Annotated in this window: 94 protein-coding genes, 1 other RNA gene and 1 pseudogene (1 of these 96 running past the window's edge); 50 read left to right on the plus strand and 46 right to left on the minus strand. The window is 41.6% G+C overall.

Translation table 11 applies throughout. The annotated features are described in order from the left end of the window. Nucleotides 1-66: 66 nt before the first annotated feature. Nucleotides 67-687, minus strand: coding sequence for a hypothetical protein (locus tag ACTQ9S_RS08045; protein WP_068035573.1), 621 nt, complete (start codon nt 685-687; stop codon nt 67-69). Between the two features lie 281 nt (nt 688-968). Next, nucleotides 969-2,753, minus strand: coding sequence for a 2-isopropylmalate synthase (leuA, locus tag ACTQ9S_RS08050; RefSeq protein ID WP_440454650.1), 1,785 nt, complete (start codon nt 2,751-2,753; stop codon nt 969-971). A gap of 204 nt (nt 2,754-2,957) precedes the next feature. Between leuA and ACTQ9S_RS08055 the strand changes: the two genes are divergently transcribed. Further along, a complete protein-coding gene (locus ACTQ9S_RS08055) occupies nt 2,958-3,446 on the plus strand; it encodes an Lrp/AsnC family transcriptional regulator (protein ID WP_068035569.1) in 489 nt (162 codons plus the stop codon). A 10-nt stretch (nt 3,447-3,456) separates the two neighbouring features. On the opposite strand, the gene ACTQ9S_RS08060 is transcribed toward ACTQ9S_RS08055, so the two are convergent. The 5 genes from ACTQ9S_RS08060 to ACTQ9S_RS08080 form a co-directional block, all read right to left on the minus strand. Further along, a complete protein-coding gene (locus tag ACTQ9S_RS08060; protein WP_440454651.1) occupies nt 3,457-4,737 on the minus strand; it encodes a YbfB/YjiJ family MFS transporter in 1,281 nt (426 codons plus the stop codon). Nucleotides 4,738-4,847: 110 nt separating this feature from the next. Then, the gene (locus tag ACTQ9S_RS08065; protein WP_440454652.1) at nt 4,848-6,200 is read right to left on the minus strand and encodes an ABC1 kinase family protein; all 1,353 of its coding nucleotides are present in this window, start codon (nt 6,198-6,200) and stop codon (nt 4,848-4,850) included. A gap of 91 nt (nt 6,201-6,291) precedes the next feature. Further along, nucleotides 6,292-7,092, minus strand: coding sequence for a HesA/MoeB/ThiF family protein (locus ACTQ9S_RS08070; RefSeq protein ID WP_440454653.1), 801 nt, complete (start codon nt 7,090-7,092; stop codon nt 6,292-6,294). Between the two features lie 49 nt (nt 7,093-7,141). Further along, nucleotides 7,142-8,065, minus strand: a complete 924-nt coding sequence (prmC, locus tag ACTQ9S_RS08075) for a peptide chain release factor N(5)-glutamine methyltransferase (RefSeq protein WP_440454654.1) — start codon at nt 8,063-8,065, stop codon at nt 7,142-7,144. A 39-nt stretch (nt 8,066-8,104) separates the two neighbouring features. Beyond that, nucleotides 8,105-9,766 (minus strand): AmpG family muropeptide MFS transporter, encoded by a 1,662-nt coding sequence (locus tag ACTQ9S_RS08080; RefSeq protein ID WP_068035559.1) that lies wholly within the window; start codon nt 9,764-9,766, stop codon nt 8,105-8,107. 741 nt (nt 9,767-10,507) lie between these two features. Between ACTQ9S_RS08080 and katG the strand changes: the two genes are divergently transcribed. The 4 genes from katG to ACTQ9S_RS08100 all read left to right on the plus strand — a co-directional run bounded on the left by katG (nt 10,508) and on the right by ACTQ9S_RS08100 (nt 15,652). After that, complete coding sequence (gene katG, locus ACTQ9S_RS08085; RefSeq protein ID WP_440454739.1) at nt 10,508-12,697, plus strand: catalase/peroxidase HPI; 2,190 nt, start codon at nt 10,508-10,510, stop codon at nt 12,695-12,697. A gap of 321 nt (nt 12,698-13,018) precedes the next feature. After that, nucleotides 13,019-13,948, plus strand: coding sequence for a LysR substrate-binding domain-containing protein (locus ACTQ9S_RS08090; RefSeq protein ID WP_440454655.1), 930 nt, complete (start codon nt 13,019-13,021; stop codon nt 13,946-13,948). Nucleotides 13,949-14,449: 501 nt separating this feature from the next. Further along, nucleotides 14,450-15,469 (plus strand): LLM class flavin-dependent oxidoreductase, encoded by a 1,020-nt coding sequence (locus tag ACTQ9S_RS08095; RefSeq protein WP_440454656.1) that lies wholly within the window; start codon nt 14,450-14,452, stop codon nt 15,467-15,469. 3 nt (nt 15,470-15,472) lie between these two features. Then, nucleotides 15,473-15,652, plus strand: a complete 180-nt coding sequence (locus tag ACTQ9S_RS08100; RefSeq protein ID WP_068035554.1) for a hypothetical protein — start codon at nt 15,473-15,475, stop codon at nt 15,650-15,652. 112 nt (nt 15,653-15,764) lie between these two features. On the opposite strand, the gene ACTQ9S_RS08105 is transcribed toward ACTQ9S_RS08100, so the two are convergent. The 7 genes from ACTQ9S_RS08105 to ispF all read right to left on the minus strand — a co-directional run bounded on the left by ACTQ9S_RS08105 (nt 15,765) and on the right by ispF (nt 22,576). Then, entirely contained in the window at nt 15,765-16,796 is a 1,032-nt protein-coding gene (locus tag ACTQ9S_RS08105) for an ornithine cyclodeaminase family protein (protein ID WP_440454657.1), read from the minus strand. A 283-nt stretch (nt 16,797-17,079) separates the two neighbouring features. Further along, complete coding sequence (locus tag ACTQ9S_RS08110; RefSeq protein WP_440454658.1) at nt 17,080-18,039, minus strand: AEC family transporter; 960 nt, start codon at nt 18,037-18,039, stop codon at nt 17,080-17,082. 145 nt (nt 18,040-18,184) lie between these two features. Next, nucleotides 18,185-18,394: a ChaB family protein gene (locus tag ACTQ9S_RS08115; protein WP_068035549.1), complete on the minus strand. Its 210-nt coding sequence runs from the start codon at nt 18,392-18,394 to the stop codon at nt 18,185-18,187. Nucleotides 18,395-18,610: 216 nt separating this feature from the next. Continuing rightward, nucleotides 18,611-20,509: a tRNA uridine-5-carboxymethylaminomethyl(34) synthesis enzyme MnmG gene (mnmG, locus tag ACTQ9S_RS08120; RefSeq protein ID WP_440454659.1), complete on the minus strand. Its 1,899-nt coding sequence runs from the start codon at nt 20,507-20,509 to the stop codon at nt 18,611-18,613. Between the two features lie 294 nt (nt 20,510-20,803). Beyond that, nucleotides 20,804-21,385, minus strand: a complete 582-nt coding sequence (locus ACTQ9S_RS08125) for a hypothetical protein (protein WP_440454660.1) — start codon at nt 21,383-21,385, stop codon at nt 20,804-20,806. A gap of 201 nt (nt 21,386-21,586) precedes the next feature. Next, entirely contained in the window at nt 21,587-21,937 is a 351-nt protein-coding gene (gene grxD / locus ACTQ9S_RS08130; RefSeq protein WP_068035543.1) for a Grx4 family monothiol glutaredoxin, read from the minus strand. Between the two features lie 135 nt (nt 21,938-22,072). Next, a complete protein-coding gene (gene ispF / locus ACTQ9S_RS08135) occupies nt 22,073-22,576 on the minus strand; it encodes a 2-C-methyl-D-erythritol 2,4-cyclodiphosphate synthase (RefSeq protein WP_440454661.1) in 504 nt (167 codons plus the stop codon). A gap of 385 nt (nt 22,577-22,961) precedes the next feature. Between ispF and mnmA the strand changes: the two genes are divergently transcribed. The 4 genes from mnmA (at nt 22,962) to ACTQ9S_RS08155 (ending at nt 28,236) form a co-directional block, all read left to right on the plus strand. Beyond that, nucleotides 22,962-24,074: a tRNA 2-thiouridine(34) synthase MnmA gene (mnmA, locus tag ACTQ9S_RS08140; protein WP_440454740.1), complete on the plus strand. Its 1,113-nt coding sequence runs from the start codon at nt 22,962-22,964 to the stop codon at nt 24,072-24,074. Nucleotides 24,075-24,141: 67 nt separating this feature from the next. Continuing rightward, a complete protein-coding gene (locus ACTQ9S_RS08145; protein ID WP_440454662.1) occupies nt 24,142-26,019 on the plus strand; it encodes a hypothetical protein in 1,878 nt (625 codons plus the stop codon). Nucleotides 26,020-26,174: 155 nt separating this feature from the next. After that, on the plus strand, nt 26,175-27,566 hold the full coding sequence (gene purB / locus ACTQ9S_RS08150) for an adenylosuccinate lyase (RefSeq protein WP_440454663.1): 1,392 nt from the start codon (nt 26,175-26,177) through the stop codon (nt 27,564-27,566). A 40-nt stretch (nt 27,567-27,606) separates the two neighbouring features. Continuing rightward, a complete protein-coding gene (locus ACTQ9S_RS08155) occupies nt 27,607-28,236 on the plus strand; it encodes a DUF2238 domain-containing protein (RefSeq protein ID WP_440454664.1) in 630 nt (209 codons plus the stop codon). A gap of 65 nt (nt 28,237-28,301) precedes the next feature. Here the strand turns inward: ACTQ9S_RS08155 and ACTQ9S_RS08160 are convergent, their stop codons facing one another. Further along, nucleotides 28,302-28,487, minus strand: a complete 186-nt coding sequence (locus tag ACTQ9S_RS08160; RefSeq protein WP_025653303.1) for an NF038104 family lipoprotein — start codon at nt 28,485-28,487, stop codon at nt 28,302-28,304. Nucleotides 28,488-28,633: 146 nt separating this feature from the next. On the opposite strand from ACTQ9S_RS08160, the gene ACTQ9S_RS08165 reads away from it, so the two are divergent. After that, entirely contained in the window at nt 28,634-29,806 is a 1,173-nt protein-coding gene (locus ACTQ9S_RS08165; RefSeq protein ID WP_440454665.1) for a JmjC domain-containing protein, read from the plus strand. A 122-nt stretch (nt 29,807-29,928) separates the two neighbouring features. On the opposite strand, the gene ACTQ9S_RS08170 is transcribed toward ACTQ9S_RS08165, so the two are convergent. Then, nucleotides 29,929-31,350, minus strand: coding sequence for an SLC13 family permease (locus tag ACTQ9S_RS08170; protein WP_440454666.1), 1,422 nt, complete (start codon nt 31,348-31,350; stop codon nt 29,929-29,931). Nucleotides 31,351-31,860: 510 nt separating this feature from the next. Between ACTQ9S_RS08170 and ACTQ9S_RS08175 the strand changes: the two genes are divergently transcribed. Beyond that, nucleotides 31,861-32,046, plus strand: coding sequence for a hypothetical protein (locus tag ACTQ9S_RS08175; RefSeq protein ID WP_440454667.1), 186 nt, complete (start codon nt 31,861-31,863; stop codon nt 32,044-32,046). Between the two features lie 55 nt (nt 32,047-32,101). Here the strand turns inward: ACTQ9S_RS08175 and ACTQ9S_RS08180 are convergent, their stop codons facing one another. Both ACTQ9S_RS08180 and ACTQ9S_RS08185 read right to left on the minus strand, forming a co-directional pair. Beyond that, nucleotides 32,102-32,803, minus strand: a complete 702-nt coding sequence (locus ACTQ9S_RS08180) for a YoaK family protein (RefSeq protein ID WP_440454668.1) — start codon at nt 32,801-32,803, stop codon at nt 32,102-32,104. 126 nt (nt 32,804-32,929) lie between these two features. Next, entirely contained in the window at nt 32,930-33,739 is an 810-nt protein-coding gene (locus ACTQ9S_RS08185; RefSeq protein ID WP_068035523.1) for an enoyl-ACP reductase FabI, read from the minus strand. 342 nt (nt 33,740-34,081) lie between these two features. On the opposite strand from ACTQ9S_RS08185, the gene folE reads away from it, so the two are divergent. After that, nucleotides 34,082-34,678: a GTP cyclohydrolase I FolE gene (gene folE / locus ACTQ9S_RS08190; protein ID WP_228138924.1), complete on the plus strand. Its 597-nt coding sequence runs from the start codon at nt 34,082-34,084 to the stop codon at nt 34,676-34,678. Between the two features lie 187 nt (nt 34,679-34,865). Here folE and msrA read toward each other — a convergent pair whose 3' ends face one another. The 13 genes from msrA to ffs form a co-directional block, all read right to left on the minus strand. Further along, on the minus strand, nt 34,866-36,080 hold the full coding sequence (msrA, locus tag ACTQ9S_RS08195; RefSeq protein WP_440454669.1) for a peptide-methionine (S)-S-oxide reductase MsrA: 1,215 nt from the start codon (nt 36,078-36,080) through the stop codon (nt 34,866-34,868). 177 nt (nt 36,081-36,257) lie between these two features. Beyond that, entirely contained in the window at nt 36,258-37,583 is a 1,326-nt protein-coding gene (locus ACTQ9S_RS08200) for an iron-containing alcohol dehydrogenase (protein WP_440454670.1), read from the minus strand. A gap of 133 nt (nt 37,584-37,716) precedes the next feature. Then, nucleotides 37,717-38,931 carry a low temperature requirement protein A gene (locus ACTQ9S_RS08205; protein ID WP_440454671.1) on the minus strand — a complete coding sequence of 405 codons (1,215 nt, stop codon included), beginning with the start codon at nt 38,929-38,931 and terminating at the stop codon, nt 37,717-37,719. Between the two features lie 56 nt (nt 38,932-38,987). Beyond that, on the minus strand, nt 38,988-40,685 hold the full coding sequence (locus tag ACTQ9S_RS08210) for an ABC transporter ATP-binding protein (protein WP_440454672.1): 1,698 nt from the start codon (nt 40,683-40,685) through the stop codon (nt 38,988-38,990). A 1-nt stretch (nt 40,686) separates the two neighbouring features. Continuing rightward, the gene (locus tag ACTQ9S_RS08215; RefSeq protein ID WP_440454673.1) at nt 40,687-41,769 is read right to left on the minus strand and encodes an ABC transporter permease; all 1,083 of its coding nucleotides are present in this window, start codon (nt 41,767-41,769) and stop codon (nt 40,687-40,689) included. Further along, nucleotides 41,769-42,839, minus strand: coding sequence for a microcin C ABC transporter permease YejB (locus ACTQ9S_RS08220; RefSeq protein WP_068035511.1), 1,071 nt, complete (start codon nt 42,837-42,839; stop codon nt 41,769-41,771). The genes ACTQ9S_RS08215 and ACTQ9S_RS08220 overlap by 1 nt, the downstream gene beginning before the upstream one ends. A gap of 42 nt (nt 42,840-42,881) precedes the next feature. Further along, a complete protein-coding gene (gene gloB / locus ACTQ9S_RS08225) occupies nt 42,882-43,661 on the minus strand; it encodes a hydroxyacylglutathione hydrolase (protein ID WP_068035509.1) in 780 nt (259 codons plus the stop codon). 178 nt (nt 43,662-43,839) lie between these two features. Beyond that, nucleotides 43,840-45,672, minus strand: coding sequence for an extracellular solute-binding protein (locus ACTQ9S_RS08230; protein ID WP_440454674.1), 1,833 nt, complete (start codon nt 45,670-45,672; stop codon nt 43,840-43,842). Nucleotides 45,673-45,964: 292 nt separating this feature from the next. Further along, entirely contained in the window at nt 45,965-47,074 is a 1,110-nt protein-coding gene (gene serC, locus ACTQ9S_RS08235; protein ID WP_440454675.1) for a 3-phosphoserine/phosphohydroxythreonine transaminase, read from the minus strand. 156 nt (nt 47,075-47,230) lie between these two features. Beyond that, nucleotides 47,231-48,124 (minus strand): hypothetical protein, encoded by an 894-nt coding sequence (locus ACTQ9S_RS08240; RefSeq protein ID WP_440454676.1) that lies wholly within the window; start codon nt 48,122-48,124, stop codon nt 47,231-47,233. Nucleotides 48,125-48,268: 144 nt separating this feature from the next. Further along, nucleotides 48,269-51,277, minus strand: a complete 3,009-nt coding sequence (locus ACTQ9S_RS08245; RefSeq protein ID WP_440454677.1) for a M48 family metalloprotease — start codon at nt 51,275-51,277, stop codon at nt 48,269-48,271. Between the two features lie 50 nt (nt 51,278-51,327). Continuing rightward, nucleotides 51,328-51,924: a LemA family protein gene (locus ACTQ9S_RS08250; protein ID WP_068327341.1), complete on the minus strand. Its 597-nt coding sequence runs from the start codon at nt 51,922-51,924 to the stop codon at nt 51,328-51,330. Between the two features lie 207 nt (nt 51,925-52,131). Next, nucleotides 52,132-52,228: signal recognition particle sRNA small type (ffs, locus tag ACTQ9S_RS08255), an RNA gene on the minus strand. Between the two features lie 269 nt (nt 52,229-52,497). On the opposite strand from ffs, the gene ACTQ9S_RS08260 reads away from it, so the two are divergent. Beyond that, nucleotides 52,498-53,214, plus strand: a complete 717-nt coding sequence (locus ACTQ9S_RS08260; RefSeq protein ID WP_440454678.1) for an SIMPL domain-containing protein — start codon at nt 52,498-52,500, stop codon at nt 53,212-53,214. Between the two features lie 193 nt (nt 53,215-53,407). Here ACTQ9S_RS08260 and ACTQ9S_RS08265 read toward each other — a convergent pair whose 3' ends face one another. Together ACTQ9S_RS08265 and glnA are read right to left on the minus strand one after the other, a co-directional pair. Next, the gene (locus tag ACTQ9S_RS08265) at nt 53,408-54,250 is read right to left on the minus strand and encodes a DUF4124 domain-containing protein (RefSeq protein WP_440454679.1); all 843 of its coding nucleotides are present in this window, start codon (nt 54,248-54,250) and stop codon (nt 53,408-53,410) included. A gap of 196 nt (nt 54,251-54,446) precedes the next feature. Beyond that, nucleotides 54,447-55,856: a type I glutamate--ammonia ligase gene (glnA, locus tag ACTQ9S_RS08270; RefSeq protein WP_068035497.1), complete on the minus strand. Its 1,410-nt coding sequence runs from the start codon at nt 55,854-55,856 to the stop codon at nt 54,447-54,449. 707 nt (nt 55,857-56,563) lie between these two features. Here glnA and ACTQ9S_RS08275 point away from each other — a divergent pair. The 5 genes from ACTQ9S_RS08275 (at nt 56,564) to ACTQ9S_RS08295 (ending at nt 60,977) form a co-directional block, all read left to right on the plus strand. Continuing rightward, complete coding sequence (locus ACTQ9S_RS08275) at nt 56,564-57,187, plus strand: anthranilate synthase component II (protein WP_068035495.1); 624 nt, start codon at nt 56,564-56,566, stop codon at nt 57,185-57,187. Between the two features lie 96 nt (nt 57,188-57,283). Further along, nucleotides 57,284-58,420: an anthranilate phosphoribosyltransferase gene (gene trpD, locus ACTQ9S_RS08280; RefSeq protein ID WP_068035493.1), complete on the plus strand. Its 1,137-nt coding sequence runs from the start codon at nt 57,284-57,286 to the stop codon at nt 58,418-58,420. 75 nt (nt 58,421-58,495) lie between these two features. Beyond that, complete coding sequence (gene trpC / locus ACTQ9S_RS08285) at nt 58,496-59,371, plus strand: indole-3-glycerol phosphate synthase TrpC (RefSeq protein ID WP_440454680.1); 876 nt, start codon at nt 58,496-58,498, stop codon at nt 59,369-59,371. Nucleotides 59,372-59,463: 92 nt separating this feature from the next. Beyond that, nucleotides 59,464-60,195 carry a Smr/MutS family protein gene (locus tag ACTQ9S_RS08290; RefSeq protein ID WP_350656233.1) on the plus strand — a complete coding sequence of 244 codons (732 nt, stop codon included), beginning with the start codon at nt 59,464-59,466 and terminating at the stop codon, nt 60,193-60,195. 149 nt (nt 60,196-60,344) lie between these two features. After that, nucleotides 60,345-60,977: a DNA-3-methyladenine glycosylase family protein gene (locus tag ACTQ9S_RS08295; RefSeq protein WP_440454681.1), complete on the plus strand. Its 633-nt coding sequence runs from the start codon at nt 60,345-60,347 to the stop codon at nt 60,975-60,977. A gap of 44 nt (nt 60,978-61,021) precedes the next feature. On the opposite strand, the gene ACTQ9S_RS08300 is transcribed toward ACTQ9S_RS08295, so the two are convergent. Further along, entirely contained in the window at nt 61,022-62,947 is a 1,926-nt protein-coding gene (locus tag ACTQ9S_RS08300) for a mechanosensitive ion channel family protein (protein ID WP_440454682.1), read from the minus strand. A gap of 421 nt (nt 62,948-63,368) precedes the next feature. On the opposite strand from ACTQ9S_RS08300, the gene ACTQ9S_RS08305 reads away from it, so the two are divergent. The 11 genes from ACTQ9S_RS08305 to ACTQ9S_RS08355 all read left to right on the plus strand — a co-directional run bounded on the left by ACTQ9S_RS08305 (nt 63,369) and on the right by ACTQ9S_RS08355 (nt 81,839). After that, nucleotides 63,369-65,264 carry a TonB-dependent receptor domain-containing protein gene (locus tag ACTQ9S_RS08305; protein ID WP_440454683.1) on the plus strand — a complete coding sequence of 632 codons (1,896 nt, stop codon included), beginning with the start codon at nt 63,369-63,371 and terminating at the stop codon, nt 65,262-65,264. Nucleotides 65,265-65,611: 347 nt separating this feature from the next. Continuing rightward, a complete protein-coding gene (gene ahcY, locus ACTQ9S_RS08310; protein ID WP_068035481.1) occupies nt 65,612-67,036 on the plus strand; it encodes an adenosylhomocysteinase in 1,425 nt (474 codons plus the stop codon). Nucleotides 67,037-67,049: 13 nt separating this feature from the next. Further along, the gene (locus ACTQ9S_RS08315) at nt 67,050-67,904 is read left to right on the plus strand and encodes a methylenetetrahydrofolate reductase (protein ID WP_440454684.1); all 855 of its coding nucleotides are present in this window, start codon (nt 67,050-67,052) and stop codon (nt 67,902-67,904) included. Nucleotides 67,905-68,101: 197 nt separating this feature from the next. Next, complete coding sequence (locus ACTQ9S_RS08320; protein ID WP_440454685.1) at nt 68,102-69,034, plus strand: 16S rRNA (uracil(1498)-N(3))-methyltransferase; 933 nt, start codon at nt 68,102-68,104, stop codon at nt 69,032-69,034. Between the two features lie 126 nt (nt 69,035-69,160). Next, on the plus strand, nt 69,161-70,870 hold the full coding sequence (locus ACTQ9S_RS08325; protein ID WP_440454686.1) for a putative bifunctional diguanylate cyclase/phosphodiesterase: 1,710 nt from the start codon (nt 69,161-69,163) through the stop codon (nt 70,868-70,870). A gap of 370 nt (nt 70,871-71,240) precedes the next feature. Next, entirely contained in the window at nt 71,241-73,034 is a 1,794-nt protein-coding gene (locus tag ACTQ9S_RS08330; protein ID WP_068035471.1) for an acyl-CoA dehydrogenase C-terminal domain-containing protein, read from the plus strand. 393 nt (nt 73,035-73,427) lie between these two features. Then, a complete protein-coding gene (locus ACTQ9S_RS08335) occupies nt 73,428-73,850 on the plus strand; it encodes a hypothetical protein (RefSeq protein ID WP_440454687.1) in 423 nt (140 codons plus the stop codon). Nucleotides 73,851-73,906: 56 nt separating this feature from the next. Then, a complete protein-coding gene (locus ACTQ9S_RS08340; RefSeq protein ID WP_440454688.1) occupies nt 73,907-75,157 on the plus strand; it encodes an extracellular catalytic domain type 1 short-chain-length polyhydroxyalkanoate depolymerase in 1,251 nt (416 codons plus the stop codon). Nucleotides 75,158-75,693: 536 nt separating this feature from the next. Beyond that, nucleotides 75,694-77,478: an acyl-CoA dehydrogenase C-terminal domain-containing protein gene (locus tag ACTQ9S_RS08345; protein WP_440454689.1), complete on the plus strand. Its 1,785-nt coding sequence runs from the start codon at nt 75,694-75,696 to the stop codon at nt 77,476-77,478. Between the two features lie 314 nt (nt 77,479-77,792). Beyond that, nucleotides 77,793-80,291 (plus strand): site-specific recombinase, encoded by a 2,499-nt coding sequence (locus ACTQ9S_RS08350; RefSeq protein WP_440454690.1) that lies wholly within the window; start codon nt 77,793-77,795, stop codon nt 80,289-80,291. 606 nt (nt 80,292-80,897) lie between these two features. After that, nucleotides 80,898-81,839 carry a lantibiotic ABC transporter permease gene (locus ACTQ9S_RS08355; RefSeq protein WP_068035461.1) on the plus strand — a complete coding sequence of 314 codons (942 nt, stop codon included), beginning with the start codon at nt 80,898-80,900 and terminating at the stop codon, nt 81,837-81,839. Between the two features lie 186 nt (nt 81,840-82,025). On the opposite strand, the gene ACTQ9S_RS08360 is transcribed toward ACTQ9S_RS08355, so the two are convergent. The 3 genes from ACTQ9S_RS08360 to pdxA form a co-directional block, all read right to left on the minus strand. Beyond that, a complete protein-coding gene (locus tag ACTQ9S_RS08360; RefSeq protein WP_068035459.1) occupies nt 82,026-82,862 on the minus strand; it encodes a symmetrical bis(5'-nucleosyl)-tetraphosphatase in 837 nt (278 codons plus the stop codon). Nucleotides 82,863-83,164: 302 nt separating this feature from the next. Continuing rightward, the gene (gene rsmA / locus ACTQ9S_RS08365) at nt 83,165-84,028 is read right to left on the minus strand and encodes a 16S rRNA (adenine(1518)-N(6)/adenine(1519)-N(6))-dimethyltransferase RsmA (protein WP_068035457.1); all 864 of its coding nucleotides are present in this window, start codon (nt 84,026-84,028) and stop codon (nt 83,165-83,167) included. A gap of 207 nt (nt 84,029-84,235) precedes the next feature. Then, complete coding sequence (gene pdxA / locus ACTQ9S_RS08370) at nt 84,236-85,303, minus strand: 4-hydroxythreonine-4-phosphate dehydrogenase PdxA (RefSeq protein ID WP_440454691.1); 1,068 nt, start codon at nt 85,301-85,303, stop codon at nt 84,236-84,238. Nucleotides 85,304-85,633: 330 nt separating this feature from the next. Here pdxA and dnaB point away from each other — a divergent pair, with 330 nt between their 5' ends. From dnaB to argF, 3 genes are all read left to right on the plus strand, one after another. After that, entirely contained in the window at nt 85,634-87,034 is a 1,401-nt protein-coding gene (dnaB, locus tag ACTQ9S_RS08375; RefSeq protein WP_068035453.1) for a replicative DNA helicase, read from the plus strand. A gap of 74 nt (nt 87,035-87,108) precedes the next feature. After that, on the plus strand, nt 87,109-88,215 hold the full coding sequence (gene alr / locus ACTQ9S_RS08380; RefSeq protein WP_440454692.1) for an alanine racemase: 1,107 nt from the start codon (nt 87,109-87,111) through the stop codon (nt 88,213-88,215). A gap of 194 nt (nt 88,216-88,409) precedes the next feature. Further along, on the plus strand, nt 88,410-89,333 hold the full coding sequence (argF, locus tag ACTQ9S_RS08385; RefSeq protein WP_068035449.1) for an ornithine carbamoyltransferase: 924 nt from the start codon (nt 88,410-88,412) through the stop codon (nt 89,331-89,333). Between the two features lie 155 nt (nt 89,334-89,488). On the opposite strand, the gene rpiA is transcribed toward argF, so the two are convergent. Next, nucleotides 89,489-90,148: a ribose-5-phosphate isomerase RpiA gene (gene rpiA, locus ACTQ9S_RS08390; protein WP_068327293.1), complete on the minus strand. Its 660-nt coding sequence runs from the start codon at nt 90,146-90,148 to the stop codon at nt 89,489-89,491. Nucleotides 90,149-90,406: 258 nt separating this feature from the next. Here rpiA and ilvA point away from each other — a divergent pair, with 258 nt between their 5' ends. The 9 genes and pseudogenes from ilvA (at nt 90,407) to ACTQ9S_RS08435 (ending at nt 97,343) form a co-directional block, all read left to right on the plus strand. Then, nucleotides 90,407-91,960: a threonine ammonia-lyase, biosynthetic gene (gene ilvA / locus ACTQ9S_RS08395; protein ID WP_068035445.1), complete on the plus strand. Its 1,554-nt coding sequence runs from the start codon at nt 90,407-90,409 to the stop codon at nt 91,958-91,960. A 347-nt stretch (nt 91,961-92,307) separates the two neighbouring features. Further along, nucleotides 92,308-92,454: pseudogene (locus tag ACTQ9S_RS08400) on the plus strand (excalibur calcium-binding domain-containing protein); the annotation flags it as partial. A 29-nt stretch (nt 92,455-92,483) separates the two neighbouring features. Further along, a complete protein-coding gene (locus tag ACTQ9S_RS08405; protein ID WP_082787188.1) occupies nt 92,484-92,657 on the plus strand; it encodes an FMN-binding negative transcriptional regulator in 174 nt (57 codons plus the stop codon). A gap of 108 nt (nt 92,658-92,765) precedes the next feature. Next, nucleotides 92,766-93,206: an RNA-binding S4 domain-containing protein gene (locus ACTQ9S_RS08410; protein WP_350656213.1), complete on the plus strand. Its 441-nt coding sequence runs from the start codon at nt 92,766-92,768 to the stop codon at nt 93,204-93,206. A 238-nt stretch (nt 93,207-93,444) separates the two neighbouring features. After that, nucleotides 93,445-93,945: a low molecular weight protein-tyrosine-phosphatase gene (locus tag ACTQ9S_RS08415; RefSeq protein WP_068327284.1), complete on the plus strand. Its 501-nt coding sequence runs from the start codon at nt 93,445-93,447 to the stop codon at nt 93,943-93,945. A gap of 178 nt (nt 93,946-94,123) precedes the next feature. Beyond that, nucleotides 94,124-95,236, plus strand: a complete 1,113-nt coding sequence (murB, locus tag ACTQ9S_RS08420; RefSeq protein WP_440454693.1) for a UDP-N-acetylmuramate dehydrogenase — start codon at nt 94,124-94,126, stop codon at nt 95,234-95,236. Continuing rightward, nucleotides 95,202-95,999 carry a YdcF family protein gene (locus ACTQ9S_RS08425; protein WP_440454694.1) on the plus strand — a complete coding sequence of 266 codons (798 nt, stop codon included), beginning with the start codon at nt 95,202-95,204 and terminating at the stop codon, nt 95,997-95,999. Before murB ends, ACTQ9S_RS08425 begins: the two co-directional genes overlap by 35 nt. A gap of 120 nt (nt 96,000-96,119) precedes the next feature. After that, nucleotides 96,120-96,410: a cbb3-type cytochrome oxidase assembly protein CcoS gene (gene ccoS / locus ACTQ9S_RS08430; protein ID WP_440454695.1), complete on the plus strand. Its 291-nt coding sequence runs from the start codon at nt 96,120-96,122 to the stop codon at nt 96,408-96,410. A 105-nt stretch (nt 96,411-96,515) separates the two neighbouring features. Further along, nucleotides 96,516-97,343, plus strand: coding sequence for a sulfite exporter TauE/SafE family protein (locus ACTQ9S_RS08435; RefSeq protein ID WP_440454696.1), 828 nt, complete (start codon nt 96,516-96,518; stop codon nt 97,341-97,343). 117 nt (nt 97,344-97,460) lie between these two features. Here ACTQ9S_RS08435 and ACTQ9S_RS08440 read toward each other — a convergent pair whose 3' ends face one another. Together ACTQ9S_RS08440 and ACTQ9S_RS08445 are read right to left on the minus strand one after the other, a co-directional pair. Further along, entirely contained in the window at nt 97,461-98,615 is a 1,155-nt protein-coding gene (locus tag ACTQ9S_RS08440) for a DEAD/DEAH box helicase (protein ID WP_440454697.1), read from the minus strand. Between the two features lie 288 nt (nt 98,616-98,903). Further along, nucleotides 98,904-99,119: a cold-shock protein gene (locus ACTQ9S_RS08445; protein WP_068035429.1), complete on the minus strand. Its 216-nt coding sequence runs from the start codon at nt 99,117-99,119 to the stop codon at nt 98,904-98,906. Between the two features lie 681 nt (nt 99,120-99,800). On the opposite strand from ACTQ9S_RS08445, the gene aroQ reads away from it, so the two are divergent. Beyond that, nucleotides 99,801-100,358, plus strand: coding sequence for a type II 3-dehydroquinate dehydratase (aroQ, locus tag ACTQ9S_RS08450; protein ID WP_068035427.1), 558 nt, complete (start codon nt 99,801-99,803; stop codon nt 100,356-100,358). Nucleotides 100,359-100,520: 162 nt separating this feature from the next. Further along, nucleotides 100,521-101,822, plus strand: a complete 1,302-nt coding sequence (locus tag ACTQ9S_RS08455) for an ABC1 kinase family protein (protein ID WP_440454698.1) — start codon at nt 100,521-100,523, stop codon at nt 101,820-101,822. 20 nt (nt 101,823-101,842) lie between these two features. Here the strand turns inward: ACTQ9S_RS08455 and ACTQ9S_RS08460 are convergent, their stop codons facing one another. Continuing rightward, nucleotides 101,843-102,673, minus strand: coding sequence for an ion transporter (locus ACTQ9S_RS08460; RefSeq protein ID WP_068035423.1), 831 nt, complete (start codon nt 102,671-102,673; stop codon nt 101,843-101,845). Nucleotides 102,674-103,025: 352 nt separating this feature from the next. Between ACTQ9S_RS08460 and ACTQ9S_RS08465 the strand changes: the two genes are divergently transcribed. Then, nucleotides 103,026-103,775, plus strand: a complete 750-nt coding sequence (locus ACTQ9S_RS08465) for a YebC/PmpR family DNA-binding transcriptional regulator (protein ID WP_068035420.1) — start codon at nt 103,026-103,028, stop codon at nt 103,773-103,775. Between the two features lie 147 nt (nt 103,776-103,922). Here the strand turns inward: ACTQ9S_RS08465 and ACTQ9S_RS08470 are convergent, their stop codons facing one another. Together ACTQ9S_RS08470 and ftsY are read right to left on the minus strand one after the other, a co-directional pair. Further along, entirely contained in the window at nt 103,923-104,495 is a 573-nt protein-coding gene (locus ACTQ9S_RS08470) for a methylated-DNA--[protein]-cysteine S-methyltransferase (RefSeq protein WP_350656999.1), read from the minus strand. Between the two features lie 51 nt (nt 104,496-104,546). After that, nucleotides 104,547-105,518 carry a signal recognition particle-docking protein FtsY gene (gene ftsY / locus ACTQ9S_RS08475; RefSeq protein ID WP_227514145.1) on the minus strand — a complete coding sequence of 324 codons (972 nt, stop codon included), beginning with the start codon at nt 105,516-105,518 and terminating at the stop codon, nt 104,547-104,549. An 812-nt stretch (nt 105,519-106,330) separates the two neighbouring features. Here ftsY and ACTQ9S_RS08480 point away from each other — a divergent pair. The 4 genes from ACTQ9S_RS08480 (at nt 106,331) to ACTQ9S_RS08495 (ending at nt 110,152) form a co-directional block, all read left to right on the plus strand. Beyond that, nucleotides 106,331-106,576: a hypothetical protein gene (locus ACTQ9S_RS08480; protein ID WP_440454699.1), complete on the plus strand. Its 246-nt coding sequence runs from the start codon at nt 106,331-106,333 to the stop codon at nt 106,574-106,576. Nucleotides 106,577-106,702: 126 nt separating this feature from the next. Next, the gene (locus ACTQ9S_RS08485; RefSeq protein ID WP_440454700.1) at nt 106,703-106,894 is read left to right on the plus strand and encodes a hypothetical protein; all 192 of its coding nucleotides are present in this window, start codon (nt 106,703-106,705) and stop codon (nt 106,892-106,894) included. 99 nt (nt 106,895-106,993) lie between these two features. Beyond that, on the plus strand, nt 106,994-108,466 hold the full coding sequence (locus ACTQ9S_RS08490; RefSeq protein ID WP_440454701.1) for a M16 family metallopeptidase: 1,473 nt from the start codon (nt 106,994-106,996) through the stop codon (nt 108,464-108,466). Nucleotides 108,467-108,595: 129 nt separating this feature from the next. Beyond that, nucleotides 108,596-110,152 (plus strand): M16 family metallopeptidase, encoded by a 1,557-nt coding sequence (locus ACTQ9S_RS08495; RefSeq protein WP_350656997.1) that lies wholly within the window; start codon nt 108,596-108,598, stop codon nt 110,150-110,152. A gap of 51 nt (nt 110,153-110,203) precedes the next feature. Here ACTQ9S_RS08495 and ACTQ9S_RS08500 read toward each other — a convergent pair whose 3' ends face one another. Both ACTQ9S_RS08500 and ACTQ9S_RS08505 read right to left on the minus strand, forming a co-directional pair. Next, entirely contained in the window at nt 110,204-110,764 is a 561-nt protein-coding gene (locus ACTQ9S_RS08500; protein ID WP_440454702.1) for a hypothetical protein, read from the minus strand. Between the two features lie 243 nt (nt 110,765-111,007). Continuing rightward, entirely contained in the window at nt 111,008-111,928 is a 921-nt protein-coding gene (locus ACTQ9S_RS08505; RefSeq protein WP_350656995.1) for a D-Ala-D-Ala carboxypeptidase family metallohydrolase, read from the minus strand. Between the two features lie 490 nt (nt 111,929-112,418). Between ACTQ9S_RS08505 and rodA the strand changes: the two genes are divergently transcribed. Then, nucleotides 112,419-113,561, plus strand: coding sequence for a rod shape-determining protein RodA (gene rodA / locus ACTQ9S_RS08510; protein ID WP_068327244.1), 1,143 nt, complete (start codon nt 112,419-112,421; stop codon nt 113,559-113,561). An 899-nt stretch (nt 113,562-114,460) separates the two neighbouring features. Continuing rightward, entirely contained in the window at nt 114,461-115,075 is a 615-nt protein-coding gene (locus tag ACTQ9S_RS08515) for a septal ring lytic transglycosylase RlpA family protein (protein ID WP_068035406.1), read from the plus strand. A 167-nt stretch (nt 115,076-115,242) separates the two neighbouring features. Here the strand turns inward: ACTQ9S_RS08515 and radA are convergent, their stop codons facing one another. Then, a protein-coding gene (gene radA, locus ACTQ9S_RS08520) for a DNA repair protein RadA (RefSeq protein ID WP_350656994.1) crosses the window boundary here: on the minus strand, nt 115,243-115,343 show its 3' end. It continues 1,342 nt past the right edge of the window; 101 of the gene's 1,443 nt are visible here — the last part of the coding sequence; its start codon lies off the right edge, out of view — the gene reads right to left on this strand; the stop codon is at nt 115,243-115,245.

The following is a 115,343-nucleotide window of genomic DNA, read 5'->3' on the forward strand; positions in this document are numbered from 1 at the left end:
AAGAAAGCGGGTTTTTTATGCGTTATAAATAAATTATTAGAGGGTTTTAAATATAAAACAAACTATTTAGGGCAGTACTCTATGGAAATTCATAAAGCATTCCTTACCATCAGGATCAGCACACCACTGCATTTGATTACCATCATGGTTCAAGTAAGCAATTAGTGCCTCGTCAGTCTGATCAATTTTATTACCTGAGCAATCTACTTCATTATTATCATAGACAGTTTTGATAGCAATAATAGGTAAACCTTCTTCACGATGCGTCACCAAATAGCGACCGTAAGTCCATTCTTTACCACTCACAGCCCACATCTCATTGTCTGAGCCAAAGTTATACAACTCTCGGCACTGAGTAGATTTTTTTGTTTTTACATTAGTGCTGGTCGCTGTATTGGGTGCGACCTTAAAGACACGGCGTTCACTTTGACCCAAAACACCATCTACTGCCCCAGCCGATACCTCAGGCTCGTTACTTTCTATATTTTGAATATTACCCGACGCTATTTGCTTCGCTGCAGCTTCTTTGGTCATGGTAACATCACTATCTAAATCTATCTCCCATTGACCAGCGATGGCAGGACTAATATGCGTTGTAATTACCGACTGACTAATAGGCTCGCTATTCGAAGGTAGTGAGGCTAAAACAGCTGCTAACGTAAATGAAGCAAACGAAATAGGTTCCATAATTAACCTTATACTTATAATAATGAGTTATGTACATACATTAGTGTAAGTCCTAGATACCAAACACACAAGTAACATTATGCTATAGGTAGTCGGATGTACAACCAATAAGTCATCCAATGACGTTTACATTAATATATCTATATATTGAAAAAGTAACAAAAAACACAGTTGTTATTTATAGTTGATGTTCATAGTTAATATTTATTAACCGTAAAAAATACCGCCATGTCCCTTTAAAAGATATGGCGGTACTTTAATTCAAGTCTAACTATTTAAACTTAAGCTGCCGTCATGCTTGGCGCTTGAGCAAATGCAGATAGTGCGCCTTTTAACATCGCCGATACCGTGCTGCTACAAGTGCCGATACCAGAGTAAACTGCTCCGTCAACATTAAGCTGAATATAAGCTGCCGCATTAGCATTGGTTTTGTTATCGCTGTTATTGTCATCATCGATACCATTACCACTATTATGCTGCGGATTGATAGCATGCTCAGCGTAATTGATAACGTGTATTGATTTACCAGTGTGCTGCGCAAGTCCGTCAATGAACGATGACAATGGACCATTACCTGTTCCATCAATCGTAATAGTATCGCTATTCATCTGTACTTGACCATTAAAGTAAACTTCACCGCCCTTATTATTGACACTATAGTCTAGTAACTCAAAGTTGCCTTGCTGCAAATATGTATCTTCAAAGGTCTGTAAGATTTCATCGTTCTGTAATTCACGGGCAGCAGCTTCAGCTTGCTTTTGTACCACACCGCTAAAGTCAATTTGCATCCAGCGCGGCAAGTTAAATCCATAGTTGCGTTGCAAGATATAAGCGACGCCGCCTTTACCAGACTGACTATTGATACGTACTACATCTTGGTAGCTACGACCAATATGTGCAGGATCAATGGGTAGATAAGCGACATCCCATACATTATCAGTTTGATCTTGATGCTTCTCATTATAATCGAGAGACTTCTTGATGGCGTCTTGATGCGAGCCACTAAAGGCGGTAAATACTAGCTCACCCACATACGGATGACGTGGATGTAGCGGTAAATTATTACACTCGCTAACCACCTGCACAATCTCACTCATATTACTAAAATCAAGATCAGGATCGATACCTTGGCTGAATAAGTTCATCGCCATGACCATGATATCCATGTTACCAGTACGCTCACCGTTACCAAGCAAGGTGCCTTCGATACGATCTGCACCAGCAAGTACACCAAGCTCCGCAGCAGCAACCGCACAGCCTCGGTCATTGTGGGTGTGTAGACTAATAATGACATGCTCACGCTGCGCAAGATTACGGCAGAAGTATTCAACCTGATCTGCAAAGACATTAGGCATAGACGCTTCAACGGTCGCTGGTAAGTTAAGAATAACTTCCTGACCGTTCTGCGGCTGCCAAACTTCACACACAGCATCACAGACTTCTACCGCATATTCAGTTTCAGTTTGGCTAAAGCTTTCAGGTGAATACTGGAATACCCATTCTGTCTCTGGATATTTTGCCGCATACTGCTGTAATAGCTTGGCACCAGTAATCGCAATTTCTTTAATCTCAGACTTATCTTTACCATAAACCTTTTCACGCTGTATGCGGCAAGTTGAGTTATAGACATGGACAATGGCTCGCTTTGCGCCTTTTAATGATTCAAAGGTACGTGCAATCAAATGCTCACGCGCTTGTACCAATACCTGCAACGTCACATCTTCAGGTACATGGTTTTCTTCAATAAGTTTACGAGCAAAATCAAATTCAACCTGAGCGGCTGATGGGAAACCAATCTCAATCTCTTTAAAACCCACCTCAACTAAGGTTTTGAAAAAGCGCATTTTTTGTTCAATAGTCATCGGATCAATCAGAGCTTGATTGCCATCACGTAGATCAACACTCGCCCATATTGGCGATGTTTCAATAGTTTTACTTGGCCATGTTCGATCTGACAATGAAGGTGCAAACGCAAATGGACGATATTTACGGAAATCGAAAGCAGCGTTTTTGGGCGTAATCTTTGCAGTACGTGTGGTCGCATTGCGGGTGGCTTGGTCAGACATAATCAATCCTTTTAGACGATATGATGAGCTAGATATATATCTAACTAAATGGCGTTATCATAAGAGATAATAGTTATGTCATTATAATAGCAAAGATTTTGAAGTGAAAAGCAGCTTTATTAAACAATTTTATAATCATAATTAGTGATTATCGCTAATTTTATAGATATAATCAGTGCAAACCACTAATGCTAGGTAAAAACGATGACTGATAGCCGCTTTGCCCATCAAATTACACATACTATTGACGATATTGACAAGCGTCTTTTACGTCTATTACAGACTGACGCACGGATGAGCATTACTGAGCTGGCTGAAAACGTTAACCTATCAGCTACTCCCTGCGCACGCCGTATCAAACGTCTAGAAGACGCAGGCATTATCACTGGTTATCATACTCAGACAGACGCAGAAAAGCTTGGCTATCCGCTCGCTATATTTATCGCTATTAGTATGGATCGCCACACAGCTGAGCGTTTTGAGCAGTTTGAAAAAAAGGTGCAAAGCTTCGATGAGGTTATCAGTTGCAGCATCGTTACAGGCCGTTCTGAAGACTACTTAATTAAAGTACGAGTACGTGATATGGCACACTATGAGGAGTTTTTATTACATCGGCTAAATCGTATTGAAGGCGTTGCACAAGTACATACTAGCTTTGAGTTACGAGAAGTTTTTAGCCGCAGCATTGTCTAAAAAACTACTTTTAAGAATAACTATTACGCTGCCGACTAAATAGAATTATTAGAAAAAGTCCAACCAATAGCCCGATAGCAGCGACCAATAGGCCAGCATTAAAATTATCATCCTGCCCTGCTAATGCGACCGTCACTAATGGTCCAATAAACTGACCTAGCGCATAGGCCAAAGTTGCTAATCCTATCAGCAAATTAGAGTAGGCTGGATTGATATTTTTGATAATATTCAAGGTCATTGAAACCATACCAACAAAGGTTAATCCTAAAATTACCGCATTCGCGTATAAGCCAAATGCACCCTTGGACCATAAAGGTAAAAGCATCCCAAATGCTTGTAATAAGGTTAAACCCATCAAGGTTTTGGTCTCACCAATACGTTTAGCAAGCGCGCCCCACAGAGGATTGGACAGCATCGCAAAAATACCAACCAGCAACCAAATAAGCAGCCCAGCATAACTTTGGGTTGTAAGCCGCTGTGCTGCCATTACTGGCAAAAAGGTCGCTGATGTAATATAACCAAAACCTGCCAGCACATAGCTTGCTGACAACAGCATAATTGCTTTGGTATGTCCGGTGACTGCCTCGTATAATGAACGTTTAAAATTAATATAGGTTTGGCGTATAGATCGGTGCGCAGCATTGGACGATGAGTTTGCCAGCCGTGTCTCGCCAGATGCAGTTGTATTTGTATCTGCATTTATTGGTCGTATGCCATAGAGTAGCCAGAGCAGTGGCAAGCTACTCACGCCTGCTACCAGCCAGATAATATCGAAATGATAGCCGAGTATTAATAACCACCAAGTTAATACAGCTGAGAGGCTAATACCTACTCCTATCCCCGCATAATGTAATGCCGAAAGCACAGAGCGACGCTCAACGCTGAAGCTTTGAATCACCAATGATGAGCTCAAAATCATCGCCACCCCACTCGCGATACCTGCTAGCAAACGAATGACATACCATAAGTTTAATGACATATCCGGCACGACGAGCAGCATAGTCGTAAACACACTAACAATCGTCCATAGCATGAGCATTTGCCACGTGAGTCGCTGCGGAACAAACATGGCAATAAGCGCACCGATAAAGTAGCCAATATAATTAACTGAAGCTAGCCATCCAGCAATGGCCGTCGATAACGACAACTGAATCATGATATCAGGCAAGGTAGCCGTAAATAAAAAGCGCCCATAACCCATCACCACCGCTAGACAATAAAGACCTGTCCAAGCGATGGTAATTTCATTGGTAATAATAGGAAGAATGCGGCTTTTGAGAGCAGTCATCATGACAGAGCCAATTTGTGGTAATGGGCACACAATCCTTTGTGTTAAAAATCTACAGATAATACTTAAAATCGGAAATACACTATAAAAACCGAATAAAAGCTACTCAAAAACTACGAAACGTTAAGTGCGGGCGTTGAAGTTTGCTCTGTATCGGTCTGCCCTAATATCTGTACCCGTTGGTCGCTAAACATATCCATATCAGGGGCTAAAGTACGCATAAACCGATCAAAATATAACAGCTGCTTGGTCAGTAAAGCGAAATCACGTGGGAAATGAATACCATGACGTTTACCCACTTCAACGATTTCAAGCATCATTTGATTCAGCTCATCAGCCTGCTCTTTACTGTTAAAAGGCACACCGCTTGTAAACGTAATATCTTCTGCCATGATGGTTTTCATCATGCGTTGTAAATCATTTGCTAAATCAAGCTCATCGACATTACTACGACCACGGGTCATCTCCATATCGATCATATGCTGTGCCATTGCTTGATAGTTATTATCTTGCAAGGCCTGCATCATGCCCATACAGGCACGCCAACTTTCGGCCTTTAGTTTGCCCACAATACCGAAATCCAAAAAGCCAATTCGGCCATCGGTTAAGAGCATTAAGTTGCCTGCATGCAGGTCAGCGTGGAAACTATTGCAGAACATAAGGCTTGCAAACCACGTATTCAACGTATCTGCCATCACTTGGGCTGGGTCATCACAATACTGGCGCATTGCCGTCTCATCAATCATGGAGACGCCATGTAACCGACTCATAGTCAGCACGCGCTTAGTAGTCAGCTCATCATAGACTTGCGGCGCAACCACCTTGGTATTCCCTGATACAGCCAAAAACTGCTGAAAATCACGAATATTTTGGGCTTCAGCAATAAAGTCGGTCTCAGCAAGCATGCGCAAACGAATCTCATCGATAATCGGTGCGATACTAGCAAACCTCATTGAAGGCATTAGCAGCTCAATCAGTTTGGTGACCCCATGCAACACTCCCAAATCGGTTTGCATGATGGTTTCGACTTCAGGCTTTTGCACCTTTAATACCACTTCATCACCATTATGCAAACGCGCGGCATGCACTTGGGCGATGGAGGCTGATGCTAATGGTTTTTCGTCAATAAATGTAAACTTATCAGCCAGCGTTTGCCCATCGACTGCCAGCTCAGCCGTCAATACCTGCTTGATGTAAGCGTAGGATAATGGGGTCGTTTGATCCAAACAATCTTGAAACGCTTCTACATATTCACGCGGGAATAAAGATGGCGTACTGGCTATAAACTGGCCGATTTTAATATAAGTAGTACCAAGCTGCTCAAAGGTATCCTTTAATAATCTTGCATCAGGCTTCTCGCCTTTTGCGACTCTTAGCGCAGATAAGCCAGCGACACTGACCGTCTGACGCATACGGTTAACCACATTGAACGAATGCTTTAGTAAATGAGGGCGATGAATTTTCATAAGAAACAACTATGGTAATAAAAAGAAGGGATAAGAATAAGTAAAGTAAAATATGAACGAGTTGAACGCTTGCTAATGGTCTGCTTAAAAATCATTGGGAAAAATTGGCACAAACCGGACAATGAACATCTTGTCGGTAGCCCATCAACCGTTGCTGCATCTGGCTACCATCCCATATTAGCAGTTTGTTTGTCAGTGGATTTTTGGTTAATCCCAAATACTGCAACGCAGCATTGGCCTGCAAATTACCCATGATGGCTGTCGTGCTGGCGAGCACCCCTGAATTGGCACAGGTACGTTCATCAGCCTCTGCATCAACTGCTACTGAGCCAAACACGCAATGATAGCAGCCTGTATTAAGATGCGGCTCATACAACGCTAATTGTCCCTGCATGGCTATCGCTGAGGCAGATAATAAAGGGATCTGGTAGCGCACACTAATGCGATTAATGATGTCACGCGTCGCAAAGTTATCGGTACAATCTAATAAAAGATCAGGCTTACCTGTCGCCATATCAAGAAAATCATAAGCATTGTCTTCACTCAGCCGTGCAACCGTACCACGAGCAGTTATTAAAGGATTAATCCTCTCTAACATCTCGGCAGCGGTCAACGCCTTGGGCTTACCGATATCTTCAGGTAAGAATAGCGTTTGCCGCTGTAAATTGCTTGCCTCAATCTCATCATCATCAATCAGATGAATTTGCCCAAGTCCTGCACGTACTAAGGTCTCAGAAGCCGGACAACCTAAGCCGCCTGCGCCTATCATGACCACTCGCGATACTTTTAAACGTAGCTGCGCATCGATATCCCAGCCCTCGAGCAATACCTGCCGCGCATAACGCATCAACTCATCATCTGATAGCGCAACTGTCTCTGCTGAATAAGTCATATTTATCACCAAAATTATTACTTAGATTACCGCATAAAAAATACAATTATCAAAGCTGCCCCAACGTAACCCGATCATTGCCGCCAAAATCCTGCACCGTTTGTACCGCTGTAAAGTCATTATCTGACAATATTTGACGTACTGCTTCACCTTGATCAAAACCATGTTCAATCGCCAACAGTCCACCTATACGTAAATATTGCGGTGCTTGCTGGACAATATGTTCTATATCGGCCAATCCATGATTAGGTGCACTCAAAGCACTAATAGGCTCAGCCTGCAAACAAGTTAAATGCTCGTCCGACTCATCAATATAAGGCGGATTTGAGACAATCACATCGAATAAACTCTCGTCCTGAGTAGACAGCTCGTCATACCAGCTGCTTTGTACAAACTCAATATTGGCGACATCATTGATAACGCCATTATGTTTAGCAACTTTCAACGCTTCTAGCGATAAATCAACTGCTACCGTTTGCCAATTACCATGTTTCGATTTGTGTTTTAACTCATGTGCCAAGCTAATGGCAATACATCCTGATCCAGTACCCAAATCTAACAAGCGCTTTGGTTTATTATCATCACCTACATTTTTTAGCTGAGAATGTATCCAATTTAAAACTTGTTCGACCAAAATTTCAGTGTCAGGTCTAGGAATTAACGTATGCTCATTGACGGTAAAGTTGAGCGACCAAAACTCTTGCTGTCCCGTTAAATAAGCGAGCGGTGTACCTGTTTGCATCTGAACCACACCTGCATAGAACTGCTCATACTCAGACTCAGTCAGCTCATAGCTTTCATCAGTGATTAAGAATATGGCAGGCTTATCCAACACATGTAGTAGCCAGTCTGTTATCCAAAACTTAGGCATCTCATTTACTGAAACCCCAGCTGCCGCTACATTTTCCATTGGTTGATGGCTTTGCCGCTTGATTTGCTTTACTGTCATGTTCTGTACTTTAGGTAGTATCATTACTGACTCTTAAAAATCGTTTATTTGCTTATCTCAGGCTTAATCGGTAGCCCGTGGTGGCTCATTGGTATTTGTCAAATTAGGGTTCGCCTTCGTTAGTATCGGTTTACCATTATTATCACCATCATTATTAGTGTCATCGTCGCCATAAATGTCGTCATTATCACCAATGACAATATGCTTATCGACAAAATAAATTAATGCCAAAATAGGAATACCAATAGCGAAGGTAAAGATAAAGAAGAACGGATAACTGGTGCTATCAACGATGGTACCAGAATAACCACCCAGTACCTTTGGCAATAAGGTCATGAGTGATGAAAATATCGCATACTGTACAGCGGTAAAGCGAATAGAGGTCAGTGCAGACAAGAAAGCAATGAATACAGCACTAGCAAGACCTGCAGCAAGGTTATCAAAGATCACAGCTAGATACATGTAAGGCATGCTACCTGGATGATATGTCAACAATACGAACAACAAGTTGGTGGTACAAGCCAATATTGCCCCGACCATCATTGCCTGCATCATACGCAGTTTTTGTGCCAATAACCCACCTAAAAAGCCGCCAGCAATCACCATAATGACGCCGACCAATTTGACAGCATTTGCAATATCAGTCTTAGTAAAACCCATATCCTGATAGAAAACGTTGGAAATCACACCTGCGACAATGTCTGAAATACGATATAAACCAATAAGTGCTAGGAGCAATAATGCTTTTTTGCCATAACGACGGAAAAAGTCAGCAATAGGCTCAACCCAAGTTGTTTTGGCGACTTCTGCTTCTACAAGATTGACCTTCACTAACCCATAACCAATAATCAAGGCAACTATTAAGCTCAATACCATACGTACTAATTCATACAGAAACCCTAAAAGTGCACTTTCTGTTTCGGGCAATAACGATCCCAAATTAGCAAATATGAATACAAAGCCTACGACCGATAATGCAAATACCAATACTAAACGCGAATAGTCCGAGGTTTTACGTTCAACACGCACCTGATTACTGACTGGTTCATGAATGATCAAAGTGGTCGCTACACCAATTCCCATAACCCCTGCCATGACCCAGTAAGTATTACGCCACGCCTCATAACTATAAAACGTTTCAGTTGAGCCAAAATAATCTGCTAAATATAGCGCGCCTGCCCCTGCGACAATCATCCCTAAACGATAACCAGCCGTATACATCGCCGATAACACTGACTGGAGGCTTGGTGGCGCAAGCTCAATACGGTATGCATCAATGACAATATCTTGGGTAGCAGAAGAAAAACCAAGCAATACTGCGCCAATTGCCATATAAACAAGGCTGCCTTCATTGGTTGGGTTGACACTAGCCATGAGGCAAATCGCCAAAATAATCATCAACTGAGCGACTAATATCCAGCTACGACGTCGACCTAGTAGTTTGGTTAATATGGGAAGTGGTACTGCATCGACTAATGGCGCCCAAATAAATTTGAACGAATAACCAAGCGCTGCCCAACTAAACATCGTTACTACGCCGCGATCAATACCTGCCTCACGCAACCATAATGAAAGACTTGAAAATATAAGCAAAATGGGAATACCAGCAACAAACCCTAAGAACAGCATGATAATAGCGCGCCGGTCGAGATAGGCTTTGGCCGCGTCTCCCCATGACTTTTTGGCGACTGGAGGATTTGGGGGCACAGGTTGGACAGCAGACATAACAACTCACCAAAACTTGAGACAAAGAACACAACTATGCACAACTTTTATCAATCGTTAGCAGCAATAATTGATACTAAAAATCGATAAAAGTTGCTTAGAGTTGCATAAAGAAAGCCACACTTGCAGCAAAATTGAATTATGGTACTTCAGAACGCCTACCTTGACTAGACATTCTAACGATATTTTTGCATTAAAACGCTTGAGACCTATCTCAACAACCATATGTCAATTTACATAGTAAATCTATGTAGCATTAGCTTGCAGAAATATTAATTTATAGCTATTTATTACACAATTTTTCATTACTATCATTAAGGATTAATGTAACGTTATAGCTTTCTACCGCAATATAATAAAAATACAGCAGTAGAATGAAAAAAAATAAACCTAAAATTTTTTATGACGATTGAATTACGATGAGTTATATAAAACTTATAATTCTTATATATGAGTTTTATAAATAAACAGTCTTTATATATGCTTTATGTATGACCGATAATTATCGTAATTAGCCAGTTATCTTATTTACCACAAGAGCCTAGGAGTTATACGATGTCCAACTCGACCCCAACTGACAAAAATGCACCACTAGAAACTGGACGTTGCCCAGTTGAACACGGTAGTGACGATGCTCACAATAATGTCGCAACTAACACGACCTACGATCAAGGCGATGATAAAGGTCCAACTATCCATAGTGAAAACGTAGACCAATCACATGCACCGCAACGTCCTAGCATGGGCGGCTGCCCTGTCATGCATCAAGCGCACACCACCACTGCTTCTGCAGCAACCGACTGGTGGCCGAATAGCTTGAATTTAGATATTTTACATCAGCAAGACCAAAAAACTAATCCAATGGGTGCTGACTTTGACTATGCTGAAGCATTTAAACAGTTAGATTTAGAAGCCGTCAAACAAGATTTGAAAGCTTTGATGACTGAATCACAAGAATGGTGGCCAGCAGATTGGGGTCATTATGGTGGTCTGATGATTCGTATGGCTTGGCATTCGGCTGGTACTTATCGTAGTGCTGATGGTCGTGGCGGGTCTAATACAGGCAATCAACGCTTTGCACCACTGAACAGCTGGCCTGACAATGTTAACTTAGACAAAGCACGTCGCCTATTATGGCCTATCAAGAAAAAGTATGGCAATAAACTATCATGGGCTGATTTGATGATTTTGGCTGGTAACATGGCCTATGAGTCTATGGGATTTAAAACCTTAGGTTTCGCTGGTGGTCGCGCTGACATTTGGCATCCAGAAAAAGATATTTACTGGGGCTCTGAGCGTGAATGGCTTGCTGCAACTGAAAATCGCTACGAGAGTGACCAAGAGCGTACATCACTAGAAAACCCACTCGCAGCGGTACAAATGGGTTTGATCTATGTCAATCCTGAAGGGGTCGATGGCAACCCTGATCCACTAAAAACAGCTCAAGATATGCGCACAACCTTCGCCCGTATGTCGATGAATGACGAAGAAACGGTAGCATTGACTGCTGGTGGTCATACCGTTGGTAAGTGTCATGGTAATGGCGATGCAACGATACTAGAAGATGAGCCAGAAGCTGCGGATATGGCTGAACAAGGCTTAGGCTGGCATAATCCTAAAGGTAAAGGCAATGCAGGCGATACGGTTTCGAGTGGTATTGAAGGCGCATGGACTACCAACCCAACCCAATGGGATCATGGTTATTTTGAGCTACTCTTAGGTCATAACTGGGAATTAACCAAAAGCCCAGCAGGCGCATGGCAATGGGAGCCTACCGATATTCGTGAAGAAGATCGCCCATTAGATGCGCATGACCCAAGTGTACGCCGTAATCCGATCATGACCGATGCTGATATGGCACTGAAAAAAGACCCTATCTATCGTGAGATTTCAGAAAAATTCCATCAAAATCCAGAGTACTTCGATGAAGTATTTGCTAAGGCTTGGTTTAAACTGACGCATCGTGACTTAGGACCAAAAGCTCGCTACTTAGGGTCAGATGTGCCAAGCGAAGACTTTGTATGGCAAGATCCTATTCCCACAGGCAATACTGAATTGACGATTGATGATATGGCGACTTTAAAATCGCAAATATTAGACAGCGATTTGAGCCGCCGAGAGTTGATTATCACTGCTTGGGATAGCGCTCGTACTTTCCGTGTCTCAGACTATCGCGGCGGTGCTAACGGTGCGCGCATTCGTCTTGCGCCGCAAAAAGACTGGATCGGTAATGAGCCAGCACAACTACAACGCGTGCTTGAAACATTGACACGTATTCAAGCTGAGTTTGAAAAAGATGTTAGCTTAGCTGACCTCATTGTTCTAGCTGGTAATGCTGCGATTGAACAGGCTGCAGTTGATGCTGGCGTAGATATTAATGTGCCATTTAAAGCAGGACGCGGTGATGCTGAAGAAGCAATGACCGATACTGAATCTTTCGCAGATTTAGAGCCATTGCACGACGGTTATCGTAATTGGGTACAAGGCAACTATGCCGTAGCGCCTGAAGAAATGCTGCTTGATCGCACTCAATTAATGGGATTAACTGCTCCTGAGATGGTGGTATTAATCGGTGGTATGCGTGTTTTAGATACCAACCATGGTCAGAGTCAACAGGGCGTTTTTACTAAGAGACCTGGTGTGCTTACTAATGATTTCTTTGTTAATCTAACTGATATGAACTATACGTGGCATCCAGTCAAGACAAGCAACGATACACCTCATACCTCTAATCTTTATGAAGTACGCGAGCGTGGTACCGGAAAAACAAAATGGCAAGCAAGCCGTGTAGATTTGGTGTTTGGTTCAAACTCAATACTACGTGCTTATGCTGAGCTATATGCGCAAGACGATAATTTAGAAAAATTCGTCAATGATTTCGTCCGCGCTTGGAGCAAGGTCATGAACGCGGATCGTTTTGATATCGCATAAGGATTTTGTTTATCTAGATTAATCGCAATTATTAGATATAGAATAAAATTTTTCTAACACTAACGTAATAACCCTTATTTCACAAACAGCTACCTTCTAGAAGATAGCTGTTTTTTTGTTTATGATATTGGTCTCATTTAGGCTCATTGCTTCACATCGTACAAAGCAACCCCTCTATATTCCTAATTATTATAAATTGATAGCTATTTATTATATACAAGAATAATAGATTTGATTTACACTGGTCGCTTACTGCATATTTATACGTTTTTATTTTTATATACAGACAGGGTTTGTATATTTATACAATAGGATTAAGTTATGGCAATCGACGTAGTGGTCAATCAGCGGCATCTACAAATCCAACTCAAACAGTTGGAGACGGTATGGCATACGGTGATTAATGGCTATAACCTAAGTCAAGCAGCGACGGTATTGCATACCAGTCAGTCAAGCTTATCAAAGCATATTGCTGCACTTGAGAACCAACTCAAAACCGAAGTGTTCGTCCGTCAAGGCAAACGCTTAACTGGTCTTACGACCATGGGCACCGCGCTGATGCCGCATATTGAGTCTATCTTTGCTGAAATTCGTACGATTGAGAACCTTAGTCTTGATTTTAATAATCCAAATATTGGTACGTTAACGATTGCCACCACTCATACGCAAGCACGTTATGTATTGCCACAAGTGGTTAAAGAATTTAAAGAGCGTTTTCCTAAAGTTAATTTAATCCTGCAACAGGCTGACCCTGAGACTATCGCGCAGATGGTTATTCGTGGGCAGGCTGATATCGGTATTGCAACCGAGTCGTTGCTCCATAACAATTATCTACGTTGTTATCGCTATTACGATTGGACGCACCGTATTATTGTACCGAGTGATCATGAGCTTGCCGGACAAGAATCCATCGACCTACCTACTCTCGCTAGCTATCCGATAGTAACCTATCACGGGGGTTTTACGGGACGCAGCGCTATTGATAAAACCTTTGAGGCTGCAGGGTTAGAACCTGACATTGTATTAGCAGCGCTCGATGCTGATGTGATAAGTACCTACGTCGGCTTAGGATTGGGTATTGGAATTATCGCAGAGATGGCGTTTGAACCAAGCCATTATCAAAACCTTGTCGCCATTCCAGTGGATCATTTTGGACGCTTTACCAGCTGGATGGCGGTACGTGATGATGCAGAAATTCGCCAATATGGCCGTGCTTTTATGGAGCTGTGTCAAAAGCAGTTTAGCCAGTAGCTTTTTAAATAGTAACTACTATAAGCATAGCTAATTAACACTTGTGTTTATAAAAATTCAACGGCATCGTTATCAATAGATAGCGGTGCCGTTTGCTTTTCATACTGCTATTTTTGCTAAAAGTCTACATTGTATCTTGTACGCTTATCACATTATTAAGATTTGTTATCACCTTGAGTCTTGACCTTTATATTCAATATAACCGCCCCATCATACTAACTATTGAACAATCAGTAAGCAGTAACGTCAAACTAGTACCTTCTATAACTATAATTTAGGGCCTGTTGAACATTCAAATGTGGAACTGGCAGTGGCTAAAACTGCCTCAAACGGTGTTGTAAACCTAGCTAACTAAGGTCTAGACATTATCGTCGGTTTGGGTTTACGCCTAGTTTGGTACGATTTTAGCTATCAGCAGTCTTAATATTTGAATGTTCAACAGACCCAATACAAATATAATAATGTCGTTGAGATGCGGCACCATAAAAAAATAGGTGATTTATGAGTAACACAATTCCTTTATCCTTTTTAGACTTAGCTCCAGTTCCTGAAGGCAAATCCATCGCTGAAGGTATCGCCCAGACCGTTGAGACCGCACAACAAGCAGAAGAAGCCGGCTTCAACCGTTATTGGATGGCTGAGCACCACAATATGCCCGGTATCGCTAGTGCAGCGACCTCGGTGCTACTATCGCATATTGGTAGTCAAACCAAGCGCATACGTATTGGTGCAGGCGGTGTTATGCTCCCTAATCATGCCCCAATTGTCATTGCTGAGCAATTCGGAACACTTCAGGCGCTGTATGGCGACCGTATTGATTTAGGTTTGGGCCGCGCCCCTGGTACTGATGGTGCGACTTTTCAGGCTCTACGTCGGCAAATGAAAGATGCTGAGCGCTTTCCGCAAGATGTACAAGAACTAATGTACTTCTTGGGTGATGGCACAGATAATAGTCCTGTACAGGCATTCCCTGGGGCCAAATCAAACGTTCCTATTTGGATTTTAGGCTCATCGTTATTTGGTGCTACCCTAGCTGCGCATCTAGGACTACCTTATGTGTTTGCTTCTCATTTTGCACCGCAAATGCTCAATCAGGCTATTACGACGTATCGTGAACAATTCCAGCCTTCGGCCAATTTAGATAAGCCTTATGTCATGGTAGCAGCGAATTTACTACTTGCTGATGACGATGCGACCGCACATTATCACTTTACCTCAGCGCAGCAGAGTTTTGTGCGCTTGCGCCGCGGTGAAACGGGTCAAATGCCAAAACCGACTCATGATATGGATAGCATCTGGAGTCCAGCAGAAAAGATGATGGTAGACAGTGCGCTATCGATATCGTTCATTGGCTCTGTTGAGACCGTTAAACCGAAGCTTGCTGAGTTCCTTGCGAAATGTGAGCCGGATGAGCTGATTGTAACGGCAAACGTTTATGACCAAGCAGCGCGTTTACGTTCACTTGAACTTACACCTGAGCTAAATTTGTTTACTTTACAACAAGATAAGACGCTTGCATAATTAATGATGAACTCTAATGAGATTGCGGTCATGGAATCATCTACTTTTATCGGTTCATCAATATTTTTATACATTGTCGCATTTATCGCAGTGATGGTACTGGGTGGTTATCTGACGTATCATACTACTGCAAAACGGAAACGGCAGCTAAAAGATAAGCGCGATAGAGATAACCTAAATTAATGTACTTTAAATTAATGTTAAAAAAGCTACCTTCTCTTATTTGAAAAGGTGGCTTTTTTACGGTTCTAATAATTATAATAAATAACAAAGTACAAAGCGTTTTTAAATAGCCTTACCAATCAACTGACGATCCAAGATTCTTTTGTTCAGCTTGTTTTGCAACATATAGAGCAACTGCCGCATCAAAACTTGCCGCACCTACAGACTTAAACAAAGTGACTCCCTTATCAGATTTAGTGGCCTCTTCTTTTAGCGACCCCGTTACTAACGCTTGCAAGTCACCGCTGAGATCACCCCATGTCCATGCACAATCAGAGTTATCATGCGCTTGGATTAAATCGCCCGCTTCGTGACGGCTACCAGCCAAGTCGTCAACGACGACCATGCTACTGCTTGCAACAACGTCGTTGCCTATTTCTTTCATAGTCGGTTGATAAGCGCCTACCGCATTGATATGTGCATCAGTTTTAATTTGATCAATACTAAATAAACCTTCAGTAGCACGCGTTGCTACGTTAATAATATCTGCATCACGGACCGCATCACTTAACTCTGCGCAAACCTTAATTTCAACGTCCCACTGAGTATAATCACGGGCAAAACTCGTTTTAAATTGCTCTGCACCTTTATGATTTCTATTCCATAAATACACTGTTTTAATTTCAGGGCGTACTGTTAATACGGCGTTTAACTGCTCATAGGCCATACCACCACAACCGATAACAGCGACACTTTGGCAATCAGACTTTGCCATATACTTAGTAGCGATACCTGATAAAGCTGCCGTCCGCACCTGCGTAATATAAATGCCATCCATAATCGCTAATATCTCACCGGTATCATTGTTTGATACGGTGATAATAGCAGTGGTCGTTGGCATATCACGACTAGGATTATCAGGGCAAATAGTGACGAGCTTTACGGCAGTGTACTCTTTTTCACCATCATAAATAGTTGCTGGCATTGATAAATGCGAGCCTGAGCTATGCTTCTTATCTTCACTAAAGGTTTCAATGACTAGACGTTCAGGCGCTTTAATCCAATTAGGATGCGCCGCTTGCTGATGTAATAATTCTTCAATGGCATCAATGGCTGCTTGCATATTAAGATGTTCGGTCACTACCGCTTTGTTTAATAACTGCACTATGAGCACTCCTTGTTTATTAAATTTGTGAGTTTATAATCGTATTTATTATAAAGTTATTGTTACTTCCATCTATTCAATACTTAGATACATATCATCATGCCTTTATCTATCAGGCAAGGCAATAGGCGTAACGATAACACTTTAATGCTAAGTTGAAACATCACCCAGTAAATACTATTTTATTAAAAAACATTCAAAATAAAAATCTTGTCAGTTTTTTTAGGTAAATTAAAAAATGCGATTTGAGGTAGCTTCTCTAGATTGCCATTATATATGGTTACTACATCCACCCTAAAGCACGTAACATCGCCGCGCCAATCGCCATCCCAAACATTCCTACTACCGTGGTAAACGCCAAAATATTGGCTGCTAGCACGTCATTGCCACCCATGGCCTTTGCCATTACATAGCTAGCAGCTGCGGTCGGTGATGCGGCCATCAAAAACAACACGCCCATATGTACACCCGTCAGCCCAAAGCCCAATCCTACTGCGATAGCGATTATTGGCGCAATAACAATGCGGCCAATACTGGCTTGCATGGATAATCCTGAAGGATGCAGCATCGACTTTAAGTCAATACTAGCACCAGCGCAAATCAGTGCTAATGGCAGTGCTACAGCTGCTAGTAAGTCGCCAGTCGTATGAATGACACCAGTGAGTGGCGGCAACATAAGAGCCTTGTAAGCAAAGGCGGCTAGTAAGGCGATGATTAATGGATTGGTAAATAGTTTTTTGATGATCATGGTACTGCGACTAGCCCACGTATCGTCTACACTCTTTGACACACGGCTGAGGGTAATAACGGCTAAGATATTAAATAATATCGTCACCACACCCATATATACCGCACCGATACTTAAGCCCCGCTCTCCATAGGCGTTAGCAACTGTCGCCAGTCCAATAATAGCCATATTGCTGCGAAATATACCTTGTACAAATACCCCTTGATCCGCTGGACGACTGACAAAACGCTTGGCATAAATTTCTGCACCGATAAATAAGATAAAGGTCACTAAAATACCAGCAACTATCAGCGTGATTTGTTTGCCATAATCAACATCACTATCGACCACACTAAAGAAAAGCAAAGATGGCAAACAGTAATTAAATACGAAGTTTGAGGACTGATCGATAAAGGTCTGACTCGCCTCGCCGCGTCTTTGCATAAAAAAGCCCAATCCCATTAAAGCAAGGTTGGGCAGTACAATAGTAATCGCAAAAACAATGGCTTCGATCATAGATAAGCTCGGATCAGCAATATGCTCAAAGCTATGTTGTCAAAGCCATGAGCATATACTTGTTATAGGTCGGATTAAATAATGGAAGATTAAAATGTCATAGAGTACAGCATTATAGAATGAGACATTACAGTGTACTTCATATCTATTTATGATCTGGTTTTTTTACCCATTTACCGTCAGAATTTTTTTCGTAGACATTCTCAACGGCTGCCCATGCGGTAGCAAACCAACGTGACTCCTCATCATACTGTTTACTCGCACTATTGAACGCCGCACGAAAGATTTCTTGTGCATGTTTAGGTAAGTTGTCTTTTACCGCATCCGGTAAGTCTGATAATTTATCATAAGGCATAAAAGCATTCCTTGTCTGTAATCGACTAACGCCATTATCTTTAACAATCCTATTCTACCTATTATTTGTTCTCAAAACAGAATAGAGCAGTATTATGCTGTTTTTAAATTGTTAAGAGCATTGTTAGGCGCTTGACCATAAAAAGAACCCATAACGAAACAACGTTATGAGCTCTTTTTAAGATTCTTTACTCAGTGTTCTTTTTTTAGTGATGTTTTACGACAAATTCAAAGCTGCTGCGACTTTTTTGTGCTTTTTGACTGTCATGGCTAATAATTGAATAGCCGCAGGAGTCACACCACTCACGCGCCCAGCTTGGGCAAGCGTGGCAGGACGTACTTGCGTTAGCTTTTGCACAATCTCATTTGATAGCCCTGACACTATACTATAGTCAAAATCGATTGGCAGTGCCGTATTCTCTAAGCGCTTCATTTGATCAATATCTTCTTGCTGACGATCGATGTAGCCGGCGTACTTGACAGAAATTTCAATCTGCTCACCTACCTGTGCATCAACTTGCGAATCAGTAATCGCAGCGATATCGGCAAAGTGGATTTGCGGACGTTTCAGCAAATCAAAAGCGGTCGCTTCTTTGCTAAGTATTTCGCCTGTTTGCTCAGTGACTTTTTGTCCTAGAGCATTCGCAGGGGTTGCCCACATATCTTTTAGACGAGCAGACTCAGTAGCGATAGATTCCATTTTTTGTTCATAAGCTTGCCAACGCACGTCATCAACCAAGCCAAGTTTACGACCCGTCTCAGTCAAGCGTTGATCCGCATTATCTTCACGTAGTAATAAGCGATACTCTGCACGGCTAGTAAACATACGATACGGCTCAGTAGTGCCATGAGTGATCAGATCATCGACAAGCACGCCAAGATAAGCTTCATCACGGCGCGGTGTCCAAGTTTCAAACTCACTATTATTAGTGGTCACTAACGCCGCATTCGTCCCTGCTAGCAGACCCTGCACGCCCGCTTCTTCATAGCCAGTCGTACCGTTGATTTGACCCGCAAAGTACAGGCGATCAATAGATTTGGTCTCAAGCGTTGGCCTGAGGTTTTGTGGATCAAAATAATCATATTCAATCGCATAACCGGGACGGGTAATGTGCGCGTTTTCGAGTCCTTTCATACTATGAATAAAGTCTAATTGCACATCAAATGGTAAGCTGGTTGAGATACCATTTGGATACAGCTCATGCGTGGTCAGACCCTCTGGCTCAATAAAGATTTGATGACTATCTTTATCAGCAAAGCGGTGAATTTTATCTTCAATCGATGGGCAATAACGTGGACCCACGCCTTCGATTTTTCCAGAGAACATCGGTGAGCGATCTAAATTCTCACGGATAATGTCATGAGTACGCGCATTAGTATGCGTGATATAACAATTGACCTGCTCAGGGTGCATGGATACATCACCCATATAGCTCATTACTGGCAACGGTGTATCACCCGGCTGTACTGTCATCACACTAAAGTCAACGCTACGCGCATCGATACGCGCGGGCGTGCCTGTCTTTAGACGTCCAACTGGCAGCTTTAGCTCACGCAAACGGTCTGCCAATTTAATGGAAGGTTGATCTCCTGCGCGTCCGCCTTTTGAGTTCTCAAGACCGATGTGAATGACACCGCCCAAGAATGTTCCTGAAGTCAAAACCACAGTTTCGGTCTTAAAGATAATGCCAGTGGAGGTGACAACCGCCGTCGCGCGACCATTTTCTACCAAAATATCATCAGCACCTTGTTGGAATAAATCAAGGTTGGGCTGATTTTCAAGCGTCTCACGAATGGCGGCTTTGTACAAAATACGATCCGCTTGCGCACGGGTGGCACGTACTGCCGCACCTTTGCGACTATTCAATACGCGAAACTGGATACCTGCCTTGTCGGTTGCCAATGCCATAGCACCACCCAACGCATCAATCTCACGTACTAAATGTGATTTGCCGATACCGCCAATCGCCGGATTACAGCTCATCTGACCGAGCGTCTCAATATTATGCGTCAACAGCAAGGTCTGCGCGCCCATACGTGCGGCTGCCAGAGCAGCTTCGGTACCGGCGTGACCGCCACCGATGACTACCACGTCGTAATGTTTTGGATATTGCATGCATGCCTCGCTTGAATGACGATGTTTATAGCGACAAGTTACCAATTACTGAATATAACTTGTCGCGTGATAAAGGGGCGTCAATCGTATTTTAAGAACGGATAAGATAAGTTGTTAGAAACCTTTAAAAGCAAAAGAAACTAAATAGATAACTGGCAATTATAACAATTTTTCGCTGCTTAAAAAACGTTACGGTAAAAACTATTAAAATTAACCTGTGGCAGTAAAAGTTAGGCCATAAGAGCCATCTAATTAAGGTTTAATTGTCATTGTTATTATCATTATCATTTTGGTTTAGCTTAAATTATTACCAGGACTCAGCGGCACAATACGATCTGCGTGACCGCTACCTAGCATATGCTGACTACCATAACCCTCTGGATTAATCTGCAAGTAGGCATTCATCTGCCCGATCGCATCACCGTCATCACTGGCTAAAATTTGATCTTTAATCAGTTCAACTGGTGGCAGTGGTAAGTTTTTGAGTAATGCCAAGCGCTGATCGTTATCGCCTTTATTGACGACCAACTCAATTAGCTGACGCGCATCAATCGGCAAATCTGGTGTATTTTGCGCCATCAATGCTAGGTGATAAGCACCCGCCGTATCTTGATCCGCAATGACACGTTGTTCGATAGCGACATATGTACTCTCAGTCGCACCACCTGCCACACTAAGCTGATGGATACATTTGAGTGCTGAATTCGGCTCATTGCCCGCAATATCAATAATACGCGTAGATTCATTTTTTAGGTGTTCACGGCGCTTCTCGATAGCAGCTTGCTCGAGCGCTTCTTGTTGCTCATTTTGCTGATCGTTTTTTTGGTCAATGGCTTGCTGTTCGGTTAATTCACTATTATTTAATTGATTATTCATAAGTATCTCTTATTATTTAAACTGGATTTATCTTGAACACTATATGGGGCTAAAACCTATAAAAACAACCAATTACCAAGACAATAAAAAACCCGAGTAACCATTCCAATTTATTAGGAAAGGCTACTCGGGTTTGCTTGGCTTCAATATTGTGGGGCGTTTATTTAGACATTAATACAGTCCAATACAAGCGCTCAAACATTAAGCAGCAGGGCTGTTTGCTTCAACCAACGGCTTAAGCTCGCCTGATTGATACATCTCTAAAATGATATCTGACCCGCCCATCAACTCACCATCAATCCATAATTGCGGGAAAGTTGGCCAATTGGCGATTTTCGGTAAAGTAGCACGGATTTCTGGATTTTCTAAAATATTTACAAACGCAAATGGACGACCGATTTGGGTCAACACTTCGATAGAGCGTGCTGAAAAACCACACTGCGGGAATTGCGGCGTACCTTTCATATATAAGATAACTTTATTATCTTTAATTTGATCACGAATCAGTTGTTCAACATCGTTTGCAGCGGTATTTGGGGTTTGCTCACTCATAAAAGCTCCTATTGATAAAGCGGTTCATTGAAAATGATTATTTATATTACAAAATAGTTATATGAAGATATGGTTGATACATGGGGCGATTGCCACTGTATTACAAGCAAAATCTATATATTGGTTCAACAATCGTTATTTAGGATCGACGACATTAAGGACTAATAATACCACGGCATTGGCCATGATACCCTCTTGCCGACCGGTAAAGCCTAATTTTTCAGTTGTGGTGGCTTTGATGCTGACATTATTGACTGCTGTTTGCAAATCACTAGCAATGTTTTCGCGCATCGCTTGGCTATGTGGTGCAAGTTTTGGACGTTCACACATCACGGTAATGTCAGCGTTACCCAGCATGTAGCCTGCCTCTTGTACCTTGCTATAGACATAGCGTAGCAATACTCGCGAGTCCATACCCGCATGTGCCGCGTCAGTATCAGGGAAATGCTGGCCAATATCGCCAAGCGCTAATGCGCCAAGCAGTGCATCCGCGAGCGCGTGCAGTACTACATCACCATCAGAGTGGGCTAGGAGACTATGGCTATGCTCGATAGGCACGCCTGCTAATATAACATATTGCTGCTGCTGACCATTATTATGAAAAGCATGCACGTCAATACCTTGACCAATTTTTATCATTATTATTCCAAATTAAAGATGATTAAAATAATTCAAAACTACTATCTGAATTTTCAAAGCGGTTTTGTCGGCTCTAAGATGCCATAGCTCGCCACCAGTTTCAATTAGCTGGTATAATATGACGCTTATTTTATCATATTACCTAGTCCAAGAGATAAGTCCAAAAGATGAGATGACCCTGTCAACTTACTAAGCCTATTGACCTTAAGTGTTGTCTTCATTTCAGTAGTACTTCAAACTTTGGACAAGGTATAAAAAGTTGAGCCGTTCTATGTCAGTCATGCCAAATATATCAAGCATACCAGTTTCTGATTCTTTCAGCGCCCAGCGCCCTTTGACGCTCGCTGATATCGACAATCCTAACAGCAAACATGTAATTGTTGGCATGTCAGGTGGGGTCGATTCTTCCGTGTCTGCCGTTTTGCTCCAGCAAGCAGGCTTTAAGGTGGAAGGTCTATTTATGAAAAATTGGGAAGAAGATGACGGCACCGAATACTGTACCGCAATGGACGATTTAGCAGACGCGCAAGCCGTATGTGACAAAATTGGTATGAAGCTGCACACGGCCAACTTTGCCATGGAATACTGGGATCGGGTTTTTGAGCACTTCTTAGCGGAATATAAAGCTGGACGCACGCCCAATCCTGACATCTTGTGCAATAAAGAGATTAAATTTAAGGCATTTTTAGACTATGCCTTGACTCTTGGCGCTGATTATATTGCTACTGGTCACTATACGCGTCGCAGTGTCAATTATACCAATGCCGATGGCATGCTAGTTGCGCAGCTACTGCGTGGACTCGATAACAATAAAGACCAAAGCTACTTTTTACATGCGGTTGGCGGCGACAAAATTGCCAAGACCTTGTTCCCAGTTGGTGAGCTTGAAAAGCCAGTCGTACGTCAAATCGCTGAAGAACATGATCTAGCTACCGCTAAAAAGAAAGACTCTACGGGTATTTGCTTTATTGGTGAGCGTCGTTTTAAAGACTTTTTACAGCAGTACTTGCCTGCCCAAAAAGGCGACATTATCACTGACGACAATATAGTGATTGGTACTCATGATGGGTTGATGTATTACACCTTAGGTCAGCGTGGCGGTATCGGTATTGGCGGTGTTAAAGACCGTCCAGAAGAGCCATGGTTTGTACTAGCTAAAGACTTGGACAAAAACCGTCTAATCGTCGGTCAAGGACATGAACATCCGATGCTCATGAGTAATGAGCTGCAAGCTTATAAGCTCGACTGGATTGATGGTCTGCCCCCTACGGATATATTTGGCGCTGAAGGCTTACGTTGCATGGCAAAATCACGCTATCGTCAACCAGATCAAGCCTGCTATGTATTTGCAACCAATACAGACGGCAGTGAAGTCCGAGTCGTATTTGACGAACCACAACGTGCAGTCACTCCAGGTCAATCAGCAGTATTTTATATTGACGAGGTATGCTTAGGCGGCGGCGTGATTGCATCCATTGATGCGCCTTGTGGTTTTTAAGACTAATAATTACTTATCAACGTTCGTTATCAACTAATATTTTTTAGATATGCTTGTAGGATATTTCATGACTGGCCGTTTCATTTCTGTTTCTAATATTGTAAAACCTTATTCAATATGGAAAAAACATGTCCTTGCTTTCGTCGTTATTACTACTACACCTTTAATTGCACAAGCTAACCCTACAGGTTTTGGAACATTTACTCGCGACACAAATACAATCGCAGGCAGTATTGCTTCAGGTACTTACAGAACAGCAGCAAATGCTACTGGTAAGTTTAAGGTTACCGCAGGACCGTCAAACGGTTATAACGGCTCTAGTGTTACAGTTGGAGGTAATGGTGTTGAGATTAAGAGTGATGCAAATACTACTACTGACAAAGATAAGTTTACCTATACGATAACTATTACGCCTGATGACATCACATCTTTACATACCATAAAAATTGGTCAAACCAGCTATACCACAGGTGGTAACTCTGAAATTGCCCGCCAAACACTAAGTTTTACTAGAAACACTCAGATCAATCTGCCTGTACAAGCGACGGTTAGAGAAAACCCCGATGTTGGCTACTTTTTTGGTGCCATGGGTGATTACTTTATGGGTAAAAAACTGGCAGGAAATAGCTTTAGTTCTAATAATACGCTAAGTCGGCCACAATTGCGTGTTGATAGCTCAAGCGGTGGCAATAATGATCTATATTACTATAGTCTCACAGCTTTAAATGGTACTGGCAATAGTAGCTCTTTTACGCCTACTACCAATGCTAATGGACAAGTATCTTTTGCATCTGGTCAAAAAAGAGGTACCTTGCCCCCTACGCCTACCTTTACCAATATTCTAAAAGAAACCTCTACCAACCCCAATAACCAAAACACATACGCTGCTCTAAATACCAACACTATCATTCCTAACAATAGTAGCTACGTGAGCTATGGTATTGAAAACTCAAAAAGCAATTATGTAATCGCAGTTAGGAATGCAGAGTCGGTAACTTTAACTTACGAAGGTATCATGAAAGGCAATAGTGCTATCGAGGCCGATGTAGTTGGTGAAACTTATAATGAGTGGATTAGCTTTGGAGTAGAGAGCGAACCTTATTACTATATTTTTTCTGGTATTGTATTCAATGATAACGGTGGTATTACTAGTGTAGAGGCAGATGCTAGCAATGCAAACATAGCAAGCGGTGTTTACAGCAATAAACCTGATTATTTTAACGGTGAATTTAATAATGCTTCTGAATCTGGTATTGGTGGCAGTACTGTCAAAATAGTCAACAACTGCGATAACCCAACCATAACTTATGCCACACAAACTGTAGAAACGTCCGGCAGTGCTATTGGCAAATATCAAATTAAAATACCTATTACTAACTTAAATGGTCAAGGTAATGTCTGTCTTTTAGAAGAAAGAAGCGACACTACTTACCCTATTCGCACAACGAATAATAAAAAAACCATTACTTTAGAGAATGCAAAATATAACTATACAAATAATGATTTTGGTAGAGTTATTGCTCAAAATGCAGCTTTAGTGCTGGAAAAAGAGCAAGCTGCTAACGACTGTAAAACTACTGATATTACTACTCTAACTTATAGCAAAGACCCTCTTTCTAGCTCTGAAACTGGCTCTGGCACAAATGTTAGACCTGGACAATGCATCGCTTACAAGATCACTGCGACCAATCGTGCCAATATTGATATTAACAATTTTGTAATGCGAGACGTTCTACAGAAAAAAGGTGACAACAAGGCTATGGTGACGTCAAAACTAGCTAACCCAAGTTATCAAGCAAGCGACTATGCCACAGACAGTGTAGCTATCGGTGATAACGGTACTGTCAAAACGGTAAGTTTAATTTTAGATCCAAGAACGGAACGTAGTTTTTACTTTAATACTAAGTATGGCACGACACAATCTAATACAGCCAATACACCTTAAATATGAAGTTATATGAATAGGCGGGTTTTTTAAACCCGTATTTCTGCTATATTACGCTCAATTATTTCAACCCCGCTTTTTTATGACGATATTTCTAATTTAGACTTTTGAAGTTTCTCATAATTTTTAATCTCCATAACTATCGAGGCATGACTATGACTCTACTTACCGCACTATCCCCAATTGATGGCCGTTACGCATCTAAAGCTGACAGCTTACGCCCTTACTTGTCTGAGTTTGGTCTAATTAAAGCTCGCGTCACCGTTGAGATCCGTTGGTTACAATCTTTGGCAGATAATAGTGCAATTGGTGAATTAGCAGCATTTGATGCAGATACCAATGCCTTTTTAAACAGCATTGTTGACGACTTTAGCGAAGCGGATGCGCAAGCGATTAAAGATATCGAAGCGACAACCAATCACGATGTAAAAGCGGTCGAGTACTTTATTAAAGACAAATTCCGTGGTCAGGATGCTTTAGTTGACTCACTAGAATTTATTCACTTTGCCTGTACCAGTGAAGATATCAATAACTTGTCATATGCGTTGATGTTAAAAGACAGCCGCGAGATTGTGGTTGCCAAAATGCAGCAAGTAACCGATAGCATCATTGACTTGGCGATTACTCATGCTGACCAACCGATGTTGTCACGTACGCATGGTCAAACTGCCAGTCCAACCACGCTTGGTAAAGAGATGGCAAACGTGGCTTATCGCCTAGCCCGTCAAATCAAGCAAATCGGTCAAGTTGAACTACTGGGTAAAATCAATGGTGCTGTTGGTAACTACAACGCTCACTTCTCAGCCTACCCTGATGTTGATTGGCAGACCCATGCTGAGCAATTCATTAATGAGCGTTTAGAGCTGACCTTTAACCCTTATACCACGCAAATTGAGCCGCATGATTACATCGCTGAATTATTTGATGTGGTAAGACGATTCAATACCATCTTGATCGATTTTAACCGTGATATTTGGCAGTATATTAGCTTAGGCTATTTCAAGCAGCGTCTAAAAGATGGTGAGGTTGGTTCATCAACGATGCCTCATAAAGTCAATCCGATTGATTTTGAAAACTCAGAAGGTAACTTGGGCGTTGCCAATGCGATGTTGGCACATTTGGGTGAGAAGCTTCCAATCTCACGTATGCAGCGTGATTTATCAGACTCAACCGTACTACGTAATATCGGTGTTGGTCTGGCACAAAGCATGATTGCATTTGATGCTTGTTTAAAAGGCGTTGGTAAACTTGAATTGAACGCACAGCGCTTGAATGACGACCTTGACCAAGCACAAGAAGTATTGGCTGAGCCGATTCAAACGGTCATGCGTCGCTACCGTGTTGAGAACCCTTATGAGAAGCTTAAAGCCTTAACTCGTGGTAATGCCATGACTCGCGAAGCGATGTTGACATTCGTTGAAAGTGACGAGCTGGCAGCTGTTTCAGATAGCGATAAAGCACGTCTACGTGAGATGACTCCAGCGACCTATATCGGTAATGCGGCTGAGCAAGCACGTACGATTAAAGAATGGATTGCTAAGCTTTAATCATTAGCTATCGATAACAGCTAACAAAAAAAGCGTGCAAATGCATCGAAAATTTAACTCTGTAATTGCCAGTACTGTTGCGGTATTTATCGTCATAGTACTGGCAAGTATTGAGCCTCTAAAGTGGTCAAGCTACCTATTCCATCAATTAGGCACGTTGCTGTTTTTGGGATTAATGACATTAGCATACCGCTACTGGCATATTAGCTCGCGCTCTTATGTGCTCGCTTCAATATTTTTAATTATCCACATTATAGGTGCGCGCTATCTATATTCGTATGTGCCCTACGATGATTGGACAGAGCAGCTATTCGGTGTACATTTAAGCGAGTTGTCTGGTTGGCAGCGCAATATGTATGACAGGCTGGTGCATTTTAGCTATGGATTGTTGCTATTTTCTGCGATGGTTGAGATCTCAAAGTCCATCTTTAAAGTTCAATCAGTCAAACTTTTAATCGCTATTGCACTCATGATTAATATGTCATCAAGCCTACTCTATGAGCTACTAGAATGGGGTATTGCAACGACCTTATCACCAGAGGCAGCAGAAGCTTATAATGGTCAGCAAGGTGATATTTGGGATGCCCACAAGGACATGGCGTTAGCACTCCTCGGTGGGCTGATTGCAGCAGGTATTCTTTTATTTCAAGCTTCTACTTCAGAATCGTAGCTTTAGCAATAACCGTTAAATAACAGCCTTTTAAAACAGACATAAAATGGTTGTCATAGAATAAATTAATCGTCTTTTTTGTCGTCATCACTATCGCCCGGTATGATAGCTTTACCGACAGCGACTGTGCCTTTTACCACGCCTTTGGTGGTTTTATAAGCGACTTTAGCAGGTACGGTCACAATCTTATGGACACAGGCTTGTAATAAAAACACGCTAGCGATAATGACGATAAAATGTAATTTTTTCATAAATTTCCTACGATTGATGGGATGTTCTGATAGTAGTTGTTCTGTTGTTAGCTATCAGATAGGCGATAATCATAAACTATTAAAACCTTCCTATAAAGCACTCCTCACTATTAATCTTATACCCATTTTCAGATATGGATTTATCAATGACCTCAATTCCACTTTGTTTACCCGATTCTATTACTCCTGAGCAATTCTTGAACGAGTATTGGCAAAAAAAACCATTACTTATTAAGCAAGGTTTACCACAGTTAGTCGGCATGTTCGAGCCAGAAGACATGCTTGGCCTTGCCGTTGAAGAAGATGCTTCGGCGCGCTTATTAACCCAAGCCACGAGCAAGCAAGAAGGCTTGCCACAATGGCAACTCAAAAAGAGCCCATTGTCCGAAGCAGATTTTGATAATTTACCAGAACAATGGACAGTGCTGGTTCAGAATATGGAACAGTGGTCACCTGAGCTTGGACAGTTATGGCAGGCATTTGACTTTATTCCGCAATGGCAGCGTGACGACATTATGGTCTCATATGCACCCAAAGGCGGCTCGGTGGGCAAGCACTATGACGATTATGATGTGTTTTTAGCGCAAGGGTTTGGGTCCCGGCGTTGGCAGCTCGGCAAATTCTGTGATAAGAGCACTGAGTTTGTCGCAGATGAGCCGATTCGATTATTTGATGATATGGGCGAGATCATCTTTGATGAGATACTAGAAGCTGGTGATGTGCTCTATGTACCGCCGAAACTCTCGCATTTTGGCGTTGCTCAAGATGATTGCCTGACCATCTCTTTTGGCTGTCGTCGTCCAAACTTAATGCAAATTATTGATAGCCTAGCTGATATCGCCACCAATGACAGCGATTTATTTATCCCAATGTTATTGCCACAAACGATGCAAGCGTCAGGTGAATTGCAAGCAGATAGTATTGATGCGATTAAAGACCAGTTATTGCAAATGCTGCAATCTGAGCGTGGCGACGATATCATTCGTCAAGCAGTGTCGGAAGTCGTGAGCAAACGTCAATATGATGCGCTGGTACCCGAAGAAACGGTAGATACTGATGAGCTAACGCAAGCCTTATCAGAAGGTGCAACGCTGCAAGCCGACTATAGCAATCGCCTACTCTATAGCCAAACCAATGATGGCATCACGCTGTATGCCAATGGTCAGCGTATCGATGGTCTGGATGATGCGACAAAGGCTGTCCTTGTACGTTTAGCCAATGGTGAGCATTTATACAGTCAAGACGTCAAGAATGTGGATTCAGACGATTTGAGCGAATGGCTGGAGAATGGCTGGGTATGGGTTAATTATCCTGAATAGTTTTTAGGACATGCGTTAGTCAGCTTATACAAAACTAAGTTCACACAAGCATAAAAAAACCGATATCTAAATACTTAGATATCGGTTTTTATTGGCTAACGCATTATCAAATCAGGAAAAAATTAAATCAGGAAAAAGTAAGCCCAAAGACCGACTACGAATGTGGCAATAATATTTAATACCACGCCTGTACGTATCATTTCTGACTGTTTTATCAGACCTGTACCGAAGACAATAGCATTCGGCGGCGTCGCTACCGGTAGCATAAAGGCACACGATGCACCAATACCAATGACCAACACTAGCACTTCATGAGGTAACCCCATTTGCTCAGCGATAGCGGCAAATACTGGCACTAATAGCGCTGCCGACGCTGTATTAGAAGCAAATTCTGTCAAGAAAATAATAAATGCTGAAACTGCAATCATGACCAAGATAATAGGTGCAGTAGATAATGCATTGGCGACTGTCTCACCAAGCACTAAAGATGCACCAGAGACTTTCAATACTGTCGATAGCGCGATACCGCCACCGAATAGCATGAGCACGCCCCAATCAGTATTGTCTGATACTTGTTTCCAAGACACTAGTCCCAAGCTGACTACCGCTGCTGCTGCTGACAGCGCAATAATAGAATCGGTATCCGTAATATCGAGTGCTGCACCGATTTTTTTGGAAAATATCCAACTGAATGCTGTTACGATGAAGACGATAATCGTTAATACACGAGGCTTATTCCACTCAATAGGCGCTTCTTGTGTAACAGTGACCTTGCGATTGAGGTTAGGTTTAAGCACGAAATACATTGCCCCTAACAATAACGGTAGCAGCACCAACATCATTGGTACACCAAACTTCATCCAATCGACAAAAGCGATATCTAGTGCTTTAGCAGCGATAGCATTAGGGGGTGAACCAACGATAGTACCTAGACCACCTAAGCTGGCAGAATAAGCGATACCCAATAATACAAACACAAAGGTGCCGCGATCTTTTTCTCGATCGACCTGCGTTAAGATACCAAGAGCCAGTGGTAACATCATCGCTGCAGTCGCTGTATTTGATATCCACATCGATAAAAATGCTGTCACACCAAATATCAAAAAGACCGCTGTGCCAAGATTACCACCAGACATTGATAGTATCTTCAGCGCAATCTTTCTATCCAATTGCTGTACATGTAGAGCTGCCGCTAAAGCAAAACCACCGAAAAACAGATAAATAATTGGGCTTGCAAAACTCTGCAAACCTATCTTGGCATCGAATTCTGGTATACCAATTAGCGCACCTACCACTACTACTAAGAGCGCGGTGATCGTCACATGTACCGCTTCAGTCAGCCATAATACGCCAATAAAAAACAGCATGGCGAGGCCTTTATTAGCATTGATATCAAATGGTAATACATTGTAGATAATCATACTAACGATTGCAGCGATTGCGACAACTATAAGCCCTTTACCTGTGCCTTTTGGAAAGGTATCGGTAAATAAATATTCATTGCCATCATCCGGAAGATGACTGTCTAGTTTTTGCTCTGACATAAAGTGTCCTTATTGCGCCCAGAGACATTATTAAAAGTCATAAAAATAAAAGCGTATTTTAATGGCCAGCGATTATCTCATCGCTTACCTACTAAAATACGCCGCCATCGTAAAAGAACTTCGCTTCCAATATGTTTTTTATAATTACGAAAAAAACCTTAGACAAACCTTATAAATAACGTTTTTCATCAAGTTATCGACTGTAGATAGCAGCCACTAGCGCTCTTTGTTTGATGTGCTAGTCATCATTATAATCAGCACTTTATCCAAATTACTAAATAAAGCATAGTGTAATAAGCGACTTATAGAAACAATCACATCGTTACACATCATCACTAAATTGGCTCAGTCTGACCCTGTACAAGCAAGCAATGATATCTCATACTCAATAGGTAAATCTATAAGACTTATCTAATTGATATTAGTGATTCTTGTGGAATGTCGTAGTTGTGATATAAAAGGCGATTACGATATAAAAAATTGGAATATAGAAACAAATAGGAGCATCTCATGGCAGACCATGATAAAACAGACGCAAACCGTGACAAAGCTGACGCAACGACTAAAATGGCACCAACAGATATCAATCAAGATGGTCTTGATAAAGAAGATCAACAGCGCACTGATGATTGCGCTCTTGATATGATGCAAGGTCTACACGAGCATGAAGATCATGATGAAGATGAAACTAAATAAAACTTAGCTATATAGTTTTGTACCGATGTAATTCGGTTTAAAAACACAAAGACGCCTATCGACTCGATGGGCGTTTTTTTTGGCTAGGTTGTCTCATCTCTGGCAAACTGTCTGAAGCACGGTTATAGACAAACGCTGCTATTAGCACAATACCTATCGGCACAAATAGCGCACCATAACCAACTTTGGCATATAGAAACGCCCCCACAACACTGCCACCGCAAAAGCAATACCAAATAATGGCTTGAAAACCGAGTGTTGGCTTACTAATCGGTCGTCCAGCTAGCCAGTTGCCAATCGCTGCACCCATATCTGATGTCAAGCCTGTCAAATGTGTGGTACGAATGACCGCCCCACTATAAGTAGCTACCATCGCATTTTGTAATCCGCAAGCCATTGCCGCAGCCAACTGTCCTAAATAATCATGTTGTTGATATAACCAGTAACTAAGCAATAATAACGCCGCTTCAATGTATAGCGCGCGCCCATAACGTCTGCCTAACTTCAAAGAAGTCTGACCAATAACAAAACCACTTAATATCGCCCCTGCCAAAAAAGACAGTAGTAACGCACCGATATATAAGATGCTGCGAGCGTCTAAATAGGCAATAGCCGCTGCAAATAAGCTAACGTTGCCAGTGACATGAGAGACAGACAACCCGGCAAAGCCCATGAGTGCTGAGGTATTAACACAACCGGCACTAAACGCTAATACCGCCCCGCCCCACAATATCCAATTTGGTAGTTTGGTTATCATATCTATCGCCTAAAGGCTTATTAGCAAAAAAGTGCATAGTATAACCAAAAAAGACAGCCGATTGGCTGCCTTCTATACATTTCAAATTATAAAGTTTATAGCTTATAGTTAAATAGTTAAACGTGATTACTTAGATTCTTCATCAAGCATCATTAATTGTTCACTGATGGCAACCGTATTGAAACCTGCATCAACGAACATAATCTCGCCAGTAATACCAGATGCCCAAGGCGATAGCAAAAATAATGCTGCATTACCCACTTCCATCTGATTAACATTGCGTTGTAACGGTGCAATCTTCTCACTGATATCGAGCATTTTACGGAAAGATTTGATGCCACTAGCTGCAAGAGTACGAATAGGTCCTGCTGAGATGGCGTTAACACGGATACCTTCACCGCCCATAGAAGTCGCCAAATAGCGAACACTGGCTTCAAGACTGGCCTTAGCCATACCCATGACATTGTAGTTTGGCAGTACTGAAATACTACCTTCATAAGTCAGTGTCAACATAGAACCATGGCGCATAGCCAGCAATTCACGAGCAGCTTTCGCTAATGCAACAAAACTATAGCTTGAGATATCATGAGCAATATGGCTACCTTCACGCGTGGTGGCACTGACAAAGTCACCATCAAGTTGATCCATCGGTGCAAAGCCAATTGCATGGACAACACCATCTATACCATCACCCCAATGGGCAGCGACTTGCTCAAAACAAGCGGCAATGGAGTCGTCTGATGCCACATCGCATTCAAGCACTAAATCAGCTTCGAACTTTTCGGCTGCCATATCGACACGCTTTTTAATTTTATCGTTTGGATACGTTAGGATCAATGACGCCCCTTCACGATGTAGCGCTTCTGCGATAGCCCATGCGATAGAGAGTTTGCTTGCGATGCCAGTTACGACAAAACGTTGTCCTTGCAGTAGCATAATGTTTCCTTGTTGACCGATTAAGACGATTTAAAATTAAGGTGATTCAATATCATCAGTAAAGCTACTATAAGATAAGTAGCAAAAAGATGTCAGAAAAGATAGCTTATTATACACGAATCAAATTAAGTAAACAGTCGTAAACTAATAACACCTTATTTTTTGCACTCATTTATTAAACCGTTAAGCATTGTCCATAACGGTATTAAGTTGGGCTGATTTCAAGTATAATCACAGCCCTTCCCAGCTTGCACACTTTTTATAAAAATCCTTTATAAGCGTTGTTTATAACCAAGGATTTAGCGTTAAGCTACACCTACATTTTGGATGGCTGCCAAACTTATGAGTAACACCCCAATAATAACCTCAGAATATCAAGAAAGTATCGAATCCTATCGTCAGTTGATTGGCTCAACAGGCGAAGATTTAGCACGTCCTGGTCTTGAAGATACTCCCGTGCGCGCGGCAAAAGCCTTTGCTCATTTGACCCAAGGCTATCATCAAAGTTTGGATGAAGTTGTCAATGACGCAGTATTCCCATCGACCAACCGTGAGTTGGTATTAGTACAGAACATTGAATTTTATTCGCTATGCGAGCATCATATGTTGCCCTTTCACGGCGTTGCACACATTGGCTATTTGCCTAATGGACACGTATTAGGTTTGTCAAAATTTGCTCGTATCGTCGATATGTTCGCCCGTCGTTTACAAATTCAAGAAAACTTAAGTGAACAAGTGGCACAAACCATTATGGATGTGACTGGCTGTCGCGGTGTGGCAGTAGTAATGGATGCATCGCATATGTGTATGATGATGCGCGGAGTTAGTAAGCAGCATTCAACTACACGCAGTACAGCGATGCTTGGTGAATACGTGCATGATAATCAAGCACGTAATGAGTTCTTAGGCGCAGTACCTAAGCGTCAACCGGCGTTTTAAGTCTTTTCAAAATGCTAAAGAATAAAAAAGGATACATGAGTATCCTTTTTTTGTGCCAGTTTCAATATTTCTAATATACGCTGTCGCTGTAACTGATGTATTCGCAATTGCTAAGCTCTTATAAAAAAAATCGCCCACCATGTCATTTAGACAATAATGAGCGATTTTTCGTTCTGATAAAATGGCGTTAACTAACTGGCTGTACTTCCGCAATCCAGTCGCTATAACCGGCCTCTTCCATTTGAGCTAACGGAATAAAGCGCATAGCTGCTGAGTTCATGCAATAGCGTTTACCTGTAGGTGCTGGACCATCGTCAAAGACATGACCTACATGTGAATCTGCATAACGACTGCGAATCTCGGTACGAGTTCCAAATATTCCTCGATCTGCTTTTTCCACCACCAGACTAGCATTCAGTGGACGGGTAAAGCTCGGCCAGCCTGTGCCAGACTTGTATTGATCACGAGACGAATACAATGGTTCACCTGACACCACGTCTACATACAGTCCAGGCTCTTTGTTATCCCAATAGGCATTATCAAAGGCGCGCTCGGTATCGTCTTTTTGCGTGACTTTATATTGAATGTCACTTAGTGATTTTTTAAGCTCAGCTTGTGTCGGCTTCACAAACGTCTCTGGATTAAAACCAGCGCCTGTTTTGCCGTTTACAGCCTTGCTTGTCATTTCTGGCTTTGCGCTGGCCGCAGTAGGTTTAAACTTACTGAAATCCAACTGGTAATTCTTACCATACACGCTTTCAATAAACTGGTAGCGACCAGAATTGAAAGTATAGGCCTTATAGCGTAGTGGGTTCTTCTTATAATAATCTTGATGATACTCTTCTGCTGGATAAAATTTGCTAGCAGGAACAATTTCGATCACTACTGGCTTGTTATAAACACCAGAAGCTTGTAATGATTGCTTAGCAGCTTCTGCTATCTGCTTTTCTTGGTCATTGTTATAAAAAATGGCCGGACGATACTGAGTACCTCTATCTACAAACTGACCTTTGTCATCAGTAGGATCAGCAATTCGCCATAGCGCTTGAACGATACCATTGTAGGTAATCTTTGTCGGATCATAATATACTTGCGCCGCTTCAGTATGACCAGTACCACCTGCCGATACCGTGCTATAAGTTGGATTTTCAGTCTGGCCGCCTGCATAACCTGAGACCACTTCTACAACGCCAGGGATTTTCTCATAACCCGCTTCTACGCACCAAAAGCAACCGCCAGCTAGCGTAGCCACTGCCAAGTTTGGATCAGTAGGTGCATAAGGGTTGTCAATGGAGGTGTTTTTTACGGTGGCAGTATTCTCAGTAGAAGCACAGCCGACGTAAAAAATACTGCTGACGGCCATACTTATGATAATAGCGCTTGTCTTTAATTTACGATTCATAGAAGTTCCTAAGAGTAACGTTATAAAACTATAGAACCCTTAGGAAGTACCAAAAGATAGGCAGTACCGAAAGATTCCCATATTGCTGTATATGAAGGACTTTTGATAAACTTTCAACCGATTAAAAACATCTCGTATACAAATTTAGTGACGTCTTCTCTAACAAGATTCTATCTACTAGGCAGCTTTATCATTACTTTTATCACTACTTTTAGCCTTATTGGTACGATCATCACTCGCTGTCTTAATTCTCATTAAGATATCTTTTATTTCCGGTGCCTTCATATAAGTAGGGACCGCATAAGTGTCGCTGACTTCTTTAGCAGCCGCTTTGGCGATACTATCAAAATCACTAGTTTTTATACCTTCAACAGTAGGGTTGATACCTACTGTTTCGAGCAAGTCTCGCACTTGGGCAATAAGATAATCTGCCACGTCGCTATCACTATTACTAGCGTGGCTACTCTTTACGATACCTGTCTTTCTTGCCAATATTGCCAGTCTTTTTTGACTTGCCTCACGGTTTAGCTCAAGTACATGTAGTACAATCGCATTAGCGCGACCATGCGGGACACTATAATACGCCCCTAACTGGTGAGCGATGGCATGAACATAACCAAGACCTGCTTTGTTTAAAGCAATACCACCATAATGAGCTGCAATCCCCATCTCTTCTCTGGCTTTGAGATCGTCCCCATTTGTATAGGCTATCGGTAGATACTGCATAACTGATTTGACAGCAGAAGCAGCGTAGTAATCAGTCTCAGCGCTAGCGTTTATACTCATCCACGCCTCTAAGGCATGCGTGAGGACATCAATACCGGTATCGGCTGTAATATGCGCTGGCATACCTTGCATGATGGTCGAATCAATAGCCGCCGCTAATGGCACCATTTTTGGATCGATAGCGATCGCCTTTTGATGGGTTTTATCGTCTGAGACAACTGCACCAATAGTGGCTTCTGATCCGGTACCCGCGGTACTCGGAATACAATAAAGTGGCATGCAAGGTTTTTTGGCTTTAAAAAGTCCAATGAGCTGTTTTGGTTTGTAGTTGTTGCTTTGGCACATAGCAATCATTTTGGCCGCGTCAATCACCGAACCACCACCGATAGCTAATACGACATCGCAATTAGCATTCACAGATTGACGTAAACCTTCTTCAATCACTTTAAAAGTAGGGTCTGGTGTAATGCAGTCATAGACATGATAGCCAATATTATTTTTTTGTAGATAGTCGGTAACTTTGGCTGGTACACCTAGCTTGTTTAGCACAGCATCAGTGACAATGAATACATTGTGGCCACCTTCATTGATAATCATGTCACACAGCTCATCACACGCTTCTTCGCCTACAAACAATAGAGGCCTTGGTATTGTCATTAAATGTGAGAAGGCATTTAATATCTTAGCTCGAGTTTTGGCAACCGCTAGGTAACCTGCATACTGCAAACCATCAGTATTAATGAGCTTAGAAATACTTGTTTGTTTTTTTGTGGGCATGAAAAATCCTTTAAACGGAAATGCTAAGAAGTGTGTAGGTAGATATAATAGCTAACTACTGTTTGATCTCATTTTGACACTGTAGCTTTTAAAATACAGCTATTATTGTGAACTGATGTGTTCTCAATCGTTATTAACTACTCTCTTTAACTAACCATTGCTCATTATCTTGACCAAAATACCAAATCATCATTACAGGCGCTAAAATACTCAGCCAAATACCATAAGTAATATTCAAACCTTGCGCCACAGCAATATAACTCAGCCCAATAATGATTAAAGCAATGACCATCGCAACAATATTGTTACTCGACTTGCGGCACATTAACTCTCGCAGTATCGTTAGCGTCAATAAAAACACACTTAACATGCCCATCAACATACCCATCGCGTACGTCTGTGAGATGACTTGATTTGCGCCATCACTGGTATCGCCCGCTACGGACTCGGTAACCAAATTAAGCATACTGCCTAAACCTGCTATTGAGGCAAAGATAAAGAAATGACCATAGCCAAATAAAAACAAATCATGGCGACGGCGTTCTTTGTTTAGGATCGTATCGAAAGGGACGATGAAATATAACCACCATAAAGAAAACACCAATGCTACTAAGCTTGAGCCTAGAAACATAATAGAGCTTGCAGCGGAAGAAGAATTGGCTAAAAAATATTGAATCGTATTGCTAACCCCTACCACACCCTCGCCTAATACGATAATGGTCAACAGGCCATAACGCTCTGCAATGTGTCCAGGATGCCAATTGTTGAACTGCTCCGAGCGTGCCCATACAGGCATGAGTAACTCTGCTACGATAAATAAGAACAATGCAGGCGTTTGTAATGATGCGGGTAGAAACAGCCAAATTATCCAGAGTGCTTGCAAGGTTAATAAACCGACTATACTACGCCCAGCGACCTTTTTATGTCCTGGTACTTGTCGATAGACACGCCACCACTGACTACAACTCGCCAGCCGCATAATGGCATAGCCCATTACCCCAATCCATGTCAGCCCTTGCTCATAAAACTGATGGATATTGGCTGCTATCATAAGCGAGCCAAACATCTGAAACATCACTGATATGCGATAAAACCAGTCGTCAGGATCATATCCTGACGCAAACCAAGTAAAGCTGGTCCATGCATTCCACAGGATAAAAAATGCCACGATAAAGGTTAAAAACCCTGAAAGATCATGTTCACTCAAGCGATTATAAAAACCGTTTGCAGCAGCAGCAACGGCGATGACATAGACTAAATCAAACAACAGCTCAAGCGTGGTTGATGGTCGATTTGGCTCATTAGGATCTCGGGCTTGGATGGGTTTTATTTTGAGCCTGCCAATCATGTAGGGTGTTCCGATTTATCTAAATTCATATAGCTATTCCATTCTGACTGCTTAGGCTATAGCATACTTGCCTGCAATAACTGCTTCGCATACGGATGTTTTGGATTATTAAAAATATCTTCGGTAGGTCCGGACTCTATGCACATGCCTTCTTTTAGCACCATAATATGCTGACATAACGCGCGTACTACTTTTAAATCATGGCTGATAAATATATAACTGATTTGCAGTTTTTCCTGAATCTCTCGTAGCAAGTTGACCACAGTGACTTGCGTGGTACTATCAAGCGCAGAAGTTGGCTCGTCCAGTATCAATAAACTTGGCTGCATAATTAGTGCGCGTGCAAGCGCCACCCGTTGACGCTGACCGCCCGATAGCTCATGCGGATAACGTTGCACAAACTCTAACGGCAAATGCACGGTAGCAAGACTCTCCATCACTGCCTGCTGGCGGGATATTTTATCAACACCTTGTACTAATAATCCTTCTTCGACTATCTGCATGACCGTCATGCGAGGATTGATACTGGCAAAGGGGTCTTGAAATACCATTTGAATCTGTGAGCGGAACTTACGCAGCTCGCTCTTGGACAATGCTGAAATATCCTGTCCATTAACCAGTATCCGACCACCGACACGCGTTTGATTGCTGAGTAACTGACTTAACGCAAGTGCAATTGTTGTTTTCCCAGAGCCTGACTCACCAACGATACCTAATGCCTGCCCTTTTTGCAGGATCATATCGACATCTTTTACCGCATCGAACCAACGTTTAGTACTGCCAAACAAGCTTTTCTCAATTGGAAACTGTACTTGTAAATTGCTGACCTGCAATACGGTTGGTTGCTGACTTTCATTCTCAAATAAATTCAGCGCTTGTCCAAAGTCTTGTTTGATAAGCGAGCGGGTATATTCTGCCTTAGGCTGACTGAATACCGCTGCGGTTTTCCCCTGCTCAATAGTCTGCCCTTGACGCATGACGATGACTTCATCGCTGTAGCGCCTGACCAAATTGAGATCATGGCTGATTAATATCATCGCCATATTATGCTGTCTCTTAAGATCATCTAACAGGGCGAGAATCTCATGTTGCAAGGTCACATCAAGCGCAGTGGTTGGCTCATCAGCGATTAAAATATCTGGCTGTTGTGCCAATGCCATGGCAATCATTACCCGCTGACGTTGACCACCCGATAGCTCATGCGGATAGCGTTTCAGCTTATCAGCAGGGTCGCTAATATTGACATCGTCTAACAAGGCAATACTTTTCTCTCGCCATTGCTTTTTTGGCACACCGCTGAGACGCAGAGATTCTGCAATTTGCTTAGCGACCGTGTGTAGCGGATTGAGCGCCGTCATTGGCTCTTGAAACACCATCCCAATGCGCTGCCCACGCACAGATCGTAACGCTGCGTTACGTGTCCTATTATTAGTGACCGGCAATGTAGCCATTCCTGTTACATCTGCTAACTGCACCTCACCAGTAACGTTCAAGCTGTCTGGCAACAAGCCCAATAATGCGAGACTGGCAATCGACTTACCAGAGCCAGACTCGCCAACAATAGCTAGCGTTTGTCCCTGTCTTAGTTCATACGATAGCTTATCGACTAAAGCAGTACCTACATTGGTGGCAATACTGAGCTTATTCACTGTCAGCATGAGTTTGTTTTGTACATTGCTATGACTGTTGTTTAAACGGTTGTTTTGCTCAGTAGCAGTTTTCATATTGGCGTTTATCATCTTATCAGTTGTCATATCAGGAGCGCCTCGGATCAAAGGCATCACGCAGTGCTTCGCCAACGAAAATTAGCAATGATAAAATAAAAGTTAAACTAAAAAATCCAGATAAGGCCAGCCAAGGCGCATCAAGGTTGTTTTTCCCTTGTACCATCAGCTCACCAAGCGATGGTGACCCAGGCGGTAAACCATATCCTAAGAAGTCTAGTGCTGTTAAAGCAATAATATTGGCGGTTAAGATAAACGGCAGCTGCGACAAGCTTGAGGCCAACGCATTAGGCAAGATATGCCTGAGCATGATTTGACTGTCCGATACCCCGAGGTTGCGAGCAGCACGGACATAATCAAAGTTACGCGCCCGCAAAAACTCTGCCCGCACCAAACCAACCAGCCCCATCCAACCGAATAACAGCATCATGGCAAATAGCATGGTAATACTAGGGCTAAACAAGCTGACCAAAATAATAATCATAAACAGCTGCGGCATACCGCTCCACACTTCCATGAAACGCTGCCCTGCCAAATCTACCCAGCCACCATAATATCCTTGTATCGCACCGATAATAACGCCAATCAATGCGCCCGCTAGTGTCAGTGCCAGACCGAACAATAACGATACGCGCATACCGTAAAGTATCCGCGCTAGCACATCACGACCCATATCATCAGTACCCAGCCAGTTCTGGCTATTGGGTGCGGCTGGATATGGAATGCCCAGTTCAACGTTTGGCGTCTGATCGGCAAATGGAATGAGCGGCATCACATAATAACCCTGATCATTAATCAGCGTTTGCACCGCAGGATCTTTGTAATTGGTTTCGGTCTCAAATACACCGCCAAAAGTCGTCTCAGGATAGGCTTTTAGTACGGGGAAATAATAATCGCCTTGATACTGCACCAGTAGTGGCTTGTCATTGGCAATCACATTGGCTGCCATACAAATGACAAATATCGCCGAAAAAACAAACAGCGATATAACCCCAAGACGATTATGGCGGAAGCGATTTAGTCGCGCCTGCCAGATAGGATTTAGGCGACGTTTTTTTTCTAGTGAAATAGCAGACGTGCTTGAGGACGTTGAAGGTAATGGATGACTTGACATTAGCGCCCCTCAAAATCAATACGAGGATCAATCAAGTGATAACTTAAATCACTGATTAACTGTAATAACAGTCCCATCAAGGTAAAAATAAATAATGTGCCAAATATCACTGGATAGTCGCGCTGCTGAATGGCTTCGAAACCTAACAACCCCAAACCATCAAGCTTAAAGATGATTTCAATGAGGAAGTTACCAGCAAAGAAAATTCCAACGATAGCCGCTGGAATACCGGCAATAATAATCAGCATCGCATTACGAAAAACATGACCGTATAAAACTTGACGCTCACCCAAGCCTTTCGCACGGGCGGTGAGCACGTATTGCTTACCCAGCTCTTCTAGAAAGCTAAACTTGGTCAAATAGGTTAAGCCTGCAAAACCGCCAACGGTACTTGCCAGCAGTGGCAATGCAAGATGCCAAAAGTAATCTTTCACTTTACCAAATGCGCTTAATTGATCGAAATTCTCAGAGGTTAGTCCTTGCAGTGGAAAAATATTCCAGTAGCTACCACCCGCAAAAAACACCAGTAGTATGACTGCAAACACAAATACAGGTATCGCATGCCCAATGGCAAGTAGCATAGCGGTGGCTTTATCAATCCCCGAGCCATGATGCATGGCTTTATAAACACCCAGTGGAATGGCTATCATATAAATCAGTAACGTACTCCAAAGCCCAAGCGAGATTGATACTGGTAGCTTCTCTATGATGAGATCGGTCACTGATTGGCCTTTAAAAAAAGACTCACCAAAGTCCAGCTGAGCATAGTTCTTTAACATCAGCCAAAAGCGCTCAGGTGCCGATTTATCAAAGCCGTATTGGGCATTAATCGCTGCAACCATTTCTTCTGATAAACCACGAGTCCCTTGATAGGTACTGTTATTACCGCCCGCACTGCCCGCGCCGATATTACCACCGAGCGCATTGTCTTTTGCGCCCTGCTCGATAAGCGCTAGCTGCTGCTCTACAGGACCGCCAGGAGCCGCTTGTACAATCACAAAGTTCGCCAGCAATATCAAAAATAGCGTCGGTAATATCAGTAACAATCTTTTTAAGATATAACGACCCATAGTGGCGGTTTCCTATAATAAACAGATATGACAACTTAGCATTTAGAAGTTGTTTTTAAGTTCACGTAACGCTGCAAATACGGTCAAAGACTTATCATCTTCGATATTTACTTTAGACTTTACGCCTGTTATCACACTCGGCTCTTGCGTCCGTAAAAACACATTGATTGCACGCTCATGCTCTAAGGTTACTGGCAGCGTCGGAATGCCTTGTGCGGTTTTTTCTTCTGCTTGCGCCAGTGCTTGCTTCATCGCCTCATTGTCAGGCTCAATAGATAGGCCAAAGCGTAGATTGCTAGCAGTATATTCGTGGGCTGGATACAGTAACGTCTCAGCAGGCAGCTCATTTAAGCGCTTAAAGCTGTCATGCAATTGCTCAATCGTCCCAGTAAAAACGCGTCCGCAACCAGCACTAAACAGGGTGTCACCACAGAAGCAATGCTTACTGCCGTCGATATCTAATATATAAGCCATGTGACTGGCAGTATGACCTGAGACATCCCATACTTGTGCAGAACAGCCCCACGCACTTACCGTACTACCATCTTTAATAGTCTGATCTTCGTCTACCGTATGCTCGCTGTGTGCGACCAAATGCGTCATAGGATAAGACTCTTGCAGTGTTGCTACGCCGCCAATGTGATCGTGGTGATGATGCGTAGTCCAAATCGAGGTGAGTTCTAACTGGTTCTCTTCTAGATAGGCAACAACCGGCTCGGCTTGACCTGGATCAATGACAATCGCCTGTTTATTACTTTCATTGATTAATGTCCAAATATAATTATCATTGAACGCTTTAATTGGGTGAATACGAATACTCATATTAAATCCTTACCAATAGTTATTTCTATTACTAGTTATCCATGAACGGCTAAACCACTTTGTCTGTGTTAAATAACGATAGCCAATACTTTTAGTTTGTAACCTTATCAATATCTTAAATTGCTGTTATTTTAAAAAGGTCCACTACTAAAGACCGTTACTTTAAAAACATTGTCACTTATTGTCTTAAATATTTATCAACGCGTGCTTCTGCTTCTTTATCTGACCACCAATAATCAATGCCTACAGCGTTGGTCGGCAGCTTTTCAGTATGACGATATTGATTCCAGTAGGCAACATTGGTTGCAGATTTGCCATATAGAGGTACTAAATAATGACCAGCTCGTAGCAGGCGATCGAGTGTTTTAGTATATAAAACAATCTCTTCACGGCTCTTAGCATTTGCAAGTGCAGCTGTTATCTCATCGATAACTAGGTTTTTAATACCGATTGTATTTCTATTACCAGGCTCATCGGCAGCCGCGCTACCCCAAAAAGCCGCTTGCTCAGCACCAGGGGATAAACTTTGGGCGAATACATCAACCACCATATCATAATCAAAACGGCGCACACGCTCGTAATATTGCGGACCATCCACTTGACGTAGGGTGGCATCAAATCCTAACCGCTTTAAATTACGAATATAAGGCAACAATACACGTCCCATAGTCTCGCCCGTCATCAAAATTTCGATCTGAGCAAGCTTACCATCAGGTTGATATAGCTTCATATCGTCATAATAAAAGCCAGCATCTAGCAACAGCTGCCGCGCCTTTAATAACGCTTTGCGATTAAAGCCGCTACTATCACTAGTCGGCAGTTGCCACTTTGCTAATACGGCTTGACGCTGTATTGGTTCAAGCTTAGATAACAAAGGTGTTAGCACCTGCATCTCAGCAGCAGATGGCGTACCAGTAGCGGCAAGCTCAGAGCCATGAAAGAAGCTTTGCAAGCGTTCATACTGCCCATGAAACAAGGTTTTATTCATCCACTCAAAATCATAAGCAGCCGTCAATGCTTGGCGAACGCGAATATCTTGAAAAAGTGGCCGACGCATATTCATCACTAGACCCTGCATCGGTACTGGGTTTTCACTACTTATGGTTTCTTTATTAATCATACCTGCTTTGACGGCTGGGAAATTGTAACCCGTTGCCCAATTAGAGGCTTTGTTTTCTGGGCGGAAGCGATATTGCCCAGATTTAAAACCCTCAAAAGCAATCTCATCGCTTTGATAATACACAAACTTAATCATATCAAAGTTATAACGACCGCGATTGACCATCAAATCACGACCCCAATAATTGGGATCACGTATATAACTAACCGCGCGCCCCGCATCGACACGACCTAACTTATAAGGACCGCTGCCCATCAATGGCGTTAAGCTGATTTTTTCAAAGTTAGCATCAATAGAGGATTTGGCAAAAATAGGAAACTGCCCGACTGTTAATAAAATTTCTTTATTATTATCTGAGGCAAAGACAAACTTTACTTGTTGTTTATTAATAATCTCAATGTCTTTAATATCACCTAAATAGCTACGAATATACATCGGCCCTTTATTCAATATCGCGTCATAAGTAGCTTTGACATCGCTACTGGTCACAGGAGACCCATCCCAAAAGCGTGCGGCAGGGTTAATATGATAGATAATCCAGCTGGTGTCATCAGGGTCGTAAGTTACCTTGCTTGCCAGCTGCGGATACATGGTAAAAGCTTCATTTAGTGAACCAGTCATCAAGGTATCATATAGATAATCGGTGCCAATCATTGCTACACCAGTTGTCAACCATTTGTTGGCAGCATTAAAGGTGCCACGCGCATCAAGCGATAATTTACCCCCTGTCGGTGCATTTGGATTGGCATAGGGCATAAAGGGCGCATCAATATACTCAGTGGTACTATTATGACCAAGCGCAGTCGTGGTGATTGGAACTGCGATACTGGCTGGTATCCAACTCACAATTGTCACTAACAGGACAGTTTTTAGCATGGTATTTTTTATCATAATAAAGTTATAACAAACCCCTCTGCCAAACCAAATGGATGTATGCAGAATTTACCTAATGACTGAAAATTCATTGCAGCTTAAATGACAATTAAAAGAACATACGGCACAACATAAGCTCTCATAATTGCTGCAAAATTTCATCATAACAAATTTAGGTTTTTTAACCTAATGGTTTGCAGTGTTGAGTTTGCGGTATAACGCCCTACTCATCCAAAAAGAAGGTTAATTTTTGATAAAAAAAGACGCAACTCATAAAAGCTGCGTCCTTTGTTCTAAAGCTTATGCTAACTTAAGCATGCTTTTTTTCAAACGCTATCATAAAGTCAACCAATTGCTGCACCCAGTCTAGCGACACTGCATTGTAAATACTGGCACGCATACCGCCCACATCGCGGTGACCTTTTAAATGCATCAAACCTGCTGCCTCTGACTCTTCTAAAAATATTTTATCAAGGCTGCTGTCTGCTAACGTAAACGGCACATTCATGATAGAACGATACTTAGGATCAACTGGATTACTATATAAGTTGCTTTCATCAATCGTTTTGTAAAGCAAATCTGCTTTTTGCTGATTAATTTTGCCGATAGCAGCAACGCCGCCTTGCTCTTCTAACCAATCAAATACCAACCCTGCCAAGTACCAAGAATACGTCGCTGGCGTGTTTGACATGGATTCTTTTTCAGCTTGATGCTCATAGTTCATTAGTAGTGGGCACCACTCACTCGCCTGCCCCAATAAGTCTTCACGAATAATCACAATGATCAATCCTGCTGGACCAATGTTTTTTTGCGCACCAGCATATATCATCCCAAACTTAGAGACATCGATTGGCTGTGACAAAATGCAAGAAGACATATCGGCAATTAGAGGTGCATCAACTTGTGGTGGCTCAAATATTTGCAAACCATGAATAGTCTCATTGGCGCAGTAGTGGAAGTACGCAGCATCTTCGCTTATATTCCAATCGCTTTGGGCTGGCACGTCAGTAAAGTTACTATCTTTACCAGTTGCCACTAGATTAATCTCACCAAGACCTAGATTGGCATAACGCTGTGCTTCTTTGATGGCTTTACCTGACCATGCACCCGTAGTCAGGTAGTCACCGCGCCCACCATTTAATAAGTTCAATGGTATCGCTGAAAATTGTAAGCTTGCACCACCTTGCAAAAACAGCACTTTATAATTGTCTGGAATGTCCATCAATGAGCGCAATTTAGCTTCGGCTTTTTCGGTAATTGCGATGTACTCTTTGCTACGGTGGCTCACTTCCATGACTGACATACCGCGCCCTTGCCAATCAAGTAGCTCACTTTGCGCACGCTCTAGCACTGCGGTCGGTATGGTGGCGGGTCCCGCTGAAAAATTAGGTACACGGTTAGGAGCGGCTTTGGTAGTCATAATCATTATCCTAAATATGATGAAATCATCGTTGTTATATAAGTTTTAAAAGCTAAGGCTTCAAACTGCTGCTTTAAAACCTCTTAAGGTAAGTCTTGTCTCTATTTTTATTCTTAATCACTATGTTCAATAGCTATTGCAGCAGACTGTAAGTCTTTAACTCTGTCTCGACAACTGCTCCCAAAGCTGACGCTTAAGGCTACTATCAGCAAGCATCTCATCCAATGTAGGCACAGTAGTCACAGTAGGATGCGCAAGGCCGTCAGGCAACGCAGTTAATGCAGCAACTTTTATCTCTTCGCTGCGTCCAATTTTAAACACATATCCAGCAAGGCTAGCATTGGCAAGCTCAGCCGTATCCATCCCCTCGCAGATAGGAAATGATGTTGTCTCACAGGTGATTGACAACGCTTGCGTGATATTTTGCCACAGTTTTTGACTGTCGTTATTAAGTGCTTGGATATCAACCAAAACCACCCAATCGCCATAGCGACCACCTTGTAAATCAAATGGTGCTACTTTTTTAAAGCTGTCCTCTTTAAAACTATCTTCCTTAAAATTCTCAGCGCTATTTGTGTCAGCAATAGCGGCTTGCTGAACGACAGAATCTACAAGGGATGTAACGACTGTCTTAGAGGTATCAGGGACAGTCGTGTCAAAACTATAGGTAACAGGGCTTTGTTCGTCAGGATAGCTTAAATTTGGCTCATTAACGTCATCATGATAATGGCTAATAGATTCATCATCTACTATGCCTGATATAGATTCCGCAGACTCTATATTTGAATGATCAACGTTTGCAGCGTCAATACTTGGATGTTCTATATTTGGACGGCTAATGCTTGGCTGTTGAATAGTTGTATCGGCAGAAGTAGACTGAATGGCGCTATTAATTATAGTAGGGTCAGGTAAAACAGGCGCAGAAATATCTGCAATATTTAGGGTTTCTGAATTCGGCTGCACCCACTGATTGATACCCATCATCGCTAAAATCTGGCGCTGCTGCATACGATGCTGCAATACAATTAGCGGCTCTTGGATCTCACTCATACGACTCTACTATCCTACTTATCTAAAATGGGTTTACAAGATTTTAATGTCAAAAACAATGCCAAAAATGATGTTGAGAAACGATCTAAAATATTTAGCTTCTTGCTAGCGAAACACTCACCCAGCTTCAATCAATGACATTTATCAAAAAATTTGACGAACGCCTAACCAGTGCTCTGCGAGTACCATCAAGCAGTCGTACTCATCCTGACTAATTATCGTATCGTGTAACATCACCGTATGCAACGTACTTAGCCATTGCCGATACTCATTATAATCTATTTGATGGCTATCCTGTTGTCCCTCTCGATAATTATTCTTAGACTGAGTATCTGCTATAGGTGCCCTAGAAGTAGTTGTTTGAAAGATAGGAACAGCGTCAATAATGGCCAGTAACTGAATGCTATTTAAATTTTGTGCGGTTAATAGCAGCCATTGCAAATTTGCATCACTGACCGTGGTTAAATCAATATCAATCAAGCGTGTATGGCGATGTAAATCCACAATATAGTGCGCAACACTGTCATTATTATAGCCGAACTCTGAAATAGGTACTGAGCTATCCAACGTCAATATCATTTGACCTTTGACATCTTTCGATAGCCGATATGCAAGCAACGTCAATATAGCCCTCTTAACCACATTAAGACCGTTAAACACCTGTCCTGAAGGGTCAAGCTGAGCGCATATATCACTCATACCCCTCTGTAATAGCGGTTGCCATTCACTCTGTGTATCTACATCAGTATCATTTAAAACTTCAGAAAATATCGGCCGTAACTGCTGTAAATGCAGTGCTTGCCATAGCGATAGAATTGGTGAAGCTTGCTGCGCTGGAGTTGAGATCAAGGTACTTTTTACATGAGTCGGTACTGGCTGTTCGTTAACCATTAAATCTTTTTTAGCTGATACGTTATGAGCGAAACTTTTAGTCAGATCAGCTGATAGCTGTTTTCCAAACAACTCAAGCAGGCCTTGTTGATAGCGCAACAGCATCGTACGGCACTTTTGCTGCTTTACATAGTGTTGATGGGCTTGGTTACTATGACTGCGTTCACTTTTGAGACGTAATTGATCAATAGTGCTTTCTGATAAGTTATGCTGACTGATTTGCTTCACAGCGAATGTAATCAAAGCGCTGTCTAAACGCCGGTCAAAACTCGCCACTATTTTTAATAATTTATGGTCTAGCGTATGCGCTAAAATTTGAGGGTTACTGAAAGTATTATTATTAGTATTAGCATCGGTGTCAGCAGCAGACACACTATCGTTTGGAAGCCCAATCCAAATATCTTTTAAATCATACATGCCAGTCGTAGATATTGTCTGTCCTTGATGGCATAGCATGATGGCTTCTATTAATGCCTGCGCTCCTAGTGGGTGATGACTGTGATTGAGCACATGCTGTGGTAGTGTAACTTTGTTTATATCGTCAATACTAATCAAAGCTGCTGATGGCAAATCGCTGTCAGGTTTTGCCATCCATGGTTTTAACAGCTGATAAGTACCAATATCTTCTGCCAGTACCTGCAAACGCCCATCAACAACCACATCTTCCTCTACGACAAACTCAACTCCTGTATATATTTCCAATTCATTGCTAAGTTTATTCACAGAAAAAGCTGAAACTTCATTGTTAGTAATATCATTAGGATTCTCGTTGATACTATTATCAACAGCATGATTAACAGATGTTGATTCAGCTTTGGAGATATGAGATTGGGGCGTGATTTCTTCTTGATTACTGCTTAGGCTATTTACTTTTATTGCTCCCCAATTACCAAGACGACGCTGTTCATATATCTCTTTTATCTTTTGTTGATTTATGCGCTTCTCTCTTGCGACCTGAACGGCAAAGTCATGATAAGCATTAGCATTAATGGCTCTCATGCGTTCAGCTAAGCTAGGATGCGTAGCAAACCATGAGACATCCCCCAGATCCGCCCCACTGCTAGCAAAAAAGAAGTGACTCAGCCCATTGATATCAGCGATATTTGATAAGCGTGAACCAAGCGAGTCTTGATGAATAGCCTTTAAAGTTTCGATAATTGCAGGCGAGCGTGTCAGCTGCACGCTGGTCGCATCAGCGAGCAATTCACGCTGACGGTTAAAGCTATGCTTAATCAGCTGCGCACTTGCCATACTCGAAAAACTCAACCCATGTAACAGCAATGTCCAAACACTGCGCGGTGCTTGCCGATCAATCACAGGTCTATTTTCTAGCCATCTAGGCTGGCTTTTTGCTGATGACTGATGACTGTTCGATTGGGTTTGCCAGTAAGATACCCATTCGCTATGGCTCGTAAAGCTTGCTGTCTGCGCCTCAGTGCTGCGTGCACGACTATCGATTGCGCTTTGTGGCAAAGGCATGGCTCGATTAACAGCACTATTAAAAGAGCTATCAATCGAGCTATCGAAATAACTGCCTTGCTGACTATAACCAGAGGCTTTATTACTGATAGGATCACTCCAGTCATAGACTATCTGCAAGCCTGCCAGTACCACCATCAGCTGCAAATTAAACGTCGCATCGCCATGCAGTATATGACCATACTCATGACCTATAAGTCCGTATAGCCCCTCATCAGACAGCTTATCAAGCGCGCCTTGGGTGACGACTAACACCATATCCTGACTATGGCGACCAGCGACAAAACCATTGATGCCTTGCTCATCAGGCAGCACATAAAGAATTGGCATACTTAGACCGGAAGCAATAGCCAACTGCTGGGCAATCTCATAATAACGCCGATAGACAGGCGGAAAATCACGCTCATCACGTACCGCTATATGACGGTCACTAAAGCGAACCTTTGAAACAGACTCATGCTGATGGGCGACCCCGCTGCTATGTTCCCAAGCGTCCTGACTGTTATCGATAAACAAACGCACCGCACCCACGCGCTGGGCAATAGCACGACCACCAGTCTTTAAACGGCGATACTCTAAAAAGCTACCACCAATAAAGCTAGCCAACGTCCAAACAATGACCAGTACCAGTGCCCAATAATACACACCACCAGTAAATAGGGTAAGCAGCAGCGCCATTACCCCAAGCGCCACTGCTATATGTGCAAATACTATGAGAAAAAACAGCCCGTAGAGCAACAGGCTGCGCTGAGTACGTGTCCGCTGTTCACCAAAAAAATCCATCTATATGCCTGATTTAAAAATAGCTAAACGCATCTGAATATAATGAAACATTAGCCCATATTGACGACAGGTGCTTGAGCAATGGCCTTTCTGTCTTCAAACACTAAAGGGCTAAGTGGACGAAATCCAAAGGTGCTGCTGACAAGATTGTTTGGAAACACTTCGCGGTCATTGTTGTAGAACATCACGCTATCGTTATAATGCTGACGCGCAAAGCCAATACGGTTCTCTGTATTGGTGAGCTCATCCATCAACTCTTTAATCATACTGTCCGCTTTTAATTCCGGATACGCTTCCACGACAGCTGAGAATTGCCCCAATGCTTTGGAAAGCATACCTTCTGCTTTAGCAAATAATGCCATATGCTCAAGTGAGTCTGGTTGATGCTTATTAGAGTCTTGCAAGCTTTGGGCATGGTTACGTGCGCTAATCACGCGGCTGAGTGTCTCTTCTTCGTGGGTTAAATAACGCTTAGCAGTCTCTACCAAGTTTGGAATCAAATCATGACGGCGCTTTAGCTGCACATCTATCTGTGCAAAGCCATTCTTCGCTTGGTTGCGCGCCCGTACCAACTTGTTAAATATCGATACACCAAAAACAACGACTAGCACCACAATAATAATAAATAGCCAAACGAATATTTTCATAAATGAGCCTCAAATCTTTCAGTATTAATATCAGCGTTGATAAAAGTTAATACATATTATTTTAACCTATCTTAATCAATGAAACGCCAGAATCAGACGAAATGCAGGCACAAAAAAAGCCCTTTGCAATGAAGGGCTTAGTACATCATATAAACTTCTTAAATGGTTTATCGAAGCAGTTATCAAATTTTAAGCAAAAAAAAGCGACTCCAAAAGCACATCCTCGGCACACATCATAACTATTACCGTTGCTACCTTCCGGTCCTGGCGGGATTCATAGAACAATGTTGCGAGGCTACCAATGGAGCCACCAGTTGCAGATTATACAAGAATTTTTCAGTATTACAACCCCTATCTCAAAACTGTTTAATTACCATAGCAAACAATTGCGATATTTAGTGACAAAATTCTCACAAGGACTCGTCTAAATTTTGCTATTTTGGTTAGTGAAGCTCAGCTTACTAGGTATTACCTAACAAAATAAAATGAATGCCTATAGCTTCTAATATAGATCGCAATTCCTATTTGAACACGATCTGTGTCAATATCATTAATTTTACTTAGGAGATAATTATGGGAAGCACTTTACTTAATAAAGTAGCTCTTACTACTGGTACCGCTTGCCTACTAACCGCTATGATGGGCAGTGCGCATGCAGAACCAACTGGTTATGATCAACTTAGCTTCCAAACGGAAGTTAAAGAAGAAATTCAAAATGATGAAGTACGCGCTAGTATGTACAAAAAAGCACAGGCAACCAATGCTAAAGCACTGGCCACAACGCTCAACACTTCAATCAATAACGCTATGAAAATTGCTAAACGCTACCCTAGTGTGACAGTCAGCACCGGCCAGCAACGCACTTATCCACGCTACGATAAAAACGACAAAATTATTGGCTGGACAGGACAGGCAAATATAGATCTTAAAAGCACAGATTTTGCAGCGACTAGCCAGCTTATTGCTGATTTGCAAGAGACCTTAGTGATGGATAATCTAAATTTTGGGGTCTCAGATGATAAAAAAGACGCGCTAGAGCAAAAGTTAATGACTGATGCTTCTCGTTCTTTTCAAAAGCAAGCTAAAAATCTAACACGCGCTTGGGATGCTCGTGGCTATCGTGTAGTGAATGTTAGCTTAAACACTGGTAGCAACTATCCTCGTCCAATGTATAGCAGCATGAATATGAAAGCTGAGGCAGCAGATGCATCAGTTCCGAGTCAGAGCTTTGAGTCTGGTAACAGTACAATATCGGTCACCGCTAACGGTACAATTGAGCTTACCAAATAATTGAACTAAGTGGGCAAAAAATCAGCTAATTAAAGTTTAGTTTGATTACAGTATTTTCCAAGCAAAAATAAGGGGCAATCACTATTGATAGTGATTGCCCCTTTATACAAATTGTTAAGCTACATTGACCATTAAACCATTCAGCACTGATAAACCTTTGAGCACTGATGTTTTATTTGGCTACTTTACCTAGCTATTGCCTAGATATGTTAGTAAAAGCATCGTTAGTTATAGGTTGGCTATTCTGTGCTTTTTGCAGATTGATTTCCTTTTGACGCAATTTTAACATTACTTTTTGATGCCATGGTAGACGCTGATAAGCAAGCATTTGCGCGGCAATTTTCTTTTTGTTCTGCAAGATTACCGTATTTTGTATTACGTAAATAGTACGCTCAATTTGGCTAAGCGTTTGCCCTGCTTCATTTTTGATAACGGCTCGAATACTATGCGTACCCGGTAAAATATCTACCGTTGCGATAGATGCACTCAGGCCTTGCGCCACTTCATTATCATCAAGATAAATTATTACTTGATCGCCAGCTTGTAGCACAGGCTTTAGTTGTAGTTTGACATCGATACTCTGTGCAGGACGGCGATAAGCACGTGCTTCGCTCGGCTCTATCATGGTCAGCTGATATCTCACTCGTGCAGATTTGGTAGCAGGAGATGCAGTCTGTTGTGAGACTGCTGAAGAATTTGTCGTTTGAGATGATGTGATAGCTCTGCCATTAGAACCAGCACCTAAGCTGTTACTAACATTATTATCGTTAGCAGTATTATTAGCAGTAACATTAGTAACAACATCGGTTTGGCTGACTTGTTTATTGGCCTGATTTTCATAGCTTTGCGGACGATCAGTAAAAGTTACGTGTCCAGTTTTTTCATCTACCACTTTATAGATGGGCGCGGCATTAATCATCGGTGCATAAAGGCTGACTGTACCAATGAACACACCTGTTAACAACCCAGTTAGCTTGATATTTCTAAACTGTGAACTGTCTTGTTTTTTCATTTTATTTTTCGAATGCGTATACATAGTCAGCCAACCTAATAAGTGCTTATTATTAATATATGATTAATACTATTATGCGGGATTTTTAACGCTAAATCAGTAGTGATTTTTAGGAAGCTTATTATTTAGTTTTACAAGTTCTTTTAAAAAAGAAAAAACCAGCTAAGATTTACTTAGCTGGCTTTTATTACTCAAATTATCTGAGCGCTTTAACTGTTAACTAGCAGCTGTAATATAAATCAAATTCAACTGGATGCACAGTAACATTGACACGCTGTACTTCTTCTTCTTTTAGCGCGATAAATGCTTCTAGCATCTCTTCAGTGAATACATCACCTTTTAATAAAAACTCATGATCATCACGTAACGCTTGTAGCGCGACCTCTAAGCTTTCAGCAACCGTTGGGATTTGCGCTTCTTCTTCTGGAGGCAAATCATACAAGTTTTTATCAGCGGCATCACCTGGGTGCATCTTATTTTGAATACCATCAAGGCCAGCCATCAGTAGCGCTGCAAAAGTTAAGTACGGGTTGGCTGCTGGATCAGGGAAGCGTGCTTCAACACGAACGGCTTTTGGGCTACTAACATGTGGAATGCGGATAGACGCTGAGCGGTTAGAAGCAGAATATGCCAGTTTGATAGGCGCTTCGTAATGTGGCACTAGGCGTTTATAACTGTTAGTCGAAGGGTTGGTAATAGCATTCAGAGCACGGGCATGATGGATAATGCCGCCAATGAAATATAGTGCTGTCTCAGACAGACCAGCATATTCATCACCAGAGAAAGTGTTTACACCGTCTTTTGAGATAGACATATGTACATGCATACCAGAGCCGTTATCACCGACCACAGGTTTTGGCATGAAAGTTGCCGTTTTGCCAAACTGATGGGCAACGTTATGAACGACGTACTTTAACTGCTGCACTTCGTCAGCTTTACGTACTAAAGTGTTGAATGCGACACCAATCTCTGACTGACAAGGCGCAACTTCATGATGATGGACTTCGATACAGCCTTCACCGATGATTTCTTCTAGACGCTCACACATGACAGAACGCATGTCCTGTGAGCTATCGATTGGTGGTACTGGGAAATAAGCGCCCTTAACACGTGGACGGTGTCCCATGTTACCCCACTCATAATCGTTGTTAGTCGACCATGCTGCTTCTTCAGCAACGATCTTATGGCTGACGCCTGACATCTCAATCGACCATTTTACTTCATCAAATACAAAAAACTCAGGCTCAGGACCAAAGTATGCAGTATCACCAATACCAGTCGATTTTAAGTATTCTTCAGCACGGCGAGCGATAGAACGCGGGTCGCGGTCATAGCCTTGCAAAGTCGTTGGCTCAATGATATCGCACGTGACTACAACGGTGACTGCATCAAAGAAAGGGTCAAGAAAAGCAGTATCTGGATCAGGACGCAAAATCATATCTGAAGCTTCAATACCCTTCCAACCAGCGATAGATGAGCCATCAAACATTTTGCCATCTTCCATTACTTCTTCGTCAATAGTAGAAGCTGGAAAGCTAATATGTTGTTCTTTACCACGAGTATCGGTAAAGCGAAAATCAACCCATTTTGCACTAGATGATTTAATAAGATCCAATAATTTATTAGACATGAATAGTCTCCCTTGTGGTTATCATATTGTTACGTTTTAAAGAGCTGTGCTCACTGTTATATTTAGGTATTAGCTCAGACTCATGATTGTGATATCGATCAATCACTTTCCTCTACCGCTTATAAGCTTACACGATGCTGGCGCTATTTTAGCAATATCTGATCAATAATGCTGAACAGTTATAACATCTCAACCAACTCATCTGCTAGATTTTAACCTTAAGCTTATAATAATGAATGGTACGAGATGAATTTATATTAGCATCCTAATTGTAATATAAGGGTGCAAACCCTATGCCAAATTTATTTAGCAATCACGACCTAAAGTTAATTTTGTATGATAAACCATGGTAGGTATAGGATAAGTCTAAATTCAGCATCAAAACTATATATATGCCAACTCTATCACCTGCACAATAATAGGCGTTAATGATATGAAAAATGCACTAAATTAGTGCTCAAGTATTTTTGTGGTTTAAATTGGTGCGCAAAAAATCTTTATTTTTCTACAATAAGGTTAGTATTTAGTAAAATACGCTTGTAATAAAAAATAAAACCTCTAAGAACAGCTGGATAGATAGGTGTCCCGTTTGATACCCACTAAAATAGTGGTAAGATATCAAGCTTCTATAAAATTTTGCCTGATAAATACGAGCATAATAGTAGAGCGTTTATAAATTATAACCATACCAATAGATTGAGAGCATAATGATTCTGATGATCGATAACTACGACAGCTTTACGTACAATATTGTACAGTACTTCGGTGAATTACAGCAGGACATCACCGTCTGGCGTAACGATCAAGTCACAATCGAACAGATTAAAACCCTTGCTCCCGATGTCATCGTCATTGGCCCTGGCCCTTGTGATCCAGATCGTGCGGGTATTTCCTTAGAAGTGATTGATACCTTTAAAGGCGTTGTCCCTATCTTGGGGATATGCTTGGGTCATCAAGCGATTGGGCAAGCATTTGGCGGACAAGTGGTCAAAGCCGGTGAAGTCATGCACGGACGCTTATCAGCTGTTTATCATACTGGTCAAGGCGTTTTTACCGACCTACCTAACCCATCACAAGTGACGCGTTATCATTCCCTCGTGATTGATAAAACTAGCTTACCGGATTGTTTAGAGATGACTGCGTGGACACAAAACAAGGATGGTAGCATTGAAGAGATTATGGGCATACGTCATAAAGTTTTCGCAATCGAAGGTGTTCAATTCCATCCCGAATCCATCTTAAGTGAAGCAGGATATCAGCTGCTTAATAATTTTTTGCGGACCCATAATCTGGCAGTATTATCTGCAGATGAGTTGCCGCAAGTGGGCTAGCTGACTATTAAAACTGGATTTAAAGTCTAAACCGACAAAACCAATCCAAACATCTAATTAAAACCAATGTAAAAAATAATAAGAAGTGAGACCTTAATGACCACTGCTAATTTACAGGAAAACTATAAACCAGCTGCTCATATACCAGATGATATTGCTCAGCTTTCTGATGAAGGCGTTCATCAGTTATTGACCACTGCCTTGGGTAGAATTTTTCAGCATATTGATTTAACTTTCGACGAGATGTATCAAGTCATGCTCATTATTATGCAGGGCAGATGTAGCAACGCCATGATGGGTGCTATTTTGGCTGGTCTGCGTATGAAAGGTGAATCAATTGATGAAATTACTGCGTCGGCTAGTGCCATGCGCGCGTTGGCTGCCAATATTGCACCAAAGAACTGTGATTATTTAGTTGATATCGTCGGCACAGGCGGCGATGGCGCTAATTTATTCAACGTATCTACTGCGTCAGCCTTTGTTGTCGCTGCAGCTGGTGCGCAAGTTGCTAAGCATGGCAACCGCGGAGTATCGACTAAGTCTGGTAGTTCCGACTTACTTGAGCAAGCGGGTATCAGTTTGGCACTTACGCCTGAACAAGCGAAAGACTGTATCGAAAATGAAGGTATTGGCTTTTTATTTGCACCCAACCACCATAGTGCCATGCGTTATGCCAATCCGGTACGCCGTGAGCTTAAAGCACGGACCATTTTTAACATCTTAGGGCCTTTGACCAACCCAGCTGGGACACCTAATTTAGTCATTGGTGTATTTACTGCCCAGCTGTGTGAGCCTATCGCTAAAGTCATGAAAAATTTAGGCGCACGTCATGTCATGGTTGTCGGCGCAAAAGACGGTTTGGATGAAATCAGCCTTGCAACTTCGACCACGGTCGCTGAGTTAAAAGACGGTGAAATATCAGTCTATGAGATGATGCCAGAAGATGCTGGCATCGAATCACAAACCCTTATCGGTCTCGATGTCGACTCTCCTGAGCAAAGTCTTGAGCTGATACGCGCTGCTTTATCGGGTGAGGACACCCATGATCGTGCTGTGCTCAAAGCGCGTGATATGATTGCACTAAATGCAGGAGCGGCGATATACACCGCAGGACTTGCCAGCAACTACTCGAATGGTGTGAGCCGAGCGCAAAAAGTTATTCAAAATGGCGATGCTTTGACTAAGCTTGAATCATTAGCCAAGTATACACAGCAGCTAATAGCTAATGCTTAACTTATACAACATTGTTAAAAGATACAAACCTAGCAATCACTGTGTATTTACATTCAACGATATTCGGATAACAGTATGACCACAACCAATACAGATATTCCCTCAGTGTTACAGCGTATTGTCGCGACTAAGCAGATCGAGGTAAAAGCGGCTCGTGAGGCGCTATCTCTTGAAAATCTCCAAGCAAAAGTAGCCGCTGATAATAAATCACGCCGTGGCTTTGCAGCAGCCCTACGAGCTGCCAGTAACAAAAACAACGGTATCGGCATCATCGCTGAAATTAAAAAAGCATCACCATCTAAGGGCATCATTAATCATAACTTTGCGCCCGCTTTGTTTGCTCAGCAATATGAGCAAGCTGGTGCCAGTTGCTTATCTGTATTGACTGATCGTGATTATTTTCAGGGTGATGACAGCTATCTTATCCAAGCTTCTAACGCTACAAGCCTGCCTATATTGCGCAAAGATTTTATGATTGATGTTTATCAAATTTATCAATCTTATTTGATGGGTGCAGATTGTGTTCTGTTAATCATGGCTTGCCTTGACGATACCCAGTTACAAGAGCTACATGCGCTGAGTATCGAATTAGGTATGGATGTATTGATTGAAGTACATACCAAAGCTGAGCTTGAGCGCGCACTCCAGCTGCCACGTTCAGAGCACAATATTTACGGCATTAATAATCGTGATTTAAATACTTTCGATGTCAATTTGCAAACTACTCTCGATTTAAAAAATATTTTAATCGAAGCTTTGGCTACTGACGCTGATAGTACAGCGCAGAAACCACTTATCGTTACCGAAAGTGGTATTCATAGTAGCGATGATATTCGTTTGATGTTAGACCACGATATTCAGCATTTTTTAATTGGTGAGCGGTTCATGAAGACCGATCACCCTGGACAAGCGTTACAATCCTTACTTGCGGGCGTCGCAGCAGACGAGTAAAGTAACTGAAATAGCTTAATTTAAGATTAGATAGCTTTTAAAGGGCTAATAAACAAATCACTCATTCATTAACCAACGATACGTTAACTTTTATGGCAAACTCTCTATTTTCAAAAGAAATGCAAGATCAGCTCAAAGAGCTCAAAGGGCAACTGAGCAAAGGGCATGATACTACTTCACCTGATGGCGTAGATCAAAAGCCAACAGAACCTGTTTCATTGCTAACCCAAAAGCAAGTAAAGAAAACAGTCAAACAGTTAGACAGTGAACATATCGATGATGATAAAGTTCTGTTTATGCAAGCGATGCACGGCGTAAATCAACTTGATGATAAGAACGTTCGTTCACCAGCCAACGCATCAAAAGCACGCAAACCTGATGCAGCTACTCTCTCAAAACGTGCAGCTGCTCAAGGTGGTGAAAGTAGCGATTTGGGTGCAGGTTTATCAGATATGCAAGCGCTACTTAACCCTGTGGCAGCTGAAGCTTACTTATCATATAAACAGCCTACGCTGCAAAATAAGATCTTTACTCAGCTGAAACAAGGCAAGCTACGTTGGTATGACGCCGTAGATATTCATGGCTGTACTATTGAGGAAGCACGTGCTGCTATGACTCAATTGCTAAGCCAAGCCAAGCAGAACAATGAGACTATGGTAAAAATTGTCCATGGCAAAGGTAGCGAAGCTATTCTGAAAACCTGTGTAAATGGTTGGCTACGTCAGTTACCAGAAGTATTAGCTTTTTGCTCTGCCCCGCCAAAAGATGGCGGTAACGGTGCAGTACTGGTACTACTCAAAAAATCTAAAACAGATGGCGAATAGCTTTTAGTGTTAGATCAGTAAAAGAGATGAAAAGGACTGCAAATGGCAGTCCTTTTTTGTATAAATAAATCCTATATTTCTTTAACAGCAAGCTTTAGATAAACATCTAGACTATTTTTAGGCACGTTTTTTATTAGAGTGAATCCATTATGAGCACACAGATTATTGAGAGCCCTCAAGAGCTAGAAGAACACATCATTAAATTAATTGCCATTGAACCAAGATTTGCGCTTGTCTATGAGCAAGTTGGTGTGCCTAGCCTTAGGCACAATGCAGGTGGGTTTAAACAATTGATGAGAGCGATGGTCGGTCAACAGTTATCTGTGGCAGCTGCTGCAAGTATTTGGCAACGCTTGGTTGATGCTGATTTGACCAATCCACAAGCGATTACTGAGGCAACAGACAAGACCTTACGGACACAAGGTTTATCTAAACAGAAAATTCGTTATACTCGATCTTTAGTAGATCATGATATAGATTTTGTAGCATTGGAAACTATGACGAATGAGGACGTGACTAAAACCTTAACCGCTGTTACGGGCATCGGACGTTGGACTGCTGAGATGTATTTATTGTTTTCTTTGAAACGAGCAGATGTGCTTGCAGTCGACGATTTGGCGATTAAAGTTGCAGCAATGCAGTTGTTAGATCTCACAGAACGTCCAACCCCAAAACAATTGAAAATTCTGATCGAAGTATGGTCACCGCATCTTAGCGCCGCAAGTTTACTACTATGGGCGCACTACGGCCTCTTACGTAAGAAAACTGCAGTGCCTTTATAAACGCATAACTAACAAAACGTTAAGTGACTTCCTTAAATGACCCTCTAAGGCTGATTCCATATAGAAAGGCTGAAGTTCTTTTTGGCGTGCCTGAACTTACGTTTTGCTAAAGCATAATTACTCCCTTTATGGGATTTTTTTCCATCAGCCTTTCTAATTCTTTCTTCTTTCTTATTAGCTGCTTTATCCTTTTTAGTACTGTCGACATCTTTGTTTAAATCAACAGCATTATCTTGCTTGCCATCCGTATCCGTACTGGTATTACTTCCATTTTCTGAATCTGCTAATAGTTCAGCTGTATTATTTTGACTATCGCTGTTTTCACTATTATTTTTTCCATCATCACTATTTTCAATATCGTTTTCCATATGCTGTTCAAGCTCAGCTTGGTTAACGATCAATTGCTGCGTTGGCAATGCGTGTTCGACTTTATATTTTTTCACTTGAGTTAATACATCAACGAATACTACGTTTTGCTTATCATAAAATTCCATTACATCATTAGCATTGATGTAGGCCTGTAATTGAATGACATAACAATCTTGACGCAGCTCTAAAATATTGACTTGGTTCCATTCTTGGTTGGTCAAGTAATGCTCATTTAAAAATTCATCCAAGTCTTTTACCATTTTAAAGACAACTTCGATATCAGCAGTACGCTTTAGATATAACTGATGAAAAAACCGGAACATATCGCGAGAGGTAAAGTTTTCAATTTGCATAGACGAGAAGTCACCATTCGGTACAGTAACAATTGTACGTGATAGCGTACGGACACGTGATGAGCGAATACCAATATCAACTACCGTACCTTCATAAGTACCAAACTTGCAATAGTCACCTATCCGAACTGGCGAATCTGCTACCACTACGACACTACCAACAAGGTTCTCAATCGTCTTTTGTGCACCAAGCGCTAAGGCTAAACCACCCACACCTAAAGCAGCGATACCAGTCGTCAAATCGAAGCCCAAATTACCAAATATGACAATAACAGCGAATATTAATAACAGCGCTTTGACAACTTTACGCAGTAGACCCAAAATGGAGACACGTTCAGTATAGTTTTTCTTATAGCTTAAGTTGACAGCACGAGTAAAAATCGCATCGATTACTCGTAGTAGTAACCAAGTTATAGCGAGCCAAGAAGCGATATCAGTAAAACGATTGACTGGCTCACGCAGTGTTACTGACACGCCAGCATAAACCATCACTTCAGATAAGATGAGTGCCATAATCACGACAGCCAGTGGCAGTATAACCTTGTCAGGCACAGGCAGTGGCACATCGCGTACTCGTGGGTAGGCAATTTTTAGCAAATGATACAGTATCCAAACCATGATATAAGTCAGTACAAAGCTACTGATAATCATAGTTAGTGCAGCGACCAGATCCGTCAGCTGATAGCCAAATATTTTTTTGCCTTCAAGCGAGTCAATCGTATAACGCGAGACTAAAGTAGGATTGGTATTTTCTAAAACTTCTGGTATTGAATTAAGCGTATCAGTGGAGAATTGCCAGTACTGCTCACCTTGCTTGGACACGACCCTCTCAAGCAACAGCGGCACACTTTTTTCACCAATATTAATACTACCTACATTTTCTTGGCTTGGCGGCAGCTGGTCAGTTAAATTACCCTCAGGCGTATTATTGAGCTGCAAGTCAGCCTGAAAGCGACCACCAGCGTCAAGCGCCTGTTTGAACTCCCGCACAGCTGTCGTTGGATTGTCAGATTTGGATAAATTAAGATAGTTGCTTGCTAGTAAGTAGTCATTTTCACCTAGCGCACTGATAAACCCTTGTACCGTATGGCGTGGTGTATCACGTCCAAACGAATCTGGCAACGGTTCGCGTACAGTCTCTTCACTACTACCACCTACACCAAGCGCACCAGCTCCCGCTTCAGCAGCAATAGCGGTATTCGGCAATACCATACTCAATATCAAAGCAATCAAAAGTGACACTATCATTAAAGATGTTTTGCTTAATGAGATTGATGCAGTAGCAGAGTTTAGATAACACTTAATAGACAAAACAAACCTCTTAGATTTATGAATAGCACAACAAAAAACAGAAAAAACCTGCCACTATGATAGCAATTATTTGCAACATCAGTACTTTTGATTGCGCGTTTTATCGTAACCTACGTTAGTAATTTATTTCTTATTCCGTGGCGCTACTTTGCTAATATTCCTTATAAAACGACTCACAAATTGATTGTGATAATCTTTAGATGAATAAATAGCAGCTCATCATGAAATCCATTCAGCTTACCGTGAAGAAACATTAGGTTAAAGTTGTTTATAAAGCAGTAACTTTTATAGATAATGAGCACAGCTGTCACCTTATGACATTTTTGGTAATTTTGGCTCGATAACTTTTGGATTAATTATGACTTTTTTACGTTCAACTTCGACTACTTATCTTCGTTTGAGCATTTTAAGCGCGCTTGGTCTTCTTGTATTCAACACAGCGATAGCAGCGACACCTGAAATCAACGATAGCGGATTGCCACAAGTTGAGCTTGATGAAATCGTTGTGACGGCTACGCGCACCCCTACCAAAATCAGCAACACCATCGCCCAGACTCGTGTGGTTGACAGTGAAGAGCTACAACGTTATCAGGGTCAAAGCGCCCTTGAAGTGCTCAAACATCAGCCTGGTATCAGTCATTATACTAATGGCGGTCCTGGAACCACTTCAAACTTCTACATGCGTGGGTATGGTAGTAATCAAATCTTAGTCTTAATCGATGGTATACGCTATAGTTCAATTAGTGCGGGTGGCGCGACCCTTAGCTTATTACCTGCCGATCAAATCGACCGTATTGAGATTTTATACGGTGCATCAGGCTCTAGTATCTATGGCTCAGACGCTATGGGTGGTGTCATTCAAGTATTTACAAAAGGTGCAAACGTTGACAGAACCAATTTTTCGGTAACGGTTGGGGCAGGCTCACATGACGAATATCTGTATGGTGCCAGTGCACAATTTGCTAATAAGACAGGAACGACATTGAGCCTATCAGCAAGCCATAATGAGACGGATGGCTTTAATGCAACTTTACCAGATTCTTATGGCTATAATAAAGATGACGATGGTTTCGAAAGTGATAACGTCAGCCTTGCCTTAGCTCAACGCATTAATGACCAATGGCTTGCAGGTGCAAGCGCCTTATATAGCAAGTCTACCACTGACTTTGATAATGGCGCGGCAGAAGATACTTATTCTGATCAAGAAAATGGTGCAGCACAAGCGTTTGTCGATTGGCGTTACATGCCAGGTTCTTCTGTAAAGCTACAATATGGACATTCTATAGATAAGTCTGATAATCCAACCTATAGCAGTGTTTATGATACTAAACAAGATCAAATTAGCCTAGTGGGTCAACATAAGCTTCCAGTTGGTCAGGGTATTTACGGCGTAGAATATCTCAATCAAAGTATCGATACGACTCAATATGATGTTGATGATCGCGATGTCACCAGTGCATTTTTAGGTTATGTTCTGGCTAATAATCAGTTTGATGCGCAAGCTAACTTACGTTTCGATGATGACTCACAATATGGTAATGAAACCACTTATAATTTAGGCGGTGCTTATCATATTAATCCTAACTTACGCACTGGTGTCAATTATGCAAAAGGCTTTCGTGCACCAACTTTCAATGATTTATACTATCCTGGCTCAGGTAATCCTAGCTTAAAACCTGAAACCAGCGATAATTATGAAGCCTTTATTGAATACGATAATGATGTGCAGTCGACGCGTTTGACTGGCTATCATAATAAAGTTGAAGACTTAATTGGTTATGTTGCTAACCCTACTCCTGAAGATCAGTGGGCAGGCAGCAGTGAAAATGTTGATGAAGCTAAAATCAAAGGGTTATCGCTAACCTCAGATTGGGTAATTGATAGTTATCTGTTCGGTGGTAGCTATGACTATCAAGAAGCAAAAAACAGTAGTGGCGGCAATAATGATGGCAACTTTCTATCTATTCGTCCTGAACATAAAGGTCTAGTCTACTTAGGCTATCGTTTACCAAGCGTAAATATCCGTGCTGAATATCAATACGTAGGCGATTATTATAGCGGTGTTGCCAACACTGATGCACAACTCGTTGAGGATTATGGCCTGTTCAATATCAGTGGTAACTATCAATTAACTGATAGTCTATCTATGACGGCGCGTTTAAATAATATTACTAACGAGAAGTACACGACCATACCAGGTTATAATACCGATGGTACTAACTTCTTTACCTCACTAACTTATAACTGGTTCTAAGTTTATTTAAAGGTATAAAAAGCCAGTATTTGTTTAAATACGAAAAGGTCATCAATCGATGGCCTTTTTTACGTCTATTAAAACTGCAAAACTATATATACCTTTATTACCTAACATTTATGTTATCCAGTAGGTGACAATCGCAGACTCATCTATTACAATAACGACCTCCGAGAGGTGTTGCACCATAATTATTGATCTTTGTATTCAGGCTATAGAGCCATACAAATCATAAACTATGTTAGGCTCGGTTAACTGTTGAGTGTCCATCATTTTGGATACTGACAGCGCAAACAACGGCACCTGCGTTTTTATTCTTTTTATCTATTAACTGATAGGAGCATATTATGGACGCAGTGTCTAACATACCATCTGCCCATACGATCAATCCCTCTTTTACTGACTATAAAGTTGCTGACATCAGCTTAGCTGACTACGGTCGCCGTGAAATCTCCCTTGCTGAAGCCGAAATGCCTGCCCTAATGGGTTTGCGTCGTCGCTATGAAGCTGACCAACCGCTCAAAGGCGCAAAAATCGCCGGCTGTATTCACATGACCATCCAGACTGCTGTCCTTATCGAGACACTAGTCGCGTTAGGTGCTGAAGTACGCTGGACTTCATGTAACATCTTCTCAACTCAAGATCATGCTGCTGCGGCTATTGCGGCTGCTGGTATCTCTGTTTATGCTTGGAAAGGCGAAACCGAAGAAGAGTATGAGTGGTGCTTACGTCAACAAATCCATGTTGGCGGTGAAGAATCAGGTCAGCTTTGGGATGCAAACTTAATTTTGGATGATGGCGGTGATTTAACCGCGTTGATTCACAATGATTATGCCCAAATGCTTGATAGCATCCATGGTATCTCAGAAGAGACTACTACAGGTGTGCATCGCTTGGTTGAGATGCTCAATAAAGGCACGCTAAAAGTACCAGCGATCAACGTCAACGACGCGGTTACTAAATCTAAAAATGACAACAAATACGGCTGCCGTCATAGCTTAAATGACGCCATCAAACGTGCTACTGACATGTTCCTTGCTGGTCGCCGCGCTCTAGTTATTGGTTATGGTGATGTGGGTAAAGGCTCTACGCAAAGTCTACGTCAAGAAGGCATGATTGTACGTGTCTCAGAAGTCGATCCTATCTGTGCCATGCAGGCATGTATGGATGGCTTTGAAGTATTATCACCTTACATCAATGGCGATAACACTGGCGGCGCAGAAAATATCAACAAGCGCTTGCTCGAAGATACCGACATGATTGTCACCACTACTGGCAACTACCATGTTTGTGATAGACACATGCTAGCCGCATTGAAGCCGGGCGCCGTGGTCTGCAACATCGGTCACTTTGACACCGAAATCGACACGCAATTTATGCGTGACAACTGGCGCTGGGTTGAGATCAAGCCACAAGTGCATCAAATCTTCCGCTCAGACGATGAAAACGATTATTTGATTTTGCTTGCTGAAGGTCGTCTAGTAAACCTAGGTAACGCAACCGGTCACCCATCACGTGTGATGGACGGCTCATTTGCCAACCAAGTATTGGCACAAATGTATCTGTTCGAAGAAAAGTTCGCTGACTTGCCAGTTGATGAGCGCACTGACAACTTATACGTCAGAGTATTGCCTAAAAAACTCGACGAAGAAGTCGCTGCTGCGATGGTTGCAGGTTTTAACGGTACGCTAACCAAGCTGACTGAAAAGCAAGCGGAGTATTTGGGTGTGCCTGTCGAAGGTCCGTTCAAGCCTGACGCTTATAAATACTAAAAGGAGCTAGCCTGTGAGTAAGCCTGCTTTCTCCTTTGAGTTTTTCCCTGCTAAAACCGCGCAAGGCCACGAAAAGTTACTTAGCACTTACGATGAGTTGAATAAGCTATCACCGACCTACTTTTCGGTAACGTATGGTGCTGGCGGTTCAACTCGTAGCCGCACCTTAGATATCGTACAAGCATTATGTGCACGCGGTGAGACAGATATTGCGCCGCACATGTCTTGTATTGGCGATGACAAGACTGAAATAGCCGAACTCTTAACGCATTATAAAAGCTTAGGTATCAAGCGTTTGGTAGCCCTGCGTGGTGATTTACCCTCAGGTCAGGTCGGCATGGGTGAGCTGCCGTTTGCATTAGACTTAGTTAAGTTTATTCGTGAACATTCAGGCGATCACTTCCATATCGAAGTGGCTGCGTATCCTGAAATGCATCCACAAGCACGTAGCTTTGAGTTTGATATTGACAACTTGGTCAATAAATACCAAGCTGGCGCCAATGCTTCGATCACCCAGTTCTTTTATAACGCTGATAGCTATTTGTATCTGCGTGATACTTTAGAGAAGCGCGGTATCGATACAGTAGTACAGCCATTGGTGGCTGGTATTATGCCTATTACTAACTCTAGTAACCTAATGCGCTTTGCTGATAGCTGTGGTGCTGATATTCCACGTTACGTGCGCAAGCGATTGACTGATTTCGGTGATGATCGTAAAGCTATTCGCGAGTTTGGCTTTGATGTCGTCTATCGTCTGTGTGAGCGCTTAATCAGCGAGGGCGTACCTGCCATGCATTTTTATAGCATGAATAAAGTTGAGCCCAACAAGCGCTTAGTTGAAGCTTTAGGTCTTACTTCCCAGATTTAACGCAAATTCTTCTAATGGCTGGCATTCTTTGGAATGCCAGCTTTTTTATGCTGTTCATTAATTTTGCATATCAATTAGATGGTTAAAAAATTTACTCTTATACTAAGCTCTATTTACTATAGAGATACTTTTACCTAAACAATATTCTGCTAAGATATTGAGAAAGATTATTGTTTGAAATACAGGACTAAGTGATTGTGCGACGTTTTTTTTATGCTATAAGTGATGAACGCGATGCCAGTAGCAACATCGATATCAATTACCCTAAACTGAGTACTTTATCTGTTGGCTCAGAGCTTGCATTAACAGAAGGTATCGTACATCACTGGTGCCGCGTATTACGTGCAAATGTTGGTGACCAAGGTATTCTGTTCGATGGTTTTGGTGGTGAATATCGTGTACAGCTACAAGAGATTAGTAAAAAGCACGCAACCGTCACCTTATTAGCACATTTAGATGATGATCGTAGTGCGCTTGTCATCAGCAAAATCGGCTTAGTGATGAGTCGTGGCGAACGTATGGACTATGCAATTCAGAAAGCCACTGAGCTAGGCGTGACCGCTATTCAGTTGTTAAGCAGCCATCATGGTGAAGTTAATTTAAAACCTGCGCAAGTAGACAAAAAGCTTTTACACTGGCAGCAAGTAGCTATCGCCGCATGCGAGCAGTGCGGATTAAATCGACCGCCGCTTATTCTTTCACCTCAGTCTATTGACCAATGGTTGAGAGCAGATACAGCCATTAACGCTGTGAGCAAAGTTACTGCTAACAGTATAAATGAGAATACTGAGAAAAATACTAACGGCCTGCCCGTCAGCCCTATTGTCGCGGCACTAAGCCAAGATGCTTACTATCAGATATTACAGCAGCCAGCAGACTTACGCTTACAAATGAGTGTGCCAGCAGCAGGACAACCCGCTATGCCTGAGTCCTTGTTAGCAGTACTGAAACGCGAATCACCCTATATCAAGCTATTGATTGGCCCTGAAGGTGGACTGAGTGACGATGAGCGTGCGCAAGCAGAAAAAGCTCACTTTTCCCCTTGGCAAATCGGTAATCGAGTACTCCGTACAGAGACGGCACCTGTAGTCGCTCTAGCCACATTAAATGCGCTTTATCATCAACATTAATAAACAAACATACTCATTTATTATTAAAAATAAAATCCAGTGAGTGAATGCCTAATGACTATCTTACTCGCTAAGCTTATGAAAATGTGCATGACTACCACCTTGATTGACTATTGAGTCTCAATTATGACTACCTTTGTTCCCATCTCACCATCGATTAAGCAGCAATTATTATTGGAGCTGTGTGAGCGCTTGGAAGATGCCGTATTTATCCTAGATGCAAATCTACGCTATATGTCAGTTAATGCTGCTTATGAAGCAATGATTGGTTTTGAAGAGCCATTTATGATTGGTCGACCACTTGGTATATATGCCGCTGAATTCCTATCAGAGAAAGAGCGTTCTATATTACAAGATATATCTAATCGACTGGATGACGATGGTTTTTATGAAAATAATTTTTCCCTATTAAACCGCTACGGTCGAACACTTAACTGCCATATATCTTACCGTAGGATCTATGTCGATGAAACCGTTTATTATGTAGGAATGGTGCGCGATATCTCCTCAGTCGTAGAAGACCAACAACAAGTCGCACATCTACTTAATCACAATCAGCTGACAGGTCTACCCAATCGCAAAGTGTTTTTGAGTCAGACCAATGATGTATTGATGGATAGCTTCCAAGAAGTAGTTATTATTCGAGTAAATATTGACCGTTATCGTATTTTGATTAACAATCTCGGACAAGACAACGTCGATGCCCTTATCAAAGAGTTTGTCGCTAGAATCAATGGCCTTGAGCTTAATCAACTACTGTGCTTTTCACACTTAGGTGGCGATAATTTTGGGTTGTTATTCGAGTTTACAGATGCCCATATGGTACGCCATGAGCTCGATAGCCTGATGCATATGTGTGAGCGACCGTTTGTCTTAAACAGCACTAGTATCTATTTGCAAATCTCCGTCGGCGTCAGCTATTACCCTAAAGACGGTAATCAATTGAGCAGCTTACTAAACAAGGCTGAAAAAGCTTTACAGTATGCTAAGGAGCATGGAGGCGATGATGTTTGGTGGTATAACGATGAGCTAAACTGTCCATCAATTGATAGTATGCAGTTAGAGACCGAGCTGCGTGAAGCGATAGTTGCTAAGCAGTTCATAGCATATTATCAGCCTAAAGTAGCTCTAGATACTGGGGTTATTACTGGTTTTGAGGCATTGGTACGCTGGCAACATCCTACACGCGGGCTACTACAACCAAAAGATTTTATTGAAGCTATTATTAAACATAAACTGTCATTTGATTTATTTCGCCAGATGGCTTTTCAAATTGCTGAGCAGTTATGCATTTGGGAGTCAATGAACTTTACCCAACATGTCTGTATTAATGCGGATGCTGCTGAATTTAGCCATCCTGAGTTTTTTGACTTTGTAAGCAATCTCTTTACTCAATACTCTATTCAACCTCACCAGTTGCATATTGAGGTCACTGAATCTTCTCTGATGCTACGGCACGCTAGTGTTAAGCAACAGCTTATTGCTCTAAAAGCACTGGGGGTCTGTTTAGCACTCGATGATTTTGGTACTGGCTACGCCTCGCTCAGTTATTTGCAAGAATACCCTTTTGATTTTATTAAAATTGATAAAAGCTTCATTGATAAAATCGTTGATAACCGTACGCAGTCCGCTATAGTTAAAGCTATATTAGATTTGGCTATTGCTTTAGATATGAGCGCTATCGCTGAAGGAATCGAGACCGAACAACAGCGCGATTTGTTATTACAAATGGGCTGTAAGTATGGACAAGGTTACTGGTTTGGTCGGCCTGTCTGCGCTGATATAGCAACCAAAATGTTGAGGCACTCGTCTCTTCCGAATACGGATCTTAATTAGTTTAAACAATCGTTACTACTATATAGATTGTCTTATATAGCTTTTTCTCGCACCTCTTCGCACCGTAGTTAGCCCTGTTTTTTTGTTCGCTAACGTTGATTATATAAAGGATGCAAGATGGGTTGATGACTTATCAGTATTACAACCAAACTTGTATAATTCCCAGTGAACGCCTATCTTTTGTGGTGAATTTACTAATACAGTCATAATTCTTTTATCATTTTTCAACGTTATTTTATATGACCGGTGTCGTTGCTTCTAGTCATTAGTGTAGACAAGTCTGATACCAGTAACATACTAACAGCTAAGATATCAATAAATAGAATCGTTTATTCGCTGTCGGTCATATCCAAAAAAAGGACAGGAAGTTATGCAGTACAAAGCCCCTTTACGTGATATTCAATTCGTCATGCATGAGTTACTTGATAGCGAAAGCCACTATAAACGCTTACCAAAATTTCAAGAAGCTGACCGTGAACTAATGGACAGCCTGTTTGAGATGGCTGCAAGTTTTGCTGAAAATGAATTGTCACCGCTAAATCAAAGTGGCGATGCTGAGGGCTGCCAGTTTGACAATGGTAAGGTTACAACGCCTAAAGGCTTTAAAGAAGCTTATAAGCAGTACTGTGAGCTTGGTTTCCCTGCGCTTTCTGCTGAAGAAGAATTTGGTGGTCAAAACATGCCATTTTCATTATCTACGGTCATCAATGAGATGGTAGGTACGGCTAACTGGTCATTCTCTATGTACCCAGGTTTATCACATGGCGCTATCCAAACCATTGAGCATCACGGTACTGATAGCCAAAAAGAAACGTATTTAGAAAAAATGGTCACTGGCGAATGGTCAGGTACTATGTGTCTTACTGAAGCACATGCAGGCTCTGACTTGGGTATTATCCGTACCAAAGCTCAGCCGAATGACGATGGCAGCTATAGTATTACTGGTCAAAAGATTTTTATTTCAGCTGGCGAGCATGACTTGGCTGAGAACATTATTCATATCTGCTTAGCGCGTTTGCCCGGCGCACCTGCTGGCACTAAAGGCATCTCATTATTTATCGTACCAAAGATAATGGTTAATGAAGACAATAGCTTAGGCGAGCACAATAACGTTGTCTGCGGCTCTATCGAGCACAAAATGGGTATCAAAGCCTCAGCCACTTGTGTCATGAACTTTGATGGTGCAACCGGTTATTTGATTGGCCCTGAAAACCGTGGCCTGCAATGCATGTTTACTTTTATGAACGTGGCACGTATCGGTACTGCTGTTCAAGGTCTAACTGCTGCAGAGTATGCGTTCCAAGGCTCACTTACTTATGCCAAAGATCGTTTAGCAATGCGTTCACTATCAGGTCCTAAAGCGCCAGATAAAGTCGCTGATCCTATCATCGTGCATCCAGCTGTCCGTAATATGCTATTGACTGAAAAAGCCTTCGCTGAAGGTGGCCGCGCACTAGTATATTATCTCTCTCATTTTGCAGATACTGTCGCAAAAGGCGAAGGCGACGATCTTAAATTTGCGGATCAAATGCTGTCATTACTGACGCCAATTGCAAAAGCGTTCTTAACCGAAACTGGTCTAGAAGCTGCTAATCATGGCGTGCAAGTCTATGGTGGTCATGGCTTCATTAGCGAATGGGGCATGGAGCAAAACGTCCGTGATACGCGTATCGCCTGCTTGTACGAAGGTACTACTGAGATTCAAGCACTTGATCTACTTGGTCGTAAAGTCTTAGGCTCACAAGGCAAATTGCTTGCAAACTTTGTCAATATCATTCAAAATTTCTGCGAAGATAATAAAGACAACGATGAGATGGGCCAGTTCATCCGTCCACTTGCCAAGCATTTAAAAGAATGGGGCGATTTGACTGCACGTATTGGCATGCAAGCAACTGAAAACCCAGATGCCGTTGGCGGTGCTGCCGTTGATTACATGTATTTCAGTGGATATGTTACCCTTGCCTATTTATGGGCACGTATGGCATTGGTTGCTCAAACTGAGATTGCAAACGGCAACAGTGAACATGCCTTCTATGACGCCAAGGTTAAAACAGCACAGTTCTATTTTGCTAAGTTGTTACCGCGCACTACTACGCATGTACAACGTATCAGTACTGGTGTTGAGCCGTACATGAGCATGGACGTTGATCAATTTGCTTTTTAGAATCAAGCCTAGATAAATTCTATTATGGTTAGATGCTACGAATTTTGATCGATGAAGAATTTAGAAGCGGTATAAGGATCGGCAACATACTTAGATATGTTGCCGATTTTTTGGTATTGGCTTATTGATAGTGTGCAGTTTGATAAGTAATTTAAGTGCCATAGCCTACGATAGCTCATACTAATTTGAAATTTAGATCAGATATGTTACTTGTATAAGTTTTCCGCGTTGCTTTAATCTTTAAATTTTTAGGGATGGTATGAGTATAGATTTAAAAGTACTTTAAGAACTTTGCTTGTTAATTTTTATTAAAATGTTAATTTTATACTCCAAATGGATTCTATATGGAGTATAATTACCACATCAAGCAGTTTTTACTCAAAGGAAGACACGATGGCAAGCAATAATATAACGCCTATTCGCACTAGAGCAGGTGATACAGAAAAGGTCACTATTAATTTAGGCTACGTTGATCTTGGACAAGTCGACTTAATGGTGCAGGAAGGTTTCTATTCTAATCGCACTGACTTTATTCGCACTGCGATACGCAATCAGCTAACCACGCATGCTGACGTGGTACGTCAAACTGTTGCCCGTAAAACCTTAGAGTTAGGCCTACGTCATTACACCCGCGCCGATCTTGAAGCCGTTCAAGAGCGTAATGAAAAATTACATATTCAAGTATTGGGTCTGGCGACCATCGCGGCAGACGTAACCCCAGAACTGGTGGAAGCTACTATTGAAAGTATTACGGTATTAGGCATGCTGCAGGCAAGCCCAGAGATAAAAGCCGTATTGGTTAACAAAATGATTTAAGCATTTTCTTTTACGACCACTCTTAAAATTTGTATGAATGTAACGGGAAATAACAAATGAGTTTTTCAAAATTTAGCATGATACCACCGCATCTTGAAGAAGCGATGAAACTGATGAAATCAGGCCAGCTACAAGAGGCCACTAACTTAATTCAAAAGAACTTGAGCGGCGCAGCACCAGCCAGCCATACTGATGAGAAGACTATCAAGGATGTGACGCCTGATATAGCATCTGATGTGCCAACGCTACAAGATCGTTTGACCCCGACCCCGACGGACAAGCCTACAAGCACTGATAAGCTGTCCAGTAAACTGCCTAATCACTTGCAAGATCTTACAGATAAAATGAAGAATTTTAAGCTGGACTTACCAACGGTTATGAATGTGAGTACCCTGCGTACTGGGTTCAATACGCATAATGAGCCGACTATTCCTGACAATGCGCAATTTCTTAAAGGCACCCTTAAGTCATCTCAAGGAAATCATGACTACCGGTTATATATTCCCTCAAACTACACAAAAGCAGTGGAAGAAGGTTTACATTTACCTCTAATAGTCATGCTGCATGGTTGTACTCAATCACCGGAAGATTTTGCAGCGGGTACACGTATGAATGAGTTGGCAGAAGAACACCGTTGCCTGATCGTCTATCCTTCTCAGCCAGCTTCTGCTAATCAAAATCGCTGTTGGAACTGGTTTAAACCTACTGATCAACGGCAAGGTCAAGGTGAGCCTGCATGGCTTGCGGCATTGACTCAATCTATTATTAAAGATTACGCAGTGGACTCATCACGTGTATACATTGCAGGGCTATCCGCAGGCGCTGCTATGGCAGTGATTATGGCAGAGGCTTATCCAGAACTATATGCAGCGATTGGCGTGCATTCAGGGTTAGCTTATCGCAGTGCCACCGATCTGCCGTCTGCATTAATGACAATGCGTCAGGGTGGCGCAGCTACTCCAAAACGTACAGAGAGTAGTAAGTTTGTCCCGACGATTGTGTTTCATGGTGATCAGGATCATACGGTGAGTATTCGTAATGGCGGGCAGATCTTTGAGCAGGCAGAGCAGCACTTACAAGCGCAAGAAACTGGTTTAACGACCCATAAGCATAAGCAATGCTCTGAGCAAAATTGTCGCAGTACTCAACTAGAGATTCGTAATAGTAAAGGGGTTAGTCAGTTGGAATATTGGAAGATTCACGGGGCTGGGCATAGCTGGGCAGGCGGCAGTAGCGCAGGGTCTTACACTGATCCCAAGGGTCCAGATGCTTCAAAGGAGATGCTGCGGTTTTTCTTAAATCTCTAATTTTCAACGTGATTTATACAAAGATTTTAAGCTGCACTGTTTGCACCTCAAAGCTAAATCAGTAGTGGTATTAAGCGATACATGAGCATAAACGTTTATACATTTTCTTTTGAATTAAGCAGTTAGATATGCAGTTAGATATATAATCAAAAACTGCATTTGGACGTTAGTATAGTGATTTAAATGGCTTATTATCGGCAACATATCTAAGTATGTTGCCGATTTATTTTGTTTAGATTAAGGTCTGTTGAACATTCAAATATTTTATTTGCGCGCTGCAAGGGTGCATGCGAACTTTTAGTGTACGCACTATTCACTAAGAGATACACAAGCTCATCTACTAATTTGCTAAACTTTACTTATTGTCACAAGTCTAAATCTGTTAATAACCGTTGCAGTATTTACCGTTGCTCCTTAAGAACATCATGATAAATATAAGCAAACACTGTATATAGCTTCATAATTAACAATGTAAAATTATAGTTTCAAATACTATGCGAATTAAATTTTATTAATTTTAAACCAAAGGAATGTTTATGGCTGTTTATAATGCCCCTCTGACTGACATGCGCTTCATTTTAACGGATGTCTTTAAAGCTCATGAATTTTGGCAAAATAATGACAATTTATCTCATGTCGACATGGAAACAGTCGATATGATTTTAGAAGAAATGGCCAAATTAAGTAAAAACGTCTTGCTACCTATTAATCGTAGCGGCGATGAAGAAGGTGCGACTTATCAAGGCGATGGCGTCGTTACTACGCCTAAAGGTTTTAAAGAAGCTTATCAGCAATATGCTGAATCAGGTTGGGTCGGACTTGGCGGTAATCCTGAGTATGGTGGACAAGGTTTTCCAAAAATGGTCACCATGCTCACCGAAGAGATGCTCTTTACTACCAACCAATCATTTACACTCTACCCTAACCTAACGGTTGGCGCGACCTTGTGTCTCAACGCGGCTGGTTCAGAAGAGCAAAAACAAACGTATTTAGAAAAAATGTACTCAGGCGAATGGTCAGGTACCATGTGCTTAACTGAGCCGCACGCAGGTACTGACTTAGGTATTATCAAAACCAAAGCCATACCAAATGATGATGGTAGCTATAACATCTCTGGTACCAAAATCTTTATTACTGGCGGTGAGCACGACTTAACCGACAATATTATTCATCTCGTATTAGCTAAAACGCCAAATGCTCCAGAAGGCTCAAAAGGTATCTCATTATTCGTTGTACCGAAATTTTTGGTCAATGTTGATGGCAGCGTAGGCGAACGTAATACCTTATCAGCTGGCTCTATCGAACATAAAATGGGTATCAAAGCCTCAGCGACTTGTGTCATGAATTTCGATGATGCAAAAGGTTGGATGGTTGGTGCTGAGAATACTGGCCTATCATCAATGTTTATTATGATGAACTATGAGCGTGTAACTATGGGCTTGCAAGGGCTTGGTGGTACTGAGCTTGCTTATCAAAACGCTGCACTTTATGCGTTTGAACGTGGTCAAGGTCGTAGTGATACTCAGCTACAAAGCCCAGAGAAACCAGCTGATGCTATCGTTCACCATGCTGATGTACGCCGTATGCTATTGAATGCTAAAGCTAACGCTGAAGCGTCACGCTGCTTTGCTATGTATGTCGCCAAACAACTAGATACTGAAAAGTTCAGCACTGACCCTGAAGCAGCTCAAGCCGCTGCTGCACGTGTTGCCCTACTGACACCTATTGCAAAAGCGTTCTTAACTGATAAAGCGCTGGAAGCCACTATCGATTGCCAGCAAGTTTTCGGCGGTCATGGCTATGTGCGCGAATGGGGCATGGAGCAAATCGTGCGTGACACGCGTATTGCTCAGATTTATGAAGGTGCAAACGGTATTCAAGCACTTGACTTATTAGGCCGTAAAGTTGCCCGCAACGACGGCAAATATATCACCCATTTCTTAGGTGAGATACGTGATTATGTTAGCGCTATGCAAGCTGATCATGGTATTAAGCAAGCGACATTAAATGCCGCTGATACTGTCGAAGAGTTGACTAAAACAGTCTTGACCAATATCGGTTCTCGCAAAAATGAGATCAATGGCTGCGCAGTTGATTATATGCATGCAGTCGGCTATCTATGCTACTCATATATGTTTGCCCTGATGGTTGAAGCAGCTAACGGTAAAGATGGCGAGTTTTATACCAATAAAGCCAAGCTTGCTGATTACTTTGTTGGTCGCGTCTTGCCGCGCATTGATGCTCATGCGCAGATGGTCAAAGCTGGTAGCGATCCAATGATGAATTTTGACTTGGATTATTTTAATGTACCTGCCAGCTAATTAGTCTTCAAAAACTAATAGCTATTTATTTATTAATAAAAAGTTACCAACAAAAAAGGACAGTATGATTACTGTCCTTTTTTTTGCCAAAATTAATTGCTAACAAAATAATTCAGCATTGTAATGTGCTTGCGATTAAAATAACTCCAAATAACTTACATTCACTCTTAGACTATCAAAAATATTTGTATCTAAACGCTTAATAAATACCTAATAACCTCTAATTTCTCTATAGATAGCCATAGCTATAAATGATATGACATTATAAATATCAAAATATTGACTATCAAAATAATAACGATAAAGGGTACGCTGTGTCAGAGATAAAACGTATTTTACAACAGATTACTGCCTTGAGTGACGTGCCAGAGCCGTCTGTACTTAAGCGCTTGATTAATGAGCTGCGAGTCAATGAGAAAGAGCCTGCACTTGCTAATCAAAATATCCAAACCCTTATCGACATCTTGCGCCAACATCCAGAATATAGCGATGGTCTTGCCAGCTTTGTATTAAAGCTAATCATTCAATACCGTCAAATTGCCCTATATACCGACACTGGCATTATGTCAGATGAAGGTTTTTTTAGTAGTTTACGCCGCTTGATCGGTCATCGGTTTTTACCGCTACTACCTCAGGATGATTCAGTCGTTGAGCTGGTCGGCTATTTGTTTCATAAACGTCAGGATGAACGCTGGCTCGCTCATATCGAAAAAGATAAATGGGATGCTCTCGTCGATCTTCTCAAAGTCAAAGACGAGCATTTACCTCTAGTAGCTACGGCCAAAAACAGTATTCTAAATGCGATTGTTATTTTGTCTTACCGTATTAGCGGTATCGGTCTGCACCCCGATTTAATGGAAGCTTATCCGCAAATTTTGAACTACTCAGCATCCTTTGTCGCACAAAACCAAGAAGCAGTATTGTTCGTTAATCAATATCGGCAGGCGCACGAGCTCGACACGTTAACGGATATTACTCCCGAACATGCGGTCAATCCTGCACCCCTACTTGTCATGCTTGAACAGTGTGAAGATATCGTGGCAACAGTACGTAAACGTATCTATAAGACTGGTATCTCTATTCGCTTGACCAATATGATGTTACGCCTTGATCAAAGCTTACAGCGTATGCGCATTTTGACCGAACTGGTTGCTGATAGCGGTCACAATCGCGACAAAGCCGTGATTGATCTGATTCAGACCCTTATTACGACTGCTAACCGTCGTTACAGTATTGGCTATTTGATTGATAATAATACTAAGCTGCTGTCACGCAAAGTCACTGAAAATGCTAGCCGCGTTGGTGAGCACTATATCAGCACAGATAGAGCTGGCTATCAAAACATGTTCAAAAAAGCGTCCATTGGTGGCTTTATTATTGCCTTTATGGCCACTACTAAAATATTGGCTTATCACTTGGCGCTTGCACCGATGGGGCGAGCATTTATCAACAGTATGATTTATGGTTTAGGCTTTGTTTTTATTCATATCGTGCATGGTACGGTTGCGACTAAGCAGCCAGCAATGACTGCCGCTGCCATTGCCTCGACCATATCAGAAGGCTCTGGGAAAAAATCTCATCAGCTCACTAAGTTATCAGAGCTAGTAGTGGATATCTTGCGCACCCAGTTTATCGCCATCATGGGTAACATTATGCTAGCTATCCCAGTAGCATTAATCATCTCTTTTGCTTGGTTACAGTATACAGGCGCACCGATGATTGATACCGATAAAGCAGGACATTTACTTCATGATCTTGACCCCTTCCGCTCTTTAGCACTACCCCACGCTGCCATTGCCGGCGTATATCTATTCCTGTCCGGCCTTATTGCTGGTTACTATGATAACTTGGCTGTCTATAATCAGATTGGCGCTCGTATTCGCAGGCATTGGTTGCTCCAGCGTTTACTCCCTGAAACATGGCTTCAGCGTTTGGGTGGCTTTGTGGAAGCCAATCTTGGCGCTATTATGGGCAATTTTTTATTCGGTGTATTCTTAGGTAGTACCGCTACCATTGGCTTCTTATTTGGCTTACCCATTGATATTCGCCATATTGCCTTTGCATCTGCCAATTTGGCTCATGGACTATTCAATATGTCATCGGCACAAATCAGTTGGGATGTTATTCTAATCTCTATTCTTGGTGTTGCACTGATCGGTATGGTCAACCTAATGGTCAGCTTTTCACTGGCACTCTTCGTCGCATTGCGCTCAAAAGAGGTACAATTCTTTGAATGGAGCCGACTAACAAAACTGGTTTTTGGGCATATCATCAGTCACCCATCTGACTTTTTTTGGCCCCGAGATAAGCCAATGAAATACGCACGTATCGATAGTCAAGGACATATGATATTTGATGATACTGCTGGACAAAAAGGTGGCAAGCCGTTACCTAGCAATTATGTAGTGCGACGTTTATCTGACGTCAAAATATTACCTAAATCTGTAGCTGCTAATGCACAAGGTGAGCAGATGACGACAGATATCTACTATGATAATCAGCCTCAAAACAACGAGCACGATAACCTCATAGATTCAAATTCACTGAAAAGCTCTGGGCAAACAACACACATCTCTTCACCAAAAGCCTTAGCAAAAAAGGTTGTTGACCTAGATGATGGTTTAGTAGATGAAGAACTTAATAGCGTGCCTTATTCTAGTGATATTCAATACGATAAAGCGACCAAAACACTCGATGCCATTACTAGTAGCGAAAACAGTAGTGCTGATAATGAAAACCCCAATAATAAAGCAGCCGGCGATGCAAAAACGCCATTACCGAAACCTAAAAAACCACCAAAACTGCCTAATTAATAGGACAGTTTTGGTAGCTTTATACTTGGTCAACGGCTGATAACATGTCTAACAATATTTTTTTGATACCTCATTGATATTCATCACATAAATATTCAAAGTTACTAGATTTAGCCATTTACCATAACGACTGTAATACTAAACCTCATATCTTCAGTCTCAAATATAATTCTTTTAGCTTCGTCTAAAAATATAATATTAGTCATATTATGGCTATTTAATAACCTACTACCTGTATCTATGAATTGAGACAACTCGGAATTTTCCTACTCTCTAAGATCATTGGATCTTAAACAATCCCAGCGTGGTTCAGCATACCCATACGCATCAAAGAGATACTTTTATGGTATTTATCTGCCCAATAGTGATATCGATAATGTCGCAAACCTAGTGAGCATAAAAAGCTCACTGCAAACACCAGTATAAACCATGAAATATGCGGCGTCTTTTTAGTAAAAAATGGCACAGCATTAAAAGGCAGTAAACCGTAACAGTGGCACGATTATGTAATTAAAATAGTATCATGTGGGGATTATTTGCATAACGGATGGTAAAAAAGGGAAGTAATACCCGCTTTTTTACGAATCTTTTTTATTAGGAAAGGTCATGCTTCTTCGTTTTATTGCGCGCCATAGCACATTAATTATGCCAGTTTGTGCAATTGTGGGCTTTGTTTTTCCAAACTTATCCAATACAGTATTGGTATATTTACCCCAAATATTGTTCTTCTTGATGTTTTTTACTTTACTAGGCATTGACCAATATGCGCTTTTAAAGCGTATAGCGACAAGCTATGTATGGGTTTTTGCCTTGTTACAAAGCGGGGGTATGAGTCTAGTTTTAATAGTAACTGCTTATGCACTCGGTGTACGTGGCGATTGGCTATTGGCGATTGCAGGTCTTGGTGCCACTGCCCCATTGTTCGGTAGTGGTGCGTTGGTCAATGCGGTGGGATTTGATGCACAACTGGCGACGGCAAAAACTATCGCTGCTACGTTCGTTATGCCATGTACATTATTAGGCGTATTGTGGCTATTAGGCGATGACAATGCGCATATAGACGTTGGCATATATGTTAATCGCTTGTTAGTTTATATTGTTATGCCAATAGTGCTAGCTGTGGCGGTGCGTCGGTTCGTTTCACCGCCTATTTTGTCGCGTTATTATCCCAAAATTGCACAGTTTAATATTTTACTCCTGATGTTATTTCCACTGGGACTGATGGCAGGGTTTCGTACTACCTTTGATCATAATCCGTGGCAAGCGTTGTCATTACTGGTGCTAAGTTCTGCATTGGCATTGGTATTTTATTTTACCGCTTATATAATATATCGGCGTTTTGGCTATGAAAATGCCATTATCGCTGCGTTGGTGTGTGGTGGACGCAATGTATTACTTGCTTACACCATAACTGCACCCTTCATGGGTACGGTGTTTTTACCGTTACTGGGTGCTTTTCAATTACCAGCATTTTGCTTACCCTTACTGGGCAAATATATGGCAAAACGCCATACGACTCGACCTATGGATGTAAAATCAGTTTTCTGAACCGCCTCAACTACTGATAGATGAGTTATCGTTTAGAGGATTTATATTTTGGGTATACCCCAATGGAACCAGTCTATTACACTGATAAAATCTATTAATAGTCCACTCAAAGTAGACTGCTATAACAGAACTACTTAAAACAGACCGCTTATCTAGCCTTGTATATCAAGGTTAGATAAGCGGTCATTAAGAGTTCGGACACTGCTCATTTGACGTTATCACTTTGCCATCACTGAGTCGGTAAGCTAGTAGAGAGTTACCCCAAACACAGCCACCATCAAGCGCGCGCGCATGTGGCAAGTCCACTTCACCCTTTAAGGCTGCCCAATGACCAAATAATATTTTGCGAGCACGTGGTACTTGCCATTCAAACCATGGCATAAAATCATCAGGCATATGCTGATCTAGACTAGAAGTAAAACTAAATTCAAGCGTCCCATCCTGCTTGCACAAGCGCATACGGGTAAAATAATTAGATATTGCACGCATCTTGGTAAAGCCATTAATATTATCATGCCAATCATCAGCGTTCTTACTATACAAGTGCGGTAATAGTCGATCCAGTTGTTGCAAACTACCTTTCAATTGCGCCTCTAACTGCTGGGCATATTGTGCAGCTACATCGATCGTCCAATGCGGTGGTATACCTGCATGTACCAATACTGTGCGCTCATCAGGATACGCTAGAATCGGTTGACGCCTTAACCACTGCAATAATTCTTCACTGTCCTCGGCGGCAAAAATCGGCGCGGTTTTATCTTTTTTCCTAATCTTAGTTGCGCCCCGCCATACTGCAAGTAAATTTAAATCATGGTTACCAAGGACAGTCGCCGCCGCACCCTGCTCGCATAGTGCTTTCACATGGCGCAAAGTATTTAACGAATCCTCTCCACGTGCGACTAAGTCACCCGCGAACCATAATTTATCTTGTGTAGGATCAAAATCTAAGGTCTCGAGTAGTTTTTGATACGCAGCATAGCAACCTTGTAAATCACCGATGACATATTGGTGGCGAAAACTCATAATCCCTCGATGATTATCTAAATGATTCTTTTAAATAGCTAGGGCGTGTCCTCAATCTGAACGAGTAAACCTCTAATGGGCTAAAAATGGCTATATTTCCGTCACTCTTTGAAAATTTCTAGACAATATACTCATATTCTCTGCAAAATTTCCTTTGATTGACAAAAATCTATCTCATTTTTATTACCATTATCAAAATGAGGATACACCCTAAGTACTAATGATAATAGCGCTGTACACGTGTGAAAGTACAACGACTGACTATTGCAATTGAACTATTAGTTGTTGAATCCAGGTAGAGCTTATTCTTCTACACTCTTGGCTTGATTACTTAACGCCACAAAGTCGCTCACACTGAGTGTTTCTGGACGTGCTTGAGGATCAATACCACAAGCTGCAAAGTCATCTTCACTCAAGGTCGGTAATAGCGTTGATTTTTTGAAGATAGCACGTAAAGTTTTGCGGCGATGGTTAAAGGTTTCACGCACCACGATAGCAAAATACTGTTCATCCTCTGCGACGACTGGTTTATCAATATGCGGTGTCAGACGAAACACAGCACTGGTCACTTTAGGCGGTGGATTAAACGCGCCTCTAGGAACAGTCAGCAGATAGTCAGTCTCGCAGTGATATTGCATAATAACTGACAGACGACCATAAGTTTTGCTACCGACATCAGCAGTGATACGCTCGACCACTTCTTTTTGCAGCATAAAATGCATGTCTTGAATGACATCAGAATAGCCAAGCAAATGAAACAGTATTGGCGTTGAGATATTATAAGGCAGGTTGCCCACCACACGTAGCTTGCCACGATCGGTGCTATAAAATTCACGATAGTCCACATTCATGGCATTTTCTTTAACAATCGTAAAGTTAGGATGGCTGTTTGCGCCGATACGAATGCGTAAGCTATCTGCTAAATCACGATCCAGCTCAACCACGGTCATGGCATCAACTTCTGCCAATAAAGGCTCAGTCAAAGCACCCATACCAGGGCCAATTTCTATCAAGTTGTCATCGCGGTCTAGACGAATACTATCAACAATTTGGCGAATAATACTGCTGTCATGTAAAAAGTTTTGACCAAAGCGTTTACGCGGTTGGTGTTTGGCAGTTCGCAAGCTAGCAGCTAATGTATTAGCATCAAACGAGTTTGTGGACATAAAAGATTCTTAATTAATGAGAAACGAAATAATAAAATGAGATTACAAAGCTACAGAATAGCTTATTAATAGACATCAACAATATAGGACGATGCTGAAAGATAATTTTGCAGCATTGTATTTTATAGCATTGTATTGGGTCAAAATTATACCACAGCTTATAATCTGGCTGTATTTTAGCATCATGCTTCATTCTGCATACGTTAACTATCTAGATAATGACTTGTTAGCCATCTCATTTGCCATAACTAATGCCTGATACAAGCTAGTAGCACTTGCACCGCCGCCCCCTGCCAAATCAAGCGCTGTGCCATGATCGACTGACGTACGAATATAAGGCAATCCTAAGGTTAGGTTAACCGTATCACCAAAGCCGTGCGATTTTAGCACAGGAAGTCCTTGGTCATGATACATTGCAATCACCGCGTCACAGTTATTTAAATGCCTAGAGGTGAATAACGTATCGGCTGGCATCGCTTCTGATACGTTTACGCCAGCGGCAATAAACTCTTGCAGTACGGGGTTGATAATCTCAATTTCTTCCATGCCTAAATGTCCACCTTCACCTGCATGCGGATTAAGACCGCAAACTAATATACGCGGATTTGCTATGCCAAACTTCGACTGCATATCATCAAGTACGATTTGCACGGTTTGGCGAACATTATCTACAGTGATAGCAGCAGGTACATCTCTTAAAGCTAGATGAGTCGTAACTAAAGCAACTTTCATCACTTGATTGGCCAGCATCATTACCACTTTTTCACAGCCACTTTGCTGCATAAAAAATTCCGTGTGACCGCTAAACATAGTGCCATCTAATAGTTTAATATCTGCATCAATTAACGCAGACTTCTGTAAGGGCCCAGTGACGATGGCGGCTACGGTTTCGCTCACTGCAAGCTGATGAGCGATTTCCAATTGTTTGGCAACCATTGCTGCATTCTTAGTGTCAATACGACCTGCCAGCACAGGCTCTGCACAAGGTATGTCCAATAATAGAAATGCATTGTTTGCCGTATTAAAGTCCATACTATCAATATCAGTTATTAACGATGAAGTGAGCGCGACACTCTGCCAAGTAGGACAGTTTTTTAGTACACCAGCAGCGATTAGTTGGTCTGCACGCGTTTGCATTGCTTTGGCATCGGCTGTCACCCAGATTGGCCGCGCAAAATCCTGTAATTTCCCTGCTTCTGCTAATAACAATACTACATCCATACCGATACCGGCAGGCTCACCTGTAGTGATTAACAACGGTTGTTTTTGACTCATGAATTTATCCTTATTTTTGTCTTATATACCAGATATTATTATATTTTTTATAAAAGAAATCGTCATTTATACGGTTATGACAGTCGCTATTTTTGACAATAAACTGACTAACAGAATTAGAGAAACTATCTATTGTCAGCCTCTTAACAATCATAATGTGATAGACTTTCGCTTTTAATTGTAGCATCAATTGAGGCTTGTTTTTGTGGTACTTATCGTAGGTGCTGGATGCGCCATTTTATGATATAGCGCTTACAATTAGCGCTATACTTGTAGCGATTTTAGAAGTACTGACTTATAAATAATTCACTTATAAATACTTAGGCACTCATGGCAGACACTAGCAAAACTGACGACCTACTCAATCAGCAGCCCCCGCACAATATAGATATTGAAAAGGCGCTACTGGCTTCTTTGATGAGTATCGAAGAGGCATATGACAAGATTGCAGATATCGTCACCAAAGACGACTTCTATGCGGGACGTCATCAACACATATTTGATGCTATCGCTCACTTGGCAGCGGTTAACGAACCCTACGATACTGTCATGGTACATGATTGGCTAGAGGCGCAAAAACTGCTCAAAACCGCTGGCGGCGACAGCTACTTGGCAGATATTTTGAGTCAAAGCCCTGCAACTTTATTTAACCTGACCGCCTACGCTCAGCGTGTACGAGAATTATCAACCCTACGCCAGCTGATTACCACTGGCAACGATATGCTGACCCTTGCTTATAATCCTAAAGATCAAACGGTCAGCGATATTTTAGATAACGTTGAGGCCAAGATATTTAGCATCAACGAGCAACACAATAAGCGTGCTGAGCAGCGCGGCCCTGTCGGTATTACCTCAGTATTGACCAACGTAATTGATAAAATTCAGGAGCTCAAATCAAATCCTGACGGTATGATCGGCTTACAGACACCATTTGCTGAGCTGAATAATAAAACCCAAGGTCTACAAGCAGGCGATTTAGTGATTGTCGCCGCACGTCCTTCTATGGGTAAGACTACTTTTGCTATGAACTTAGCAGAAGGCGTGTTGTTTAATGAAGATTTGCCTGTCGTTGTGTTTTCTATGGAGATGCCAGCAGAATCTATTGTGATGCGTCTACTATCTTCTTGGGGCGCCATTAATCAGACTCATTTGCGTTCAGGACAAATGAATGAAGATGAGTGGGCAAAAATGATGAACGCGATTCAGCATTTGCAGTCTAAGCATTTATACATTGATGATAGTACTGCATTGCCACCATCAGAGCTGCGCTCACGCTGTCGCCGTATCGCTAAAAACCATGATGGCAAGCTTGGCGCTATCATTGTCGATTATTTACAGTTGATGAAAGTCCCTGGCCTCGATGGTAACCGTGTTGGAGAAATCTCGGAAATCTCTCGTAGTCTAAAAGCTCTAGCACGTGAGCTTGAATGTCCAGTCATTGCCCTATCGCAGCTGAACCGAAGCTTGGAAAACCGACCTAACAAGCGTCCAATCATGTCAGATTTACGTGAGTCCGGTGCAATTGAGCAGGATGCCGATTTGATTATGTTTATCTATCGTGATGAGGTTTATAATGAAAACTCAGACCATAAAGGGGTGGCTGAAATCATTATCGGTAAGCAGCGTAACGGTCCTATCGGTACCATACGTTTAGGTTTTGAAGGTCAATTTACCCGCTTTATCAACCTGACGCCTGAGTACTATCAAGGTGTGACTTTTGACGATGAATGATGAATAACGTCAATTTAATGATTGACGACTTATAACTACTTTCTAACAACCAATTGCTAATAAAGAATTTAATTATGCGCACTGCTACCATTACTATTAATCCTGCTGCTCTTACTCACAATTTGAATCAAGTCAAAAAACGCGCGTCCAATGCTAAAGTGCTGGCAATGGTAAAAGCCAACGCTTATGGTCATGGCGTGGCTGCCGTGTTGCCAGCATTGCAGCAAGCAGATGGTATTGGCGTTGCAACGTTTGCCGAAGCAATGGAGGCGCGGCAACTGGGCTGGGATAAAGCGATTGGTTTGGTTGAAGGGGTGTTTAGCGCCAAAGAGTGGCAGCAAGCTATCGATAACGCTTGCAGCTGTGTGATTCATCATGCACCGCAGTTAGACTGGGCTTTAGAGAACGTCCCAGCAGCTGACAGCCCAGCGCGTCAAGTTTGGCTAAAATATAATACTGGCATGAATCGTTTAGGCTTCAACGAAACGACGGTCGTAGAAGCAGCACAGCGCTTACACGATGCTGGTTACCAGCTTATTCTAACAACGCACTTTGCGAACGCTGATAATCGTGACCATCCGCTAAATGCCATTCAAATACAGCGCTTCTCTGAGATGTTGAGCTATTTGCAACAACAGATAAGCCCAGCTATTGAAGGCTCATTGTGTAATTCAGCAGGAATAGTAAATTTCTCTGATAACCATTTTGACTGGGTACGTCCAGGTATCATGTTATACGGTAGCTCACCTGTCATCGATCAATCAGCTAACGACTTAAACCTACAGCCTGCGATGGAATTTAGCGCCCATATTATGGCAATGCAAGTAGTTAATGCTGGTGATGCAATCGGCTATGGCAGCCGCTGGACTGCACAGCAAGATACGAGAACTGCTCTTGTTAGTATTGGCTACGGTGATGGTTATCCACGCGTCATCAGCGATGATGCTTACGTTTGTATTATCGATGCTGAAAGCGACACAAGCTATCCATGCCCTATCCGTGGGCGAGTTGCTATGGATATGATTGTCATTGACTTGAGCGCAGCTCCGGTAGATATCGCACTTGATAGCAAAGTCGTCCTGTGGGGCGCTATGCCGCACGTTGATGAAGTCGCCAGTCATGCAGGCACTATTGGCTATGAGCTACTATGTAGATTAAGCGCTCGTCCCAAACGTGCATAAGTGCAACTGTATTTCTATTTAATTTACTTACTATAGGTCAGTCATCATACTGGCTCAGATACCAAAAATTGGCATTTACATTGAAAGTAATTACGCTATACTAAAAGTTTGTTGTCACCACGGCCAAGGCAGTTGCCTGTCGCCATTGACGGCTGATAACGTTTCATTGACTGTGATCGACTGCTAGGATTGCTATGAGTTTGCGCCATTTTTTGACCTTATCTGATTTAACCAAACAAGAACTAGAAAATCTTATCAAACGCGCCAGCGAATTGCGCAAGATGCAACACGCAGGCGAGATCTATCAGCCCTTTGTTGGTCGTACGCTTGGCATGATCTTTGAGAAGTCATCCACCCGTACACGCATCTCTTTTGAGACGGGTATGGGGCAGTTTGGCGGTAGTGCGATTTTTTTATCACCAAATGATACGCAACTTGGTCGCGGCGAGCCGTTAGAAGACTCAGCTCGCGTTATCTCCAGCATGGTCGACATTATTATGATTCGTACCTTTGGCCACGAAAAGGTCGAGACCTTTGCTAAGTATTCAAGTGTGCCAATTATTAATGCCTTAACTGATGAATTCCATCCTTGCCAGCTGCTTGCTGATATGCAAACTTACTATGAGCATCGAGGCAGTATTGAAAATAAAATCGTGACGTGGGTGGGTGATGGCAACAACATGTGCTCATCATTTATGCAAGCAGCCAATCAGTTTGGTTTTGAGCTGCGTGTGGCGGCTCCTTATGGTTTTGAGCCTGACCCAAAACTAATGGAACGCTTCTCGCACTGCGTTAGTCTCGTTGAAAACGTACAAGATGCTGCCAAAGACTCTAATCTCATTGTCACCGACGTGTGGGCAAGTATGGGACAAGAGTCAGAGCAAAATACCCGTGCGCGGCGTTTCGCGCCTTATCAAGTGACGCCATCGCTATTAGACAAAGCCGATCCAGACGTTGTCTTTATGCACTGCTTACCTGCCCATCGCGGCGAAGAAATCTCTCATGATATGCTAGATGATCCACGCTCTGTCGTGTGGGATGAAGCAGAAAACCGCTTACACGCACAAAAAGCTTTGATGGAATTTTTATTAAAAGACAAGATTAAGCTACCTGCATAGATAACTAAGCAAACTATTTATAAAATCTTATGCATAAAATATTACGCATAAAGTATTATGCATAAAAAAAGGCAGTGCACATTTATAGTGTTCTGCCTTTTTAGTTTTCGATTAGAAATTAGCAACTAGTTGACGAGCCGTCTAAAGAGCCGTTTTTAGCGAGTGAGTGTCGTCACCCCATTACTACCCGCCTTTAACAGTACATCTGCTTGATTGGCGGCAAAAATACCATTACATACCACGCCTACGATATTGTTCAACTCTTTCTCAAGCGCTATTGGATTACTAACATCCAAATCATAAGTATCTAAGATCACATTGCCATAATCTGTGACAAAGTCTTCACGGTAAACGGGTTCACCGCCTAGAAGGGCTAACTGGCGAGCTACGTATGAGCGTGCTTGCGGCAACACTTCAATTGGTACTGGGAACGCGCGTCCTAGTATCTCGACACTCTTACTCTCATCAACCATGCATATAAACTTGTTAGACGCCGCTGCGACGATTTTTTCACGAGTGAGTGCGCCGCCGCCGCCCTTAATTAATTGCAACTGCGCGTTAACTTCGTCAGCACCATCAATGTAGATGTCAAGCTGACCTGCAAAGTTTAGATCAACTATCTCGATACCAAGCGCGCGAAGCTTATCTTCGGTGACTTGTGAGCTAGCAACGGCGCCAGCAAGCCTCAATGTAGGTAACAACTCAATTAAACAGTTGACCGTACTGCCCGTCCCTACCCCAAGTATCATATCATCTTCGATATAGCTTAGAGCAGCTTTGGCTGCGGCTTGTTTCTGTGCTTGCTGATCGCTCATCATAAATCCTTGGCAACGTGAGAATAATATCAAAATGCGCGGCTATTATAACCGATGAATTTGATGGATGTTAGGGTAATGACCACTCTAATTTAATCTTTGTTTAGCTGTGCTACTTGCTATAAACAAACCTTTCATATCCATCAAAGCATCAAATTCTAAGCAAAACTTGCAATTGTGTCTTGCAAGATAGTTAAAATCAGCATAGGCTAATCTATTTCATTTTTATCATCATATATCATTTGTTTAGGGATCATTATGCTATCACATTGGGTACGAGCCATCTTGCAAGCCACTGTCTATGACGTTGCTATTCAAACGCCACTTGAGGCCGCACCTAAGCTGACCCAGCGTTTTACCAATGATATTCGACTTAAGCGCGAAGACCTGCAACCAGTCAAATCTTTTAAATTGCGTGGTGCTTATAACCGTATTAGCCAACTGAATGATGAGCAAAAAGCGCGCGGAGTGATTTGTGCTTCAGCGGGCAACCATGCGCAAGGGGTTGCTTACTCTGCCCGTACCCTTAATCTTAAAAACATTATAGTAATGCCCACGACGACACCTGACATTAAAGTCGATGCGGTGAGAGCGCTTGGTGGTAATGTCGACTTGCATGGCGATAGCTTCGATCAGGCCAACCGTTATGCTATTGATCGCGCTGAGCGTGAAGGTTTAACCTTCATCCCCCCTTACGATGATGAATTGGTCATTGCTGGACAAGGTACTATTGGACTTGAGCTGACCCAGCAGTGGCGCAACATGGATTATGTTTTCGTTGCGGTTGGCGGTGGCGGTTTGATTTCTGGTGTCGCGGCATTCTTAGGTGAAGTGGCTCCGCATGTCAAAGTCATCGCCGTAGAAGCTGAACAATCAGCCTGCTTAAAAGCGGCGCTTGAGACTGGTGAACGCGTGAAGCTTGAGCAAGTAGGTTTATTCGTCGATGGTGTGGCAGTTGCCCAAATTGGTGAGCTACCTTTTGACGTCGTACGTACGCAAAAAAGCGATAATTCAGGGCCAATCGTTGAGCCTGAGGTCGTGACCTGTACCAATGATGAAGTCTGCGCGGCTATCAAAGATATCTTTGAAGAAAATCGTAGTATCGTTGAACCTGCTGGCGCATTGTCAGTCGCTGGTATGAAAAAATATATTGAAGCTAATGATTTACAAGGTAAAAACTGCGTCGGCATCATTTGCGGTGCCAATATGAACTTTGACCGCCTACGTTATATCGCTGAGCGTACTGAAATCGGTGAGAAAAAAGAAGCCATCTTTGGCGTGACTATCCCTGAGCAGACCGGTGCGTTCTTAAATTTTTGCCGCAGCCTGCATGGACGTAATATCACTGAGTTCAATTACCGTGCTGATAGCAAAAAGTCGCCAGACTCTATGGAGCCTGCATCAATCTTTGTCGGTATTGCGCTAAAAGAAGGTGATAAAGAACGTGAAACGATTAGTAACCAATTAGCAGCTGATGGCTACACGGCGCATGACTTAACTGATGATGATATCGCTAAATCACATATTCGTCATTTAATTGGTGGACATGCTCATGTCGAGAACGAGCAATTATTAAAAATCACCTTCCCTGAGCGCCCAGGTGCACTGCTAACATTCCTAGAAAAACTTGGTGATGATTTTAACATTACGCTTTTCCATTATCGCAATCATGGTGCTGCTGAAGGTCGGGTGTTAGTTGGTCTGCAAGCCTCTGAGAGTAATTCACGTCAATTACAAGACGCCCTACTTGATATTGGCTATGACTGCACCATGCTCAATGACAATATTGGCTATCAGCTGTTTCTAAAGTAGTAAAAATAGACGCAAACTATCATCTACCGCGGCAGTTTTTTAATTAATTAAAAAATTGCCATAGATGAATCAATAGTGATTATTCGTTTGTAAATATTATTGATAGGTGTCAAGCAGTGATAAAAAAAATATTGATAATCGTTGTATTGCTGACTTTAGCACTTGTCGGTTATAAAACCCTTCAACTCAAAAACTTTACAAGTAATTCTAATGTTGCGACTAATACGTCAACTGGCGTTGCTTTCACATCTACTGACTTTGATGATATACCACCAACATACGTTGATTCAGACTCAACTTCGATATCGGTCTCGGCAGTAAATCCTGTATTAGATTTACTGCCAGTAGCATCAAGCTTCTCATGCGATGGTAGAAAGCACTGCTCTCAGATGACCTCGTGTGCAGAGGCAACTTACTTCACAAATAACTGCCCAGATACGAAAATGGACGGTAACAATGATGGTATACCGTGTGAAAAACAATGGTGTAAATGATGTTAATTAAAGCTTAGATTGAGAACACCATGCATGTTCCTTCAAACTTTTCCGAAGACGATTTTGACAGTATTATCGATCTTCTTACGGCTAATCCGCTGGCAACCTTGATTGCTCAAACCGCTGACGGGATTGAAGCTTGTCATATACCGTTGTTTTGGCATCAAGCCGCCCTAGTCTCCGTTGATGCTATCTTGTTTTAAATACAGACAAACATTTAAATCATCTGTTACTTTAATAGGCTATTACTCTTTTAATTCGTAAAAGAAACACCATTATTATCTTAGTTTATTGATATCTATGAGGTTTTGATGAGTAAACACAATAAAAACCATAATCAGCCCAGCCACAGTAAACCTGATGCTGTGCGTATGCGGCTCGATAAATGGTTATGGGCAGCGCGATTTTATCGCACTCGCACTCTTGCCAAAGAAGCCATCGAAAGTGGGCGCGTGCATTATGCAGGTAGCCGTGTCAAAACCAGCAAAGAGATTGCAGTCGGAGATGAACTGAGTATCCGACAAGGCTCAGCCACTGCCATGACCGAAAAGACAGTCATCGTCGAAGCATTAACTGCACAACGTGGCAATGCTACCGATGCTCAAGTGTTGTATTCAGAGACTGAGGAAAGTGAAGAGCGCCGCGCGTACTATGCTGAGCAGCGTAAACTTGCCAACCTTGCTCGACCTGATAACAAGCCTAATAAGAAGGAGCGCCGTGATTTACAACGCTTCAAACATCAGCAAGACTAAAATATTTCTATTGTTTTGCCTGTGCTCTTGTTATTCCCCACATTAACCGTTACGCTTAACAAGTCGCGCTAGATGATAATAGATTACAAGTAGACGTTATTAAATTAAGCAAAGATAACTGTCTATCATTTTGCTCTAAATTGGCGCTGATTTATTTATCCATTAACATGCTAACAAACCACATTATTAATGTTGGTTTCCTATAGCATGTTTTTTTATTGTCACAAAGGGTCATATTATGCTGATTAAAGCTTCTGCACCATCATCTGTATTATTGGTTTGTCTAGGCAATATCTGTCGGTCACCAACTGCTGAGGAAATTTTCCGTCAGCAAGCTGCTATTGCAGGGCTTTCAATGAAAATAGACTCAGCAGGTACGAGCGATTGGCATATTGGTCATACCCCTGACGTACGCTCACAGCGCCATGCTAAGAGTCATGGTTACAATATTAGCAAATTAGTGGCACGTCAGATAAGTGCTGATGATTTTCGTAAATTTGATCTAATCCTTGCAATGGACGGTCAGAACCTAGCTGATTTGCAAGCATTAAAAGACAGTATTGAAGGTACGTCGCAAAAACCTCTGGCTAAATTAGCTTTGTTTAGCGAAGAAGATCCTACCTATGGCGGCGATGATGTGCCAGATCCTTTTCAGGGTGATGGAGAAGCTTTTGAAAACGTTATTGAACGTATTGAATCTAGCGCACAAGCATGGATTGAAAGCTGGAAAGCCATGTAAGGAAACTTTAGGCATACAAATGTAATGATGGCTAAATAACATTGGTTGGATACTAAAACCTAAGTATTTTATCTGCTTTTGTACCGCGTATCCCTTATAATAACGAGCGTATTAAGGCCTACTTAAAATTTAATCATTACTTTAACAGCCCCCATTTATTTGCCTAATAGGTCGCTTTATGACTACAGATTTGCATCATGCTCCTAGTGCCCAATATGATTGTTCGCATGATCTTTCTCATACCAATACAATGGCGCTCGCTTGTGTAGCTGATACAGTAGTGACTTTACAAGATGAGGCGCAGCTAGATAGCTTCATGACAAGTTATGTAAAAAATACTGAGCATAATCTGCCGTTGTTTGTGTTATCTGGTGGTAGTAATGTGCTGTTACCTACGCAGTTGCAAGCTATCGTGCTACGACCGCAAATGCATGGCATTACTCTCACCGATCAGACTCAAGATTATGTTGATATTGAAGTCATGGCAGGCGAAAACTGGCATGACTTGGTTATTCATACGGTCAATCAAGGCTGGTACGGGTTAGAAAACTTGGCTTTGATTCCTGGGCTAACTGGTGCAGCTCCTGTGCAGAATATTGGAGCATATGGTGTTCAGTTAGAAGACTATTTGCAGTATGTGCGCGCTTATCACTTACCGACCAAAACTTGGCACTCTCTTACCGCTACTGACTGTGAGTTTGGTTACCGCGATAGTATCTTTAAGCGTACACCTAACACTTGGCTGATTAGCCGCGTGGGTTTTCGCTTGCATACTGACGAGACAAAGGTGTTAGCCAGTTATGGCGATGTCCAGACAGTGGCGCAACGTTATGCTGAGCAACAAGGACGTATGCAACCAGCTCCTGCGGACGTGATGCATGCTATCATCGATATTCGACAACAAAAACTTCCTGATCCTAAACAGCTCCCTAATTGTGGTAGTTTTTTTCAAAACCCTATTATCAGTCAAAACCAGTTCATATCATTACAGAGTAATTATTCTGATATTGTGGGCTACCCAATGCCAGATTCAATGGTCAAAGTCGCAGCAGGTTGGTTAATAGAGCAAGCAGGTCTAAAAGGCGGCGGTATCGAACCAATCGTAACTCATAAAAAACAAGCATTAGTACTGACTAATCACCGTCCTTACCAAGCCACCCAAGATGATGTGGCAATAGCCCAGAACCATATCATAAGCTGTATTTATGAAAAATTTGCTATCACTTTAGCCCGTGAGCCAGTTTGGGTTAATACTAATGGCACAGTTGGATATGGTGAGCATGGGGTCTAAGCGTTCATGGTCTCATAAGCTGTCAGGGCATTACCTGCGCTCAGCTGAACGCATGATTAAATTGTTTCGTATTATTAATATGACTTTTTTGCTGGGCTCGACTGCGATTATTTTGATTCTTGTTAGTTTGTTCACACCGCTGTTTTCTCGTACGGTTACTTATGTATTCGAGCATCTACCGCTACCTACGATATCGGCTAGTGCCATGAGTTCGCCGCCTACTGCTTATGTGGTCCTTGGTGGTGGTCTCACTAATGATAATAATAATCAAACTATCCTTAATGGTTATAGTCTCAACCGTATCCGTACTGCCGCTATTGCCTATCATGATTTTCCGCTACCTATTATTTTAAGTGGTGCTGAAGCGCCTTGGATGAGTCAATGGCTCATCGAGCACGGCATTGATGAACCAATTAGCGAAAACGCCAGTATGAATACTTGCGAAAATGCACGGTTTACGGCCAAACGTGTTCCTCTATATCATGTTTACCTTGTCACTGATAGCTATCATATGGCGCGGGCACGCAGGCAATTTGCCCTAAACGGGATTAATAGCACTCCTATCAACGCGCCACTACCCGTTCAACTTGATTGGATGGAGCCTGCACAAAACTTAAGCCATTCAAGACGTGCTGTTTATGAAATAGCCGCTTATTTACGTGATGTTCTGCGCCCGCAATCAGACTGTCGCCTTGCAGAAGAAGTCAGCACTCAGCAGTTATTAACGCCTAGAGGTAATGCAGTCAAAACCTTTGATGAATAATACAAATACTTCATGAATTTGTGCCAATTTAGTTGCCCAGATTTCGCCTGCATAGCTCAATTTACTACACTTGCAATAAGTGTATAATAATAGAATAAACTGCTATTTAAGAGGTTTGCCATGCTCAGTATATTTTTATTGATTCCATTAAGCTTAATGCTGTTTGTGGTCGCTATTTGGGCAGTACGTTATGCCGTAAAATCCAATCAGTTTGAGGATTTAGATAATGCCTCGCAGCGTATTATCTTGGATGATCGACAAGAGCGTCGTCAGGTTATCCAATCGCATGAGCCAAGCGACACTGTTCAAAAAACGGATACAATATCCACTGAAACTACTGTTAAAAGTGTAATTTTGGACGAAGTTGACATAACAACTGGTAGCAATACAGATCTTAATAATAAAAAATAGCATTAAATTTTTAAAAACTTCTAATCTAGTTAACGATCTACTGCTTTTATTTTCAATAGAATAAACATTTTCTCACCTTATTATTTACTCTAGGAGTTGCTGCTCATGACCACAGCATTATTAGTTGCAGCATTACTAATGGGATTTTTTGGTTCACCGCATTGCTTAGGCATGTGTGGCGGACTGGTGAGCGCATTTGGACTATCAATGAAGGATGCTAGTCCTGCCAAGCGCCGTGGTTTGGTTGCTACCTATCATCTTGGACGTTTACTTAGCTATTCTTTTTTAGGTTTGATGGCAGGATTAATTGGCACAACCGTATTAGAGCCATTGATGAAAGGCAATAGTATGCCGCGTATTCTATTGGGTTTAGTGCTAGTACTTGTTGGCGTCACAATGTTGGGCGCGCCATTTTTAACCAAGCTTGAGCGCTTTGGTATGCGTTTTTGGCAAATCCTTGGACCACTACGCCAAAAGGTATTTCCACTCACTACCTTTCCACGCGCTTTAACTGCTGGTCTGCTATGGGGGTTTCTACCTTGTGGACTTGTGTATGGCGCCCTACTTATTGCAGTTGTCGCTCATAATCCTTTAGGAGGCGCAGCACTGATGTTTATCTTTGGTCTAGGTACAGTGCCAATGTTAGTTGCTACTCATAAAACAGTCAGCTGGATGCGTGACAAAATTGGTCGCTTTCGCTTGCGCCAGCTAAATGGTGTAGTGATGGTACTATCGGGAATGGCTGTGGCGTTTGTGCCTATCATAATGACTAATATGCATGGTGGACATGATAGTGGCGCACAAATGAATCATGGTAGCTCTTCTGCTATGACCTCTGAAGCAGGCGACTCTACCCATCATGATATGAGCCAAATGGATTCTAATATGCATCATATGGATGCTGACTCCGAAACCATGAACCATTCTCAATAGTTGAGCTCAGAACATAGTAAAAGCCAATATCTTATAAGCATGTCGAAAAAAAGCCCACAACGTTAATATCGCTGCGGGCTTTTTCTGACAACACTTAAGCTTTTAGTATTGATATAACTACTGTTGCCATTGTTCAAGGCTAAACTTAGTATCTAAGTGTTTCTCTAATGCAGGTAGATTAAAAGCATCATCCTCACTCACAAAGCTAATACTAATACCTGTTTGCCCAGCGCGCCCTGTACGACCAATACGATGTACATAGTCATCTGGCTGATCCGGCAAGGTATAGTTAACCACATGACTGATATCGTCAACATGAATACCGCGCCCAGCTACGTCAGTTGCGACTAATATAGAGGCGTGACCGTCTTTAAAACGCTGTAAGTATTTTTCACGCTTCTGCTGAATCACGTCACCTGATAGCATGACAATTTTATGCGCTTGACGAAGCTTGTGATACAGACGCTTCACCTGATCCTTACGATTAGCAAAAACAATGACTTTTTCTACGGTGCTATCAGTAATAATACGCTGCAACGCTTCTAACTTTTGATCTTCTGTTAGTAAATAAAAATGCTGGTCTACTAGCTCACTAGTTTTGTGTTCAGGCTCAATTTCAACAAACTGGGGCTCATGTAACCAGCGATAAGCAAGGTTCATAACATCTTGATTAAAGGTAGCTGAAAACAGCAGGCTTTGACGATCAGTGTTAGCTGGCATGCGTCCAACCAAACGTTTAATATCGGGGATAAAACCCATATCAAGCATACGGTCAGCTTCATCTAACACAAGTACTTCTACACGATCCAAATAGACCATACCTTTATGCATAAGATCAATCAAACGTCCAGGTGTAGCCACCAAAATATCTACATATTGGCGCTCAAGCTCATGCTGTTGAGTCTCATAATTAGTACCACCCATAATACAGACACTATGTAGCTCAGTATATTTGGTCAATGCCACACAATCATCAAAAATCTGCTGCGCAAGCTCGCGTGTTGGTGCCATTATCACGGCGCGAGGCTCACCTAAATGACGCTCTTCTTCCTGACCAAAAGGACGCTTAAGTAAAGCTTCCATAATAGTAATCAAGAAAGTCGCAGTCTTGCCTGTTCCCGTTTGCGCCTGTCCAATCGCGTCTTGATGCGCTAATGTATGTGGTAATATCTGAGCTTGGATAGGCGTTAACTCGGTAAAACCCAAATCACTGATTGCTCGTAATGTTGGCGCTGAAAGTGGCAAATCAGTAAATGTCGTAAAATTACTCAAAAAATCATCCTTATGTATTGACAGTAGCAGACTCACAGCAAACCTTAACGTAGCTTTTAGATTTAGATAAAGCTGCTGGTATATGAATGCAGATGAATGCGGATAGATAACTGCAACTAATAATTAACGGCCTATGAAATATAGGAGCGTAAAAAAGCCAAGCCTAATGTCTATTCTTATCGATGTTGTAATAAACCCAATATCGATAAGAATAGACAGGCTTGACTCAGTAGTATATCAGCAGTTAGTAAAATCATTATAGCTAAACCACTATAATGACTGAATTGATCAGTCTTCTACTTTTCTAACCTCTTCAGCTTGTAGACCTTTTTGGCCTTCCACTACGTTAAACTCAACTTTTTCGCCATCTTTTAAAGAGCGATAACCATCACCTTGAATAGCGCGAAAATGGACAAAAATGTCTTCACCGCTATTACGTTGAATAAAACCAAAGCCTTTTGAGTCATTAAACCACTTAACGATACCTTGCTCACGATCTGACATAACATTGCTTCCTAAAATTACGCCTAGCCCCAACTTCCTTTGCGAAATTGCATATAAACGGGGTCTAAGATTATGAAATCAGAATTTAAATCAATTATTTAATCAATAACGATTTAAATACCATCATTTAAAAGTTGCGTTTAGAATATATAAGGACATTCATTTTCATCAAATAATAAGAATTTCTTCTTAGATGAAATAATCGCGCCTTAACGCACTTACTAGCGATGTTGCATCATCACTTAAGGATGATTGCTACTTATAATTGTTCCAAAAAGTAGCAGCAACAAAATCGCAAGATTCACTACTTAAAAATATCATAGCATGGGTTTTTAGCAACACAAAGTCATTTAACATGATTTTTGATGTTTAGGTAAGCTATCTATGTAATTTTTTATAAACTAACAATTGAGCTATTATGATAAAGTCCCATATCTAGCGTAACAGTTTAATCTCTTACTTATTCGTTATTTCAATGAATATTTCGTTTACAAGAGTATTAACGCAAAGGTAAGGTCTACAAAGGCATCTCTCACTAATGCATTGCCAAAGCATATGCAATCACCATAAAACCATGCCTGTGACATGATGCTAAAGATTTATTAGTAAACTATAGATGAGTTATAATTACAAACCCTATTAGACCTAATATTACATTCACCTAAATCTGTAGAGAAACTTATGAGCAACTCTTCTCCGTCAGCATCAGCTTCAAAAACAACAGTAGCAGACGCAACTGGTTCAGAAACAGACAATCTACAGACACGCAAAATACTACTCATTAATGGGGCAAACCTCAACTTATTAGGTAAGCGCGAGCCAGAAATTTATGGTCATACAACCCTTACTGATATTGAAAAACATTTAACAATAAGAGCAGCAAAGCATGGCATTGAACTTATTTGTATTCAATCCAATCACGAAGGACAGCTCGTTGATGCTATTCAGCATCATGGTTTGTTAGCTGATGCTGTATCACAAGTGGATGCTATCATCATTAATCCAGCTGCATTTACCCATACGTCAGTCGCTATTCGCGATGCCCTACTAGCCACTCAAAAGCCATTCATAGAGGTGCATTTATCTAATGTTCATGCACGTGAACCTTTTCGGCAACATTCTTACTTAAGTGATGTGGCAGTTGGAGTAATATGTGGTTTAGGCCACTTAGGCTATCAGATGGCACTCGATTATTGGCTGGTTAATTCGTACCGCATTGACTTGGACAATGACAGCTAAGTGGCATTATCACATGCCTTAATACAGTCTTTAGAAAAACCCTAGCACGCTTTTAAAATGAAGGGTTTTATTGGCTGAAATATTGCATTAAATATGACTCGTTCTTTAATCAATCATTAATTTATAAGCAAAAAACTAAAAAATCAATATACGGTGATATGAATGGCTAAATCGTCCGGAAAACGCTTTATGAAACTTGCTGGCATGACTGCAAGTATTGCAGGTAAAGCTGCTAAGAACTCGCTAAAGCACCTCTCTAGTGACGAAGAAAAACGCTTACAGGCACGCTCAGAGTTAATGCAAGATGTAGGTGTTCAAATCGCTGAAACGCTTGGTGAGATGAAGGGCGCTGTCATGAAAGTGGGGCAAATCGCCTCGCAATATAAAGATGTGTTTCCACCAGAGGTTGCAACGGCGCTTGAAAAGCTACAAAAAGATGCGCCACCCATGCCATATGTACAGATACGCACACAGGTAGAACGTGAGCTTAAGGCATCTATTAATGAGCTGTTTGCAGAATTCGAAGAAGTACCTTTTGCGGCAGCCTCCATTGGTCAAGTACATAAGGCTACTCTGCCCTCTGGCCAAAAGGTCGTAGTCAAGGTGCAATATCCAGATGTTGATGAGAATTGCGACAGTGATCTAAAGCAAGTACGCATGGCCTTGAAGATTGCTGGCGTTCTTAATATGAGTCGTGACCTGCAAAATCAGTTGTTTAACGAGATACGTCAAAGCTTACATGATGAGCTTGATTATACTAAAGAGGCCCATAACTTACGGGTATTTGGGGCATTTCATGCTGAGGACAACGGTCTTATCATACCTAAGGTCATTGGTAGCCACTCTTCTAAACGAATTTTGACTTTGACAGAAGAGATGGGAGAGACGCTAACAGTAGCGGCGACGTGGGATAATGATGTTAAGCAAAAAATAGCAGAGCGCCTATTTCATTTTACAGCAGGCCAGCTATTTGGCTTATACCGGATGCACTGTGATCCTCATCCCGGTAACTTTGCCTTCCGCACTGATGGTAGCGTAGTAGCTTACGACTTTGGCGGTATTCGCAGCTATAGTGATAGCGAGGTGCAATTGTTTCGTAGGTTTGCTAAACATGCTATCAAAGGCGATGTGACGGCACTTGAACAAGATCTGATTGCACTGGGAATACGCCGGAATGATGATACCAATATTCCAGGCGAGTTTTACCAGCAATGGCTCGCTATTGGATTGAAGCCTTTATCTATTACGCCTCATCAAGATGGCCATTTTGATTTTTCTAGTAGTCAAGTGCATCACGAAGTTATTGCTCAGATGCGTACGTCTTTAAAATACTTTGCTCAATTTCAGCCTTCCGCCACTACCATGATGCTTGATCGTACCGTATCAGGACAGTACTGGAACTTGGTTAACCTTGGGGTGGAAATTGACTTATCATCGCTAACTAATGAATATATAGAGACTTAAAAAATCAATATTAGTGACCGTTAAACATGTAGCGCATGGCCACAGCGATCACAGAATGTCGCACCAACTGCATGACCAAACTTCCCACAGTTGGGACAAGTGATTGGATTGAGCTGTGGTCGCATATTACGTGCCAGCTCAGAGGTAAAAATCCCTGTTGGCACTGCAATGATCGAGTAACCAGTAATCATGACCATAGATGCAATTGCTTGCCCTAGTGGCGTTTTTGGTGATATATCACCATATCCCACTGTAGTCATGGTTACTATCGCCCAATAGATAGATAATGGAATACTGGTAAAGCCATTTTCTGGACCTTCCACAACATAGATAACCGAGCCAAAGATCGTTACTAATAAGACGAGCGATAAGAAAAATACCGTAATCTTTTGCTGACTGGTTCTAAGCGCAGAAGCCAAAAATCCAGCTTGTTGCATATACGCTTTGAGCTTGAGAACGCGGAAAATACGTAAAATACGTAAAATACGTATCACGAGTAAGTACTGCACACCCACAAACATTAGACTTAAATAGCTTGGTAATACGGATAATAAATCCACTATTCCAAAAAAACTAAAAACATAACGAATACGATTGGGTGCTGAGAATAACCTTAGAGCGTACTCAATCGTAAATAAAATCGTAAAAAACCATTCAGCGTAAAAAAACAGTGTGCCATATTGCAAACGCATGTATAGAACACTATCAAGCATTACGATAGCCACACTGGTCAAAATGGCAATCAATAGTACAATATCAAAAAGCTTACCCAAACGGGTATCTGTGCCTTCAATAGTAATGTGAATGCGGTTGCGTAAATGAGTAATGGCTTCAGCGGTTGGTTGCTTCATAGAATCAGTGGCTTCATAAAATCAGTGGCTTGATAGCATCCAATGATTTAAAGTGTGATGGATAAGCGCAAGTTATTCAAAATACGCAAAATTGGTTTATAATATTGGTCGCTTATAGCAGTTATCACAACATATAAGTTGCCACAGTGTAGCAAAAAATAGCTCTTAGCAACATACAAATTGCTAACGTTAACGTAAGCTTATAACCTTACAACAGTACATTAAAAGCGCTAGTTAGTGTGAAATTTATAAGCTCCAAAAACATTCAAACATTGGTATAAAAAAGTATTTGTAATAGGTATGACTCACATTGAGCTCATACTAAAAAGTATATAGCACTTAAGGATATAATATGGCAGGTCATTCAAAATGGGCAAATATTAAACACCGTAAAGCCCGTCAGGATGCAGTAAAAGGTAAAGTATTTACCAAGATTATTCGTGAAATTGTTTCAGCTGCTAAGCAAGGTGATCCTGACCCTGACAAAAACCCACGTTTACGGGCCGTTATTGAAAAAGCCTTATCAGTCAATATGACCAGAGACACCATCAATCGTGCTGTTGATCGCGGTACTGGTGGCGGTGATACTGAAAACATGGATGAGATCAGCTATGAAGGCTATGGTATCGGTGGCGTCGCAGTACTGGTCGAAACCATGACCGACAATGTTAATCGCACTGTCAGTGAAGTGCGCCATGCCTTTACCAAGTACGATGGCAATCTTGGTACTTCAGGTTCAGTCGCTTACCTTTTTAATAAGCGCGGCGAAATCACTTTTAATGATGTAAGCTTAGAAGATGAAGTGATGCTTGCTGCATTAGATGCAGGCGCACTTGATATTGAAAATGATGGTGAAAGCCTGCTTGTCATCACTGAGTGGGAAAGTTTCGGTCAAGTCAAAGATGCTCTCAATGCTGCAGGTCTGGTATCTGATAATGCTGAAGTGACTATGTCACCATCGACCAGTGCTGAGATTGATAATATCGATGATGCCGAAAAAGTCATGAAGATGATTGACATGCTAGAAGACATAGATGATGTACAAGAGGTTTATAGCAATGTGAACTTCTCTGCTGACGTGATGGCACAACTTGAGCAATAGTTTCTGTCCAGCAATAACTTACCAGTAATAAATGATCGATCACTCATAAAAAGAGCCAAACGCTTTTAGCGTTTGGCTCTTTTTTAATGCGTTTTAACAATGCATCTAACAATACATCCAATAACCGTTCATCTAAAATCTCTTAAACTAGGTTTTATCCTTTACACCTTCAAGCGCTAATAAATACTCTTTTTTGTCCAGCCCGCCAGTATAGCCACCCAGCTTACCATCGCTGGCAATCACTCGATGACAGGGAATGACGATACTAAAAGGGTTTTTGCCGTTAGCGTTTGCCACTGCTCGGAATCCTTTAGGGTTACCAACACGCTGAGCAAGCGTTGCATAACTTATCGTTTCGCCATGCGCAATATCTTGTAATGCTCGCCATACTTTTTGCTGAAACTCAGTGCCTAAAGATATATCTAATGACAAATCAAAAGCGTCACGTCTACCATCAGCATACTCATTAAGCTGGCCGATGGCAGCTAATAGTAAAGATTGAGAGGCATCTTTACTATTTAATTCATCTTCATCTATAAATATAAAATCATCCTCGCTAAGCTTATAGTGCTTTTTGAGCTTAGTAGATGATTTAGAGTGACGCCATGACTGGCCTTTTAATAGCCAATTAACTTCAGCAAGCTGAGCAATATCATTCTCATTAGCGCTTGCCATTAAAATTAGTCGATGTTGACCAAAACTTGTTGTAGTGACTATCATAGTTACCTCCAACTTAGCTCTAATGAAATAATACTCAATTTATGAAAAATCTTAACTTTCATCCGTATCGAACAATGCTGCAACGAACTGCTTAGGACTAAAGGCACGTAGATCATCAATGGACTCGCCAACACCAATGTAGCGGATAGGCACATCAGTAGTTTCAGCAATATTAAACACGACCCCGCCTTTGGCAGTACCATCTAATTTGGTAATAGTAATACCCGTCAAAGGCACGACTTTATTAAATAGCTCAACTTGATTGATAGCATTTTGTCCTGTACCAGCATCCAGAACAATCATACCTTCATGCGGCGCGCTTGGATCGGCTTTACGCATGACGCGCACGACTTTTTCAAGCTCCGCCATTAGATGCGTTTTATTCTGCAAACGACCAGCAGTATCAGCAATTAACACATCGATATTTTTAGCCTTAGCAGACTGCATGGCATCAAAGATAACAGAGGCGCTGTCTGAGCCGTGACCTTGCGCTACGACTGGAATACTATTACGCTCACCCCAAATTTGCAGCTGCTCTGTCGCGGCCGCACGGAACGTATCACCCGCAGCCAGCATAACCGATTTGCCCTCACCTTGTAGACGTTTGGCAAGTTTTCCAATAGTCGTCGTTTTGCCAACACCATTAACGCCTACAACTAAAATAACAAAAGGTTTTTTGCTGGTGTCGATGACCAGTGGCGCAACTTTTGGCGTTAAGATATCGACCAACTCACTTTGCAACGCTTTATACAATGAATGTGCATAGATTAAGTCCCCACGTGCTGTCTGCTCGGTTAGACTCTTAATAATGCGGTTGGTTGCGTTTACACCAATGTCAGCGACCAACAGTTGATCTTCGACTTCTTCTAACAGCTCATCGTCGATCTCTTTACCACCGATAAGAATACTGACCATACCTTCCGCTAAATTCTTACGTGACTTACTCAGCCCTGACTTCATGCGGTTGAACCAGCTGCCTTTTTGACGACCTTGGGTTTCATTTTCTTGCTCGTCTTGAGGCATACTGGGTGCAGCTTGTCTCATAGGAACGCTAGATTCAGGTACGCTAGATTCAGAAACGCTAGCTTGACTTGCACTGTCAGGATTGATATTTCCAGTACTGCCAGATTGAGGGTTAGCGGCTCGAGATTTATTGCTGGAATTGTCGCTCCACTGATCTTGTAGCGGCATTTTTGGTACAGCAGTACGATTAGTCTTATTGTCGATCTTATCGTTACTCACCACTGTATCTTCGCTCGTATGCTGTCCTGCAGGCATGACGATTGGCGCACCTAAAGCTATCTGTTCTGCAGCATCTGCACTTGATACATCCGTATTTGCTGTATGACTAACACCATTACCTTGCTCATCAGCCTTAATTGCTGTTTCAACTTCATCGACACCAGAATCATCAATAATGGGGACTGATTGCGTCGGTAGACTCGGTAAGGTAATATCATCGTCATCTAAATCATCAAGGCTGCCATCAAGATTGATGACCACACGGTTGGCATTATTCGGATTATTCATAAGCTTGCCCTAAAAGTTATCAATGTCAGTAATTTATTTATTGTGCAATGAATATCATTATATTTAATATCATTAAAACGAAAGCTGGTTTTTGTGCTAGTTTAGCATAATTCAAGTGTCGCTCAGCGCTGTCCGTGATAGCGAATGATAAAGTAATAGCCGATTTGTAAGAAAGCTTGGTTAAGGTTCAGACACAAAAATCTGACTTTGGTAAGGTCAAATTTCGCTACAGTCTATTTAATACTTGCCTGCTCTGAGCAATCAATTAGCCGTTCGGTCTTTTTATTCACTGAATAGGGATAGCCATGCCACCTCTAAAACAAACTTGCTTTTTAAAGCATATATACTTGCCAAAGCGACAATATCCATCAAACGGCATAAGACCTGATATTAAGCCTATTCCTAAAAGGCAATTTATTTATAGAAAGGCTAATGCGCTCAGCCTGTTGCTTCTTATAGCAGCCCTGTCTTTTTCAACTGTAGGTTGTGCTACTTTGCAAGCACTAGAGCCAACAGCTGATTTAATTAATGACTTAAAAAAGATTTTGTAATAATTTTCATTGCCAGTCTATGGTGTGTCATCAATTAGGATATCTATACATTTGGTGGTCTTACCTCTAAAGGTGAGCTTAAGAAAGCTCTTTTTCTAAAACTGTCTTCTAAAATCAGGAATACTTATGTCATCGATGATACCAACTCATAAAACCAATTATAAACCTGTACCAACGGTTTCTCATTTGAAACTTGTTATAAATATTGGAATCGCTATGGTTATTTCCATCCTATTATTATCAATCGTAGGCTGTAGTACGACACAAGAATTCAAACCAACAGCCAGTGTGATTGTTGGTGGACATAAATCTTTATAGCGCTTGCGGTTGTTATCTTTAAGACAACAATATTATTTTATAGTTTTTAATAAGTCATCGTCTTTGATAAGTCGTCATTTTTTATAAGTAGAACATACCATGCCCTTGTCTTCACCATTACCTATTATATCGTTACGTATGGCCTGCGCCTTAGCACTCGCCACTACTCTAACTGCATGTCAAACCAGTGGCCTGAAAAAAACAGCTGAGCCTGACACAGTAACTGCTAAGCCATCCATGAGTTCGGATCTGACTATCGATATGTCAGGTCGACATGAATATCAGTTAGAAAATGGGCTCAAGTTAATTATCAAAGAAGATCATCGGGCGCCAGTAGCGATGACGCAGATCTGGTATCGGGTTGGCTCTGCGGATGAGCCGTTAAATAAAGGTGGCATCTCGCATTTGCTCGAACATATGATGTTTAAAGGGACAGCTGACGTTTCAAGCGATGATTATGAGCGCTTGATTGCAAAGTTTGGCGGCGTTAATAATGCTTTCACCAGCTACGATTACACTGGCTACTACGAGCTTTTTCCCGCTAATAGAATGGCTTTAGCTTTGGAATTAGAAGCGGATCGCATGAAAAACTTAGTTTTTGATGAAAAAGCTTTTACTAAAGAGCATCAAGTAGTCATGGAGGAACGTCGTCAACGTACTGATGACAATCCACTTGCCAAAGCTTATGAGTCGTTTCGCCTGTTGGCTTTACCTGATAGTCCTAAAGGTGAATCTGTCATCGGGCCAATGAGCGAGCTTGAATCCATTAAACTGACAGAATTAAAAGATTGGTATAAGACTTGGTATGCACCCAATAATGCAACCTTAGTTATCGTCGGTGACGTTGAGCCAAAAGAGGTCTTAGCACAAGTCAAACGCTACTTCGGTGATCTGCCTGCCAGCAAATTACCCACACGCCCTGCGGTCAAACAGCAAGGCTTCCGTGGTTATCAAAAAGTTGACTCTGAGCAAGCGGTACAAGTGCCTGTATTGTTGATGGGTTACAACGTCCCTAGCCTATCGACTGTTGGCGCGAACAATGAAAAGCAAGCTTATGCGCTATCACTTGCCCAAGATGTGTTAGATGGTGGTCTATCGGCGCGTTTAGAAAGTCGACTCATACGCGAGCAAGGTTTGCTGACCACAGTCGGTACTTCTTACGACTTACTTGATCGCGGTGATGGACTGTTTTTAATACAAGCAACGCCGCGTGAAGGCGTGAGCTTAACGCAAGCACAAGAAGCTATCACAGCTGAAATCAATAAGCTTACCACTGATCCTATTAATGCCGACGAAATCAGTCGTGCTAAGACCAATACCGTTACAGGTTTGGTATATGCGCAAGACAGTATGGAAGGCCAAGCACGGATGATAGGCTCGCTACAATCTATAGGGCTGGATGACAGATTGCTTGCAAGCTTACCTGCCAAGCTTGATGGTGTGAGCATCGCTGATATTCAGGCTGCTAGTAAAAAGTATCTTGTAAACGATAATCTGACCGTGATGCATATCGTACCGCCTAAACAAAAGACAGATGAAACTAAAACAAGCAAGGCACCAACAAACAATTAATACTCAATGCTTGAAATTCGGTATTTAAAACTTAGTACTTAGAATAAATTGCTAATGTTCGTTATAGTTTTGCGCCATCCTTCTTTCCTAAGAAGCCTATAGTTTAAGAACATCTATAAGAAGAAAGATATGACTCAGAAAACTTTTATATTCATGATCAAAAGAACGCTACCACATCCAGACTCAACCCGGTCTCAATCTATTTGCAAGTCTCATCTTAGTGCTAGCATTCTACTAGGCTTAACAGCGTTTATTGCTCCCGCTTATGCAGACTCAGTCGGTGCTGAAGAATATCGTGAGCCCGCTGCTGCGGTCGATGTAAACGCGCCCATTGCAGCATTGGCTAAGCTTACCAGTCTTAACAACGTTAAACCTTTACAAGTAACAGTACCAACTATCGAACACTTTAAAACGACAGCCGGCGTGCCCGTATCTTTTGTACGAGCAACCACGTTACCTATCGTAGATATTGATTTACGTTTTAATGCTGGTAGTGCACGCGATGGTAATATACGTGCGAATGGCTTTGGCATTGCTAATATGACCGCTACGATGCTCACGCAAGGCACTGAGAGCTTGAACGAAGATGACTTTACGCGAGCGGTTGAAACATTAGGGATTGATTTAAATAGTAGTGCGTATAAGGATATGTTTATCGTCTCGCTACGTAGCTTATCTGATGATGCTCATCTACTACCAGCCATCGATTTGATGACGCAAATGCTGACACAGTCCAACTTTGATCAATCAATTTTAGCGCGTAACAAAGCACGTCTATTAGTCGGTCTGCAACAGCAGAAACAAGATCCTAATAGCCTTGCCAGTCTGGCTTTTGATAACGCTCTATATGGCAGCCATCCTTATGCCCATCCTTCGTCAGGTACGCTTGAAACAGTACCCAGTATCGAGAAAAAAGACCTAACTGACTTTCAAAATCGCTACCTTGTCGCTGCCAATGCTTCATTAGCAATGACTGGCAACTTGACGCTCGCTCAAGCCAAAAAACTCGCTGAAGACATTACTACTAATTTACCTATAGGCAAGGCCGCCAATGCTTTACCCGAGCCAAAACCACTCACCCAAGCAAAGAATATTCACATCCCCTTTCCTAGCAGCCAAACCACAGTACTAATGGGACAACTAGGTAGTAAGCGTGCTACCGACCCTCAAGCGCAACAGCAACAAACCAATTTTGCTATTGGCAATGAGGTATTAGCAGGCGGTAATTTTAATGCACGGTTGATGACTGAGATACGTCAAAATCTAGGTTATACCTATGGTATATCAGGCTCTATGAGTCCAATGCTAACTCGTGGCCCTTACCAGATAGGTTTTTCAACCCGCAATGACAAGGCTCGCGATGCTATTGATGCCAGCTTAACGGTCATTAATGATACGTTAGATAACGGGATTAACAATGATGAGATGCGTCTAACCACGGACAATATGAAGAATAGCTTTCCGATGAGCTTTGCAAGTAATGCGGGAATTAATGGTTTGCTGGGAATGATGAACTTCTATCAACTGCCAGATAATTATCTGACGGATTATATGGCACGTATTGAAAACGTTAAACTATCAGGAGTGAATCAGACTATGCGCGATACTCTTAATCCAGATAAATTCTTGATTGTGACAGTTGGACAGGACGATCCTTGGCAAACCAAAACGATCAAATCTGAGTAATTTTTTAGCAGGCGCTTTTGATATAAGTTAAGAAAACAAGGTTACGGATACTTAATCCGTAACTGTTATCGCAACGTCGTAGCTTAAGCGTTCAGGCTTGTATGTAGCGCCATTATAGGCTAGTCGGATTACATGCTTATCATAGGATGCCACTTGATACTCGCCATTAGCGAAGTTATGCATAGTGGGCACAATCAGTAGGGCTTCTATTTGTCTATTATCGACATCGACATCAATGCGCTGTCCAGCCTCTAAATATAAAAAATAGTCACAATAGTCATTAACCATCACTTCGGCAACACGCTTAATATCGTTGTTACCCATGTCTTTTTGCAATAGTTTGGGACAAATATCTGCACGATTTGCAGCTAACCTTGCATACGAGTTGGTAATATTATCCTCAATATTGGCAACTTCTAACTGTTTTTGCTGCGCCAGTGATGCATCTGCTTGACTATCCGTAGGCATTTCCGGACTACAAGAGTTGCTAAGTAGTACCAACAAGATAGCAACAACAACCAACATAAGACGTAAAGTGTTTGATTGAGAATTAAGTGTATTGCTCAAATTAAACCTACGTGCGCCTGATATTATCGACCGAAAACCCTTCATAAATCCCGCTTGTATCAAACTCTTGAACCTTGTTTATGAAACAAGGAACTTGTATAAAATGTAGACAATTATTTGTGATTATTAGAACATAATTTGGGACAATATTACTAGTTTTTAATGACTTATAGGTCTAACCAAATAGCTATATGGCATCTATCAACCATTTTAAGCATACTCAATAAGCTCAATATCAACGACTCCAGTAGTTAAGCTTAGTTTTTTAAGTTATGGCACTGTTTAAGTTTAATAGCGACATGAGGAGCTACTACTGGCATGATTAAAACCCCACTTTCGATAACCTTGCGTATCTAGATGTATTGCGCCCGTTGAGTACAATCCTAAGCCAAAATTATGAGACTGACCTTGATATTGCCAAAATTGACATAGACCGTCTTGCAAGTTACTCAGTAGCCAAAAATTATCATCGTATTCAGGCACCCAAATATCTATTGCCCCTGCGGTCATATGTTTGCTGCTATTCGCACCACCCGCACAACCATTCAATCCTGGGCTACGATATGCTGAACGTATTTTACTACTTGCAGGCAGGATACCTTGGTTCTTTAAATTACTATAAAGCCGCAAAGTAGGTACTATATTTGACCACAATTCTTGTGGGGGCAGCTGATAAGGCTCATAACCACACTTGTCCCAGCTACGTGCAGTAGTAAGAAGCTCTTCAAGTGGTGGAACGTTTCGGGCACCAATCTGTGAGCTTAAATAACGTTGAAAATTTGCCACTTCTTGAGCACGAAAGCTGTTGCTGTTTAACCAACCATTGAAGTCCATATCAACCATACTGTTATAAGTATTACTGGCTGTGTTGTACTTAGGATTGTAAGTCACACGTTTAAAGTCAGAAGTACTATAATTTGGACTGCGAGTATTCACGCTCACACGTTTATTCTCTTCTATTGATACTTTAGAATCGAACTCATATTCGCGTTGTTTTTGGTTAATCAAACCTTGCATACTATCGCCACTTAACACAGGCGATTTATGGTTAACGCTAGCAGAAGGCGCGATATAGGCATTACTACTGCTATCACTAGCATGACGCACTTGAATACGACGCTCGCTACTGTCATTTAAAATAGCAGCATGTCCAATAACGCTGCTACTACAAACGATAAAGGCAACTAAAGGTTTTATAATTGATGTCATATGAAATTTCAGATTTATAGAAGGGTAAATATCTTTCGGGTAAATAGAAAAATTGGCCTGTTTACATTTAGGCTTATAGGAAAACCTATGAATACTATTATTTACATGGGTCATGTGAGCAGTTATCACTAATAAATATTTTATCGATACTATCAAATTTTACGCAAGCAGGCTAAACTATCGCCCCTGATAATAGCTAATAATTTTGTTATTAACATTTATCATCATCATTTTTTATAATCACGTTACTCTATTACTATCAAGTCACCCTATTGTTGTTATTTTCTACGATAGCTATACGATAATAATGTCTTAAAACTAGGTATCTTGCTACATCAAAGATACTTTTAGTAGAATTATTATATTTACCATACCTTATTTTTGATTGCTTTTTTATAGTTAGTGTTCAGATTTATGATAATAGTTAATAAAAAGCATTCTTAAACTGTCTCTTTTAATATACTTCCTTTTATTACAGTCACTTTTGCCTATGTCTTCTAATCCACAATATCGCTTTTCACGCCAAAGCCATCATTTCGGCCAACGTCATGAACGAACGCTGTGGCAGCGTATTCATATAGACCCATGGCTGACTGTACTGTTATTGCTGATTTGCTGTATTGGCCTGACTATCTTATATAGTGCTTCAACCCAAGACGTTAGTATGGTTGTCCGACAAATAGTAAGCTATGGAGTGGCTTTTACAGTCATGTTTATTATGGCGCAAGTGCCACCTAGCATCTATCGCACCTTTACTCCTGTTTTTTATGTGTTAGGACTGATACTACTGGTATTGGTTGATATTATTGGCGAAGTAAGGATGGGAGCACAGCGCTGGATTAATTTGCCAGGTTTTGGCAGCGTACAGCCATCAGAGTTTATGAAACTGGGTATGCCAATGATGTGTGCATGGTTCTTATCCAAACGTGAACTACCGCCATCATTTTCAAGTGTAATAATAACTTTGGGCATTATCATTGTACCGGTAATACTGATCGCAAAAGAGCCAGATCTTGGTACTTCACTACTCGTTGCAGCAAGTGGGCTCTTTGTCCTGTTTTTGGCAGGTCTTTCATGGTGGATGATTTCAGCAGCGCTAGCGTTAGCCATACCCTTTGTAACCTTTGCATGGTATTTTTTATTACACGATTACCAGCGTACGCGAGTGTTAACCCTTTTTAATCCTGAAGATGACGTACAGGGAGCGGGTTGGAATATTATTCAGTCTAAAACTGCCATCGGTTCTGGAGGACTATCAGGTAAAGGTTATCTAGACGGTACACAATCACAACTACACTTTTTGCCTGAAGGTCACACTGACTTTATCATTGCTGCTTTCTCAGAAGAATTTGGCCTATTCGGTGTGATACTACTTATGCTGATATATGCTTGCCTATTAATACGTGCACTATATATTGCTTTTACCCACCCTGATACCTATAGCCGCCTATTAGCAGGTGCTATTGCGATGTCGTTTTTTGTCTATGTATTTGTGAATGTTGGCATGGTTGGAGGCATTCTACCTGTTGTTGGCGTTCCCTTACCTTTCGTTAGTTACGGTGGTACTGCAATTGTAACCTTAATGGGCGGGTTTGGACTTTTGATGTCCATTCATACTCACAAAGCTGATTAGTCAAATTGTCCTGATAGCTAATATATCAAAACCATACTCCGCCCTGCTTATAAGCTTATGTAGCAGTATTTTTTACTTAAACTAAATAATATAGTGTGAGTATGAATTAATAATTAACTATGGTTCAAAAAATATGTCTTATATAAATATTGGCTTTAAGATTACAAAAATTGCAATCTAATGGTTAAAAGAACCAGAATTATAAATATAAAGAAGTAAAAATACAGATAACAATTTATATTAGATTGTTTATATTCAAAATAAAGCATATATCAAAAAGTATTATGAGTATCCGATATAAATAACATCAATTCAAAAAACAAACATTTATAAAAAATATTTATTTAGTAAATAAAAATATTCCTTATAAAAATCACACTATTATCATAAAAAATAATGTTATCTAAGACGCTGTTATTGTTACAGAAATATGTAGAAAGTTACCTGTTTATATCTTTAATACATTTGTCATTAATAACAATCATCATTAAACTTTAATCCTTGTTTTTTACAAAAATTTGCGTTACTCTCTTTTTACTACTCTTTGATACATAACATGTACAGAGTTGCTAATAAACTTTGCATTCAATTATATTTCGGTCGTAGCTGCTCCGTATAGTGAGCATCTAGCTTTTCAAAGGCACTACTTAAGTTAACGTATTCATAACAAAATAAGATAGTAAAACTTTGAATTCTTAATTAGTAGCTTTACATTGAAAATTTGCGAAATGAAAATTACCCATGTTTTGAGACTTATCCAGCCATTGCTCATATCCTATGGTACTTACATAGATGACGAGCATGCATGATCTGTAGCGTTATCAGAATTACTTTATTCTGTTGTGCTCAACCCTAGGTTTTGGATACTATGTCTTAATATATAAGTTATAGAGGTATCTATGAATAAGCGTCTATCTGGTTTACTTACAATGTCAGTGTGTTTGTTTGCTGGCTCTGCAATAGCATCTAATGCCAATGCCGTAGAAGCAAAAACATCCCTTGCGACCTTGTCTCAAGATAACGCCTCCCATATTGATCGTGTACTTGGTGAGCTTACTCGCCAACATGATAATGCTTCAAGCTTAGTAAAATCTGCACGTCAGCCAGCATCGTTAGCTATTAACAGCTCTCTATTGGCTAATGATACTAGTCAAGTCACTGATGATGAAGATGTATTAGAGCGACTGACTGCTGTGGCCTCTAATTCTGTCAGCAAGTTCAAACAAACTGGTCTCGCCTCTTGGTATGGTCGTAAGTTCCATGGCCGTAAAACTGCCAGTGGCGATACTTTTGATATGAATGGTCTGACAGCTGCTCATCGTTCTTTGCCACTAAACTGCTATGTAAAAGTAACCAATAAAACTAATGGCAAAAGCGTAGTAGTAAAGGTAAATGATCGTGGTCCATTCCATGGTAATCGCGTTCTAGATTTGTCTTATGGGGCAGCTAAACGTTTAGGCATCACTAGTAAAGGTGTTGGCAACGTTTCAATTGAACGTGTTTCAGGTCCATAGTTTTTTAGGTTATAGTTTTAAATACTCAATTAAAGTTACAGACTTAGAAAAACTAGCAATTCAAAATATATAAAGCATATTAAAAATATAAAAAAGTTCCAAACTCAAGTGAGTCTGGAACTTTTTTTATGGATGCTATTATTAAGAAAGTTTTATTCAGATGAAGACTAAATTTTGAAGGCTATCTCTATAGCATCATCCAAACGCTCTACAGCGTGTACAGTAATACCTTTGAACTGCGGCGAGTTGCTGGCAGGTGCATTTGATT

The organism is Psychrobacter sp. ASPA161_9 (assembly GCF_051970275.1).
Classification (GTDB): domain Bacteria; phylum Pseudomonadota; class Gammaproteobacteria; order Pseudomonadales; family Moraxellaceae; genus Psychrobacter.

What these genes read in the sequence shown, in the direction of transcription:
- ACTQ9S_RS08045 (WP_068035573.1), bottom strand. Translation starts at nt 687, where the DNA reads ATGGAACCTATTTCGTTTGCTTCATTTACGTTAGCAGCTGTTTTAGCC.
- leuA (WP_440454650.1), bottom strand. Translation starts at nt 2,753, where the DNA reads ATGTCTGACCAAGCCACCCGCAATGCGACCACACGTACTGCAAAGATT.
- ACTQ9S_RS08055 (WP_068035569.1), top strand. Translation starts at nt 2,958, where the DNA reads ATGACTGATAGCCGCTTTGCCCATCAAATTACACATACTATTGACGAT.
- ACTQ9S_RS08060 (WP_440454651.1), bottom strand. Translation starts at nt 4,737, where the DNA reads ATGATGACTGCTCTCAAAAGCCGCATTCTTCCTATTATTACCAATGAA.
- ACTQ9S_RS08065 (WP_440454652.1), bottom strand. Translation starts at nt 6,200, where the DNA reads ATGAAAATTCATCGCCCTCATTTACTAAAGCATTCGTTCAATGTGGTT.
- ACTQ9S_RS08070 (WP_440454653.1), bottom strand. Translation starts at nt 7,092, where the DNA reads ATGACTTATTCAGCAGAGACAGTTGCGCTATCAGATGATGAGTTGATG.
- prmC (WP_440454654.1), bottom strand. Translation starts at nt 8,065, where the DNA reads ATGATACTACCTAAAGTACAGAACATGACAGTAAAGCAAATCAAGCGG.
- ACTQ9S_RS08080 (WP_068035559.1), bottom strand. Translation starts at nt 9,766, where the DNA reads ATGTCTGCTGTCCAACCTGTGCCCCCAAATCCTCCAGTCGCCAAAAAG.
- katG (WP_440454739.1), top strand. Translation starts at nt 10,508, where the DNA reads ATGGGCGGCTGCCCTGTCATGCATCAAGCGCACACCACCACTGCTTCT.
- ACTQ9S_RS08090 (WP_440454655.1), top strand. Translation starts at nt 13,019, where the DNA reads ATGGCAATCGACGTAGTGGTCAATCAGCGGCATCTACAAATCCAACTC.
- ACTQ9S_RS08095 (WP_440454656.1), top strand. Translation starts at nt 14,450, where the DNA reads ATGAGTAACACAATTCCTTTATCCTTTTTAGACTTAGCTCCAGTTCCT.
- ACTQ9S_RS08100 (WP_068035554.1), top strand. Translation starts at nt 15,473, where the DNA reads ATGATGAACTCTAATGAGATTGCGGTCATGGAATCATCTACTTTTATC.
- ACTQ9S_RS08110 (WP_440454658.1), bottom strand. Translation starts at nt 18,039, where the DNA reads ATGATCGAAGCCATTGTTTTTGCGATTACTATTGTACTGCCCAACCTT.
- ACTQ9S_RS08115 (WP_068035549.1), bottom strand. Translation starts at nt 18,394, where the DNA reads ATGCCTTATGATAAATTATCAGACTTACCGGATGCGGTAAAAGACAAC.
- mnmG (WP_440454659.1), bottom strand. Translation starts at nt 20,509, where the DNA reads ATGCAATATCCAAAACATTACGACGTGGTAGTCATCGGTGGCGGTCAC.
- ACTQ9S_RS08125 (WP_440454660.1), bottom strand. Translation starts at nt 21,385, where the DNA reads ATGAATAATCAATTAAATAATAGTGAATTAACCGAACAGCAAGCCATT.
- grxD (WP_068035543.1), bottom strand. Translation starts at nt 21,937, where the DNA reads ATGAGTGAGCAAACCCCAAATACCGCTGCAAACGATGTTGAACAACTG.
- ispF (WP_440454661.1), bottom strand. Translation starts at nt 22,576, where the DNA reads ATGATAAAAATTGGTCAAGGTATTGACGTGCATGCTTTTCATAATAAT.
- mnmA (WP_440454740.1), top strand. Translation starts at nt 22,962, where the DNA reads ATGTCAGGTGGGGTCGATTCTTCCGTGTCTGCCGTTTTGCTCCAGCAA.
- ACTQ9S_RS08145 (WP_440454662.1), top strand. Translation starts at nt 24,142, where the DNA reads ATGACTGGCCGTTTCATTTCTGTTTCTAATATTGTAAAACCTTATTCA.
- purB (WP_440454663.1), top strand. Translation starts at nt 26,175, where the DNA reads ATGACTCTACTTACCGCACTATCCCCAATTGATGGCCGTTACGCATCT.
- ACTQ9S_RS08155 (WP_440454664.1), top strand. Translation starts at nt 27,607, where the DNA reads ATGCATCGAAAATTTAACTCTGTAATTGCCAGTACTGTTGCGGTATTT.
- ACTQ9S_RS08160 (WP_025653303.1), bottom strand. Translation starts at nt 28,487, where the DNA reads ATGAAAAAATTACATTTTATCGTCATTATCGCTAGCGTGTTTTTATTA.
- ACTQ9S_RS08165 (WP_440454665.1), top strand. Translation starts at nt 28,634, where the DNA reads ATGACCTCAATTCCACTTTGTTTACCCGATTCTATTACTCCTGAGCAA.
- ACTQ9S_RS08170 (WP_440454666.1), bottom strand. Translation starts at nt 31,350, where the DNA reads ATGTCAGAGCAAAAACTAGACAGTCATCTTCCGGATGATGGCAATGAA.
- ACTQ9S_RS08175 (WP_440454667.1), top strand. Translation starts at nt 31,861, where the DNA reads ATGGCAGACCATGATAAAACAGACGCAAACCGTGACAAAGCTGACGCA.
- ACTQ9S_RS08180 (WP_440454668.1), bottom strand. Translation starts at nt 32,803, where the DNA reads ATGATAACCAAACTACCAAATTGGATATTGTGGGGCGGGGCGGTATTA.
- ACTQ9S_RS08185 (WP_068035523.1), bottom strand. Translation starts at nt 33,739, where the DNA reads ATGCTACTGCAAGGACAACGTTTTGTCGTAACTGGCATCGCAAGCAAA.
- folE (WP_228138924.1), top strand. Translation starts at nt 34,082, where the DNA reads ATGAGTAACACCCCAATAATAACCTCAGAATATCAAGAAAGTATCGAA.
- msrA (WP_440454669.1), bottom strand. Translation starts at nt 36,080, where the DNA reads ATGAATCGTAAATTAAAGACAAGCGCTATTATCATAAGTATGGCCGTC.
- ACTQ9S_RS08200 (WP_440454670.1), bottom strand. Translation starts at nt 37,583, where the DNA reads ATGCCCACAAAAAAACAAACAAGTATTTCTAAGCTCATTAATACTGAT.
- ACTQ9S_RS08205 (WP_440454671.1), bottom strand. Translation starts at nt 38,931, where the DNA reads ATGATTGGCAGGCTCAAAATAAAACCCATCCAAGCCCGAGATCCTAAT.
- ACTQ9S_RS08210 (WP_440454672.1), bottom strand. Translation starts at nt 40,685, where the DNA reads ATGACAACTGATAAGATGATAAACGCCAATATGAAAACTGCTACTGAG.
- ACTQ9S_RS08215 (WP_440454673.1), bottom strand. Translation starts at nt 41,769, where the DNA reads ATGTCAAGTCATCCATTACCTTCAACGTCCTCAAGCACGTCTGCTATT.
- ACTQ9S_RS08220 (WP_068035511.1), bottom strand. Translation starts at nt 42,839, where the DNA reads ATGGGTCGTTATATCTTAAAAAGATTGTTACTGATATTACCGACGCTA.
- gloB (WP_068035509.1), bottom strand. Translation starts at nt 43,661, where the DNA reads ATGAGTATTCGTATTCACCCAATTAAAGCGTTCAATGATAATTATATT.
- ACTQ9S_RS08230 (WP_440454674.1), bottom strand. Translation starts at nt 45,672, where the DNA reads ATGATAAAAAATACCATGCTAAAAACTGTCCTGTTAGTGACAATTGTG.
- serC (WP_440454675.1), bottom strand. Translation starts at nt 47,074, where the DNA reads ATGACTACCAAAGCCGCTCCTAACCGTGTACCTAATTTTTCAGCGGGA.
- ACTQ9S_RS08240 (WP_440454676.1), bottom strand. Translation starts at nt 48,124, where the DNA reads ATGAGTGAGATCCAAGAGCCGCTAATTGTATTGCAGCATCGTATGCAG.
- ACTQ9S_RS08245 (WP_440454677.1), bottom strand. Translation starts at nt 51,277, where the DNA reads ATGGATTTTTTTGGTGAACAGCGGACACGTACTCAGCGCAGCCTGTTG.
- ACTQ9S_RS08250 (WP_068327341.1), bottom strand. Translation starts at nt 51,924, where the DNA reads ATGAAAATATTCGTTTGGCTATTTATTATTATTGTGGTGCTAGTCGTT.
- ACTQ9S_RS08260 (WP_440454678.1), top strand. Translation starts at nt 52,498, where the DNA reads ATGGGAAGCACTTTACTTAATAAAGTAGCTCTTACTACTGGTACCGCT.
- ACTQ9S_RS08265 (WP_440454679.1), bottom strand. Translation starts at nt 54,250, where the DNA reads ATGTATACGCATTCGAAAAATAAAATGAAAAAACAAGACAGTTCACAG.
- glnA (WP_068035497.1), bottom strand. Translation starts at nt 55,856, where the DNA reads ATGTCTAATAAATTATTGGATCTTATTAAATCATCTAGTGCAAAATGG.
- ACTQ9S_RS08275 (WP_068035495.1), top strand. Translation starts at nt 56,564, where the DNA reads ATGATTCTGATGATCGATAACTACGACAGCTTTACGTACAATATTGTA.
- trpD (WP_068035493.1), top strand. Translation starts at nt 57,284, where the DNA reads ATGACCACTGCTAATTTACAGGAAAACTATAAACCAGCTGCTCATATA.
- trpC (WP_440454680.1), top strand. Translation starts at nt 58,496, where the DNA reads ATGACCACAACCAATACAGATATTCCCTCAGTGTTACAGCGTATTGTC.
- ACTQ9S_RS08290 (WP_350656233.1), top strand. Translation starts at nt 59,464, where the DNA reads ATGGCAAACTCTCTATTTTCAAAAGAAATGCAAGATCAGCTCAAAGAG.
- ACTQ9S_RS08295 (WP_440454681.1), top strand. Translation starts at nt 60,345, where the DNA reads ATGAGCACACAGATTATTGAGAGCCCTCAAGAGCTAGAAGAACACATC.
- ACTQ9S_RS08300 (WP_440454682.1), bottom strand. Translation starts at nt 62,947, where the DNA reads ATGATAGTGTCACTTTTGATTGCTTTGATATTGAGTATGGTATTGCCG.
- ACTQ9S_RS08305 (WP_440454683.1), top strand. Translation starts at nt 63,369, where the DNA reads ATGACTTTTTTACGTTCAACTTCGACTACTTATCTTCGTTTGAGCATT.
- ahcY (WP_068035481.1), top strand. Translation starts at nt 65,612, where the DNA reads ATGGACGCAGTGTCTAACATACCATCTGCCCATACGATCAATCCCTCT.
- ACTQ9S_RS08325 (WP_440454686.1), top strand. Translation starts at nt 69,161, where the DNA reads ATGACTACCTTTGTTCCCATCTCACCATCGATTAAGCAGCAATTATTA.
- ACTQ9S_RS08330 (WP_068035471.1), top strand. Translation starts at nt 71,241, where the DNA reads ATGCAGTACAAAGCCCCTTTACGTGATATTCAATTCGTCATGCATGAG.
- ACTQ9S_RS08335 (WP_440454687.1), top strand. Translation starts at nt 73,428, where the DNA reads ATGGCAAGCAATAATATAACGCCTATTCGCACTAGAGCAGGTGATACA.
- ACTQ9S_RS08340 (WP_440454688.1), top strand. Translation starts at nt 73,907, where the DNA reads ATGAGTTTTTCAAAATTTAGCATGATACCACCGCATCTTGAAGAAGCG.
- ACTQ9S_RS08345 (WP_440454689.1), top strand. Translation starts at nt 75,694, where the DNA reads ATGGCTGTTTATAATGCCCCTCTGACTGACATGCGCTTCATTTTAACG.
- ACTQ9S_RS08355 (WP_068035461.1), top strand. Translation starts at nt 80,898, where the DNA reads ATGCTTCTTCGTTTTATTGCGCGCCATAGCACATTAATTATGCCAGTT.
- ACTQ9S_RS08360 (WP_068035459.1), bottom strand. Translation starts at nt 82,862, where the DNA reads ATGAGTTTTCGCCACCAATATGTCATCGGTGATTTACAAGGTTGCTAT.
- rsmA (WP_068035457.1), bottom strand. Translation starts at nt 84,028, where the DNA reads ATGTCCACAAACTCGTTTGATGCTAATACATTAGCTGCTAGCTTGCGA.
- pdxA (WP_440454691.1), bottom strand. Translation starts at nt 85,303, where the DNA reads ATGAGTCAAAAACAACCGTTGTTAATCACTACAGGTGAGCCTGCCGGT.
- dnaB (WP_068035453.1), top strand. Translation starts at nt 85,634, where the DNA reads ATGGCAGACACTAGCAAAACTGACGACCTACTCAATCAGCAGCCCCCG.
- alr (WP_440454692.1), top strand. Translation starts at nt 87,109, where the DNA reads ATGCGCACTGCTACCATTACTATTAATCCTGCTGCTCTTACTCACAAT.
- argF (WP_068035449.1), top strand. Translation starts at nt 88,410, where the DNA reads ATGAGTTTGCGCCATTTTTTGACCTTATCTGATTTAACCAAACAAGAA.
- rpiA (WP_068327293.1), bottom strand. Translation starts at nt 90,148, where the DNA reads ATGAGCGATCAGCAAGCACAGAAACAAGCCGCAGCCAAAGCTGCTCTA.
- ilvA (WP_068035445.1), top strand. Translation starts at nt 90,407, where the DNA reads ATGCTATCACATTGGGTACGAGCCATCTTGCAAGCCACTGTCTATGAC.
- ACTQ9S_RS08405 (WP_082787188.1), top strand. Translation starts at nt 92,484, where the DNA reads ATGCATGTTCCTTCAAACTTTTCCGAAGACGATTTTGACAGTATTATC.
- ACTQ9S_RS08410 (WP_350656213.1), top strand. Translation starts at nt 92,766, where the DNA reads ATGAGTAAACACAATAAAAACCATAATCAGCCCAGCCACAGTAAACCT.
- ACTQ9S_RS08415 (WP_068327284.1), top strand. Translation starts at nt 93,445, where the DNA reads ATGCTGATTAAAGCTTCTGCACCATCATCTGTATTATTGGTTTGTCTA.
- murB (WP_440454693.1), top strand. Translation starts at nt 94,124, where the DNA reads ATGACTACAGATTTGCATCATGCTCCTAGTGCCCAATATGATTGTTCG.
- ACTQ9S_RS08425 (WP_440454694.1), top strand. Translation starts at nt 95,202, where the DNA reads ATGGCACAGTTGGATATGGTGAGCATGGGGTCTAAGCGTTCATGGTCT.
- ccoS (WP_440454695.1), top strand. Translation starts at nt 96,120, where the DNA reads ATGCTCAGTATATTTTTATTGATTCCATTAAGCTTAATGCTGTTTGTG.
- ACTQ9S_RS08435 (WP_440454696.1), top strand. Translation starts at nt 96,516, where the DNA reads ATGACCACAGCATTATTAGTTGCAGCATTACTAATGGGATTTTTTGGT.
- ACTQ9S_RS08445 (WP_068035429.1), bottom strand. Translation starts at nt 99,119, where the DNA reads ATGTCAGATCGTGAGCAAGGTATCGTTAAGTGGTTTAATGACTCAAAA.
- aroQ (WP_068035427.1), top strand. Translation starts at nt 99,801, where the DNA reads ATGAGCAACTCTTCTCCGTCAGCATCAGCTTCAAAAACAACAGTAGCA.
- ACTQ9S_RS08455 (WP_440454698.1), top strand. Translation starts at nt 100,521, where the DNA reads ATGGCTAAATCGTCCGGAAAACGCTTTATGAAACTTGCTGGCATGACT.
- ACTQ9S_RS08460 (WP_068035423.1), bottom strand. Translation starts at nt 102,673, where the DNA reads ATGAAGCAACCAACCGCTGAAGCCATTACTCATTTACGCAACCGCATT.
- ACTQ9S_RS08465 (WP_068035420.1), top strand. Translation starts at nt 103,026, where the DNA reads ATGGCAGGTCATTCAAAATGGGCAAATATTAAACACCGTAAAGCCCGT.
- ACTQ9S_RS08470 (WP_350656999.1), bottom strand. Translation starts at nt 104,495, where the DNA reads ATGATAGTCACTACAACAAGTTTTGGTCAACATCGACTAATTTTAATG.
- ftsY (WP_227514145.1), bottom strand. Translation starts at nt 105,518, where the DNA reads ATGCCTCAAGACGAGCAAGAAAATGAAACCCAAGGTCGTCAAAAAGGC.
- ACTQ9S_RS08480 (WP_440454699.1), top strand. Translation starts at nt 106,331, where the DNA reads ATGCCACCTCTAAAACAAACTTGCTTTTTAAAGCATATATACTTGCCA.
- ACTQ9S_RS08485 (WP_440454700.1), top strand. Translation starts at nt 106,703, where the DNA reads ATGTCATCGATGATACCAACTCATAAAACCAATTATAAACCTGTACCA.
- ACTQ9S_RS08490 (WP_440454701.1), top strand. Translation starts at nt 106,994, where the DNA reads ATGCCCTTGTCTTCACCATTACCTATTATATCGTTACGTATGGCCTGC.
- ACTQ9S_RS08495 (WP_350656997.1), top strand. Translation starts at nt 108,596, where the DNA reads ATGACTCAGAAAACTTTTATATTCATGATCAAAAGAACGCTACCACAT.
- ACTQ9S_RS08500 (WP_440454702.1), bottom strand. Translation starts at nt 110,764, where the DNA reads ATGAAGGGTTTTCGGTCGATAATATCAGGCGCACGTAGGTTTAATTTG.
- ACTQ9S_RS08505 (WP_350656995.1), bottom strand. Translation starts at nt 111,928, where the DNA reads ATGACATCAATTATAAAACCTTTAGTTGCCTTTATCGTTTGTAGTAGC.
- rodA (WP_068327244.1), top strand. Translation starts at nt 112,419, where the DNA reads ATGTCTTCTAATCCACAATATCGCTTTTCACGCCAAAGCCATCATTTC.
- ACTQ9S_RS08515 (WP_068035406.1), top strand. Translation starts at nt 114,461, where the DNA reads ATGAATAAGCGTCTATCTGGTTTACTTACAATGTCAGTGTGTTTGTTT.